Here is a 115,343-nt window from a genome sequence, read left to right on the forward strand (position 1 = left end):
TTAATTGACGTGTGTAAAAAGCTGACGCCAGCACAAATCGCCTCACTGATGAGCATCAGCGATAAACTGGCTGACCTGAACGCGGGCCGATTTAACGAGTGGCACCCCGATTTCACGCCGGAGAATGCGCGCCAGGCGCTTCTGGCGTTTAAGGGCGACGTCTACACCGGATTAGCCGCAGAAGATTTCAGCGAAGATGACTTTGATTTCGCCCAGCAGCATCTGCGTATGCTATCAGGTCTGTACGGTGTGTTGCGTCCACTAGATTTGATGCAGCCGTATCGGCTGGAAATGGGTACCAAGCTGGAAAATAAAACCGGGAAAGATCTCTACAGCTTCTGGGGCAATACCATTACTGAAAAGCTGAATCAGGCGTTACGCGATCAAGGCGACGACGTGCTGATTAATCTGGCATCAGATGAGTATTTCAAAGCCGTCAAACCAAAAAAGCTCAATGCCCGCCTGATCAAACCCGTATTTTTGGATGAGAAAAACGGTAAGTTCAAGGTGATCAGTTTCTACGCCAAGAAAGCGCGCGGTCTGATGAGCCGTTTCATTATTCAAAACCGTCTGACTCAACCGGAACAGTTGAAAGCGTTTAATCTGGACGGTTATTTCTTCGAGGCAGCAGACTCGTCAAATGACGAACTGGTGTTTAAGCGCCACGAGCAGTAAATATACCCGTCATACTTCAAGCTGCATGTGCGTTGGCTGCGTTCACTCACCCGAATCACTTACCTGAGTAAGCTCATCGGGATTCCCTCGCTTGCCGCCTTCCTGCAACTCGAATTATTTAGGGTATAAATAGTACGATAGGCAAAAAAGAAAGGCGGCGAAAACGCCGCCCTTTCAATCGATTTATTCCGGCAGGGACATCAGGAATTCACGCAGTTTCGCGAAATCATCCGGGAAGTTGTGCGACAGCAGATCCAGATCGGCACGTTCAGCCAGCGCTTCTGGAAGATCCAATTCTTTGCCCAGAATTTCTTCTACGCTCTCTTTGAATTTCGCCGGGTGCGCCGTCCCCAGGAACAGGCCGAACTCACCAGCTTGCAGTTGATCGCGCAGCAGACGGTAAGCAATCGCAGCATGCGGCTCGGAGAGATAGCCTAACGCATCAAGTTGATGCAGGGTTTCTTTCGTGGTGTCATCGCTCACCGCACCAAAGCCCAGCGTCTTCAACTGCCAGTTCTTACGGCGGAACAGCTCTTCCACGCGCGGCCAGTTGTTCGGCTGGCTCACATCCATCGCGTTGGATAACGTTGCCACCGTTTTATGCGGTTCCCAGTTACCTTCACTCAGAAAGCGCGGCACTGTGTCATTAGCGTTAGTCGCTGCAATGAAACGCTTAATCGGAAGACCCAGCGATTTCGCCAGCAGACCGGCGGTCAGGTCACCAAAGTTACCACTCGGCACAGAAACGACCAGTTGGTTACGGGCTTCCTGCGGCAGTTGTGCAACGGCTTCAAAGTAATAGCAAATTTGCGCCAGCAGACGGCTGATATTGATCGAGTTCGCTGAATTCAGGCCAATCGCCTTTTTCAGTTCCTCATCATCAAACGCTTTTTTCACCAATGCCTGACAAGCATCGAAATCGCTGTCGATAGCAATGGTGTGAATGTTGCCACCCAGCGTACAGAACAGTTTTTCCTGCAATGGGCTGATTTTGCCCTGCGGATACAGGATCACCACACGGACGTTTTTCAGGCCGTAAAAGGCGTGCGCCACAGCAGCACCGGTGTCGCCAGAAGTCGCCGTCAGAATGGTAATTTTCTCGTCGCCAGAGACTTCCGTCAGCATTTGCGCCATAAAGCGGCCACCGAAGTCTTTAAAAGCCAGCGTCGGGCCGTGGAACAACTCTAGCGCAGCGACATCTTCCTCAACTGGCGCGATAGGAGCAGGGAACGCAAAGGCCGCTTTTACGCGCTCAAACACGGTTTCAGTCGCAATTTCATCACCAATATAGGCGGACAAAATGCGGCTGCTGCGGGTGACAAAATCCAGATCCAGCAAAGCATCAATTTCAGTGCGCTCAAATTCTGGCAGCTCCAACGGGAAAAACAACCCCTGCTGGCTCCCTAACCCTTGCTTGATAGCCTGAGCAAAACTGACCTGCTCGTTATGATCTTTAAGGTTGTACAGTTTCATGCATTATCCCAGTTGTCGTGCGCCAGTCTTATCAAGACGGCAAATATGAACAAAACCTTCATCGTTCTGCAAATAGTTATCCCGTAACCAGTCGGCCAGACGCTGCGCGCTCGCCATGTCGTTGCAGACGGAGAATAACGTTGGGCCAGAGCCGGAAATACCACAGGCCAGCGCCCCGATGTCTTCAGCAGCCTGGCGTGCAGCAGCAAAGCCAGGCAGCAATTTAGTGCGATAAGGTTCTGCGATGACATCCTTCATCAGCTTCGCCGCCAGTTCGGCCTGTCCAGTATGGCAAGCGTGGATAAAGCCGGCCAGATAGCGACCATGGCTGATGCAATCCTGACGACGGTATTGCGCAGGCAAAATTGCGCGCGCCTCAGCAGTGGACACTTTAATTCCCGGATACGCCATGACCCACAGCCAGTCATCGAACGACGGCACGGGCTGGCTAATAATGCCGTTTTCTTCCAGCATCAGTTGGACGCCGCCGAGGAAACACGGGGCAACGTTATCGTAGTGAACGCTGCCGGAAATGCGCCCTTCCAGCTCACCCATCAGCGTCAACAGACGGGTGTCATCCAGCGGTTTGCCACAAAATTCGTTCATCGCCATCAGCCCGGCAACGACAGAACAAGCGCTGGAACCGAGTCCTGAACCAATCGGCATGTTCTTTTCGAGCGTCATCGCCACGGGCACGGTTTTGCCAATTTCCTGACAGAACAGTTCCCAACACTGATACACAATGTTTTCTTTCGGGTTGTCCGGCAGCTTGCTAACAAAACGCCCTTCATTACGCAGGCTAAACAGATCGGCGGCCTCAACGGAGACGCAATCCCCCAGCAGTGAACCGTCTACCGGCGAAACGGCCGCGCCCAGCACATCAAATCCGACGCTGACGTTACCGATTGATGCAGGTGCATACACCTTAACCATAATTATGCTCCCAACTTCCATGACAAGGTGCGCAGCAGATCGGCAAACACACCAGCAGCGGTAACATCGTTACCCGCACCATAACCACGCAACACGAGCGGCAATGGCTGATAATAACGGCTGTAGAATGCCAGCGCATTCTCGCCATCTTTGACTTTAAACAGCGGATCGTTGCCGCCAACGGCAGCGATCTTGACCTTACAGCGGCCTTCTTCAATGACGCCGACATAGCGCAACACTTTACCTTCATCACGCGCTTGTGCAACACGGCTGGCAAACTCATCGTCTACCGTCGGCAGGCGTTGCATAAAGCTGGAAACATCGCCGGAAGCATCGAAGCTGGCAGGCAGGACGGATTCAACCTCAATATCGCCCAGCTCCAACTGATAACCCGCTTCACGCGCCAGGATCAGCAACTTACGCGCCACGTCCATACCGGACAGATCGTCGCGCGGATCGGGTTCGGTATAGCCTTTTTCCTTCGCCTGCGTGGTCGCTTCCGACAGCGACATGCCTTCATCGAGTTTACCGAAAATAAAGGACAGTGAGCCAGAGAGAATGCCGGTAAAACGAATCAGTTCATCACCCGCATTCAGCAGATTTTGCAGATTCTCAATCACCGGCAAGCCAGCACCGACGTTGGTGTCATACAGGAAACGACGACGGGATTTCGCCGCAGCGCTACGCAGTTGATGATAATAGTTCATCGACCCGGTGTTGGCTTTCTTGTTTGGCGTCACTACGTGGAAACCGTCAGCCAGAAAATCCACATACTGATCGGCTACCGCCTGATTAGAGGTACAATCGACGATTACCGGATTCAGCAGATGATATTCTTTCACCAGACGAATCAGACGGCCCAGATTGAACGGCTCACGGGCTTTCGCCAGATCTTCACGCCAGTTATCCATCGAAATGCCGTTAATGTTGGTCAACATCGCCTTGGAATTGGCGATCCCACACACGCGCAGGTCGATATGTTTGTCTTTCAGCCACGGCTGCTGGCGGTGGATCTGCTCCAGCAATGCACCACCCACGCCGCCGACGCCGATAACAAACACGTCAATTACCTGATCGGTGTTAAACAACATCTGGTGAGCAACACGCACCCCGGTGGTGGCGACATCATTGTTGACCACGACGGAGATCGAGCGCTCAGACGACCCCTGTGCAATAGCCACGATATTGATATTTGCCGTTGCCAGCGCCGAGAACAGACGCGCAGACAGGCCGCGCAGCGTGCGCATGCCATCACCCACCACAGAGAGGATGGCTAAACGTTCCATCACATCCAGCGGCTCCAGCACACCCTCTTTCAGTTCCAGATAAAATTCGTCTTCCAGCGTTTTTCTGGCACGCGCCAGTTCGTTCTGCGATACGCAGAAGCTGATGCTGTATTCAGAAGAGGACTGCGTGATCAGCACCACTGAGATACCCGCGCGTGACATGGCAGCGAACACGCGCGCCGCCATACCGACCATGCCTTTCATACCGGGACCGGATACGTTGATCATCGCCATGTTATTCAGGTTGGTAATGCCTTTCACCGGGTACTGAGTATCGGAACTGTCCATACCGATGAGCGTACCGGGAGCCTGAGGATTTTCGGTGTTCTTGATGAGGCAGGGAATTTGGAACTGGGCGATAGGAGCGATGGTGCGAGGGTGGAGAACTTTGGCGCCGAAATACGACAGTTCCATCGCCTCCTGGTAGGACATCGATTTCAACAAGCGGGCATCCGGCACCTGACGCGGATCGCAGGTATACACGCCATCGACATCGGTCCAGATCTCACAGCAGTCTGCACGCAAGCACGCGGCCAGCACTGCGGCTGAATAGTCTGAACCGTTGCGACCTAACACCACCAGTTCACCTTTGTCATTACCAGCAGTGAAGCCTGCCATCAGGATCACATGATCTTTCGGGATCGCGCTTTCGGCGATACGTCGAGTCGATTCGGTAATATCCACGGTAGATTCGAGATAGTGTCCCTGCGCCAGCAGTTTCTCGACCGGATTGATGACGGAAACGCCATAGCCACGCGCCTGAAAGACCGCTTCCATGATAGCGATAGACAGCTTTTCCCCCCGGCAGATGATCGCCGCATTCACGCTATCAGGGCATTGCCCCAGCAGAGCAATACCGTGCAGAACGTGTTTCAGTTGTGCAAACTCCTGATCCACGAATGCCTTCAGGCGGGCATGGTCAAAGCCAGGCTGGGATGCAGCAAGACCTTGCAGCAGCGAAGAAAAGATCGTTTCGGCGTCGTTTAAATGCGGCAGAATATCTTGTCCGGCGACGGTTTTTTCAATCATGGCAACCAGATGGTTGGTAATTTTCGCCGGCGCGGATAATACGGTAGCCACCTGTCCCTGGCGCGCGTTGTTTTCGATAATGTCAGCAACGCGGGCAAAGCGCTCCGCATTCGCTACTGAAGTCCCGCCAAATTTCAACACTCGCATTTTTATCTGTTCTCCTGAATTTCTGCCAACCAAACGCCGGAAGCGTTTTTTGTATGCCGCTTACAGACGGCGTTGAGGGATAACCTGCCATAAAAAAAAAGCCCGCACTGTTCGGTGCGGGCTTTTTCTGGAATCTTGGTATGCGTCAGCCCGCACCGTTACTGGTTGTATCGGTGATGGTAATAATCGTGGTGATCAGGCTGATAGTGCGCATGCTAAAATCGAATCTCATTAGAAGTAGAGTTATCTGCCCTATTAGTTAGGCTAATCGCCCTTTTAAGTCAACGGATTTCTTTTTTTTCTTCTCGTCGAATAAAAAACGCCTACCGCTAAACCCACTGCTAACGCAGAAATAAGCCGGACAAACCATTGCCAAAATACGCGTTTCAATATGTTCGACTGCCAAAAAAGCCATCTCTGCTATCTTATTTCGGCAATCTTTTTTCGATATCGTGTAGCAACCGATGGAGCATCGCCGTATCACGCTGCTCTAAACGCCCCAATCGCTGATGCAGCCAGTCCCGCAGTTTTTCATCGTCCTCAACGGTCAAATTAACCAGTAGCCGATCCAGACGATCGTGCAGCGCCGACAATTGGCCCGCTACTGCTGGCTGCACCGCTTCCGGCTTGACCTGCATGAGCCCAGACAACTGGTAACAGAATACCATCACCGCCTGGCCAAGATTCAGCGAAGGATAGTCCGCTTTCATTGGCACGCCGGTTAACACATCTGCCAGTTCAAGCTCTTCATTCGTCAGGCCGGTATCTTCGCGGCCGAACACCAACGCCGCAGACGCCATCCAGTGGCTCTTCTCCTGCAATAGGTCTGTCAGTTCTGCTGGCGTGCAGTAATAGCGAAATTTAGCCCGACTGCGTGCGGTGGTCGCCACCGTAAAATCAACATCTGCCAGTGCATCTGCCAGCGAGGAAAATACCTGAACGTTATCCAGAATATCTCCTGAACCGTGTGCCACCCAGCGGGCCGCAGGTTCTTGGTGTGCCGTGCTACCGACAATACGTAAACTGCTGAATCCCATCGTCTTCATCGCACGAGCCGCCGCCCCTACATTCTCTGCCCGAGCGGGCTCAACCAAAATAATATGAAACTGCATAGACTCCCCAGTATGGGTTAGTACGCTCTGGCACTCTTTGCGCCAGCAGGTCAATAACATGGTCCTGTAATCGATAGCGTCATTAATAACGATTGATTGATAACGGCCCATCGATAGCGATCTATCACTCGCTACAGGTAGAAAATTAACAATAAACCAACAGAATTTCTGGCATCCGCTCAGCCTTTGATAGGAAACATCGAGGAGTCCAAAAAATGGGCGGGAAGAAAAACCCTAAGAAGAACAGGGTAAATTATTTTATTTCAATAAGTTATAAAAACATCAACGTCTGTGTAGCGTCAATTATGATTATTGGCATTTGCTATGCTAAATCGTTCATAAAAAGTGCTAAATTGTGACATAAACAGGCAATCCTATAAGTGTTTATCACAAAATAGTTAACGTGCTAAAATGAAATTTGATATATGTCAACAGAACCGTAGATTTATCAGCAGGCAAAATCAGCGCTTACTGTTATGTTGCTGTTAATAAGGTTAAACTGTGCGCCACTTTGAGCGCAGTTAAATTAGCGCCACGCTCACCCGCTAGCAGTACCTCTAAGCGGGTAGAGAATGAACACCAGTAACGCATTTACGTACTTGAGTCTGATGTTGAGCGAGAGCGTAGTTTACCTCGATAAGCTCCAGGGAAATACCCGGAATAACTGGCGTTGTAGCCAGCGGGCCAGCAGGGTATGACAGCGACTTCTGTACTTCCGATTTCTATAATTTAAGTTGGCAATTTTAGGTAGCAAACATGCAGACGCCGCACATTCTTATTGTTGAAGACGAGTTGGTAACCCGTAATACCCTCAAAAGTATTTTTGAGGCCGAAGGGTACGTTGTCCACGAAGCCACCGATGGCGCAGAAATGCACCATATTTTGTCCGAAAATGACATCAATCTGGTGATCATGGACATCAACCTGCCAGGGAAAAACGGCCTATTGCTGGCACGTGAGCTGCGTGAGCAAGCTACCGTTGCCTTGATGTTCCTCACCGGTCGTGACAATGAAGTCGATAAGATTCTTGGTCTGGAAATCGGTGCGGATGATTACATCACCAAACCGTTCAACCCACGTGAATTGACGATCCGCGCACGTAACCTGCTGTCACGTACCATGAATTTGGGCAGTGGCACTGAAGAGCGTCGTCTGGTGGAAAGCTATCGCTTCAACGGCTGGGAACTGGATATCAATAGCCGTTCTCTGATCAGCCCGGCTGGCGAGCAATACAAGCTGCCGCGCAGTGAATTCCGCGCCATGCTGCACTTCTGCGAAAACCCGGGCAAGATTCAGTCCCGTGCTGAACTGCTGAAGAAAATGACGGGTCGCGAGCTTAAGCCGCATGACCGTACTGTTGATGTCACTATCCGCCGTATCCGCAAGCACTTTGAATCAACGGCCGATACGCCAGAAATCATCGCGACGATCCACGGTGAAGGCTACCGCTTCTGCGGCGATCTGGATAACTAATCCTACTCAGCCGGAGCAGGTTTCTGTTCCGGCTGTTTTTCCCTTCTTACCGCCTGCTATTCACCCTTTCCCCACGGCATCACCGGCACCGCACTTAGCGCATTTTTTGGCGAACCATCCACCAGTCGATCAGAGTAAGCAAGATAGATCAGAGAACTGCGTTTTTGATCGTAAAACCGAACAACCTGCAATTTTTTGAAAACCAACGAGGTTCGTTTTTGGAATACCACGGATCCGCGGTTACCACCGTTTTTGATTTTATCGGACAGATCAATCGGCCCAACCTGCTGACAAGAAATTGCCGCATCCGACGTGTCTTCCGCCAGCCCTAACCCGCCCTTGATTCCACCGGTTTTAGCTCGGCTAATGTAACAAGTCACGTTTGCTACATCAGGATCGTCAAACGCTTCCACCACAATCTTATGGTCCGGCCCGAGTAGTTTAAAGACCGTATCGACCGATCCCACTTCTTCCGCATTGGCTATGCTAACGGCAGATAGCGCCAGTAGCCCCGCCCCCATGATTCGCTTTATGTTCATATTTCAGACTCTGTGATAATTCATAACAAACGATTAATAACCACAATAAAAAAGAGGATGTACAAAATAAACCGCTTTGTTCAACCCCCTTATCCAAATTACCTGTGGAATATTTTCAAAAATCTTCGGCAGTACCAACGTGAAAATATTGCTATGATGCGGGATCTCAATACGCTCGCGCTCAATGTGTTTGATGAGGAAGATTATGGATCAAGCCGGTATCATACGTGACCTACTAAGCTGGCTGGAAAGCCATCTTGACCAACCATTATCACTCGATAATGTGGCAGCGAAAGCAGGTTATTCCAAGTGGCATCTGCAAAGAATGTTCAAAGACGTAACGGGAAATGCCATTGGTTCCTATATCCGAGCGCGGAGATTGACCAAAGCGGCGGTTGCACTCTGCCTGACCAGTCGCCCTATCCTTGATATTGCCCTGCAGTACCGTTTTGATTCGCAACAAACTTTTACTCGCGCGTTCAAAAAGCAGTTTGCCCAAACGCCAGCGTCTTACCGTCGTTCCGATAATTGGAACACCTTTGGCATTCGACCGCCAATCCGGCTTGGTGAATTTACCCTACCACAACCACAGTTTGTGGTACTGCCAGAAACGCAACTTCTTGGGCTAACGCAAACCTATAACTGTCGCCTTGAACAGATCTGTAACTTCCGCACAGAAATTCGCGTCCACTATTGGCGTCAATTTTTAGGCGAAACCTGTTCCGTCCCGCCAGTGCTTTACGGGCTGCACCATTCGCGTCCAAGCAAAGAGAAAGACGACGAACACGAGGTGCTCTACACCACCGCGCTGGAGCCGCAGTACCTGCCCGATGACGTTCACACGGGCGAACCCATTACGCTACCGGGCGGCGACTACGCGATGTTTGTTTTTGAAGGGCCGAAAGACGAGCTACAGGATTTCATCATTACCCTGTATGACACATGCCTGCCAACCTTTCAGCTCACCCGTCGCAAAGGGTTCGATGCCGAGCGTTTTCACCCCAACCGCGATACCGATGGGGAAATACCCGACATCATTCGCTGCGAGTATTTTATCCCCATCCAACATCCAGAGCCGCTCTCAGCGCTGTAATTCATCCAGCGCCGGAATATCCAAATGGGAAATATCTCCGGCCGTTTCCACCACCCAACCTGGTGCCAGCCACGGGCTTTGCTGATAATCGATGCGCGACAGGGAACAGTTGCGCAGACGCAAACGCCGCTCAGCCGACGCCGGTAGCCCTAGAACCGTACTCAGCAGGCACCCTAACGCCATCCCGTGGCTCACCAGTAGCGGGCGACTCCCTGCCGGCAGCGTCAGGCAGCGTTCCAGAACGCCATGCATGCGTAATGCCACATCAACCATCGATTCACCTTCTGGGATACGGCCATCGGGCGTGCCATCCACCAGCCCTTTGCGCCACCCTTCTTCTTCAGCGGTCAGCGAATCCAGATCGCGTGCTTCTAATACACCCATGTTCAATTCACGCAGCCCAGGCTCCAGGATTATCTGGCAATTACTACTAGATTTAGCGATGATTTCTGTTGTCTGACGCGTTCTTCCGAGATCGCTGGTAAAAATATGCGTAATCCCTAACGTCCTGATTCGTTCAGCAACTTGCTCTGCCTGCTGCTCACCTCTTGGCGTCAGCGCACTGTCCGATTGACCCTGAATACGTCGAGCCACATTCCATTCTGTTTCGCCGTGGCGAACAAGATATACCTGTAACATGGTTATTTTCCGTTATACTGCGTCAAATTAACTAAAGGTACGAAACTGTTATGTATCACGTTGTCGCTGCAACTACCAACCCGGCAAAAATTAAGGCTATTACTCTGGCATTCACCGATGTCTTTGGTGCAGAAAATTGCCGCATCGAAGGCGTTGACGTCGATAGCGGCGTCCCACGTCAGCCTCTCGGCTCTCTTGAAACCCGTACCGGTGCCAGAAACCGCGTGATGATGGCTCGTCAGGTACGGCCGGAAGCCGATTTTTGGGTCGGTGTCGAAGCAGGCATTGAAGAAAGTATGACTTTCGCCTGGATGGTGATAGAAAATGCTCACCTGCGTGGCGAATCACGTTCTGCAAGCCTGGTCCTTCCAGAAAGTATATTACATGGTATCCGTGAAGGGCGGGAATTAGGTGATGAAATGGAACGTTTGACGGGTGTTCAGAACATTAAACATAAAGGTGGAGCCATCGGCGTCTTCACCGATGGCAAATTGTCACGTACCAGCGTATATCATCAAGCGTTGCTGCTGGCGCTGGTGCCGTTCCATAACCCGATCTATCAGATTCCCGTTCAGACAGCGAAACAGTAACGGTTACGCGTCGTCACCCAACGGTTTATTTGCCGATAGCAACTGCGCTTCCAGCCAGCTTTTTAACGCGGGGGGCGCGGCTTTTAGACTATTTGAACCGCGCGTAATCGTAGCAATTCCCGCCCCTAGCTCGCTTTTCAGCTCACGCTGGCTCATTTCACCCCGCATTAACTCTTGCACAATTCGCACCCGCGTTCCCAACGCGGTACGCTCATCCGGCGTCAACAGCAGTTGCAACAATGGCAGTTGGAGATCTTTTTCAATTGATTGCTGCAATAACGCGACAAAGCGTAACCAATGCTCATTGTCTTGTTCAGAAAGTGTCGGGTCGATAAGCGATAACGGAGTCATAATGGGCTGCCATACTATTTAACTAGTACGGCAGCATAACATAATTTCAGGGAACGATCGCAACGCCGCGTCTCAGTAACGCCGCTGCCATTCCCCATCCGTCAGCACATTGGCTGGCTGATTGAGGAAATAGCGATAGAAGACGTCATAGGCCAGCACATTTTTCACGTAACCGCGTGTTTCCGAGAACGGGATACTTTCGATAAACGCAACGGAATCGATACGTCCCGCGCTATTCCTCAGCCAGGTATTCACACGCGATGGCCCGGCATTGTAAGCCGCAGAAGACAGAATGCGGTTACGACCAAATGTCTGGTACACGTACTCCAGATAACTCGTTCCCAACAGAATATTCGTCTCGGGATCGAGCAACTGGCTACTGTTATTGTAGAACGTGATATTGCTCATTTTAGCGGTATGCTGCGCCGTTGCTGGCATCAGTTGCATCAGGCCCGATGCGCCAACCGGGGAACGGGCTTTCGGGTTCCAGGCACTCTCCTGACGAGCAATCGCCATCGCATAGCTCTGGCTGATCCCTTTGCCCTGCGTTTCACGGCGGAATTCATTATTCCAGGCTAACGGGAAACGTTCTTCAAGATGATCCCACAGTTTCGCGACAATGGTCGCCTGTACGCTTAAATCTGCCCAGCGCTGTTCAAACGCATAGCGGGCAAGGGCTTCCTGCTGCGGTTTACTGCGATTTGCCACCAGCCCAACCCACTCACTACGCGCCAGATTATCCATCTGCCAGAACATCAATTCCCGCACGCGAGTGATTTCGGGTAATTGAGACAAAGAAGGGTCCGGCTTCACGGCTGTCATGACAGTAATAGGATAGCGCTCGTTCAGTTTCTGCGCCGCCGCCATTGGGTAGAACCCGCGCTCCTGCATCAGGCTGCGTAATAACGTCTCACCTTCCTGACGTTTACCCTGATCCAACAGCACAACTGCACGCCAATAGCGCCATTCGTCTTTCTGTAACGCCTCCGTCGGTAAGCGCGCCATCCAGCTCACCAACCCCTGGCGATCGCCCGCGCCCAACGCCATGCGCACACGGCGCTCCAGCAAGGTAGTCGATGTACTCCGCCGCGCCACGTCATCCCGCCACTGCGCCTGCTCAGGCGTGGCATCATTGCCCATCAAACGCCAGGCGATGGTTTCTTCCATATCCTGACGCTCTGCGGCGCTCATTTTCTGCAAACGAACAATGACTGGCAGCATCGAACGGGCATTGTCCGTATCCTGACGCGCTGTACGCGTGAAGGCTGACAGCGTAACTTTACGCGTAAAATCCGTTGGCCCAACGGTACGGGCAAAGCTCTCCAGCGAATTGGGGTCATTCTGGAGTTTCAGCAGCGCATCGCCCATCGTTTTATAATCGTCGGGCAATTGCTTAATGAGATAGCTCACCAGACTCGTGCTGCCTTCATCCATGGCCAGACGCGCACGTTCCAACGTCGTCAGCGGCGTTTGTTCCCCCGCTTGCTGCCAGGCAGAGAAAAGTTTATCGCACACGGTAGGGAGCGAACGCCCGGTCAGCCAGATATCACGCGTGGCTTCCCACACGCCCTGGCGCTGGCCAGTTGCCCATTGAGCGTAATAAAAGTTACAGCGGGCACTGACCGGCTTTGGCGGCTGCGGACTAAATGCCAGCAACCCGATCCAGTCCTGACGGCGTGCCAGTTCATTCACAAAGCTGGTCGTGAGATTACGGGCAGGCGGCAGCGTCGGGTGCGTTGCCATAAACTGCCTCACCTGCGTTGCGCTGACCTGACTCAGATCCTGCGTAAGTGAGCGATACTCAAGGTAAGGATAAAGCGGGTAGTTGCGCAGCGTCGGCATCAGTTGCGCTACTGTGTCCATCTGATTGCTGTCCCATGCCTGCTTAACCTGCTGATAGCGCTGACGCTGTTCGTCCAGAGAATCCGCCAGCACATGACCGGAAGCCCCAGCCAGACATATCGCCGCAACGGCGTACCACCAATGACCTGCTTTTATCACCTGCATTAACCTCATCCGTTATCGAACCTGCTATCGGCATCCTTCATCGTATCGATACCCCTATCCTATACCCAAAATATTTCGAGTTGCATGAAGGCGGCAACCGCATGAATCCCCAGGAGCTTACTCAGGTAAGTGACTGGGGTGAGTAAGGGCAGCCAACGCACAAGCAACTTGAAGTATGACGGATATATCGGGCAGATCCAGTGTGGCACATCATGCCAGACAACGATACGCCGATCCGCAAACCGATTCTGAAATTCACCGGGCGGGCCTACGTCTCAGATCGACCATGGCAAATCGCCGGATGGCTGGGATCGCGGGCTGAAACCCGCTACACTCAACGGTTAGGATAATCGAGCGTTGCCGAGGTGTTTTCTCAGCGGCGCTATTCGTATTCAGTAGCACCGTGCTACACATCGTCACCCGCTTAAGGTGACAAATCATAGAGATAAGAGAGAGGCGAAGTCGCAACGTGGCTCAATATGTTTATACCATGCATCGCGTCGGTAAGGTCGTTCCGCCGAAGCGTCACATTCTGAAAAACATCTCCCTCAGTTTTTTCCCCGGTGCCAAGATCGGCGTACTGGGTCTGAACGGAGCCGGTAAATCAACGCTGTTGCGTATTATGGCTGGCATTGATACGGACATTGAGGGCGAAGCTCGCCCACAACCTGGAATCAAAATCGGCTATTTGCCGCAGGAGCCACAGTTAAACACGGAACACACGGTACGTGAATCCGTGGAAGAAGCGGTTTCTGAAGTCGTGACCGCCCTGAAGCGCCTGGATGAAGTCTATGCGCTATATGCCGACCCAGATGCAGACTTCGATAAACTGGCCGCCGAGCAAGGTCGGCTGGAAGAAGTCATTCAGGCACACGATGGTCACAACCTGAATAACCAGTTGGAGCGCGCGGCAGATGCCCTGCGTCTGCCGGAGTGGGATGCAAAAATTGCCAATCTGTCTGGGGGGAGCGTCGTCGCGTTGCGCTGTGTCGTCTGCTGCTGGAAAAACCAGACATGCTGCTGCTCGACGAACCGACCAACCACCTGGATGCCGAGTCAGTAGCCTGGTTGGAACGCTTCCTGCACGACTTCGAGGGCACAGTTGTGGCGATTACCCACGACCGTTACTTCCTCGATAACGTCGCAGGCTGGATTCTGGAGCTGGACCGTGGAGAAGGTATTCCGTGGGAAGGCAACTACTCTTCCTGGCTGGAACAGAAAGATCAGCGTCTGGCACAGGAAGCCTCTCAGGAAGCGGCGCGCCGTAAATCCATTGAGAAGGAGCTGGAGTGGGTGCGTCAAGGCGCTAAGGGCCGTCAGTCGAAAGGCAAGGCGCGTCTGGCACGCTTTGAAGAGCTGAACAACACGGAATACCAGAAACGTAACGAAACCAACGAACTGTTTATTCCACCAGGTGCTCGCCTCGGCGATAAAGTGGTGGAAGTCACCAACCTGAGCAAGTCTTACGGCGAGCGTCAACTCATCGACGGGCTTTCTTTCTCCGTACCGAAAGGTGCGATTGTCGGCATTATCGGCCCGAACGGTGCGGGTAAATCGACGCTGTTCCGCATGATGTCCGGTCAGGAACAGCCAGATAGCGGCGCGATCGAACTGGGTGAAACCGTAAAACTGGCGTCAGTCGACCAGTTCCGTGATGCAATGGACAACAGCAAAACGGTCTGGGAAGAAGTCTCCGGCGGGCAAGACATCATGCGTGTCGGCAATACAGAAATGCCGAGCCGTGCCTATGTTGGCCGTTTCAACTTCAAAGGGGTTGATCAGGGCAAACGCGTTGGTGAGCTATCCGGCGGTGAGCGTGGTCGTCTGCATCTGGCGAAGCTGTTGCAGGTAGGCGGCAACGTACTGCTGCTCGATGAACCTACCAACGATCTGGATATTGAAACCCTACGCGCGCTGGAAAACGCCCTGCTGGAATTCCCTGGCTGTGCCATGGTGATCTCGCATGACCGTTGGTTCCTCGACCGTATCGCCACGCACATTCTGGATTATCAGGATGAAGGTAAAGTCGAATTCTTCGAAGGTAACTTTACCGAATACGAAGAGTATAAGAAACGTACCTTGGGCGCAGAGGCACTGGTGCCTCACCGTATCAAATACAAGAAAATTACTAAATAAGCCGCCACTAGACGTCATAAACAAATGGCCCGCAACGCGGGCCATTTTTCTTTCCGGTCATACTTCATCTATTGGGAATCAGAACGTTTCCCAGTTTTGATTACTGTTACCTTTACTGCTGGAACTAGCGATAGCCATTGCTGGGGCTAAACGCGGTTGCGAAGCCGCTTTCGGCAATGACGTTCTCTGTTGCTGAGCCACGCCAGCTAGCTTGAATACCGCGACAGCCTGTGTCAAACGCGCTGCCTGCTCTTCAAGTGAAACGGCTGCAGCCGAGGCTTCTTGCACCAGCGCCGCATTCTGCTGCGTCGCACTGTCCATTTCGGACACGGCCTGACTCACCTGCCCGATACCGCGGCTCTGCTCATCAGAAGCGGAGGCAATTTCCCCCATGATGTCAGTCACACTGACAACCGCACGGACAATCTCGCCCATCGTTGTGCCTGCCTGCGCCACCAGCCCAGAGCCGGTATCTACCAGCCTGCCAGATTCGCCAATCAGCGTTTCGATCTCCTTCGCCGCCTGTGCACTGCGCTGCGCCAGATTGCGAACTTCACCCGCTACCACGGCAAAACCACGCCCTTGTTCACCCGCACGCGCCGCTTCTACTGCGGCGTTCAATGCCAGAATATTGGTCTGGAAGGCAATGCTGTTAATAACAGAAGTAATCTCGGAAATGCGTTTTGAGCTAGTGGAAATATCCTGCATGGTGTCCACCACGCCTTGCACAATCTGCCCGCCTTTCCCTGCTTTTTCAGATGCGTTCTTCGCCAGTTGGCTAGCATGGTGAGCATTGTCAGAGTTTTGTTTCACCGTTGCGGTCAACTGTTCCATGCTCGCAGCGGTTTCCTCCAGCGCGGCTGCCTGTTGCTCGGTACGCGAAGAGAGATCGACGTTACCTGCGGTAATTTCTGACGATCCTTGATAGATTGAATCCGCACCTTCACGCACGATAGTAACCGTATCGGTCAGTTCCGCCTGCATATTCTGGATATTCGTCCCCAGGATGCCGATTTCATTGCGTCCCATCGCCATCGGTGGCAGCGTCAGATCTCCCGCTGCAATTTTCTGGATACGTTCAACCAGCCTGTTGATAGGCGCAAGGATCACATTGCGCACCATGATGTACGCCATGATCGCCATAATAATGGCTAAGGCAAACGAGCCCGCCATCATCCAGTTACCCAGTTTCGCGTTCTCCGCCGCTCGATCATTGATGTCTTGCGCGGCTTTTGTAAGCTCAGTCACTTTCTTACGCACCGGAACGCTAAACGCTTCATCTAATGAGCGTGCCACCGTGCTTTCCAACGACACCAGATCTTCGAATTCACCATCATTCGTGGCTTTCTGCATCACCACAATCGCGTTATCACGGTAGTTGGCGTAAGCCTTGAGAATATCCTCATCCAGGGCCTTTTCACTCTCCAGCCTGTCTGGACGCGCAAGATATTCATCAAGACGTTTCTGTGAGGCTCTGACTCGACCAGCAGCCTGATCTGAAGCAGCTTTAAATACCTCGTGATCGCTAATGCGATTTGCTGCCCCTGCCTGAATAAGTAACAGCCTGGCAACGCGTAGCTGATCGAGGCTGCTACTGATGCCAGCTCGAATATCAGACAGCTCATTCGCTTTATCCAGTGAATCATTACTCTGCTTTAAGAAATAACTCGCAGTACCAATAGAAAGCGCAAAAAGAATCAGGATAATTGAAAAAAGAGTAATAAATAGCGAGACGAGGCGTATATTGTTGATGTAACTCAACTTCTCTTTTTGAACAGACATAGATTGCATTGTCATTTTCACCATCACTGGTCTACATTATCTCTGCCATCATGGCTGCGACAGAGCTCGGATATTACCGTGACAACCACGCCACGCAGAAAACAAATACCTTTCATAAAAAAGTCAAAAGAAACCACATTGTGTTATCGGCACTTCCACGCTAAAGCGTACCTAAAATAATCTGATAGAAATCACGTTTCAATAAAAAATGAAACAAAGCAATAAAAATGAAACAAAAACCTTTTTCTCTGCCTATCACGGCGACTTTTTCAAAACTATTGAGTAATCATCCAACGCGTAATGCGGCCAAACGACGTCGATAAAACACGCCCGTGCTGGTTAATTCAGCAAATATCAGAGAACTGGCTCAAGCGGACGCCCAGTAAGTGAAGAGTCATGGATTTTGCCTATCTCACTGTTCTACACTTTGTTCTATTCATAAGAACGATGTCTTATGCAAAAAACCGCATTCTGAAAACAGTAAGGAACATACCATGACCGCTCATGCGATAGCCGTTGATCCACAACAGCCAGAAAACTTCATCGCCATCACACCGGCCATCCCGGAGCCCGGTGAGTACGATCTGCTGATCGGCGTAAAAGCCATTTCCGTCAACCCGGTTGATACCAAAGTTCATGCCGGATTGCGTCAGAATGGATTACAACAGCCCAGAATTCTCGGCTGGGACGCCAGCGGCATCGTGCTAAAAGTAGGCAGCGCCGTTAGTCACTTTCAGGTCGGTGATGAAGTCTGGTACGCCGGCGACATCACACGCCCCGGCAGCAACACCACCCATCAGTTGATTGATTCACGTATCGTGGCGCGTAAGCCAGTGTCTCTGGACTGGACAGCCGCTGCCGCACTGCCTCTCACCGCGTTGACCGCGTGGGAAGGGTTGTTTGAGCATCTGAAAATACAGCAGGCCGATAGCAAAAAAACGCTGCTGATTATCGGTGGTGCGGGCGGCGTCGGCTCTCTCGCGATTTCTCTGGCAGCGCTACGCAGTTCGGTGAACATCATCGCCACCGCGTCACAGCCCGATTCGGCAGAGTGGTGCCGCCAACGCGGTGCACACAAGGTCGTGGATTATCGGAATCTGGTGGGTGAGCTAGAAAAAGAGGGGATCAAACAGGTCGATTATATTTTCTGCCTGAACGATACCGACGGCCACTGGGATGCCATCAGCAAGCTGATCGCGCCAATGGGTCACATCTGTACCATCGTGGAAAACAAAAACCCGCTCGACCAAACGCAGCTAAAACTCAAAAGCGCAGCGCTGCATTGGGAACTTATGTTTACCCGCAGCATGTTTACCACACCGGATATCGCGGAACAGGGAAAAATTCTGCACGAAGTCGCACAGTTGGTTGATGCAGGAAAGCTTCAGGGAACCGCCAGCGAAGCGCTGCAAGGGTTAACGATAGACACGCTGAAACAGGCTCACGATAAAGTATTAGAAGGGCATATGCGCGGCAAGATCGTTATCGCGCTTTAATAACGCAACCAGCCCCCTTTGGGGCTGGTTGTTTATTCACTGATTAAAACGTATTAGAACAGCAGACGGGCACGAATGGTGCCAGGGATCGCTTTCATCAGTTGCAGTGCCGTTTGCGCACCGTCAGTTTCAACGTCGATCACCACATAGCCAATTTCAGGCGTCGTTTGCAGATACTGCGCGGCAATGTTAATACCCTGCTCAGCAAAGATCTGGTTAATTTTGGTAATCACACCAGGACGGTTTTCATGAATGTGCAACAGGCGGCTGGCGCGAGCACCGTGAACCGGCAACGACACTTCAGGGAAATTCACCGCAGACAGCGTAGAGCCGTTGTCTGAATATTTCGCCAGTTTCCCGGCAACTTCATCACCGATATTTTCCTGCGCTTCCTGCGTGGAACCACCGATATGCGGCGTCAGCAGCACGTTGTCAAACTCGCACAACGGCGACAGGAATGGATCGCTATTAGTTGCCGGCTCCTGTGGGAATACGTCAATCGCCGCACCGGACAAATGCTTGCTGCTCAGCACTTCACACAGTGCAGGAATATCAACCACCGTACCGCGAGCGGCGTTAATCAGCAGCGAGCCCGGTTTCATCAGCGCCAACTCTTCCGCGCCCATCATATTATGCGTACTTTCATTCTCTGGCACATGCAGGCTCACCACGTCGCTCATATTCAGCAGGTCGGACAGATGGCGCACCTGTTGAGCATTGCCCAACGGTAATTTACTTTCGATGTCATAGAAGTAAACGTGCATACCCAGGCTTTCAGCCAAAATACCCAACTGCATACCGATATGGCCGTAGCCGATGATCCCAAGTTTTTTGCCGCGAGCTTCAAACGATCCCACCGCCAGTTTGTGCCAAATACCACGGTGCGCTTTCGCGTTCGCTGCCGGAATACCGCGCAGCATCAGCAGCATTTCGCCGATCACCATTTCTGCCACAGAGCGGGTATTGGAAAAAGGTGCATTAAATACCGGAATACCGCGCTTGGTCGCGGCCGACAGCTCAACCTGGTTAGTCCCAATACAGAAACACCCTACCGCGATCAGTTTTTCCGCCGCAGCAAAAATTTCTTCTGTCAGATGGGTACGCGAGCGGATACCGACAAAATGCGCATCGCGAATGGAGGCTTTTAGCGCCTCAGGATCCAGCGCGCCTTTGTGGAACTCGATGTTGGTGTAACCGGCTGCACGCAAGTTATCCAGCGCGCTCTGGTGCACGCCTTCCACTAACAGAAACTTAATCTTGTCTTTTTCCAGTGATACCTTTGCCATTTCCCGACCTTATTTTCAGACTTCAAATGTGACAGAGTGCTAAATAACCTCTGCCAACATAACAAAAATTACGCAGTCAGCAATACAAACGATTGCGTTGCCCAAGCCGCACATCAGAGAAGTGCGACTGATTTATGGCAAAAAATATTGCCAAAGAGATGCATCGCCATATCGACGATAAATAAAATAAGAAAATGTGATATTAAGTACCAAAAATGAGCCGTTAACTAAATAGATTTTTTTAGCTAAAAAATTTCTGACGTGGAACGTGGATGTTCATCACGTCAGAACGATCATGTACTCATTTAACGACGGTTTTTACACCTTCGGCAGTACCGACTAACGCGACATCGGCTCCGCGATTAGCAAACAACCCAACGGTCACGACGCCTGCGATACCATTAATGTGGTTTTCTACCGCGACCGCATCCATGATATTGAGGTTGTGTACATCCAGAATGACATTGCCGTTATCCGTCACCACACCCTGGCGGTATATCGGCTGCCCGCCCAGTTTGGCCAGTTCACGCGCCACGTAAGATCGCGCCATCGGAATGACTTCAACCGGCAACGGAAATTTTCCCAGCACATCAACCTGTTTTGATGCATCAACGATGCAGATAAACTGACGCGACAGGGCCGAAATGATTTTCTCACGAGTCAGTGCCGCCCCACCGCCTTTAATCATCTGCATGTGCCCGTTGATCTCATCCGCACCATCCACATAAACATCGAGCGAATCCACATCATTGGCGTCAAAAACGGGAATGCCCAGACTTTTCAACTTTTCCGTTGAGGCATCTGAGCTGGAAACCGCACCTTTGATTTGATGTTTTATCGAGCCCAGCGCATCAATAAAGTGTGCTGCCGTCGATCCGGTTCCTACTCCCACAATGGTGTCAGGACGGACATAATCGAGCGCCGCCCATCCCACTGCTTTTTTCAGTTCATCTTGCGTCATAATCTGCTTCTGGCCTGTAGAATCAATATACGAAAACGTGTGCGTATTATAGAACATGCGCGTTGGGGAATGCGTACAAATTCATCACCCCATTACTGTATTATTTCACGCGCCCCGCACTACACGCAGCGTGCTGAATCGTGATTTCACACAGCAGCTAAAATAAGATTTCTGCATGGCAAATCAGCAAAATGTGGCATAGTGAAAAAAACGGACTCATTCAGAGGACTTTGAATTTCATGAAACGCCCGGACTATCGAACGCTTCAGGCTCTGGATGCCGTCATCCGCGAGCGTGGTTTTGAACGCGCTGCCCAAAAGTTGTGTATTACCCAATCTGCCGTTTCGCAACGTATTAAACAGTTGGAAAATCTGTTCGGCCAGCCGCTATTGGTCAGAACCATTCCGCCCCGCCCAACAGAACAAGGGCAGAAACTGCTGGCTCTGCTTCATCAGGTAGAATTGCTGGAAGAAGAGTGGTTGGGGAACGAAACTAACAGCGATATTCCGCTGCTGCTGTCGCTGGCAGTGAACGCCGACAGCCTGGCAACCTGGCTGTTACCAGCGTTACAGCCGGTGCTGGTCGATTCGCCGATTCGCCTCAATTTGCAGGTAGAAGACGAAACGCGCACGCAGGAAAGGCTGCGCCGGGGTGAAGTGGTGGGTGCAGTGAGTATTCAGTCTCAGCCGCTGCCAAGCTGTCTGGTGGATAAACTGGGCGCACTGGATTATCTATTTGTCGCATCGCCGGCCTTCGCCGCCCGCTATTTCCCGAATGGCGTGACGCGCTCGGCGCTGCTGCGCGCCCCCGCGGTCGCCTTTGACCATCTGGATGATATGCATCAGGCTTTTTTACAGCAGAACTTTGATTTGTCGCCGGGCAGCGTTCCCTGCCATATCGTGAATTCGTCGGAAGCCTTTGTTCAATTGGCGCGACAGGGCACGACCTGCTGCATGATCCCACATCTGCAAATCGAGAGAGAGCTTGCCCATAACGAGTTAATCGACCTGACGCCGGGGCTATTTCAACGCCGGATGCTCTACTGGCATCGCTTCGCACCGGAAAGTCGGATGATGAGGAAAGTGACGGACGCCCTGCTCTCACACGGCCATCAGGTGTTGCGGCAGTCATAACGTATTCCGATGATCATGGAGTGTGTGACTTGGTAACCTACAAATCACACACTCTCATCAAGGCCAGTTACACGCTCATATTCCAAGAACAGCGCTTCCTGCCGATCTGTATCGGCCACCTGTTCATTCCGAATGAGGAAAAGTATGAAGGGTTCCGCTAGGTGCACACAGAACCTGAAAGGGGAAGAGAAGGCACAAATCACGTTTCTGATACCATCATGCTATACCTGACGTAACTCCGTTCTCTGAATCGACCAACTTCACTGAGTAGAACCATTCTTTATGAAAATATCACAGCGTGCTATTTTCAGTTTGGGTATAATTTTTTTAACAATTCTTTCTTTCCATTATTAAAAGCATCAAGATCTTGTTTATTATCTGTATTTTTCATATACACGTCCCTTTCCTTATTAAAATCTTTATCATCATTCAGAAATAAAGCCATTAGGTAATCTATATTATTGACACCTTTACTCCTCATTAATGAAATAACATCTCCATAGCACAATGAATTATATTTACCAATCCTGTCTTTCAACATACACTCCTGTAACATTAAAGAGTAATTCTCATCATGCTTATTGAAAGTGTTAAGTACGAAAATTGCTTTTTCATACTCACCTCTAGAAGATAATATACTCGAATATATTCTTGTTACATTAATGTTATTAGGATTTCGATCTGAAAGAAATTGCAAATTATCTAACTCTTGTTTTTTTTCACCATCATTTGCAATAGCATATTTCCTTGCCAACTCTGACGCTTTTTTCGTTGGTTCATCAACATATGAATCATATGCATAAGAAAAAACAACCATTGAAAAAAACAATACCATTGCACTTGGGATTTTTTTTATTAACATGTTAATACCTTACAAAATGGAGTTAATGTTATAACCTTCTTCATGCTCCCAGGGAATGGGGGAACGGATCCTGTATATCCAGAATCATAGAAATAACCAACTTCAATTTCTATTTTAGGTGATGAAAAATTTTCATTCTGAATCTGAAATTCAGTTGAACCAATGAATATATCATCAATACCTACAGCAAAATGCTTGCCTATTTTTCTTTCAAGCTTATATATTTTGTTATTGAGAAGATCTTTAACCTTACACCAAAATATAACATTCAGCATTTGGCCCGCCTAGGCAGGAGTTACCTCTTGCCCAAGCCCGTTATCCACAGAGCCACCTAAGTTTTTAAAGCTCTTTGTTGAGATCTTTATTGTGTGCGCTGTAGCTCAAACACGACATCCACCTGATCGTCAAAGTGAATGGTTTGCTGCTCATAGGTTTGTGCCGCTTCGGTTTGCGCAGCCGCATCTGCCGTTTTAAACATCCGCGCCATGGGCATCGGCTGATAGTTGGCAACATGGTAGCGAACGCTGTAGATCGGCCCCAGCTTGGCGTTGAAGCCCTGCGCCAGCGCTGCCGCCTGACTTGTCGCCTGCTCAATCGCTTTCTTACGCGCGTCATCACGATACGTTTCTGGGTTAGCCACGCCGAGTTCTACCGTCCGAATCTCATTCAGGCCCGATTTCAGCGCCCCATCCAGCAGTTCGTTCAGTTTATCTAATTGACGCAGCGTCACTTCCACCTGACGCACGGCACGGTAGCCTTTCAGCACCGACCCACCCGTTTTCAGATAGTCATATTCTGGCTGCGTGCGTAAATTGGCGGCATTAATGTCTTTTTTCTCAATGCCGTTCTTACCTAGAAAATCAAAATATTGTGCAACGCGGGCATCAACCTGCTTTTTCGCTTCCGCCGCATCCTTCGATGACACGCTCACTTCAATCGCCAAGCGCGCAATATCCGGCGTCGCGTCTACGCTGGATGTCCCTGACGTCACGATATGCGGGCCATCCGGCAATTCCGCAGCCTGTGCGACCATCGACACGCCGCCAAATCCTACTGCAGCGGCCAGCGCCAGTGCATTTAGCTTCATCATAGCTCGCTTCACAATCTCTCCTTACTTATGTTTCATCACGCATGTGGCCCAGCAGATTTTTCCTGCGTTGGCGCAGCATGTTCCAGAATGGAAGATACGAGAAAGGTATCTTTTACCAGACAACATAACGTATTACCGACTCCACACAATATAGGTGAATTTCTGAAACGTAACGTAAAGCGACGCCATTTATTTCTATCCACTATTGCCAGCCGTGACGCGCCAACTGCAAAGCAATCCCCCACATCACCACACCGACAAAAACGTTGATGACCCGCTGTACCCGCGGTGTATTCAGCCACGGTGCCAACCAGGCCGCCAATAACGCCAGCGCAAAGAACCAGGTGAAGGAAGCCGTTATTGTCCCCAACGCAAACCAGCTTCGATCATCCTCCGTAAACTGGCTTCCCAGACTTCCCAACACCACAAAGGTATCCAGATAGACATGGGGATTAAGCCAGGTCACTGCCAGCATCGTGGCAATAATCCGCCAACGGCTCTGCTTCATCACCTCGGCGCTGGCCAGTGCGATATTTTTGCTGAACGCCGTTTTCATCGCTCCCCAGCCGAACCAGAGTAGAAACGCGACACCGCCCCAGGTCACCGCCCCAATAACAGCGAGGACTGACTGAGCAACGCGCTACCGCCAAAAATACCGGCGGTAATCAACACCATATCGCTCACAGCGCACAACAGCGCCACCATCAGATGATACTGGCGGCGGATTCCCTGATTCATCACAAACGCATTCTGTGGCCCCAGCGGCAGAATCATCGCCGCCCCTAATAGAACGCCTTGTAGAAAGACAGCAAACATGATTTCCCTCGTAGATAAAGCGCCAATAGCGGCGCATGCGCGATGTCACACGCGCATCATACGAAGGGATAATCATTAGATGAAATGGATGTTTCTAATCAGGCATTAGCCAAGCTAATACTCAACCGGGCGTGACAAAACCCAGCTCCAGAGAAATACGCTGCGCGGTCGCGATGACCGGCTTAATCAGCGATTTCACACCGATTTGCTGTAACTTGGCGGTAGGCAGCGATACCGAGACGGCATAAGGAACGCGCTGCTGAATATCAAACACCGGTGCGGCAATGCACGATACGCCAAGCTCATTTTCCTCACGATCCATCGCTAGCCCTTTCTGACGAATATCCTCCAGCTCTTCATACATCTTCGGCAGCTCGGTGATGGTATTACGCGTGAGGGGCTGGATGTCATTCTGATGAGTTTGCCAATAGTACGCAGGGTAGTCGCTTTTACCATACGCCATAAAGATTTTGCCCATAGCGGAGCAATAAAGCGGCATGTGCTGACCGATATAAGCACGGGTGCGCATCATGCCCGTCGTCGGCTCCAGTTTGTAGATCAGAATGACATGATCGTCTTCACGGCTGGAGAAGTTTACCGTTTCCCCCACTTCCAGATTTAATTGCACCAGATGAGGTGATGCGACGTGAATAATATTCAGCGAAGACAGGGCCTTCTGCCCGATAGAGATAAATTTAGTCGTCAGACGATAGCTGCCAGGTGACGGTGCCTGCGTGACGTAGCCACTGGTGTGCAACCCTTGTAGCAACCGATGCACGGTGCTTTTGTTCATCTCCGCCAGCTCAGACAAATGGGCGAGTGGGCAACCGTTAGGGAAATTACTCAGAATTTCAATCAATTGCAAACCACGAAATAGACTCTGGCTCCCCAGCGGTTTCTCTTTTTGATCATCTTTCTCATTAACAGCTTTCGGGCTCATAACTGATCTCCAGAATCAGGGGCTGGGCAGTGCTTGCGCAGAAATTGCTGCAACGCAGTGTGTCGCCGCCATCCATTTCTCTTAAGAATAGCGATGTTACCGCAAGGGCTGCATGAGGTGAAGTGGAACGCCGTTTCATTGTCGGCATGACACCCTGAATGCGCAACCGTCCCCCTGTCCATGAAGTGAGCAGTACGTCACAAATACGAAACAACATAATTAACTCATTGTTTTTAAAGTAAATTTAAAACCACTTTGCCTTTGCTTTAGCGCAATCTTCGGTATATTGTTTTTGAAATTGAGTTTCGCATATTGAAATATACGGTTTATTAAAACGACAAATTATTGCTGATTTCGTTCCTGCCAGGGTTATACCACCCCGAATCAACGGGAACAGGTTGCTTACCGATTTTGCACCGCATCGCAGCGTGTGCTGAACACAAGGGCGCATCACATGAATCAAATCAATGCGGATCAACCCATACTTGCGCTTAGCCATATCACTAAACGCTTTGGCGGCAACATTGCGGTTAATGATGTCAGTCTTCAGGTCATGCCGGGCGAGGTGCTTGCGCTACTGGGCGAAAATGGCGCGGGGAAATCGACACTCATTAAAGTCCTCGCAGGCGTCTACCCCCGCGATGGCGGTGACATTCAATTCCGTGGAACCAGCATAGCGTCAGCCGCTGCGATAAAAAGTGATGGCCTCCAGCCTATTGCGTTTATTCATCAGGATCTAGGGCTGATCGAGTGGATGACGGTAGCGGAAAATATGGCGCTGGTCATGGGCTTTCCACGCCGCTTTGGATTAATTGACTGGCGGGCGATCCGTCAGCGTGCCAGCCAGGCGCTACAGGATGTGGGGATCGCACTCGATCCCGATGCCCGCGTATTTGAGCTCTCCCGCACGGAGAAATCGCTACTCGCCATCGCGCGAGCCGTCGCGGTGAATGCCGAACTCCTGGTGCTGGATGAACCCACCGCATCGCTTCCGGCAAACGATGTCCGCCATCTTTTTTCCGTGATTAACCGGCTGCGTGCGAAAAAAGTGGGCATGATTTACGTCACTCACCGACTGGATGAAGTGATCGATATCGCCGACCGCGTCTGCGTCATGCGCGATGGTCGCTATGTCGCGGGCGGTAAAACGGCGGATTATTCGCTGCGCGACCTGGTGCAGTTGATTGTGGGTGAAGCCATGCCCGGCGATCAACGTGAACCCTTGCCTGCCCTTTCTTCTCCCGTTCTACAAGTAAAAAACGTCACCGTAGGCGATATCGGCCCAGTCAGCTTTAGCCTGCAACCGGGGGAAATGCTCGCGCTGGCGGGTCTGCGCGGCGCGGGTCAGGAAGAGATAGGCCGTTTGCTGTTCGGGCTGCGCCAATGCGACAGCGGAGAAATTCAGTTTCGTGATGCACCTTACCACGCCAGCTCACCGCAACAGGCGATGGCTCACGGCGTCTCGCTGGTCGCAGGCGATCGCACCAATGAAAGTCTGGTGATGTCGATGAGCGTTCGCGAGAACCTATTTATCAACCCCTGCGCCAGCGGACACAAGCTCTTTTCCCGCTACAGCCGTCGCGAAGAGATCGGGGCAAGCTGGTGGAAAGTGCAACTGTTCGATGTTCGCCCTAAAAACGTCAATATCGACATCAGCGCGCTGTCCGGCGGCAACCAACAGAAAGTGGTGATGGCACGCTGGATGCACCTCGGCGCGCCGCTGCTGATCCTCGAAGATCCCACGGCGGGCGTTGATGTCGGTGCTCGTGCAGAAATTTACCATCTATTAAACAAGTCACTGGCAGAAGGCGTCGCCGTGCTGGTGATTTCCAATGATTTCGAGGAGATCGCCCACATTTGCAATCGCGCACTGGTTTTCAATCGGGGCAATGTCGTCGGCGAACTCAAAAATCAACAGGTCTCTTTCGCCAACTTATTGGAACTGGCGTCTGCCAGCACGGGGGAAACCACGGCTTCGGCCTGAATAGCGCGCTATTGCGCAGGCGAACTGAATCCACAGTAAAAAAATTCAGACGCTCACACAGCCTCACCTGTTCGAAGGAAGAAAATAATGTCTAATAAAACATCAGTAAAATCAACGGCGCTAGAGCAACGAGTGAGTCTGGCACAGGATGGTGCCGGCCCCTGGCTGATGCAAATTCTGACCCGCTATGGCCTGCTGTTACTGTGCATCGCGCTGGTTATTCTGTTTTCACTTGCCACGCCATCGTTCGCTTCCATGTTGACGCTACAGGCCATCCTCTCCAGCAAAGCCAAAATCGCCCTGCTGGCACTGGCCGCGACCATTCCCATGATCGTCGGAAAAATCGATCTCAACGTCGGTTTCGGCATCGTGCTCTGGCACATTCTGGCGATTACGCTTCAGGTGGAATACGGCTTCTCATGGCAGATGGCCGTGCTGACAGTGCTGGTCATTTCCGCGCTATACGGCTTGCTCAACGGCATTCTGGTGGCATTGGCCGATATCGATAGCTTCGTCGCCACGCTGGGTTCTGGCACCGTACTGTACGCCGTCGCCCTGTGGCACTCAGGCGGCCGCCAGATCGTCGGCGATCTGCCTGATGCCTTCATTGCTCTGCACCATACCGAGATCGGCGGGATCCCTATCGTGGCCTTCTATGTCCTGCTTGTCGCGATCGTTTTATGGCTCGTCACTGAACATACGCCGCTCGGCCGCTGCATGTATGCCGTGGGGGGCAATCCAGCCGCAGCACGGCTCAATGGGATTTCCGTTAATCGTTTTACTATCGGTGCCTTCATCACGTCCAGCGTATTGACAGGCTTTAGCGGCGTGTTGATCGCCGCAGAACAAGGCGTCGGACAAGCCAGCGTCGGTATGGACTATCTCTTGCCTGCGCTGGTTGGTGCATTCCTTGGCAGTACCACGCTTCGCCCCGGCCGAGTTAACGTCTGGGGAACGGTTATTGGCATCGCCATTCTTGCGATTGGCATCGCCGGTATCCAGCAATTTGGTGGCGAATTCTGGGTGGAACCGTTGTTTAACGGAGCCACGCTGCTGCTCTCCATCACGCTGGCAGGCTACGCCCAGCGCCGCCGCTTACTGAATCAAAAAGCCGTACAACGCCGTCAGGCTGACACACCCCAGCGCCACCACCAGGAACCTTCTCATCAGAAAAACACGCCACCAGAAAACAATAACCATAACGTGACACATCCCTAACAGGAGCACCCCCTATGAAACGTTTATTGCTGTTATCAGGACTGACCACCGTGTTATTAAGCAGCCAGTCAACGTGGGCTGACAGCTATCTCGATCAGGCAACAGCGGCCGTTGCAAAAGCGACCGCCAGCAGCACACAGTGGGATGGCCCGACTCAGGGGCCGCAGTTGCAGCCGAATAAGAAGATTATTTTTATTGCTTCCGATATGAAAAATGGCGGCGTTCAAGGCGTGCAGCAGGGGCTGAGCGAAGCAGCCAAAGCCGCAGGCTGGAAGCTGGAAACGTTGGACGGTGGCGGCTCGGTCAAAGATCAGTTGGCCTCGCTCAATCAGGCGATCGCCCAGAAGCCAGATGGCATTGTGATTGGCGGCTGGAATCCGAACGTTGCCAAAATCCCGCTGAAGAAAGCCATTCAACAAGGCATTATTCTGACCGCATGGCATGCCGTACCCGAGCCGGGACCATTGCCAAAATACGATATTTTCTACAACGTGACCTCTGATTCGAATGACGTCGCCCGCATCGCCGCACAATACGCCGTCGTTAAATCAGGTGGAAAAGCCAATGTCTTAATCTTTACCGATTCCCTTTATCAAATCGCTCTTGATAAAGCCAACGTCATGAAAGACGAAATCGGTAAATGCAGCGGTTGCAAGGTCGTAGAATTCATCGACACACCGCTCGCCGATACCGCAAACCGCATGCCTGCTATGACGTTTAGTCTGTTGCAGAAATACGGCGACAGCTTCCAGTATTCGCTGGCAATCAACGATCTGTATTTTGATTTCATGGCACCGTCGTTAAAAACGGCTGGGAAAGGCGGTAAAAATGCACCGTACAACATTTCGGCTGGCGATGGTTCCATCTCTGCCTATCAGCGCATTCGCTCCGGCGATAGCCAATCAGCCACCGTGCCTGAGCCCCTGAAACTGCACGGCTGGCAGTTACTGGATGAGTTTAACCGTGCCTTTGCCAAGCAACCGCCTTCTGGCTATGTCACCCCGGCACATTTGGTGACTGCCGAAAACGTCGCGAACGATGGCGGTAATAACAACCTGTATGACCCGCAAAATGATTATCAGGGCCATTACCGGGCAATCTGGGGTGTGAAATAAGTGGAGAGCCCAGCATGACACAACAACTTGAGCGCCTGTGTTCTCCCGCCATCTGGGCCGAAGGCCCAGTATGGTTGCCGCAGCAGGATGCCGTGGTCTTTAGCGATGTAAAAGGAAATCGGATGTTTATCTGGTCGCGTACTGGCGACGTCACGCTCTGGCGCTCTCCATCCCACTACGCCAACGGCAATGCACTTGATGCGCAAGGACGCGTCGTGAGCTGCGAGCATGGCCGACGTGGTATCAGCCGTCGTGAGCACAATGGCGATATTCACGTTCTGGTCGACCGCATTGACGGGAAACGCTTCAACTCGCCCAACGATGTGGCGATCCGTAGCGATGGCACGATCTGGTTTACCGATCCGCCCTATGGCATTACCAGCGATGACGAAGGCTACAAATCAGAAAGTCAGGTCATTGGCTGCTATGTCTACTGCTTCGATCCGCGCGATGGCTCACTCAGCATCGCGGCCAGCGATCTCCAGCGCCCAAACGGGCTGGCCTTTTCGCCAGATGAAACACATTTATATGTTGCAGACATGTCGATTATTGATTTCCCCACGCTGGGTCGCCGCGATCTGCGAATTTATCCGGTTGAGGGAAAACATCTGGGGGCGGGACAGTTTTTTGCCCGCGTCGAGCCGGGCATTCCTGATGGTTTCTGTGTTGATCGCACTGGCAATCTGTTTTGTAGCTGCGCTGACGGCGTCCTGATTTTTAGTCCCGAAGGTCATCAGATCGGCAAAATTGATGTACCGGAGTGCGTGTCCAACTGCACCATTGGCGGGCCAGAAGGGAATGAACTGTACATCACGGCAACAACGTCGCTTTACCGTATCGGGGTAGAATCGTACCGGTAAAACCACGCCTGTGGGTAGTTAACAGGGGGAGTCTCTCCCCCTGCTTTTTCACGTCTGTATTCCACGCACCGACCAAAATGCGGCACCGATCACAAAGTCACTATATTAAAATAACCACTTGTTTTTCAAGCAAAATTTAACCCTCTCTCGTTTTGACTTCATGCAAGCACAGGTATAGCATTTATTTGAAATGCAATTTCGCATAATGAAATATGACGAATAAAAAGCAATCTGACCATCGTCATGGAGACGCGTTATGAGAGTGAGTTACGACGACCTTAAGCAACAGTTCAAACGTGTTTTACTGGCGCGCAATGTAGCGGAAGAAACCGCCGATGCCTGCGCGACGCTGTTCGCCGATACTTCAGCCGACGGCGTTTATTCTCACGGTGTAAACCGCTTCCCACGCTTTATTCAGCAGTTGGACGCTGGCGACATCGTACCCGATGCTGAACCCAGCAAACTGCTCTCACTTGGTGCTATCGAACAGTGGGATGCCCATCAGGGCATTGGCAACCTGACGGCTCGCCGCATGATGGATCGCGCCATGCAGTTGGCTGATGCGCACGGTATCGGCCTGGTGGCGCTGCGCAATGCTAACCACTGGATGCGCGGCGGCGGCTATGGCTGGCAGGCCGCCGAGAAAGGCTATATCGGTATTTGCTGGACTAACTCGATCGCCGTTATGCCACCGTGGGGAGCAAAAACCTGCCGCATCGGTACTAATCCGCTGATCGTCGCCATCCCCGGCAACCCAATCACCATGGTGGATATGTCGATGTCGATGTTTTCCTATGGCGCGCTAGAGATAAACCGATTGGCAGGCAAGACCTTGCCCGTTGATGGCGGGTTCGACAACGACGGTAATTTGACCCGCGATCCGGCCATTATTGAGGAAAATCGGCGCATCCTCCCGGCGGGATACTGGAAAGGATCGGCACTGTCTATTGTGCTGGACATGATCGCTACTCTACTGTCCGGCGGTGCCTCCGTCGCAGACGTCACGGAGGATCATCGCGACGAATACGGCGTATCACAGGTCTTCATCGCCATTGAGATCGATAGGTTGATCGACGGTAAAACCCGCGATGAAAAACTGAAACGCATAATGGATTACATCACCAGCGCCGAGCGCACCCAACCTGATATCGCTATCCGTTTGCCGGGCCATAAATTTCCGCGTATTCGCGAAGAAAACTTGCGCGACGGCATCCCGGTTGATGAACGGGTGTGGGCACGCATTCAGGCGCTTTAACAAGGAGACGTCCCATGATCTTCGGTCATATCGACAATACCGTTTTTGGTCAGCACCCTGCGCCTGTCGCCCGTGCACTGGCCTACCTGCAAAAAACCGACTTCACCGCCTTGCCGGCTGGCCACTATCTTGATGAAGAGACAGGCTATACCGTTCAGGTACTGGATCTGCACACGCAGACCAAAAGTGACTTACGCCCCGAGGTTCATCGTCACAATATTGATGTGCAATTTTTAGTCAGCGGAGCCGAACGGATCGGCGTGGTAACGGATAATGGCCGGAATCCGGTACATCAGGAATGGAACGAAGCACGCGATATCTTGTTCTATCAGGATGTCGATGACGAGTCTTGGCTGACCATGCATTCCGGCAACTTTGCCGTGTTCTTTCCTCAGGATGTGCATCGTCCAGCCTGCATTCACGAGCAGTCCTGCGTAATCCGCAAAGTGGTGGTGAAGATACCGATGGCACTCTTCCACGCTCCGTAATCGTTTCTGATTTTGCCATGTAACGCGACACATGCCTGCGGGCATGCGTGGGGATCGCTACGCGCGAAAAAGCCCCAAAGGAAGCACGTCATGTACGCAACATGTTGAAGGATAAGGTGATATGAATACAGCCACGGTTTCTTCTAGCCAGCACACAGCGGCAAACATTCCTCGATTACGCTGGTTGCGGATCGTACCGCCCATTTTGATTACCTGCATTATTTCCTATATGGATCGCGTCAATATTGCCTTTGCAATGCCGGGCGGCATGGATGACGAACTGGGCATTACGGCATCGATGGCCGGACTCGCAGGCGGGATCTTCTTCATCGGCTATCTGTTTTTACAAGTGCCGGGCGGCAAACTCGCCGTACACGGCAACGGTAAAAAGTTTATCGGCTGGTCACTGCTGGCCTGGGCCATCATTTCGGTATTAACCGGTCTGGTGACTAATCAGTATCAGTTACTGTTTTTGCGCTTTGCACTGGGGGTATCCGAAGGCGGCATGCTCCCGGTGGTGCTCACGATGATCAGCAACTGGTTCCCAGATAAGGAACGTGGCCGTGCCAACGCGATTGTCATCATGTTTGTGCCCATCGCCGGGATTTTGACCGCCCCACTTTCTGGCTGGGTCATCACAAACTGGGATTGGCGCATGCTGTTTCTGGTTGAGGGAGCGTTCTCGCTGGTAGTGATGCTGCTGTGGTGGTTTACCATCAGCAACCGCCCGCAGGAAGCGAAATGGATTTCACAGGCAGAAAAAGAGTATCTGATCAACACGTTGCAGGAAGAACAAGCAGCCCTGCAAGGTAAAACCGTTCGCAATGCCTCCCTAAGCCGGGTATTGGGCGAAAAGTTGATGTGGCAGTTAATTTTGGTGAATTTCTTTTACCAGACAGGTATTTACGGCTACACCCTGTGGTTGCCCACCATCCTGAAAGGACTGACCAACGGCAATATGGAACAGGTCGGCATGTTGGCTATTCTGCCTTATATCGGTGCAATCGTCGGTATGTTCACGATCTCCTATCTGTCCGATAACTCAGGAAAACGTAAGGTCTTCGTCGCATTACCGCTCGCCTGTTTTGCTATCTGCATGGCGCTGTCCGTCTTGCTCAAAAGCCATATCTGGTGGTCCTATGCTGCGCTAGTCGGCTGCGGCGTCTTCATTCAGGCCGCCGCAGGGGTGTTCTGGACCATTCCTCCCAAGCTGTTTGATGCCGAAGTCGCTGGCGGCGCTCGTGGTGTCATTAACGCACTCGGCAATCTCGGCGGCTTCTGCGGCCCTTATATGGTTGGTGTCCTGATTTCAGCTTTTAACAAAGATGTCGGCGTCTACAGTCTGGCTATCTCGCTGGCGATTGCCGCCGTACTGGCCATGATGCTGCCACCGCGCTGCGATGAGTCCACGGAGGCAGCATGACGGACTATTTTCTGGGGCTCGACTGCGGCGGCACCTTTATCAAAGCCGGGCTCTATGACGTCGCCGGAACAGAATACGGCATCGCACGCCGCAATCTGCCAATTACCACACTGCAACCCGGTTGGGCAGAGCGCGACATGCACACTCTGTGGCAGACCGCTGCCGAGGTGATTAGTGAACTGCTGGACAGAACGGCAATCCCCGCCAGCGCGATTTCCGGCGTGGGGATCTCTGCCCAGGGTAAAGGACTATTCTTGCTGGATAAGCATGACACGCCGCTCGGTAATGCGATACTGTCGTCCGATCAGCGTGCGCGTGAACAGGTTCTGGCGTGGCAGCAAGCAGGGATACCGCAAGCACTTTATCCTCAGACCCGCCAAACGCTGTGGACAGGCCATCCAGTTTCGCTACTGCGGTGGCTCAAAGACCACCAGCCGACACGCTATGCGCAAATCGGTACGCTGTTCATGGCGCACGACTACCTACGTTTCTGCCTGACCGGAGAACGGGCTTGTGAAGAAACCAATATTTCCGAATCCAACCTCTACAACATGGATACAGGCCGCTACGATCCAGCGCTAGCCGAGCAGCTCGGGATTGCGGAAATCATCGGCGCATTACCGCCGATCATCGGTTCTACCGATATCGCAGGTCGAATTACCGCGGAAGCGGCACAGCTAACCGGACTGCGGGCAGGAACCCCCGTCGTCGGCGGGCTATTCGACGTGGTTTCCACCGCCCTGTGCGCAGGCCTTCAGGACGAAACTCGGCTCAATGCCGTGATGGGAACATGGTCAGTCACCAGCGGCATCACCGACTCACTCGCCGATGGCTACGACCATCCCTTCGTGTATGGCCGCCATGCGGAAGCAGGACGCTATATCGTGCATGAAGCCAGCCCCACGTCTGCCGCCAATCTGGAATGGTTCTGCCAACAATGGGGGCTGAGTAACGGTTTAGCGGTCGATTATGCTCAGCTCAACCGTTGGGTTTCGGATCTGCCGAAAGCAGGCAGTACCTTGCTGTTTGTCCCGTTCTTGTATGGCTCCAACGCCGGATTAGGGCTGAGCGCCAGCTTCTACGGTCTGCAAGCGTTCCACCAGCGCGAACATCTCGTTCAGGCCATTTACGAAGGTGTGGTGTTCTGCCACATGGCTCACCTGAATCGTATGCGTCAGCGCTTCCCTCGCGTGGGTGCGTTGCGCATCACCGGCGGCCCTGCCAAGTCTGTCCCCTGGATGCAGATGTTCGCGGACATCAGCGGCCTGCCAGTCGAACTCCCACAGGTAGAAGAAACCGGCTGTCTGGGTGCAGCGATGGCGGCGATGGTCGGCAGCGGCGCCTTTAGCGATGTCACTGCCGCTCAGCGGGCGCTCTCACCACGCATTACACGCCTTACCCCAGATGAACACGTTCGCGCGGCCTATGACAAAAAATACCAACACTATCAGGCGCTCGTCGACGCGTTAAAAGCGCTGCAACCCGCCGGTAAGGAGAAACAATGACAACGCAACCCCGCCTGCAACTGGCGCTCGACCACACCCGACTGGAAGCCGCCCTCACCACCGTGGAATTACTCCACCCTTATGTTGACATCATCGAGGCGGGCACCATTTTGTGTATCAGCGCAGGTATTCAGGCCGTCAGCCAACTGCGCGAGCGTTGCCCTCACCATCTGCTGGTGGCCGATCTGAAAGTCGCTGATGCGGGTGCAACGCTAGCGGAGCAAGCCTTTTCCCACGGCGCAAACTGGATGACCGTGATCTGTGCCGCACCACTACCCACCATGGCCAGCGCACTAGAAGTGGCAGAGCGTCATCGGGGAGAGATCCAGATTGAGCTATTCGGTCGCTGGACGCTGGAAGATGCCAAAGCGTGGCGTGCACTGGGCATCAAACAGGCGATTTACCACCGTGGTCGCGATGCACAGGCTAGCGGCCAAACCTGGGGCCAGCAGGATCTGGACATGATGAAAGCCCTCTCTGACCTCGGCATCGAACTGTCTATTACCGGAGGGATCACCCCTGCGGATCTGCCGCTATTCCGTGATATCGCCGTCACCGCATTCATTGCCGGACGGGCACTGGCAGATGCACCTGACCCAGTAAACTCGGCTCGCCAATTCCGCGCCGCCATTGACGCCATCTGGAGGCCTTAGTATGCGCCAACACCCATTAGGTATTTATGAAAAAGCCCTGCCGAAACACCTGACCTGGCCAGAGCGCCTGGCGCTGGCAAAAGCCTGTGGTTTTGACTTTGTTGAAATGTCGGTAGACGAAAGCGATGAACGTCTGGCTCGCCTGCTGTGGAGTAAGGAGCAGCGGCTTTCGTTGGTCAACGCGATGCTGGAAACCGGCATTCGAATCCCTTCGATGTGCTTATCCGGGCATCGGCGTTTTCCGTTCGGTAGCCATGATGAGGCGCTACGCCAACGGGCCTTTACGATCATGGAGCAGGCCATTCAACTGGCCAACGATGTGGGCATCCGCACCATTCAGTTAGCTGGGTATGACGTCTATTACGAGCAGCAGGATGAAGGCACGCTCGCACGCTTTACCGAAGGGATGCAATGGGCGGTTGAACGCGCCGCCGCCGCACAGGTGATGCTGTCCGTGGAGATCATGGATACCGCTTTTATGAACTCGATCAGCAAGTGGAAAGCCTGGGATGCCTGTCTGGCTTCACCGTGGTTTACCGTCTACCCAGACGTCGGCAATCTCAGCGCCTGGGGCAACAATGTCACGCAAGAATTACAGTTGGGTATCGATCGCATCGCCGCTATCCATCTGAAAGACACCTTAGCCGTTACCGCAACCTCACCCGGACAGTTCCGCGACGTGCCATTCGGTGAAGGCTGTGTGGATTTCATTTCCGTTTTTAGCACATTGAAAGCACTCAATTACCGTGGCGCGTTCCTGATTGAAATGTGGACGGAGAAGGCTGATGAACCGGTCGCCGAGATCGTTCAGGCACGCCGTTGGATCGAGCAGAAAATGCAACAAGGGGGAATGCCATGCTAACGTTACAACAGCTTAAACAACAGGTTCTGGAAGCGAATCTGGATTTACCGCGTCACAATCTGGTGACGTTCACCTGGGGTAACGTCAGCGTCGTGGATCGCGACCGCGGTCTGGTGGTCATCAAGCCGTCAGGCGTGGAGTACGAACATATGGCCGTAGACGATATGGTCGTGGTCGATCTGGCCTCCGGACAGACTATCGAAGGTAACAAAAAGCCTTCCTCAGATACGGCGACACATCTGGCGTTATATCGTGCTTTTACCGAGATCGGCGGTATCGTCCATACGCACTCGCGCCATGCCACCATCTGGGCCCAGGCGGGTCTGGATCTCCCCGCCTGGGGCACCACGCATGCAGACTATTTCTACGGCGCTATCCCCTGCACGCGATTGATGACACAGGATGAAATTGCACAGCACTATGAGCAGGAAACGGGCAACGTCATTATAGAAACCTTCCGCCAGCGCGGTATCAGCCCGACAGACATCCCTGCCGTGTTGGTCAATGCGCACGGCCCGTTCGCCTGGGGCAAAGACGCGCACAACGCGGTACATAATGCGGTGGTGCTAGAAGAAATAGCCTATATGGGGATTTTTTCACGCCAGTTGACGCCGGGTATGAGCGCGATGCAGCAAGTTCTGCTGGACAAGCACTACCTGCGTAAACATGGGAAAGACGCCTATTACGGACAGTAGAAGCAGGAACTCATCAGGGATCTACAGACACCCGATAATCAGCCAGACCGTTTGCAAACCTCTTTATGGAATGAGAACGGTGATAATGGGATAGAAGAGTAAAGCGTTTGCGCCATGGATGGCGCAATCCGAGCGTACATGGACGTACTTGCAGCGTCTTTACGATCTACCCATTATCACCGCCCTGCGCACTTTGTCAGCACACTCAGCGCCACATATTATTCAGTACGTTCCTGAACCTTATGCAAATGTACATCCATCTGTGGATAAGGAATGCCAATACGCTGTTCGTCTAACACGCGTTTAAAGCTTTCCAACAGATCCCAGTACACCGCCTGCGCATTGCCGTTGGTCGTCCATACCCAGACCACAAAATTCAGCGATGAAGCCGCCATTTCATTCAGGCGGATCGTGACGCCTTTGTCGTGCTGAATACGACCGTCTGCGGCAACAATATCGCCCAGCAGCTTTTTCACTACGTCGATATCGGCATCATAAGCCACGCTAACAATAATTTCGGTACGGCGATCCGGTTCACGCGAACTGTTGATGATGTTACCCGCGATGATCTTGCCATTCGGCACCACGATAACCTTGCCGTCAGCGGTGAGTAGCGTCGTCGAGAAGATCTGTACCTGCGTGACCGAGCCAGATACGCCGCCCAGATCGACGGACTCCCCAGTGCGGAAAGGCCGAAAGATCACCAGCAACACACCGGCAGCAAAGTTGGCCAACGAGCCCTGTAATGCCAAACCGACAGCTAAACCCGCCGCACCCAACACGGCAATCACCGATGCAGTCTGCACACCAACCCGGCTTAATACCGCAATCAGCGTGAACGCGATAATGCCATAGCGCACCAGCGCAGACAGGAAATCGGCCACGGTTGAATCGATAGAACGGCTAATCATCAGTTTATTGATGGTGCCGGAGACGATCCGCGCGATCACCAAACCAACAATCAGGATCACTAATGCTGCAACAATATTCACGGCATACTGTAAAAACAAGTTCTGATGTGCCACCAACCAGTTCCCTGCCTGATCCAATCCCGTATTAAGTTCTTCCATTTAAACGCTCCTGTTTTCTTAATCACCGGGAAAGCATAACGTTGATGGCAGAAACCGCAACATTGGCACCAAAAATTAAGACTCCCTTAGGAGTCTTAATATCAAACCATTTTTACGCCGTCTTACTTACAGCACGTCAACAGCATTAAGCTCTTTGAAGGCTTGTTCCAGACGCGTAACCATGCTCGCCTGAGCGGAACGCAACCACACGCGTGGGTCATAGTATTTCTTGTTCGGCTGATCGTCGCCTTTCGGGTTGCCCAACTGAGCTTGCAGATAGGCTTCGTTTTCTTTGTAGTATTTCAGGATACCTTCCCACGTTGCCCACTGGGTATCGGTATCGATGTTCATTTTCACTACGCCGTAGCTGACGGAATCTTTGATTTCCTGAGCGCTGGAACCGGAACCACCGTGGAACACGAAGTCCAGACTGTTGTGCGGCAGGTTATGTTTCTTGGAAACATATTCCTGAGAATCACGCAGAATGGTCGGGGTCAGCTTCACGTTGCCCGGTTTGTATACGCCATGCACGTTACCGAAAGAGGCAGCGATGGTGAAGCGTGGGCTGATCGCGTTCAGTTTGGTGTAGGCGTAATCAACATCTTCCGGCTGGGTGTACAGAGCAGAAGCGTCCATGTGGCTGTTATCCACGCCGTCTTCTTCACCACCGGTGCAACCCAGTTCGATTTCCAGGGTCATGTCGATTTTGGCCATACGCGCCAAATATTTAGAACAGATTTCGATGTTCTCTTCCAGAGACTCTTCTGACAAGTCAATCATGTGAGAAGAGAACAGCGGTTTGCCGGTAGCGGCGAAGTGTTTTTCACCCGCATCCAGCAGGCCATCGATCCACGGCAGCAGTTTTTTCGCACAGTGGTCAGTGTGCAGAATTACCGGAATACCGTAGTGTTCAGCCATTTGGTGCACATGATGAGCGCCAGAAATCGCCCCCAAAATTGCCGCCTTCTGACCTTCTGCCTTCAGACCTTTACCTGCGGTAAATGCTGCGCCACCGTTAGAGAACTGGACGATGACTGGCGCGCGCACTTTGGCTGCGGCTTCCAGCACAGCATTGATTGAGTCGGTACCGACACAGTTCACTGCTGGCAAAGCGAATTGGTTTTCTTTTGCTACTGCGAAAACTTTCTGAACGTCATCACCAGTGATGACACCGGGTTTTACGAAATCAAAAATTTTAGACATGTTACGTGTCCCGTTTCGTTGGCCGTGGAGGGGTTAGAGAAATCGATGTTCAATCGACAGGTCGCCCGACATGATGTTGCAACAACCCCATGTCGAGACAACCCTAGGAAAGGGGAAAAATCAGCCCTTACCTTAAATTACTGCTTAGCGCGTTCTTCCAGCATAACGACTGCTGGCAGTTTTTTCCCTTCAACGAATTCCAGGAATGCGCCGCCGCCAGTAGAAATGTAGGAGATTTTATCTGCAATACCAAACAGATCGATCGCAGCCAGCGTATCGCCGCCGCCTGCGATAGAGAATGCGTCACTCTCTGCGATAGCACGCGCGATGATCTCGGTTCCTTTACGGAAATTCGGGAATTCGAAAACGCCAACTGGGCCATTCCACAGGATGGTCTTGGCATTTTTCAGAATTTCAGCCAGACGCTCTGCGGAAACATCACCCAGATCCAGAATCTGCTCTTCATCTTTGATGGCGGTAACAGACTTCAGGGTTGCCGTTGCAGTTTCAGAGAATTCTGACGCCACGCGCACATCGCTCGGTACAGGAATATCACAGGTTTCCAGCAGCTTCTTCGCTTCAGAAATCAGATCGGCTTCGTACAGGGATTTACCCACGTTGTGGCCTTGTGCAGCAACGAAGGTATTCGCGATACCACCACCGACGATCAGCTGATCGGCGATTTTAGACAGAGAATCCAGTACAGTCAGTTTGGTAGAAACTTTAGAGCCACCCACGATGGCGACCATCGGACGTGCGGGTTCGCTCAATGCTTTACCCAATGCTTCCAGTTCACCAGACAGCAGCGGGCCCGCACAGGCGATAGTGGCAAATTTACCCACGCCGTGGGTTGAAGCCTGCGCACGGTGTGCCGTACCGAAGGCATCCATCACGAACACATCGCACAGCGCCGCGTATTTCTTGGACAGGACTTCGTCGTCTTTCTTCTCGCCTTTGTTAAAGCGGACGTTTTCCAGTACAACCAGCTCGCCTTCGGCGACATCAACACCATCAAGATAGTCTTTCGCCAGACGTACAGGAGAAGAGAGTTTCTCTTTCAGGTAGTCAACGACAGGCAGCAGAGAAAATTCTTCGTTGTACTCGCCTTCGGTCGGGCGTCCCAGATGGGAAGTGACCATAACGCGAGCGCCTTGTTTCAACGCGATTTCGATGGTCGGCAGAGAGGCACGGATGCGCGCATCAGACGTCACTTTCCCTTCTTTTACTGGTACGTTCAGATCCGCACGAATAAGAACACGTTTACCAGCCAGATCCAGATCGGTCATCTTAATTACAGACATGGTGAATCCTCTTGTTGATTCTCTTTTAAAGTTGCTTGAGCGAGATAGCGACCCCTGATCGCTACCGTCGTACTAGAAACCGCAGGCTGCCATCGCCCGTGTTGTATCCAACATCCGGTTGGCAAAGCCCCATTCGTTATCGCACCAGACTAATGTTTTAATCAGGTGCTGACCACTGACCCGAGTCTGCGTGCCGTCAACAATGGCACTGTGCGGATCGTGGTTAAAATCAGCCGACACCAGCGGCAATTCAGTATAATCAACTATACCACGAAACGACTCATGCGCTGATTTTTGCAATAGTGCATTAATTTCATTCACGTTTACGGCTTTCCTGACGCTAACGCTCAGGTCAATTGCCGTGACGTTAATCGTCGGCACCCGCACCGAGATCGCCTCAAAACGATCGACAAACTGCGGAAAAATACGGGTGATCCCTGCCGACAGTTTGGTATCTACCGGAATGATCGACTGACTGGCAGCGCGTGTACGCCGCAGGTCGTGATGGTAAGCATCGATCACCGGCTGATCGTTCATCGATGAGTGGATCGTCGTCACCGTCCCATTCTCGATACCGAAGGCATCATCCAGCAGCTTGATCACCGGGATAATACAGTTGGTCGTGCAGGACGCATTTGAAACAATGCGGTGCCCGCTTTCCAACTGATGGTGATTGACGCCGAACACCACTGTGGCATCCAAATCCGTCGTTCCCGGGTGAGAAAACAGCACTTTCTTTGCGCCTGCCGCCAAATGGGCTTCCCCATCTTCCCGGCTACCGTAGACACCACTGCAATCCAGTACGATATCTACACCGAGTTCTCGCCAGGGCAATGGCTGAATCTCTGCCTGATGCAGTAGACGAATACAATCATCGCCGACATAAAGCTGGTCGCATTCCTGACGAACATCCCACGAAAAACGACCGTGACTGGAGTCGTACTTGAGCAAATGCGCCATGCCTTCCGCGCTCGCCAGCTCGTTAATCGCTACCACGGTAATCTCGGCTCGGCGGCCCGATTCATACAATGCACGTAAAACACTGCGGCCTATGCGGCCAAAACCGTTTATCGCAATACGGATCGTCATGGCGTTCTTTGTGGTTCCTTGTGTCATGGCAGGTATGCTCAATGCATAGAATATACCCTTCTTAGACACCAGAGAACCCCTAGCGGAACGCAGTCAGCACAACAACTGAAACGCTTCAGCTAGAATAAACGAATTAACGCATAAAAGAAATATTCTCGTTTGGCACACGCCAGAAGAGTGACCTGCGTCATAAAACTAAAAAAACGGGAGTTGGAGAGAGGGCAAAATGTGCAGAGCAGTGGGGAAAAATTAAAGATGAAAAAAACCGCCAGCGTTAGCTGACGGCTTCTTATGTCGGGAGTGTAGCGTGGCTAATTACTTCAGCAGCGCCTGCGCTTTTTCGACCACATTATCGACGGTGAAGCCGAATGCTTCGAACAGCAGTTCAGCCGGAGCCGATTCGCCGAAGCTCGTCATACCGACAATCGCGCCGTTCAAGCCGACGTACTTGAACCAGTAATCCGCAATACCCGCTTCAATCGCCACACGTGCTGATACCGCTTTCGGCAGCACCGCTTCACGGTAGGCTGCATCCTGCTTATCAAACGCATCCGTTGACGGCATTGATACCACACGTACCTTACGGCCTGCGGCAGTCAGTTTGTCATACGCACCAACAGCCAATTCGACTTCAGAACCGGTGGCAATCAGGATCAGCTCCGGCTGGCCGCCGCTGTCTTTCAGCACGTAACCGCCTTTCGCCACGTTCGCCAACTGTTCAGCGGTACGCGTCTGTTGTGCCAGATTCTGACGTGACAGGATTAGTGACGTCGGGCCGTCCTGACGCTCGATAGCGTATTTCCACGCCACCGCTGTTTCCACCTGATCCGCTGGACGCCAGTTGCTCATGTTCGGCGTCACGCGCAGGCTGGCCAGTTGTTCAACCGGCTGGTGCGTCGGGCCGTCTTCGCCCAGACCGATAGAGTCGTGGGTGTAGACGTAGATGCTGCGGATTTTCATCAGCGCGGCCATACGCACCGCATTACGGGCGTATTCCACAAACATCAGGAAGGTTGCAGTGTACGGCACAAAACCGCCATGCAGCGAAATTCCGTTGGCAATCGCTGTCATGCCGAATTCACGCACACCGTAGTGGATGTAGTTACCCGCGTGGTCTTTATCCAGCGATACCGAACCGGACCAGATGGTCAGGTTGCTCGGCGCTAGGTCGGCAGAACCGCCCAGGAATTCCGGCAGCAGTTTGCCGTAGGCTTCCAGTGCGTTCTGCGAAGCCTTGCGGCTGGCAATTTTCGCCGGATTCGCCTGCAAGTCTTCGATAAATTTCTGTGCGTCAGCCTGCCAGTTGGCTGGCAGCTCACCGCCGCTGCGACGTTTGAACTCGGCAGCCAGTTCCGGGTACGCGCTGGAATAGGCGGCAAACGCCTCGTCCCAGGCCGCTTCCTTACGCTGACCGGCCGGTTTCGCATCCCAAGCAGCATAAATATCAGCAGGGATCTCAAACGGCGCATGCGCCCAGCCTAGCTGTTCGCGGGATGCAGCAACTTCTGCATCGCCCAGCGGTGCACCGTGGGAGTCGTGCGTACCGGCTTTGTTCGGTGAACCAAAACCAATCACGGTTTTGCACATCAGCAGCGACGGCTTGTCGGTGACAAGCTGTGCTTCGCCGATGGCGCGCTTGATAGCGTCCGCATCGTGACCGTCTACGCCGCGCACGACGTGCCAGCCGTAGGCTTCAAAGCGGGCCGCAGTATCGTCGGTAAACCAGCCTTCAACGTGACCGTCGATGGAGATGCCGTTGTCATCATAAAACGCAGTCAGTTTGCCAAGCTTCATGGTGCCAGCCAGCGAACAGACTTCGTGGGAAATCCCTTCCATCATGCAGCCGTCACCGAGGAAGGTGTAGGTCTGATGATTAACGATTTCGTGGCCCGGACGGTTGAACTGCGCCGCCAGCGTGCGTTCGGCAATCGCCATGCCGACGGCGTTGGCAATACCCTGACCCAGCGGGCCGGTGGTGGTTTCGACGCCAGCGGTGTAGCCGTATTCAGGGTGGCCCGGCGTTTTAGAGTGCATCTGACGGAAGTTTTTCAGTTCTTCAATCGGCAGGTCGTAGCCGGAAAGGTGCAGCAGGCTGTAAATCAGCATGGACGCGTGGCCGTTAGACAGCACGAAGCGGTCACGGTTAGCCCAGTTAGGGTTGGCCGGATTATGGTTAAGATAGTCGCGCCACAGTACTTCGGCGATATCGGCCATGCCCATCGGTGCGCCCGGGTGACCGGATTTGGCTTTCTGCACCCCATCCATGCTCAGCGCACGGATAGCATTGGCAAGTTCTTTACGAGAGGACATGCTTGACTCCAGATCGGATTGAACGAATACCTTCCCGAATAACTCATACTAATCAGTTAGTTAAGCAGGAATGACAAAATAAATATGATTACAAATGTACATGAAAAATGTAGCGAATGCACATGGAACCGTGAGTAAAAAACAGGGATTAATCAGCTAACGAATCAATCGCGGTTCTTTTGCCAATTGTGCAGTTGATTACAGTACCATACGCCCTGTTTTCCAGTAGCTTCGCCTTTACCTATCGTGCTTTTTTGGAACGCGTGGCAACAAGATTTATCGACTGTTGGCTAGCGCCAAAAAATAAAAATCAGATTTTCCGATCTATTTCTCTATGCTTTTTTCGGGTAGTTTATACCCGCTTTTATTTCGCATTAAAAACAAACACAATCGTAGGGAGATGATTTTTATGGCAATTCGTTCCTCTGTGCTGGCTCTGTGTGTCGCAACCTTGCTGACCGGCTGCCAGAACTTAAACACCAGTACCTTAATGCAATCCGGCGCGCAGGCTTTCCAGGCGGCAACGCTCAGCGATGCTGATGTTAAAACACTCAGCGATCAGTCCTGTGTGCAAATGGATAAAGAGGCAAAAGTTGCCCCGGCTGACAGCAAATATACGCAGCGTCTGAATAAAATTGCAGATGCACTGGGACACGATATCAACGGTACGCCAGCGAATTACAAGGTGTATTTGACAAAAGATGTTAACGCTTGGGCAATGGCTAATGGCTGTATTCGTGTATACAGCGGCCTGATGGACATGATGAATGATAATGAAGTAGAAGGTGTACTCGGCCACGAAATGGGCCACGTTGCACTGGGACACACCCGCAAAGCAATGCAGGTGGCCTATGCTGCGACTGCCGCACGTACCGCCGTTGCTTCTGCTGGCGGCGTGGCAGCATCATTATCGCAATCACAGCTAGCCGATTTGGGCGAAGAACTGGTTAATTCCCAATTCTCTCAATCTCAGGAAAGTCAGGCTGATGACTATTCCTTTGATCTGCTGAAGAAACGCGGCATCAAACGAGAAGGCCTGGCAACCAGCTTTGAGAAACTCGCTAAACTGGATGCCGGTCATGAGAGCAGTATGTTTGATTCCCATCCTTCATCTGAAGGGCGCGCCAAACACATCCGTGAACGCATCGCTACCGAGAAGTAATCACACGCTCTGATTACCCGCAAGAATATCCCCGGGCAATTGAAAAAATCTCAATTGCCCGTTAGTCATCCGACCACTATCATCCCCGCCGTATTACCTGTAAGCTGTTGGATAACAGCGATCTCTAATTGCTTCAATCCTCATCATGATAGGATTTAAGAATTAATAAATATAAATAGATAGTTATTTTCAATCATATTTACTGTCCCGTTCTCTTTTTAAGAAACGATGCTCAGCAGATTTCCAGATGCTGGAAAGCAGAAGAAAGTGAATGTAGTGACATACGGACAAACAGGCAGCCGCGATTAACGCAGAGACTCACGCCGCAATAGCAGGAAGGATGGGATAACCCCATGTATTTAAAGATAGAAATAAACCAGTAAATCAAGCATACTATGTTACGCCGATAAGAATTTTTCCAGTTTGTTCATAGAGATAGATAATAAAATCGGTTGTCGCTTCCACAGATTTATCTAGAGGCTCCAGCTTTTAGTGATGCAAGACACTTCAGGGTCGCGATTTCCTAATAGCTGGACAACATCAGCAACGATTATTGGTTTGTGACCACTTTCAGACAATAAACTCATATGTGTTAAAAATCATGGATGTGAGAATTTTCAGTAAATGCAATTTTACCACGGTAGGATTACGGGAAATCCTATCGAGCATACCTATGCTCTCGATAAAACCGGTCAATAGGTTTACGCTGCAGCAAGGAAAGAAAAAGTGTATTTTCATCATTGACGGTAGTAGCGAAGGCTTTGAGGAATACCATGAGTCGATAAGAACCCACTTTTATAATATGGCGTCATCGTTCATTATCATCAATAATTCCCCCAATCACCCCCCCGTGTGCATTGACGAAAAAACGGTCCTTATTTCAAAATCGGCACACATTAATTCTTTTTATAAATTGCTCGATGTCGTCCATTATCACGATCGCCGTCTATTCAGCCCCGTCAGGCTATCGAAATCTGAATATGCGGTATTTCAGTATTGGAGTGCGGGTTACTCAGCAGAAACGATTGCCGATCTTATCGGGTTAAATAAGAAATCAGTACTGAACAGCAAATCAAGATTACTGAATAAATATGGCGTTCAGGATAAAAACTCCCTACTGCTTATTGCTAAAATTATCTTCAAAGACAGCGTCATTGCAGAATTTGATTCCCTTCCCAAACCAGCAACCGATATCAATATAAGTCATTCGCTTATCTGATCGCCGACGAAAAAAAGGGATGCTCACTTGCATCCCTTTTCACTCAACCCATCACCACTTATTCATCTTCTAAATAAGTATAGCCATACAGCCCGGTTTCAAACTCTTCCATGAACTGCGCTTGAAGTTCAGCATCAAGGTCGGTTTCTTTCACCTGATCGCGGAAACGGGTCATCAACACTTTGGGGTCAAGCTGCACATATTCCAGCATATCGGCAACCGTATTCCCTTCGTCAGACTCTTCAATCTCAACGGTGCCGTCCTGGAAGACAAACACGTCAACGGTCGACGTATCGCCAAACAGATTATGCATGTTACCCAGAATTTCCTGATAGGCACCCACCATAAAGAAGCCTAACAGCGGCGGGTTTTCCGGATCGTAAGGCGGCATTGGCATCGTCGTCGCGATCCCATCGCCATCGACATAATGATCGATCGTGCCATCGGAATCACAGGTAATATCCAGCAGGACAGCACGACGCTCAGGCGGCTTATCCAATCCTTCCAGCGGCAGTACCGGAAACAGTTGATCGATACCCCATGCATCCGGCATGGATTGGAACAGCGAGAAGTTGACATACAGCTTGTCAGCCATGCGTTCCTGTAATTCATCAATCACTGGTCGATGCGCTCGATTGCTCGGATCCAGTTGTTCCTGAATCAACTGACAGATGCTCAGATAAAGCTGTTCTGCTTTTGCACGCTGCGTCAGGTCCAACATGCCGTGCGTGTACTGGGTATGCACATCATGCAAGTCCATTTGGCTGTCATGCAACCACTCACGCAGCGAACGGCGTTTCCCCGGCTGTTTGATTTCTTTCCAAGTTGACCACAGGCTCTCCAACGCACGCGGAGCGTCTTCTTCTGGCTCGGTAGGTTCGCTGAATTCGTTACGTTCAACACCGATAATATTGGAAACCAACACGGTATGGTGTGCGGTGACCGCACGGCCAGATTCGGTGATAACCGTCGGATGCGGTAACCCGTGCTCGTTACAGGCGTCGCCGATGCCCCAAATCACGTTGTTAGCGTACTCGTTCAGACCATAGTTAACTGAACAGTCAGACTGGGAACGGGTTCCTTCATAATCCACCCCCAAACCGCCACCAACGTCAAAGCACTGGATATTCACGCCCAGCTTATGCAGCTCGACATAGAAGCGCGCAGACTCACGCACGCCCGTCGCGATATCACGGATATTCGCCAACTGCGATCCCAAATGGAAATGCAGCAGTTGCAGGCTATCTAATTTCCCAGCCTCACGCAGCATCTCAACCAGTTGCAGTACCTGAACCGCCGCCAGACCAAATTTGGATTTTTCGCCGCCGCTGGATTGCCATTTACCCGATCCCTGAGACGCGAGACGTGCGCGAACGCCGAGGCGTGGCACCACATTCAAACGTTCCGCCTCTTCCAGCACCAGTCGGATTTCAGACATCTTCTCGATGACCAGATAAACCTTGTGGCCCAGCTTTTCGCCGATCAGTGCCAGACGGATATATTCGCGATCTTTGTAGCCGTTACACACAATGACGGTACGGGTCATACCCGCGTGGCCCAGTACCGCCATCAGTTCAGCTTTTGAACCCGCCTCCAGACCCAGCGGCTCACCGGAATTAGCCAATGACTCAATGACGCGACGATGCTGATTAACCTTGATCGGATAAACCAGAAAATAGCCGCCTTCATAGCCAAACGATTCGCGAGCCTGTTTAAACGCCGCGTTAATCGAGCGTAGGCGATGCTGAAGAATTTGCGGAAAACAGAACAGCGCAGGCAGGCGCTGATGGTTATCTCTCTGCATATCTTTGACCAATCTGGCCAGATCGACGCGGGCTTCTGGGACGTCGGGGTCTGGACACACGCTAATGTGGCCTAATTCATTGACGTCATAATAATTATTGCCCCACCAGGCAATATTGTAGGTACGAAGCATTTCGCTGGCATTACGGTCATTCATGGCAACCTCCTGCATAGAGCGCAAATTTTCATGTTTACCCGTCGCTGACGAGCCGTGATGAATCATGTCGTCAGACATAACGAACCTCTTCTTTTTCTAGACTGCTGATCACATCAGTACCTGAATAAACAGCCCACATGAGCATACCTGCAACATGCGGCATCGACAGTGAAAAAACCGGCGTAGTGAAGTATGCCGTCACTTTATTACTCTTATTAGTGTAAAACACGTTGTCAGGCTCCGTGTTACGGGTCGAGGAAACTCGTTGTGAAAACCACCGGGCGAACGTGACCAGAAAGGCGTTAAACGCTTCTGGCAGAAAGAATAACAGGCAGATTAACCAGCCCTGGAGTCCTGTGTTGAATTTAACGACAGGCTACGTCTGGAAACGGAAAAGAAGGGTTGAGTCGCCGACGCGATAGCGTCAAAAGGGACGTATTGCGAAGGCAATACACTCAGTAAACAACGGATCATTAATCCAATCACCTCCACGCGCGCCGCAGCCAATGCGGTCAGCTATCAATGAGAAATTTAAGATGTTGCAGATTGCACCATCGCTCGCCGTTTTATACCTACATGCTACTGGAAAAGCAAAATGAAAATTACCGCCAGTCATCTCCTGTAAAAGAAAAAATGGCCGATGATAAAAGGACGATGGCGCGCTAATGCGAAAAACTACTGGCACTGAGACCAAAAGGTGACCTAGAATAGCCATCCAGATGTTAATCCGTCTATACCGATTAACTGATATACTGCTTAACGGCTTTGATTTGAAGGTAAAGAAACTCATGGCTAAACACCTTTTTACGTCCGAGTCAGTCTCTGAAGGACACCCAGATAAAATTGCTGACCAGATTTCTGATGCGGTTCTCGACGCCATTCTGGAGCAAGATCCAAAAGCGCGTGTCGCTTGTGAGACCTATGTAAAGACCGGCATGGTGTTAGTCGGTGGTGAAATTACCACCAGCGCCTGGGTCGACATCGAAGAAATTACCCGTCGTACCGTGCGTGATATCGGTTATGTCAATTCTGAAATGGGCTTTGACGCTAACTCTTGCGCCGTACTGAGCGCCATTGGCAAGCAATCTCCTGACATCAATCAGGGCGTTGACCGCCGCGATCCGCTGGAACAAGGCGCGGGCGACCAAGGTCTGATGTTCGGTTATGCGACCAACGAAACCGACGTACTGATGCCAGCCCCTGTGACATATGCACACCGTCTGGTCCAGCGCCAGTCAGAGGTTCGCAAGAGCGGTTCTCTGCCGTGGCTGCGCCCAGATGCGAAAAGCCAGGTTACGTTCCTGTACGACGATGGCAAGATTGCTGGTATTGATGCCGTGGTACTGTCTACCCAGCATTCAGAAGACATTAGCCAGAAAGATCTGCATGAAGCGGTGATGGAAGAGATCATCAAACCAGTTCTGCCTGCTGAGTGGTTGTCTGCCAACACCAAATATTTCATCAACCCAACCGGACGCTTTGTTATCGGCGGCCCAATGGGTGACTGCGGCCTGACGGGTCGTAAAATCATCGTTGATACCTACGGCGGCGCAGCACGTCACGGTGGCGGTGCGTTCTCTGGTAAGGATCCGTCTAAAGTAGACCGTTCTGCTGCCTATGCTGCACGCTATGTTGCCAAGAATATCGTGGCCGCGGGTCTGGCCGATCGCTGCGAGATTCAGGTGTCCTACGCTATCGGCGTAGCGGAACCGACGTCCATCATGATCGAGACCTTCGGCACAGAGAAAGTGTCTACCGAGCAACTGACGCTGCTAGTGCGCGAATTCTTCGATCTTCGTCCTTACGGCTTAATCCAGATGCTGGATCTGCTGCATCCGATTTATCAGGAAACGGCAGCCTATGGTCACTTTGGCCGTGAACATTTCCCATGGGAAAAAACGGACAAAGCCGCGCAGTTGCGTGACGCTGCCGGTCTGTAATCTGGCGATGCAACAAACACCAAGCGGCGAATGAAAATTCGCCGTTTTTCATTCTGACTTCCCCGCTGTTTCCCTCTATTTCGCCTATTGCGTCTCCCTGCCACTCAATTTATGCTCACAGAAATGAACACTCCCCGAATCCCCATTGCCAGCCATCAGGCTGTGATGCGCTGCCTGCGTGATAAGTTGCAGCAGGCCAATCTCACCTTGCAGGCCGACTACGCTGAACCCACGGTGAACTACCAGCAACGCGGTTCAACCGCAGGAACAGCCTGGCTACAACACTGGGAAATTCGGCTGAATCCCATTTTGTTGCAGGAAAATCAGCAGACTTTTATCGATGAAGTCGTTCCTCATGAGCTGGCTCATCTGCTGGTCTACGCGCGTTTTGGTCGTGTCGCTCCCCATGGCAAAGAGTGGCGCTGGATGATGGAAAACGTCCTGCACGTCCCGGCGAAACGCACGCATCGGTTTGCCGTGCAATCCGTGCAGGGGAAAACCTTCACCTACCTCTGCGATTGCCAACGGCATGAGCTCACAATCCGTCGACACAATCGGGTACAACGTGGTGAAACAGAATATCGCTGCCGTCGTTGCGGGAAAACATTACGTCATGATGTAACAAATTCTATTTAAACCGGAATTTCCAGTTTTAAAAACTGCTTTTACGTTTGCCTGCCGCCGGGACATCCGGTAGTCTGCCAACTTTACCGCCTGGGGATTATTTGGAATATGCTACGCAAAATTCTCGCTATCGCCGCCGTTGGCGCGGGTCTGTTTTCGGCCACCGCACAGAGTCAAAACATCAATAATTTTTCGCAGGCAAAAGCCGCCGCTGTCGACATTAATCGCGATGCGCCGGGGTCGTTCTACTGCGGCTGTAAAATTACGTGGCAGGGCAAGAAAGGTACACCCGATCTGGAATCCTGCGGTTATCAGGTCAGAAAGAATGAACAACGTGCCAGCCGCATTGAGTGGGAGCACGTTGTTCCCGCCTGGCAGTTCGGCCACCAGCGCCAGTGCTGGCAGGATGGCGGCAGAAAGAACTGTAACAGCGACCCCGCCTACCGTGAGATGGAAACGGATCTGCATAACCTGCAACCCGCTATCGGTGAGGTTAACGGCGATCGCGGCAATGCCATGTATGGCCAGTGGAACGGTGGTGCATCCCAGTATGGTCAATGCGAGATGAAGGTCGATTTCAAAAACAATCTGGCAGAGCCACCGACTCGCGCCCGCGGCCAGATCGCACGCACCTATTTCTACATGCGCGACCGCTATCAGTTACGCCTTTCTAGCCAGCAGACTCAGCTCTTTGAAGCCTGGGATAAGCAGTACCCCGTCACGCAATGGGAATGTACCCGCAATCAGCGCATCGCCGCAAAACAGGGAAACCCTAATCCCTACGTTCAACAGGCTTGCCAGCGCTAATTCGTCTACCTACTATAGCGAATCAGTTTCCAGCAAAACTACCGTCGGATGACGGTAGTTTTGCCTATTTTTGGCGCACCTGTGCCGGCACCTCATTCAAAGGTCTTAATTCAGTATGCGAGTACCACGCATTTTTCATCCCGAAACACTCCCCCTTAACGGTGGTGAAGTCGAACTGAGCGACGATGCCGCCAACCATGTCGGTCGCGTGTTACGCATGAATACGGGTCAGTCATTGCAGCTATTTGATGGCAGCAATCATGTCTTTGATGCAGAAATCATCGCGGCTGGAAAAAAGAGTGTGCGCGTTAGCGTCACAGCAGGTAAGTTGGAAGACAAAGAATCTCCCCTGCATTTGCATCTGGGACAGGTGATGTCGCGCGGCGAAAAGATGGAATTTACCATTCAGAAATCCATCGAGCTGGGCGTCAATGTTATTACGCCGCTGCTGTCTGAACGCTGTGGCGTAAAACTGGATGCAGACCGTATGGAGAAGAAAATTAGCCAGTGGCAAAAAATCGCGGTTGCCGCCTGTGAACAGTCTGGTCGCAACTGTGTGCCGCTGGTTCGGCCAGCGATGACGCTGGAAGCCTGGTGTGCGGAGCAAGACAACGCGCTGAAATTGAATCTGCACCCACGTGCTACACAGAGTATCAATACGCTACCGCTGCCGGTAGATCGGGTTAGGTTGCTGATCGGCCCAGAAGGCGGACTCACCGCCAGTGAAATTACCATGACCTCAGAACACGGATTCACTGATATCCTGTTGGGGCCACGCGTTTTGCGCACAGAAACCACTGCACTCACCGCCATGACCGCCTTACAGGTACGTTTCGGCGATTTGGGGTAAAGGAGAAAAGAATGATCAAACTCGGTATCGTGATGGACCCGATTGACACCATCAATATCAAGAAAGACACCAGCTTTGCCATGCTGCTGGAAGCACAGCGCCGTGGTTGGGAATTACACTATATGGAGATGAACGATCTCTATATGCATGCTGGGGTCGCGCGAGCAACAACGCGCCGCCTGAGTGTCCAGTACGACTACGACGGCTGGTACGATTTCTCTGGCGAGCTGGATATCGCGCTGGAAGAGTTGGATGTGGTGTTGATGCGTAAAGATCCACCGTTCGATACGGAGTTCATCTACGCCACCTATATCCTGGAACGCGCAGAAGAGAAAGGCACGCTGATCGTCAACAAGCCGCAAAGCCTGCGTGATTGCAATGAGAAACTCTTCACGGCCTGGTTCCCACATCTGACACCCGATACGCTCGTCACACGTCGTGCAGACAAACTGCGTCAGTTCCATGAAAAGCACGGCGACGTTATTCTCAAACCGCTGGACGGCATGGGCGGCGCGTCTATTTTCCGTTTGAAGCAGGATGACGCCAACGTCTCTGTCATCATCGAAACCCTGACCGAGCACGCCAGCCGCTACTGCATGGCGCAAAATTACTTGCCTGCGATTAAAGACGGCGACAAGCGCGTGCTGGTTGTCGATGGAGAACCCGTTCCCTACTGCCTGGCGCGTATTCCCAAAAGCGGTGAAACACGCGGCAATCTGGCAGCCGGTGGTCGCGGCGAAGCACGTCCGCTGACCGAAAGCGACTGGAAAATCGCTCGCGACGTCGCACCAACGTTAAAAGCCAAAGGCCTCATTTTCGTTGGTTTGGACATCATCGGTGACCGCCTGACAGAAATTAACGTCACCAGCCCGACCTGCGTGCGTGAAATCGAAGCGGCCTACCCGGACGTGTCCATCACTGGCATGCTGATGGATGCCATTGAAAAACGTCTGGCTGCACGTACCCGCTAATACCAGAGACACCAGATACGCTATCCGGCCCGCGCAACACGGGCCGTTTCTCCAACGCTGACGGATATCGATAAAAATACACAATGAATTTACAGCATCACTTCCTCATTGCTATGCCAGCACTACAGGACTCTGTATTTAAACGTTCGGTGGTCTATATCTGCGAACATAATGAAGACGGAGCCATGGGGCTGATCATCAACAAACCGATGGATCAGTTTTCAGTGGAAAACGTGCTGAAAAAGCTAAAAATAGATCCAACACCGCGCGATCCTGCCATCCGGTTAGATAAACCCGTGTTTATGGGTGGCCCGCTGGCGGACGATCGTGGTTTTATCCTGCATACGCCCTGTTCCGGCTTTGGTTCCAGCATCAGTATTTCTGAGGACACCATGATCACCACCTCAAAAGACGTACTGGAAACGTTAGGAACATCCAAACAGCCGAAAAATACGTTAGTCGCCTTAGGTTATTCCGCCTGGGAGACCGGCCAGTTGGAAGAAGAACTGCTGGATAATGCCTGGCTGACGACGCCAGCCGACAAAGACATTCTGTTCCACACGCCCATTGCCGAACGCTGGCGGGCAGCAGCAAGAAAACTAGGCATCGATATTCATAATATCTCTACCGAAGCAGGACACGCTTGATGAGCAGTAGAACCATTCTTGCCTTTGATTTTGGGACAAAAAGCATCGGCGTCGCCATTGGTCAGGAGATTACCGGTACGGCACGCGCACTGACATCATTCAAGGCGCAGGAAGGTATCCCCGACTGGCAAAAAGTGGAAAAGCTGTTATCAGAATGGCAGCCCGATCTGGTCGTCGTCGGCCTGCCGCTTAACATGGATGGCACTGAGCAACCGCTGACAGCACGAGCACGGAAATTTGCTAATCGACTGCATGGCCGTTTCGGCGTCGCTATTGAGTTACACGATGAACGGTTGAGTACGGTGGAAGCACGCGCCGATCTCTTTGAACGCGGTGGCTTTAAAGCGCTGGATAAAGGTAGCGTAGACGCTGCCTCTGCGGTGATTATTCTGGAAAGCTGGTTCGAGGCTCAGTTTTAGAAAAAGCGGTGAGTATTTTTTAAGATCGCTGCAATGACGTACAAAGATGGCGTACTGGATAGCACGCCATAAGCAGTCATCCCGCGTTGGCAGATTACCCGCCGACACGAGACAGCGTTAATTAGGCATCGGGGAATTCACGGATGAAACGTTCAACGTCATCAACCATGGATTCAGTTCCCACAAAGAACGGTGAGCGCTGATGCAACTTCTCTGGCATGATATCCAGAATACGGTTTTTACCATCGCTAGCCTTACCGCCTGCCTGCTCCGCCAGAAACGCCATCGGGTTACATTCGTACAGCAAACGCAGTTTGCCTTTCGGATAGCTCGCCGTGCTCGGATACAGGTAAATTCCGCCTTTCAGCAGGTTACGATGGAAATCTGCGACCAGTGAACCGATGTAACGCGACGTATAAGGACGCTGCGTCTCTTCATCTTGCTCCTGACAGTATTTGATGTATTTCTTCACGCCGGCAGGAAACTTGATGTAGTTCCCTTCGTTGATGGAATACATATTCCCTTTTTCCGGGAAGCAAACTTTTTCATGCGAGAGACAGAATACGCCGAGCGACGGATCGTAGGTAAACGCGTGAACGCCATGGCCCGTGGTGTACACCAGCATGGTAGAAGAACCGTAAACGATATAGCCCGCAGCAACCTGCTGGCTACCCGGCTGTAAGAAGTCCGCTTCTGTGACGGAGGTTCCCAGCGGCGTAATACGGCGATAAATAGAGAAAATTGTACCGACAGAGACGTTTACATCGATATTCGACGAGCCGTCCAGCGGATCCATCAGAACGACATACTTAGCGTTTTCCGCCTTATCGCCTTCAAAGATAACGATCTCGTCTTCTTCTTCAGAGGCAATACCTGCCACTTCACCACGCGCCTTTAATGCCGCTTTCAGTTTTTCATTGGCATACAGATCGAGCTTCATCTGCACTTCGCCCTGAATATTAGAAATGCCGCTGGCTCCCAGGATATCAACCAGACCGGCTTTATTGATATCACGGTGAATAATCTTGGCACCCAGTTTAATAGCAGACAGCAGCGCGGTAAGCTCACCTGTGGCGTGAGAGAAATCGTGCTGTTTTTCGACGATAAATTCGCCTAACGTTTTCATAACACTATTCCAGAATCTACGGATGAAAAGCGGTTTCATTTCTGCACCGCCAACGTTTGCGCATGCAGTGTAGCCCAAAGAGAAAGTGAGTACCTAGTCAAATCCATTTCTTATGGCGGATTCATAGCGTTAGAATATGACGCAGACTCACTGCGAAGATGGAAAATGTATGCGTATTCATATTTTAGGTATCTGCGGCACCTTTATGGGGGGCCTTGCCCTACTCGCCCGCTCACTGGGGCATGACGTCACGGGCTCAGATGCAAATGTTTATCCCCCATGAGTACCTTACTGGAAGAGCAGGGAATCACACTGATTCAGGGATACGATCCGGCACAGCTTGCTCCCGCCCCCGATTTGGTCATCATCGGTAATGCGATGTCGCGCGGAAATCCGTGCGTCGAGGCCGTACTAGAACAGGGGCTACCTTATGTTTCTGGTCCACAGTGGCTGCATGACTATGTGCTGCGCGATCGCTGGGTGATTGCCGTTGCGGGAACGCATGGTAAGACGACTACGGCGGGGATGGTCACCTGGATCCTGGAAGATTGTGGCTACCAGCCTGGCTTTGTGATCGGTGGCGTTCCCGGCAACTTCACCGTTTCCGCACGGTTGGGTGATAGCCCGTTCATGGTGCTCGAAGCCGATGAATATGACTGTGCGTTCTTCGACAAACGCTCCAAGTTCGTCCATTACTGCCCAAGAACGCTGGTGCTCAACAATCTTGAGTTCGATCACGCCGATATCTTTGACGATCTAAAAGCCATTCAGAAACAGTTCCACCACCTTGTTCGACTGGTGCCGGGCACTGGGAAAATCATCTCGCCAACCAATGACCTCAACCTCAAACAGGTAATGGCAATGGGCTGCTGGAGTGAACAGGAGTTAGTCGGCGAAGAAGGCGTTTGGCGCGCACAAAAAGTGGCTATTGATGCCAGCCAATACCAGGTTTACCTGAACAACGAGCTTGTCGGTGAAGTCCATTGGAAGTTGGTGGGTGAACACAATATGCACAACGGATTGATGGCCATCGCTGCCGCTCACCACGTCGGCGTATTGCCCGCAGATGCCTGCCGCGCACTCGGTGGTTTTATCAACGCACGTCGCCGCCTTGAATTACGTGGTACTGAACATGGCGTCGCGGTGTATGACGATTTTGCACACCACCCTACCGCCATTCTGGCTACGCTGTCAGCATTACGCAGCAAGGTGGGCGGTACAGCCCGTATTTTAGCCGTGCTGGAACCCCGTTCGAATACCATGAAATTGGGGATGTGCAAAAACGAACTGGCTCCGTCATTAGCCCGCGCCGATGAAGTTTTCCTCTTCCAACCGACGCATATCCCGTGGCAGGTCGTAGAGGTCGCGGAAGCCTGCATACAGCCCGCTCACTGGAGCGCGGATATTGATACGCTGGTAGAAAATATCGTCAAGACCGCACAGCCAGGCGATCACATTCTGGTCATGAGCAACGGCGGGTTCAGTAACATCCACAATAAGCTACTGGATAGCCTGAAGAAGAAAGCGCAGAAAGCGGAAGACGTCCAAGAATAACGCGTAAGAAGCCGGCGTTGTTCCGCGACGGTTAAACAATAGATAGCAAAAAGGACGGGAATCCCGTCCTTTTTCATAGTTGCATCACCCATTAAGCGTGGTGCAATCAAGCGTCGAACGGGTCGCGCAATACCATGGTTTCGCTGCGATCTGGGCCGGTGGAAATAATATCAATCGGCACACCCGTAACTTCTTCGATACGTTTGATGTAATTCAGCGCAGCCTGCGGCAGCTTGCTGTGATCTTTCACGCCAAATGTGCTTTCAGACCAACCCGGCACAGTTTCGTAAATCGGCTCAAGACCTTCCCAGCCTTCAGCAGCCAGCGGAGTCGTATCCACTTCGGTGCCATTCGGCAAACGATAGCCTACGCAGATCTTAATCTCTTTCAGACCGTCCAGCACATCCAGCTTGGTCAGGCAGAAACCTGACAGCGAGTTGATCTGTACCGCACGACGCACGGCCACCGCATCCAGCCAGCCGGTACGACGACGACGACCTGTCGTCGCGCCAAACTCATTACCTTTCTGAGACAGATGCTCGCCGACTTCCTCAAACAGCTCTGTCGGGAAGGGACCAGCGCCCACGCGGGTAGAGTAAGCTTTAACGATACCCAGAACATAGTCTACATAACGTGGACCCAGACCAGAACCGGTAGCAACGCCGCCCGCAGTGGTATTTGAGGAGGTCACATACGGGTATGTACCGTGGTCGATATCCAACAGCGTACCCTGTGCGCCTTCAAACATGACGAAATCGCCACGCAGGTGCGCTTTATGCAGCAAATCGGAAACATCAACTACCATCGCGGTCAGAATGTCGGCAATCGCCAGCACATCGTCCAGAACTTTCTGGTAGTCGACAGCATCGACTTTGTAGTAGTTAACCAGTTGGAAGTTATGGTATTCGATGATTTCTTTCAGTTTGACGGCAAACGTTTCTTTATCAAACAGATCGCCAACGCGCAGACCACGGCGTGCAACTTTATCTTCATACGCCGGGCCGATACCGCGACCGGTCGTACCAATCGCTTTTGCACCACGCGCTTTTTCACGCGCGTTATCCAGTGCGACGTGATAAGGCAGAATTAATGGACAGGCTTCAGAAAGCAGCAGACGTTCGCGTACCGGGACGCCACGCGCTTCAAGCTCCGTCATTTCTTTCATCAATGCGTCAGGCGCTAGCACGACACCGTTACCGATGATGCTGACGACATTTTCACGCAGAATGCCAGAAGGAATTAAATGAAGGACGGTTTTTTCACCGTTGATAACCAGCGTGTGGCCAGCGTTGTGACCACCCTGATAGCGCACAACATATTTAGCCCGTTCAGTCAGCAGGTCGACGACCTTGCCTTTACCTTCGTCACCCCATTGGGTGCCCAGTACGACGACGTTCTTACCCATTTCAAGAATCACCAGGTTGCTTAAAAAAGGATTCTACCATCTCATTTGGATGCTTTCAGTACTTTTAGCACACGATTGCGCACATTTTTCCACTTAATTTTAGCCACCCATCCGGCTACGCAACATGTAGTAGATCACGCACCCTGCAACGACTATTCCGCCACCAAAACGGCGTAAAATAGTATCTGGCAACTGTGCCATACTCAGAATCATACGCCGCCAGAGACGGGGGAACAGCAGCGGCCCCAGCCCTTCAAGTACTAAAATCAGCCCGAGCGCCAGCCAAATCGTTGAATTCATAACCACCTCTTCTCCCCGCCCCGAGCACAAACGGGACTAACCCCTGTAAATGATCTCTGCCAGAAAACGGCAAAAAAAAGCCCGGAGGATAAACCCGGGCTTGATGAAATACGTCAGTTAATGACTATCAGCGGCGTGGTGCCATGCTGCTATCCGGTGACTTCATGTAGCGGAAGAAGTCGCTATCCGGGCTGAGAACCATCACGTCCTGATTATTACTGAAGCTGCTTTCGTATGCGCGCAGGCTACGAACGAAAGAATAGAAATCAGGATCTTCACTGAATGCGTTCGCAAACAGTTTAGCCGCTTCAGCATCCCCTTCACCACGGGTGATACGTCCTTGACGCTCGGCTTCAGCCAGCGTACGGGTAACTTCATAGTCTGCCGTCGCTTTCAGCTTTTCTGCTTCTTCCTGACCTTGTGAACGGTGGCGACGTGCTACCGCTTCACGTTCTGCACGCATACGTTGGTAAATGGCGTCAGACACTTCGGTTGGCAGGTTGATTTGCTTAATCCGCACATCGATAACCTCAATACCCAGCGCAGCCATGCTGTTAGGGTTGATGTGAGGTTCGTTGGTGGTCGTCTCTTTCTCAACACGCGCAGCTGCAGAAGCAATCGCATTATCGGCTTCGGTGGTTTCACCGGTACCGGTATTCAGCGCTTCACGCACGTCAGACATCAGTTGACCACGTGAGTCGGTAACAATGCCTTTCACATCCAGACGACCAATCTCAGAACGCAGACGGTCACTGAATTTACGTTTCAACAGCACTTCAGCTTGAGAGATGTCACCACCGCCCGTTGCCAGATAGTAGCGGCTGAAATCGCTGATACGCCATTTGAGGTAAGAATCGACAATCAGGTCTTTCTGCTCTTTAGTGATAAAGCGGTCAGCCTGATTTTCCATGGTCTGGATACGCGCATCCAGCATTTTCACTGAGTCGATAAACGGGACCTTGAACTGCAATCCCGGTACATAAATCAGCGGCTTGTTTTCGTCATCACGCAATACTTTGCCAAAACGCATCACAATGCCGCGCTGGCCTTCCTGCACCACAAACAGTGACGCATAGACCACCATCAGTACCAGGATCAGGATAAATAGTAAGGGCTTACGCATCGATTATTCTCTCCCTACTCGAGTGAAGTCATCACGCTGCGCATTTGCTTTGCGCTGATCCATGATATTTCCATTGTTACTGCTGCGCGTTTGGTTGCTATTCGCCGCACCGCTGCTGTTACTAGGCAAACGCAGTGGGTTAGCACTGCTGTTGCTTTGCGTACTTTCACCGCCTTGTCCACGCAGCATCTGATCCAACGGTAGCACCATCAGGTTACTCCCCTTGTCATTGACCAGAACTTTACGAGTATGACTTAACACGCGTTCCATGGTTTCGATATACAAACGCTCGCGGGTAATTTCCGGTGCCGCTTTATATTCCGGTAATACTCTGGCAAAACGGGCCACTTCACCTTGAGCTTCCAGAACGGTACGGGTTTTATAAGCGCGAGACTCTTCCAGAATACGCTGAGCCTGACCGTTGGCACGCGGCTGCACTTCATTCGCGTACGCTTCTGCTTCACGAATGTATTGCTGTTCGTTTTCACGCGCGGCAATGGCATCATCAAACGCGGCCTTCACTTCTTCCGGCGGACGAGCGGTCTGGAAGTTGACGTCCAGCAGCGTGATCCCCATGTTGTATGGACGAACGGTTTCTTCCAGTACACGCTGGGTATCCGTACGCACAATAGTACGGCCTTCCGTCAAAATTTTGTCCATCGTGTACTTACCAATAACACCGCGCAGCGCGCTGTCAGTGGCCTGACGCAGGCTGTCATCGGCATTGGTTACGCTGAACAGATATTGTTCAGGCTGCGTAACACGATACTGCACGTTCATTTCAACGCGCACGACGTTTTCATCTGACGTCAGCATCACGCCCGACGTCGCCAGTTCGCGTACCGACTCAACGTTCACCGCGCGAACAGAGTCGATAAAGGTTGGTTTCCAGTTAAGACCCGGTCCAACCAGATGGCTGAATTTACCAAAGCGCGTTACGACACCGCGTTCCGCTTCTTTAATGGTATAGAAACCCGTAGCAGCCCAGATGACAACCGCAGCGACGGCAGCGATACCGACGATCCGGCCACCCAGTACTGGGCCGCCAGAATTTCCACTGTTGCTCGAACCAGAACCTTTTCCGCCCAGTTCACTGAGTTTTTTGCTCAGCTTACGGAAGATGTCGTCAAGGTCCGGAGGCCCCTGATCTCGGCCACCTTTATTATTATTTCCGCCAGAGTTGCCGCCATTATTGCTGCTCCCCCACGGGTCGCGGTCTTGTCCGTTATTACCGGGCTGATTCCACGCCATGTTTTAGCTCCATTCTTTATGATAGGTGTTCTTCAGGTTCAATATCCCAGAGTCTGTCAGACTATTTCGCCGTTCAGACTGTATCTACCAGTCAAATCAGACAATATAGTCCATCAGTTCCTGCTCTTTTTTGCAGAGGCGGTGCCAGTCGGCAATTGGCATACGAATAACCAAACCAATTTGCCCATCCTCTTCAATCCATTCTTTTTCTATTGCCTGAAGCTGGTAAAAACGACTACGCAAGCGTCCTGCCTGCGGGGAAGATGCAAAGTATGTTGTGCGATTTCCCCGGAAAGCCGCTCAGTCAATGCCTGAAATAACAACGGAATACCGTCGCCAGTCTGTGCTGAAAGCCAGACCCGTACCGGTAGATTCTCTTCGTTGCGATCGATACGCGGAACAAAATCATCCAGCATATCGATCTTGTTCATTACCAACAGCGCAGGTATTTCATCCGCCTCAATTTCCGCCAGTACGTCATCAACTGCCTCGATGTTCTCGTCAAGACGAGGATCGGCGGCATCAACAATGTGCAACAGCAGTGAGGCTTGACGTGTTTCCTGTAATGTAGCCTTAAACGCAGCCACCAAATCGTGGGGTAGCTGCCGGATAAAACCTACGGTATCCGCCAGCACTGTATCACCAACATCATCCACCTCAATGCGGCGTAATGTTGGATCCAGTGTGGCAAATAACTGATCGGCGGCATAGACGCCCGCCGATGTAATTTTGTTAAACAGCGTGGATTTACCGGCGTTGGTATAGCCCACCAGCGAAACGGTGGGAACATCGGCACGCACCCGCGACCGACGCCCTTGTTCACGCTGTTTTTCTACCCGCTCGAGACGAGACAGTATCTGAGAGATACGATTACGCAATAAACGGCGATCCGTTTCAAGCTGGGTTTCACCCGGGCCACGCAAACCGATACCGCCTTTCTGACGCTCAAGGTGCGTCCATCCGCGAACCAATCGGGTCGCAAGGTGACGCAACTGTGCCAGTTCTACCTGTAATTTCCCCTCGTGAGTACGCGCACGCTGGGCAAAAATATCTAAAATCAGTCCGGTACGATCGATCACCCGACACTCGCACAAACGCTCCAGATTACGTTCCTGAGCAGGTGTCAGCGCATGATCAAACAGCACGACAAACGCGCCAGTTTCTTTTACTGCCTGAGCAATTTCTTCGGCTTTGCCTTCCCCGACAAAATACTTGGGGTGAGGTGCCTTACGACTACCCGTAACAACCTGCAAAGATTCAATACCGGCTGAAGAAACCAGAGATTCAAACTCTAGCAGATCGTCCGTATCTCTATCTTGCGAGAAAAAAATATGAACTAATATGGCCCGTTCACCTGATTCATAACGGTCAAACAAGCGAGTAACCTCTCAAACGAGCAAAAAACACCACAGCGAAGGAGCCGAGCGATGCGTCCAGCTCTCCCGCGCCGTGGTGAATTGACAATACGCCTTATTCGGCGTCATCAGCATCCTGCGACTGTTGCTGCGCAGTCGTGTTACTACCATGATAGTTGTTGCTGCCGCCAGGATTGTTGCTATGGTGAGAAACTGGGCGAGAAGGAACAACTGTAGAGATGGCATGTTTATAAACCATCTGACTGACCGTGTTTTTCAACAAAATCACGAACTGATCGAAAGATTCGATCTGACCTTGCAGCTTAATACCGTTCACCAAATAAATCGAAACCGGAACACGTTCACGACGCAAAGCGTTCAAGAACGGATCTTGCAAAGATTGCCCCTTAGCCATTCTATATTTTCCTTATTTGTATGTTGTTTGTAACAAAGAACCCTATGGCTCTAAAATAACGGTGTAAAAAACTTGCACGCTGAGACTCACCGATTGTACACAATCACCCAACCTATGCACTAACAACCTGAACACTCGTCATACTTCAAGTTGCATGTGCGTTGGCTGCGTTCACTCACCCGAATCACTTACCTGAGTAAGCTCATCGGGACTCCTTCCCTTGCCGCCTGCCTGAAACTTGAATTATTTAAAGTGTATTACCTTGTCCAGTGCTTCAGTCGGTTTTTCGCTATCCAGCCAGCAGACACCATCCCAACCGCGCAGCCAGGTCATTTGCCGCTTCGCTAACTGACGCGTCGCACAAATTCCCCGATAAACCATCTCATCGTAATCAATTTCACCGGATAAATATGACCACATCTGGCGGTAACCGACGCAACGAATAGAGGGCATATCCGTATGAAGGTCCTGCCGGGTAAACAATATCCGGGCTTCTTGCTCAAAACCCGCTGCCAACATCTGATGAAAACGCTGTTCAATTCGCTGATGCAACAATTCACGAGTCGCCGGGGCGATAGCAAACTGATAAACCTGATAGGGCAGTGCATCGCCAGACGTTTTTGTCAGCTCAGTTAAAGTGTTACCTGAAACGAAAAAAACTTCCAGTGCTCGCGAGAGTCTCTGCGGATCATTTGGATGAATCCGAGTTGCCGCTACCGGGTCGATCTCACTAAGCTGCCGATGCATCGCTTCCCAACCCATTTCTTTTGCCTGCTCTTCAATGCGCTGGCGCACGGCGGCATCGGCCGATGGCAGAGGAGAAAGTCCCTCCAGCAGCGCCTTGAAATAGAGCATCGTCCCCCCGACCAAGAGAGGAATACGCCCGGCAGCGGTGATGTCGGCCATTTCGCGTAGCGCATCGCGGCGAAAATCGGCCGCAGAATAAGATTCAGCCGGATCGAGAATGTCGATTAACCGATGCGGTGCCAACGCCAACTCTTCCGCGCCTGGCTTCGCCGTCCCGATGTCCATGCCTTTATAGATAAGGGCGGAATCGACGCTAATCAACTCTACAGGCAAATATTCTCGTAACGCCATTGCCAATGCCGTTTTTCCTGACGCCGTCGGCCCCATGATAAAAATAGCGGGTGGCAACGACGGTTGTTCTACATCACTCATGCTTTAACGCCTTGATGGCATCCTGAATATCCATCATAAATAAAAGTTCAGACGGCGGCGCTTTCGCCAGTTGCGGACAAAGCCGTTCGACATCCGCCAGTAATTGTATGGCCTGAGAATGGCTCCAGTTTTCCTGCTCACTCTGCAATCGCGTTGCCATCCACGACGCTAACGCGCTAGGCTCCACCTGCTGTGCCTCAACCGTCTGATAGTTGGCCAGATAGCCTATCAGTTCAGAGATCAAGTTTTGTAAATTTTGTTGGCGCAATGGTAAAGGTACGGCACGCAACGTGGCACGCTGTGACTCAACCGATACATCAATACCAAAATGCGTCAGCAAAGCATGATGGATAGACAACACATTCAGTTCGGATTTGCTTAGCGTCAGGCGTTGCGGAATCAGCAATGGTTGCGCCCGCAATCCCTCTTCCGGTGGCGTCAGTTGCACCACTTTCAGACAGCGTTCAGCAACGGAAAGCGACAGCATGGCTAATCCTTTATGGTACTCCAGCAGCGCGTAGCACGGCGGATATACCGTCAGCACCCGGCCAAAGCCGCTCGATTGGCTTTCCAGCGGGGACTCAACTGGCGCACGTTGCCTATTATTGTTGGCGGCAGTGTCTACGACTGTTCGCGTCAATGCGACATCATGCAATATCACAGGTGAGCCAGCGGTATCTGCCGACACGGCAATATTAGGCAGCTCGTCAGATGATTGTAGGCTATCTGCTGGTTGCAGCAGCGCCTTATATAATTCGCCCTGCTTTTTCTGATACGGATTCTCCGGCTGATAGCCAGAATAGGCCGCTTCTCGTGCCTGACCAGTACGCGGCGTTTTTTCCCCAGCCAATGATGACTTTTCAGCACGCGATGGCTGGGCAAAATGATTTTCGCCTGCGGCAGGACGATTTTCCTGCTGCCACTGTACGGTTTTCCCGGTTTCTGGCTCTGTTATGCCAAGCCCCGGCGCGGATGCCTGCTGTAGAACGGACATCACGGCCTGATAGATAAAATCATGCACCAGCCGAGCCTGATGGAACCGCACCTCATGCTTAGCGGGATGAACGTTAACATCCACCTGATGCGGGTCGATCTCCAGATACAGGACATAAGCAGGCTGCTGATCGTCACTAAGCTGATCCTGATAAGCCTGCCGGATGGCATGATTAATCAGTCGATCGCGCATCATGCGCTGGTTCACGTAGCAATACTGCATGTCAGGCAGTTGTTTGGCACCAACCGGATCGGCAACCCAGCCATGAATCGTGAGATCATCATGCTGCCATGACACCGCCAACGCATGCTGCAAGAAGGTCGCACCGCAGATAGTGCCCAAACGGCGTTCATACTGGCTTTTATCTGGTGCCGCACGATACTGCCGCATCAACTTACCGTTATGATGCAGCGTGATGGCGACATCAAAACGCGCCAGCGCAATACGGCGGACAACCTCATCAATATGGGTGAATTCGGTTTTCTCGGTACGCATAAATTTACGGCGAGCAGGCGTGTTATAAAACAGATCCAGCACTTCCAGCGTGGTGCCCACAGGGTGGGCAGCGGGTTTAACCGTTACCGCCATGTCGCGCCCTTCGGCGTAGGCCTGCCAAGCCTCGGACTGTTCGGCAGTGCGTGATGTCAGAGTTAGACGGGAGACGGAACTGATACTCGCCAGCGCTTCGCCGCGAAAACCCATGCTGACGATCGCTTCCAGATCGTCGAGCGTGGTAATTTTACTGGTCGCATGACGTGCTAGCGCCAGCGTTAGCTCATCCTTTCCGATACCAGAACCATTGTCACGAATACGGATCAGCTTTGCACCGCCGCGTTCAATGTCGATATCAATCCGAGTCGCCCCTGCATCCAGACTGTTTTCCACCAGTTCCTTCACGACCGAAGCCGGACGCTCGACCACTTCTCCGGCGGCAATCTGGTTAGCCAACTGCGGTGGCAACACCTGAATCGGCATGGCGTATCCCTCTTACTATCCTCAATCTATCGACATCATCAGCATGAAGAATCAGGCAGACGGTATAATCAGCGTTTGCCCCAGTTGTACCGAACCGGAACGCAGATTATTCACCTGTTGAATCTCTTTCATACTGACACCGTAACGGGCAGCGATCGCACTCAGGCTATCACCCTTCACGACCTTATGCTTCACCGGTGCTGCCTTTTTGGACGCTGGCGTTGACGCCGTCTGTTTCGTCCCGGTAGCCGGAATATTCAGGCGCTGTCCAACCCAGACAATATCCTTGTTCAGCTTATTCACGTCACGCATAGCCGCGAGGCTGACGCCATAACGTCGGGCAATAGAAGACAGTGTTTCGCCACGCGCAACAGTATGGCGCGTGGCACCTAGACTCGCTTTCGCCGCAGTTACATTACCACCCGACATTGCTCTATCATTTTCCGCCGCCTGTAGTGGCCGGCTTTCCTGCTTTGGGAGCGATTGCATCGGGTGCGTCTGGAAGTAGCTTCTCAGCCCCTGATAAATCGCATTGGCGATTTTTTCCTGGTAGTCGTTGCTCCCTAACAGCCGCTCTTCCGAGAGATTAGTGATAAACCCAGTTTCCACCAGCAGAGAGGGAATATCCGGCGAGCGCAGTACACCCAAGCTGGCATGCTCTGGCCGCCGTTTATGCAAGCCTCCGACACGCTGGAGCTCACGCAGCACCTTGGTCGCCACATCATACCCAACGCGCTGGGAGTGACCAAATTGCAGATCCAGCACCGCCTGGCTAAGGTAAGGATCGGCACCGCTGTTCGCCAGCAAATCCCCCGCACCGCCCAATAATTCAGACTGTTTCTCGTGCTGTTCCAGCCAGTTCGCCATTTCACTATTCGCACGACGGTTGGATAGCACCCAAACCGAGGCACCTTTAGCATTGCGGTTCGGCGCAGCATCGGCGTGGATCGACACTAACAGGTTCGCGCCCTGCTTACGCGCCACGTCCGAACGCCCCATGACGGAAATAAAGTAGTCGCCGTCGCGCGTTAATACGCCTTTAAAGGCGGGATCGTTATTCAGCAAAGCTTGCAGCTTACGAGCGATAGAAATGGTGACATTTTTCTCTCGCAGCCCGTTCGTGCCAATCGCACCGGGATCTTGCCCACCGTGACCAGCATCAATCGCCACAACAACGCGCTCATTACTCTGCCGAGCTGGCGATGACGAACCGCCGCTCACGACGACCGTCGGCTTGTTGGTAAACGGATTCTTTGCGGGTTCTGCCGGCACACTATTTTGCTGTCGTGAAACAGCAGGCGTGGGGGCTTGCGCCGTTTTCGCTTTGTCACCCGTGATGGTGAAAACGACAACGTAACCCGAACCTTCTTTTTGTGTAACCGCTCGCGTTTTGGCCGCCTGCGTTAAATCCAGCACCAAACGCAGGCTTTGTGCATCCTGCGCATTGCTGGTTCGCACGCGCTTAATCAGATTCTGCCCGCTGAAATCCAACGGCAGCCCCTGAATGACGCCACTCTGACGAATATCAATCACCACTCTGGCAGGGTTGCTGAGCGGAAAAAAAGCATAAATCGGCTGGCCGCTAAAGCTCAGTCGCACCGTGGCTTGGCCTGACGCATTATCCACCTTGATATCAGACAGATTGGCGGCCCACGCCGATCCCGCAAGCAATAGCCATACGCCGATGAACAGCTTAACCATACGACTCATCATGATTCTGTTGTTCCTGGCTGAAGAGAAAAACGTTGTAACATCGCGTCTCCCGTAGCAGAGACAGCGGACAGTTCAGCCTGTCGGCCCTCATCCTGATAGCGCAAATGCAGTTCGATATCCGCATCGGGCAGCACGCCAGCGCCCTGCTGCGGCCACTCAATCAGACAGATGGCATCCTGCGTCAGGTAATCCCGAATCCCCATAAACTCCAACTCTTCCGGGTCGGCCAGTCGATAGAGATCAAAGTGGTAAACAGCCAGTGGGGACAACGTATAAGGTTCCACCAACGTATAAGTAGGACTTTTGACATTGCCTTGGTGACCGCGCGCCTGTAGGAAGCCGCGACTAAACGTCGTTTTCCCCGCGCCGAGATCGCCATAAAGATGGATCACACAAGCACCGTCACAGGCTTTCGCCAGCGCAGTGCCTAATGAAATGGTTGCTGCCTCATCAGGCAGAAGTAAGACTATTTTTTTCATTCTATTGTTCTAAAAACATAAGTTCTAAAAACATCGGCGCTAAAAAAACACCCGATCAGGATTCACATATCGGAACAGCACGGGCAATAAATCGGTTGCCAGCATACCCCGGGTACCACGTCGCGTTGCCAGCCAGTCGGCCGCCGCACCGTGTACGACACATCCTGCACAAGCCGCATCATACAGCGAGAGCTTTTGCGCTAGCAAACCACCGACAATACCCGATAGCACATCACCCATGCCACCCGTCGCCATGCCAGAGTTTCCCACATCAGCAATAGCCACCTCTTCTTGCTGGCTGGCAATCACCGTTCCCGCACCTTTTAATACAACAACGCCGCCATAGCGTTTTACCAGCTTTGTGGCCGCAAGTAAGCGATCACTTTCAATATCAGATACGCGGCAATTCAGTAAACGTGCTGCCTCGCCGGGATGAGGTGTCAGCACGCGATTCTGCCGCTTATGCGGATTGATTGCCAGCAGGTTAAGTGCATCCGCATCCCATAACATGGGTTTGTTACAATTTTCTGTCAGACGCAGTGCGTTTTTACCCCATTCATCCTGCCCTAAACCAGGCCCAATCACCACGACATCGGCCCACTCCACCCCCTGTCGCAGCGTATCTGTCGTCAATTCTTGCACCATCAGCTCAGGTCGAGCCGTTAAAAACGCCGATTGATACTGTTTGTGAGTAAGTACTCGCACTAGGCCTGCGCCGCTGTGCAGCGCCGCATCGGCAGCCATCAGTACCGCACCGCCTAAGCCCACGTTGCCCCCAACCACCAACAACCTGCCGTTATCTCCTTTATGTTGTCCGGCAGGACGAGGCGTCAACCATTCGGGAAGCTGTGCCGCAGTCAGCCGCCGGATCGGCGCGTTTTGGTTATCCAGCCACGTCTGCAACCCTAGCGAGTGATAATGCAATGTCCCGACTCGTTCACGCGCGCGGCCAGTCAGTAGCCCCGGCTTCAGCGCGATAAACGTCACTGTCTGTGACGCACAGATCGCAACGCCCACACAGGCACCGGTTTCGGCATGTAAGCCAGAGGGAATATCCAATGAAACAATGGGAGCGGGATAGGCATTTGCCTGCATCATTAACGCGGCATAGGGTGCACGCGGTGCAGCGGAAAGGCCGGTTCCCAGTAGACCATCCACAATGAGATCGATCCCGTCCGGCCACGGCGTATTACCATCCTGCGCACTAACATCTTGAACACGACCGCCCTGCTCCAGCCAGCGTTGTCGAGCAAGACGGGCATCATCAGGCAGCGGTTTATCGCTGGTGCAGGCAACAACATCCACTTCAATGCCCGCCGCCAGCGCCAAACTGGCGACCACATACCCATCGCCACCGTTATTACCGTGTCCAGCCAGCACTCGCCAACGTCGGGCTGAGGGATAGCATTGGCGGGCCACGTGAAATGCAGCGTCTCCCGCACGCTGCATCAGATCCCACAATGAAAGCCCTGATTCACGAGCTGCACCGGCCTCTTCACGGCGCACCCACTCAGCGTAGAACACCGAATCGGGCAAATCATCCTCTCGTTTCCGATCGTGACCCGTCATCATTTGCTCTTAGTTTTCATTACAATGACTTAAAATTAGCAAGCAACCGGAACGACCGCCAGCATTCCGTACCTGTGCGCAAACATCGGTTCCGCAACGCGGATATGGTAACATCACTACGTCTTGTTTATTTTTGCGGCCCATCATGTCATACCCCTACGATCTCAACGAATTAGCGCAACACATCAAACAATGGGGACAGGCATTGGGGTTTCAGCAGGTCGGCATCTGCGACACCGACCTGTCCGCAGAAGAGCCTCGGCTTCAAGCTTGGCTGGATAAGCAATATCACGGGGAAATGGACTGGATGGCGCGTCATGGCATGCTACGAGCGCGTCCGCACGAACTTTTGCCTGGCACGCTGCGCGTCATTAGCGTTCGTATGAATTATCTTCCCGCCAAAGCCGCGTTCGCCAGTACCTTAAAGAACCCAGAACTCGGCTACGTCAGCCGTTATGCGCTAGGTCGTGATTACCACAAGCTGTTACGCCAGCGCTTGAAAAAGCTTGGCGATCAGATTCAGGAATACTGCGGCGAATTGAATTTTCGCCCCTTCGTCGATTCCGCACCGATCATGGAACGCCCTTTGGCTGCAAAAGCCGGGCTTGGCTGGGTTGGTAAACACTCACTAATTTTAAACCGAGAAGCAGGTTCCTGGTTCTTTCTCGGTGAACTGCTGATCGATCTGCCTCTGCCCGTCGATCGACCTCAAGAAGAACAGTGTGGTCGCTGTGTCGCCTGCATGACCACCTGCCCAACAGGCGCGATTGTCGCCCCTTATACCGTCGATGCTCGCCGCTGTATTTCCTACCTGACCATCGAATTGGAAGGCCCGATACCTGAAGAATTCCGTCCGCTGATGGGCAATCGCATCTATGGTTGCGATGACTGTCAGCTTATTTGCCCGTGGAATCGATTTTCACAACTCACCGACGAGGCTGATTTCAGCCCGCGTGCCGCGCTGCATACGCCGGAGTTGTTGCTGTTATTTGGCTGGAATGAAGAGAAATTTCTACGGATTACGGAAGGATCGCCGATCCGGCGCATCGGCCATCTCCGCTGGCTACGCAATATTGCAGTCGCACTGGGCAATGCCCCCTATCAGGATAGTATCGTGCTGGCATTGCAAACTCGTCTGGGTGAAAGCGAATTGTTGGATGAACATATCCACTGGGCGATCCGCCAGCAGTTGGCACGCCGCGCATCATTGGAAATTGACGTCCAATCCACACAGAAAAAACGACTTATTCGTGCAGTGGAGAAAGGATTACCGCGCGATGCATGAGCCGTTCAAACCGTTGCCATCAGTTTGTCGCACGCGCTGTGAATAAATAAAAAAAGTCGTTGCCAATCAACCGTCACAAAAAGTACAAGCGATCGTTATAACGTTTTATAAGTAAATTTTATGAATAAATATCAATAAGATACTCTACTATATTTTATCAACAATATAGGGGGGTTAATAAATAACCAACAGACAGCCTGTGGATAAGTCTGTTAAGAAGAATATGATTTTTTGTATTAACTGATAAAAAACGATGTGAATTGAGGTAACGCTAGTGCTCTAAATACGACGTTGTGAAGACAGCAAAAAAACAGGCCACAGCATAGAGCGGCCAGCATTATGAATTTCTTATTGTCCCTTGGCAAGGGCTGAGATCTAATTTTTACGATCGAAATGACGGCGACGCCTCTTTTATGAGACATCGCCGGGCAAAAAGTTAAGATCGTCGTCAGAGAAACAGAAGTGTGATAAATGTCTCCCTCTCCCCCAGATCGATACTACGCACGCGTTCTAATCAGATAATCAAAGGCGCTCAAGGACGCTTTTGCTCCTTCGCCCGTCGCGATGATGATCTGTTTGTACGGCACCGTCGTACAGTCACCAGCAGCAAAGACCCCTTTCACGCTGGTTTCACACTTGGCATCGATCTCAATTTCACCAATGCGGTTTCTGGCGATCGTACCTTCCAGCCAGTGAGTGTTAGGCAACAGACCGATTTGCACGAAGATCCCTTCCAGCGGTAAATCGTGTACCGTATCAGTAATACGGTCTTTGTAGCTCAGCCCCGTTACCTTCTGTCCGTCGCCTTTCACTTCTGTGGTTTGCGCATTCAGAATAATGTCGACGTTCGGCAGGCTACGCACTTTCTCCTGCAATACCGAATCCGCTTTCAGCTCCGGTGCAAACTCAAGCAGTGTGACATGTTTCACCACGCCGGCCAGATCGATAGCCGCTTCTACGCCAGAGTTTCCGCCACCAATCACCGCAACGTGCTTGCCTTTAAACAGCGGACCATCGCAGTGCGGACAATACGTTACGCCACGCGTCCGGTACTGTTCTTCGCCGGGCACATTCATGTTTCTCCAGCGTGCGCCAGTCGCAATGATCACACTACGCGCTTTCAGCGTCGCACCGGATACGGTAATCACCTGGTGCGGTTTACCCGGTTCGTTACTAGGGATTAAAGCCTCTGCACTCTGCGCATCGATCACATCGACATCATAGTCATCAACATGGCTTTTCAACGCGGTTGCCAGCTTTGCGCCTTCCGTTTTCGGCACAGAAATGTAGTTTTCGATATCAACAGTATCCAGTACCTGGCCACCAAAGCGTTCGCCGACCAACCCGGTGCGAATACCTTTACGCGCCGAATAGACCGCCGCTGCCGCTCCTGCCGGGCCGCTACCGATAATTAACACATCATAGACGTCACGTTGGTTCAGCTTCTCAACCTGTTTAGCACCTGCGCCAGTATCAATTTTAGTCACAATTTCAGCAAGGCTCGTCCGCCCTTGGCTGAAGTGTTCGCCGTTCAGGAAAACGGTGGGAACGCCCATGACATTACGGCTTTGAATCTCATCCTGGAACGCGCCGCCGTCAATTGCGGTATGGGTGATATTTGGGTTCAACACCACCATTAAATTCAGCGCCTGCACCACGTCCGGGCAGTTGTGGCAGGACAGCGAATAATACGTTTCAAAGTGGAATGAACCGTCAAGGTTACGGATTTGATCGAGTAATTCTTTCGCTTCTTTCGACGGATGCCCACCCACCTGCAATAACGCCAGAATCAGGGAGGTAAATTCATGTCCCATCGGCGCACCGGCAAAACGCGGACCGCTTTGGGAATCTGGATTGGTAATCAGGAATGAAGGCTTACGGACTGCTAGCTCATTCTTTTCAATGAAACTCACCCGTTCGGACAGCTCGGCGATCTCAGTCAGCAAGGTTCTGACTTCAGCAGATTTCGCGGAGTCATCCAGAGTCGCAATCAACTCAACAGGTTTGGTTAATTTTTCCAGATAGGCTTTCAACTGGACTTTCATCGTATTGTCGAGCATCGGTCGTCCTTAATTAGGCAAGTGGGTACAAAGACAAAGTCATGCGGAGTTCTGGCCCCAAAAAACCGGACCAGAAAAATCGGGTGCAATGCACCCGACAAAAACAACCATATTTTCCGAGGTATTAGCTTAGATTTTGCCAACCAGGTCCAGAGACGGTGCCAGCGTGGCCTCGCCCTCTTTCCACTTGGCTGGGCACACTTCACCGGGGTGAGAAGCAACGTATTGAGCGGCTTTCACTTTGCGCAGCAGGTCGGAGGCATCACGACCAATACCTTCAGCCGTGATTTCTACCGCCTGAATGATGCCCTGTGGGTCAACGATGAACGTACCACGGTCGGCCAGACCTTCAGCTTCACGCATATTTTCAAAATTACGCGTTAGTTGGCCTGTTGGGTCACCGATCATGGTGTATTTGATTTTGCCAATGGTTTCAGAACTGCTGTGCCATGCTTTGTGCGTGAAATGGGTGTCGGTGGAAACAGAGTAGATTTCCACACCACGCTGTTGGAATTCGTCGTAGTAGTCAGCGACATCACCCAGTTCGGTCGGGCAGACAAACGTAAAGTCAGCCGGATAGAAGAAGAATACGCTCCATTTTCCTTCGATATTATTCTCTGTCACTTCAATGAATTGGCCGTCTTTGAAAGCCATGTTTTTGAATGGTTTAACTTGGGTATTAATTACTGACATCACGTTATCCTCATGTGTTTTCGCATGCGGCTAAAGTACAGAAACGTGATCGTTATCACCAATCCGTTGTCTTTATTGAATCAATAAGTAATACCTAACCTAATGCTGAGTCAGGGATACCTGACCTCCATATTCTCATTACCGATCCTGACGGTCTTGAAGCGTGGCGTAACCGCTTCAACGTTGCCCGCTTTAATCAGTGCAATCAGTTGTCCCTTCTCAAACGTGCCAAATAGACTGGCCGCAATCTGCCACTGCCCCTTTTCATCACGGGCGAGAATTTTCCCACCGCCTCCCCAGCCTGCTTGGGAGAAAACGAGCACTTCATTATGGCCATCACCGGTCAAATCAATAGCAAAGAGCAGGCAAGCAACTTCTCGGCAGCGATTACCAAAATTATCGCCCTGCAGCATGTCTTCGACCCCTTCTTCCAACGGCCCCACCCATTCGAACTGAACAGGGAGAACTTCTAAGGGCTGCCCCTGCAACCGATCGCGCAGCGCCTGACGCCCCGCCGCATCAAGAATTCGGTCTTGCTTCAATTCTTCAGTCAGCCAGGCAAGCTGTTGCTTGCCTGCGGTGCCTAACTCGTCGCTCAGCAGCCACACAGAAAACTTATCGATCGGCGTTTTCCCGCTCAGCAGGCGCTGAATCTGGTTTCTCGCACTAAACGCTTCCGGGCTTAACAGCGGCGTATGCAACAACACCATCAGAACGCAGGTGACCACCGCGAGCAGCGGATTACTCGTGCGTAAATTTCCTAACCAGGCTCCAGAACGGCGGATGACAGCCCATAGCATGGCCAGACTGTAAAGCATGGCGATCGCCACCACGAAGAGCGACTGAAAACGGAAAGGTGTCAGGCCGTATTGTTCGATGCGCAACCAGCTTGAATAGCCTGCCAATGCGATCAAAACCGGCAGGCACAGCACGCTGGCACTAACCAGCCCGCGTAACACCGTCGGATAAACACGCCCTTCGTTATCATCTTGAGACGCGCAGTTAATCAAAAAGAGGTTCACGCCCATCAGACATAGAAGAATGACGGTAGAACGACCCGTATTCCATATCGGTTCCAAGCCGCTAAAAGGCAGCGTCAGGGTGAAAATCACCGTGATTAGTGCACTAAACGGCAGCAGGAAACGGCAAGCCGATAGTAAAATCCCCCGCAGTAGTCCGACAACCGCTTCTTTGGTCATTCCGATATATATGCCAACAGAAAACACCACCGGTAAGAGCAGCATATAGAACCGATAATGACTGAATACGTTATTAACCTGCGGGAAACCCAACATGTTGAATAGCATGCCGCATAATACGAGCAGCAACACGACCACCAGAACGACGAACCAGGCCAACAGCACGGTAAAAATATGGCCCCAGGCGTGTTTGCAGAGCGCGTCATAGGATGGCCATCGCCTTTCACCGGTTGGCCAACAGCGAATGAAAGTACAGCAGATATAACCGAGGAGGATGCTGCACAGTACCCAGGAAGCAGACGGCAGGAATCGCCCACTGTCATAGAGAACCCAGCCGCTGATCGCCGTCATCAGCACAGTCAACCCACTGACCAATAGCCACGTTTTTTTCAAAAAGAGAGTACGTTCCAGCAATTGCAGACTGATTCCGCCAACCGCTGCCATCGTTATCAATAACGTCTGAAAAATGCTTTCTTTCATTTCCAACGCGGTGACAAATAACAGCCCCTGAAGCAGGCCAATAACCAGATAAGACCTTAACGATGGGGAACTAGCAGGCATAGCAAATCCTTTTGTCGATACGAATAAATGAGCGGCTTACTGTAGCACCGAACGTCTGCAATATGAGTGAATATGTGTCTCTGCGATGGTTTATCACGCTCGTCACTACCCTCCCATTTTTAATGTTCATATCAACGTCACCGTTTAGTCATTTGTAATCGCTACACTGCCGCCCGAAATTTCATAACGCGTAGAAAAATAAAGGAATAATACACATGGCATTCCCCACTAAAGCGCTTTTGGCTACGGCAATAGCCTCATTGATACCGTTTGGTGCCTCTGCCGCAGAGGCAGAACCGGCCTCTGCAATTGATGTTCTCTCAGGGTTTAACAAATTCTGGACTGCGGGTACAGCCTGGAATAACGGCATACCCACTACGCTTGGCGAGATCGTACTGCGGCAAAATATCCAAACGGTGATTGATATCGCCCGTTCGCGCACTCAGGCACAAGAAATCTCGGCTTTTGAATTCGATGCTCAAGATGCCAATTACGCTGTCATCGCTGGCCTTGGCCCGTTAGCCAGTATCTTAAAAGCGGAAACAGGCGCTTTCACAACGGTAGACGGTATTCCAGACCGCGCATACAGCAGCCGAGTGAGTGATGGCGGCAACGGCCTTGGGTCAGCCGCCAGCGGGCTGGGCAAGGTCGTCGAACTTGTCAGCGCCGTCCGCTACCCAGCCTCCACCACTCCGGCCAAAAACAACTACAACTATCCGCGCCCCTTCCGCCAAACGATGGACGGTGAAGATCTAAGCTGGGTACTGCAACGCTCTCTTGTTGCCCGCGTGCCGGCAACGGGAAACGGTGATGGCGGGTTTCCTAGCGGACACACCAACGCAGGCTATCTTTCCGCTTTCGGTCTCGCATACGCGGTTCCACAGCAATATTCAGATCTGATCCTACGAGCTGGCGAAATTGGCTACAGCCGCGTCGTGACAGGCATTCACTCACCGCTGGATGTGATAGGCGGCCGAATGCACGCGACCTATTATGCTATTCAGGATCTCATCGCCAACCCAACGCTGCGTGCAGAAGCCTACGCTCAGGCACAGGCGTTCTTCGCGGGACAATGCGGAGGCACCATCACCGCATGCTATACCAGCGGCAGGAGTACCGAGGCAGCTTACGCTCAGTATCAGATCGATAAAGCCCTATACGCTAAATACACATTCGAAAACGCCTTCACACCTATCGGCGACACCCATGCCGCCGCCATTGTTCCACAAAACGCCGAAGTGCTGATCGAAACACGCTACCCCTACCTCACCGTAGCCCAACAACGCGACGTTCTGGCAACTACGTCGAATGCATCAGGCGGCGTGATGGATAACGGCATGGGTTACGATCGTTTGAATCTCTTCAAAGCAGCAAATGGCTATGGCGCGTTCAACAGCAATGTTGCGGTCGTGATGAACGCCGCAGATGGGGGCTTATCTGCCGCCGATCTGTGGCTAAACGACATCACAGGCGCAGGCTCCTTGACCAAATCAGGTAGCGGGCAGCTTACACTCGCAGGACGTAATAGCTGGAGTGGTGGGACAACCGTATCAGATGGGACGCTGGTTGGTACTCATGGTCGGGCTTTCGGCACTGGCGCTATCGTCAACAATGCGACGTTGGCTTTTGACATCAATACCGACGACACGCTCGCGAATGACATTTCAGGTAACGGGACTCTGCGTAAAGACGGGGCCGCTAAGCTGACCTATACGGGTAATGGGTCTTCCTTTACCGGCATAACGCAGGTGACAAACGGCAGATTGGCAATTAACGGTTCACTGGGCGGCTCAATCGTTGTGGCCGATGGCGCAACCGTTGCGGGCAGCGGTACGATAGGCAGTCTGACCGTCGCCAGCGGCAGTACGCTGGCACCCGGTAACTCGATTGGCACACTAAGAGTGAACGGCGATCTAACGTTAACCAATGGGGCTATTTATGAAGTCGAAGTGAATCCAGAGACGACCGAAAGCGACCTGATCGCAGTAACAGGGACGGCCACACTGGGCGACGCTTCTGTGCTACATGTCGGCGAGAATGGGGATTATCGCATCGCTTCAACCTATACCATTCTAACGGCAGACAATGGCATATCCGGCACCTTCGGCGCAGTAACGAGTCGCTATGCCTTCCTCGATGCCAATCTGGGCTACACCGCTAATACGGTGACAATGCAGCTCGCACGTAATGACATCACATTTGCGTCAGTCGCTACCACGGCCAACCAGTCAGCCACCGCCAATGCGGTAGAGTCTTTAGGGACTGGCAATGCCGTTTATAACGCAGTAGCGATGCTCGACCGAGGCGCACCACAGAACGCCTTTGACGCGTTATCGGGTGAAGGCTATGCCTCGCTGGCTGGTGCCATGACACGCGGTGCATTGACGGTCAGCGATACGGTTACGGAACATGCTCGTGCCACACACGATAATAACGTCTGGCTCAATGTTTATGGCGGCCGCCATGATGCGAATGGCGCTAACGGCACTGCCGATACTGACTATCGCAGCAATGGTTTTCTGCTCGGCATTGACGGCGCGCTGTCCGACAACATGACGCTCGGTATTTTTGCCGGAGCCGATAAGGGTGATTTTGACGTAAATGGGCGTCGTTTCTCCGCGGATGTCGACAACTACCAGTTAGGTGCTTATGCCAATTACACGTATAACCGGCTGGGATTGACCTTCGGTACAGTGGGAAGCTGGGGCGATATCGCAGCGCAGCGCGACGTCACCGTCGGTTCCCTGAACGAGAAATTGTCAGCGGATCTGGATGCCCGTACTCTCCAGGTATTTGGTGAGGCACGTATGAAATTCGATGCTAGCGTGGTTGCTGTAGAGCCTTTCGCCAGATTAGCGCACGTCGCCAGTAAAATAGACAGTTTCAGCGAAGCTGGTGGTGCTGCCGCATTAGGCGGGGAAGCGCTCAAAATGGATACCACCTTTTCTACTCTCGGCCTGCGTCTGGAGCGCAACTTCGGCACGCAAGAACGCGCATGGACAGTGAATGGCAGCGTCGGCTGGCGACATGCTTTTGGCGATATCGACCCCACGGCGCGTCTGCACTTCATTGGGGCTGCTGACTATAACGTGACGGGAACACCGCTGGCGGAAAATAGCATACGCGTTGAAGCGGGCATCGGCAAAAAACTAACCGATAATGCGAACCTGTCATTATCCTACGGTGGTCAATTCGGTGGCGGCGTTACCGACAATGCTGCTCACCTGAAACTGAATGTCCGTTTCTAAGAAATAACGACAGATATGTTTTTATTAATTCGAGTTTCAGGAAAAAACATTAACCTGTTGAACAACACACAGTAACTTGAAATATCACGAGTATGCAGGCGGTAGAAACGATTACACCGCCTGCATCTAATAAATCTCAATATGCGAATTTAACCACCTAAAAAACCGATCGTGAATTCGCATCGTCAGCGAGTCTACATCGCGTGCAAATTCTGGCTGTTCGGCAGACAGAGACCACTCTCTTCACCACATAAATAAAACATCTTCAATGATTACGGATATATCAATATCAAACCCAAAGTCCATGTCAAAATAACCACAAAGAATTAAAGTAATTTAAAAACATTGCCGATTTCGTATACACAGCCATATTGGAAATTAATTGAAGATGATTAATCTGAATAACCTTTCCACCGCAAAAAGCATTGATGTCAGAGACACGGTGAAAACCAACTCGTCGGCGGCAACCAGCGAGACACCAAACAAAACAGCATCGTCTGTACCATCAAGTGAGTCAGCAATAAAAGACAAAAGTAACGTCTCGTCTCTGGCACGTCAGTTGAGTGATGCAGCAGCACGTGCAGAAGCGAGGGATACCAGTCATAGCCGTAGTGAACTGGCGTCGTATGCACATTCCGTTATTGAGGAGCTCGCTGGTAGCAGCTATGAAAGCAACCGCAAAGTGCTAGCTGAAGAATTACCCGCCACTGACGATCCCGAATGGCTTGCTCGTGCCAAACAGGCTAATAATTTCGCTAATGGCCGCGGTACGAACCCCTTTAAAGGGCTATCTCGCGATCAGCTCGCGCTCATTATTTATGACGACAGCAATACCTTTACCGTCAACGAGCGCAGGGCGGCATTGCATGAATCAAACGAACAGGAAAGCGCCTGGAGCCATTGGGTGGTAGCAAAAAGCAAACAAGAATGGAACGCAGGGGAGTTTAAACAAACAGAATTCTTTAAGCTCGTTCTGAAACACTATGAAGACTTACCGCTAATCGAACAGGTACAGGCTCCCGCCAACTACGAATCTCGACTCAACCATCTGATAGCAATGGACTACAACTTTGTAACCGGTGAATCAGGAAAAAATGCGAATCCACTGAACAGTCTGTTCGATTTGCTTTTACCGCGTAATATCGAACAAGGTGCTTTACAAAAGCCAAAGTCAGACTAAAGAAAGGAAATTAAAAGAGAGGATGAAAAACATTGGAGCGGGAAACGAGACTCGAACTCGCGACCCCGACCTTGGCAAGGTCGTGCTCTACCAACTGAGCTATTCCCGCATAGGATCGGATTTATTATCCTTTATTTCCAGCAAACCACGCTGAAACCAGAATAAATAAAACCTTGCCAAATCGCATGTAACCTAATGAATTTAATCATTATTTAACAACTTAGCGATTCAACGGTCAGCATTATGTACCAATCAACTTAGCGTGGCAAGCCCTTTTCACTGAAAAACCTTGCAGTACAAGTTCAGTTTCAATCGGCTATTTGCGAGCATGATGAACAATGGCGCGTCGTTGGCAGAAAACCCATTAAACATCAGCATGATTCACTCAACCACTTAATACTCGCGACTAAAATCCACCTCGCCACGCAGCGTATTATCAGCATGAAAACGCGCGAGATTATCCAAAAATAATCTCCCCATCAGCCCCGGCACCATCGGCCCGGCAATATGTGCCGTCACCGTCAGATTCGGCGTATTCCAGAACGGATGGCTGTACGGTAATGGTTCTTGCCTAAAAACATCCAGCACCGCACCTGCAATCTGTGCATCGCATAGCGCGGCCCGCAGGTCATCATCTACCACAGCGCTACCGCGCCCGACATTAATAAACAGCGCCGAAGGCTTCATGGCTGCAAACAGATTGGCATCATAGATATCGGTAGTCGCCAACGTATCTGGCAACAGGTTGATGACGTAATCGGCCTCTGGTATCGCGGTGGGCAGTTCCGCAAGGCTCATGACCCGTTTAAAATCAGGTCGATGCCTTGGTGTACTGACAATGCCGTATAGCACGACGCCAAAAGGCCGTAGAAAACCGGCAACTTCACAGCCGATTTCTCCCGCGCCGACGATCAGCACGTTTTTATCCGCTAACGACCCCGGCAGGCGGTGATCCCATCGCCGTTCTTCCTGACTGATTTGCCGCTCCCCCAGACGCAGTTCGTGTCTGAGCATATAGGCAATCACATATTCCGCTATCGGCTGCCCAAACACGCCCACGGCGCGGCTTAGACGGTAATCACGCGGTAACCCATCGGCCAACAGCGGCTTGAACCCTGCCCAGGTAGACTGTAGCCACTTCGGTTTGGCTCCCTGAGCCAGCAATGCCGCTGCGGTATCGGGTTCACCCAGCCAAATCGGACAGCTCGTGGCCTGCTCCGCTGTACCATTTGAAAGCACCAGTTCAAGATCCGGTGCCCCATGATTTAAGACAGGGCCGATTTCATCAGCACGCGAGTCCAGCAGCAGAATAGCGGTCATAACACGTTCCTTAGCAGGGTTGAGCCACCCACAGCGTCAACCCGATTATTGTCGTCATTACCTTTAGGATTAGGCAGAAGCCTGAATGAGCGACGTCAGCAGAGCGCCGCGCTTCGCTTCCGATTTTTTCACCAGAGCAGCAAGCTTTTTGTCATTTCCCCAGATGAGGTACAAAATATGTTCGATCACGGCAGGTTCCCTCCTCCGCACCTCTTCAACCAGCAGTTCGAACAGTGCATCGTCCTCTAGCGCAGGTAACACATTCAGCTTTAGGCTTTCCGTCGCATGGCTCAGGCAGGCAACCAGTGTCGCTACGTTCTGTACCATCACGCCATGCTTATCGAAAAACGCGCGAATGAAGGCATCTTGTACCGATTGGTGCCCGTCATCCACGCTTTCCATATACTCTTTTACGAGTGGAAAATACCCAGCATCAGTCAGACCTAGCCCAAACACCGCATAGCTTCCCGGCATGCAGCACTTCTCATCTTCCGAATCAGCGTACCATTCAAATTCTTCGATTGCAGCACGAGCATAATCTTCAAGAAGTGGATAGCTCGATGCATATTGCGACGCGTTAGCAAAAAAACGATGGGTATCTGATTTTGCCAGCCCTTTGATCGGAAGGTACTGTCTTACTGACGATTTCAGGGCGATCTTGTAGCTCTTTGGAAAACCGAGCGTCAGTAAACGCGTAATGAAAAGCAACGCCTGCTCATACGCTTCGGCGCTTTCCTGACGAATACGAACCGTGATGGTAGAAAACACATCATTCGCCACGCATTCCACCCATTCGTTCTTCAGGTTAATCTGCGCATGCTCAAACGCACCGCTTCCCTCTTCCATAATGCTTGCCGCACGCGGATAGCCCAACTGCTTCGCAATATTCAGGTATTTCAGAGCCCGGGACTTACTATAAGAGGGTTCATAACGCAGGATCATGATTGCGGTATAGAGCACCAGCTCTATGGGGTGAAGTCCCTGCGGATCCTGTACCTCTACGGCCATTTCGGGCTTGAGGGTATAGATTTCCGGTTCGGAAAAATGCTCAGGCGGGGACACATCGCAATACCGCAGCAGAAATTGCTGTTCTACCCACGTTCTTAATGCATAAATAATGGTGCGCCGATGCTCCAACAATTCCTCATGTCCGACGTTTCGTTGCTGAATGTGTTCAAACTGAGTGATGATCCAGTGGATATCCTGCGAGGGAAAGAGCTGGACATCAAGCAGGTGACGAGCCAGAAAGAAAGTTTGTCGCTGTTCAGTCGGCGTGCTGCCATGCGTAAGATGCCGATCGATATAGGCGTGAATAGACTCAAGTAGCCACTGTTTTTTCGCCTCATCGGTAAACGTAAACAGCGTAACCAGCAGGCGAGCATCCGTCGTCGGGAATATGGCACGAAAGCAAAACCGATAGTCAATCACCGCACTCTCTGCCAGTTTCTCTACCCACTGGGCAATGGCCTGAGCCAGCGCCGGCACTACCTCCTCCTGTACCTGCGCGATGCTCAATGCCCCTTTTCGACGACCGGGAGACAGCCCATCGGCCTCACGCCTCGACTCAGAGGATATCGACGAACGACCCGGCACATAATCCAATATCACATCATTATGGATGCCCGCTTGCAGCGTGGTTCGCGATACGATTTTATCACCACCGATTCTTCTCTCCTGCGCATCAAACCATTCGTTGATTACCGTAAGCGATTCATCCCGCATGGGCAGTTCGTGTTGTGGTGATACCTCAGTTTTGTTTGCATGCCCGCCCGTCATTTTTCTCTTTTTCCTTGTTCATCGCTGATAACATGTTGCCCCAAAGCACGGTACTTGATGATGTTTACCAACCGCCGCCGCCGCCACCGCCGGAACCGCCCCCCGACGATCCGCGCCCGGAAGAGCCTGATCCACTGGAGCTACCGCCGCCGCCCCTGCCAGAGCCGGTATTCGACACCGTCCTCGACGAGGAACTACACGCACTGTTGAACTGGGAAAGACCATCCCACTGCGTACTAGAGAATACGCCAGAGACCATCTGATGGTGCTTCAGGTATTGAGCAAACGTATTAGCCCAGGTTTCCCCCACGCCCAACGCCAGCGCATAAGGCAACATACGTTCAAAATGCTCGACCAGCTTGTCGGGCGGGTACAGCGTTTCATAACGACGCTCTTCGGCGGCGCGAAGATACAGGATCATTCCTTTAGCTACGGCCAAGCCGTTCAGCCCTTTCTGGGTATGACGCGGCACAATGCAGAAGAACCCCAAACACAGTAACAGGCTTACCGATAAGGCACCCTGGTAGTCATCTGGCAGTTGAGACGATGTCAGTAGGCGAAATAATGCGAGGCCAAAAGGCAGTGTAAAGAGAAAGCCCGCCACGGCCAGAAAGAGCAATGCCTTGCTTTTCTCGCTATTCTTTAGCAGCGCGGAATAGCGTGCATATTTCAGTAGCTGTAGACACAGCATCGTGCTGAACAGCAGGAAAGGCATACAGATCACCGAGCTCACCGCCGTCCAGAGGTTGAAGAACAAGCCGTACAACACCGGAACCAACAAGCTTAGCGCAACCCCCACTTTCACCGCTCCCGCGATAGATAAAAACAGCGTCGGATGCGTTTTTTCATAATGCGCTTCCTGAGCTTTACGCGCCTTCTGCATTGGCACCGAACGCATACTGGTTTCCGTTATATCCAGTTTTTTCGTCTTGCCGGGAAACAACGTGCTGAGGAGCTGTTTATCCTCAGACGTCAGCTTTTCAGACCCGTGGTCAGACAAGCGAGTTAGCCACTGCTCCTCACGCCCCGGCGTCATACCGCTTCGGGTTTTTCTTGGCTTGTGCTTAATTTTTGTCAGTTCGATAGCGCGCTTAGCGATCAGATCCAATACATCACTGCTAAACGCCACGTTATCGTAGGTTCGTTGACAGAGGTAACGCACATAGCCAGGCGAAATACCATCGGGAACGCTATACAACGGCACGACTGCGGGTTTGGTTAAACGACTGGCGGCTATATGTTTACGCCACCATAACAGGTAGTAAGCCACGATCAGGAAGGGAGGAAACCACAGCACCCCACGTTTCAGCGTGGGTGAGAGCACATGTCCCAGCAGAGAATCTTCCTGTGGCGCAGGGGCTGAAGCCAAAATACTACGCGGCCAGGTATAGGCAACCGTGACCCCTTCCCCAATCCCCAGCGGTGCAGTGGTCTCAATGTTGCCAGCAGCTAAAATACGAGCATGATGACCTTTCTCGCCTAGCGACCCCGTATACACATCAACCGAACGCAAACGGGAGTCTTTACCATCAGGCGTCAGAAACGCATCTTGTTCTGGTAAGTACAAACGAAAACGGACTTTATCGATGGGGTAACGCCAACCATTACCCGTGACATTCCAATACAGCTCATCCCAATCAGGAAAGCGGCTAAAATGGTTACTCACCTGATAGTGGAGACGATAACGGTATATTCCGGGCGGTAACAAACGATCGGCACTGCCGATCAAGACCTTCAGTTCCTCGTGGGCTTGTTCAAGCGAATAATGCTCAGGTACACCATCACGCAGTACCTGCTTAATCTGGTATTGCAACCGAAACGTACTGCCGTCCTGCCGATGCCAGACCAGCGGGAATGTGCGGAATATCCCGCGTTTCATCTGCTCGCCGTTCGATTGCACCTGGATGGTCTCATCCACCAGCATGGAACCATCCAACTGGAAATGAGCTTGTGAATCAAACAGTAAAATACGTTCGCCCATCCCCCGTTGATACAAACTCGCATCGGATGCAACACTGACCCCCGGGTAAAATTCATGATCCACCGCGCTTGCCGGAGCCAAAGCACTCCACCAGAGTAAAACCAGCCAGCCGCACCAGCGCTGCGCATCCCTCCACCTTGCCATTACGTCACTCCATCCGTGGAACGTCACTCTCTGCGGGATTCTCCAGTTCAAAGAACGGTTCGGTCTTAAACTGGAACAATTTTGCGATTAATAAGCTAGGGAAGGATTCCACCTGAATATTCAAATCCCGCGCTGTGGCATTGAAATAACGGCGTGACATCTGAAGCTGTTCTTCAATTTCAGAGAGCGATTGCTGCAAGGCGAGGAAGTTTTGGTTGGCCTTCAGATCAGGGTATGCCTCAGCCAGAGCAAAAAAGCGCCCCAGCGTTCCTGAATATTCCCGTTCATTCTGAGCAATTTGGCGCGTGCTGCCAGCCTGATGAGTACGCTGACGAGAAATGGCTTCCAGCAGATCTTTTTCGTGCTGTGCGTAGCGCTTAACCAATGTCAGGAGATTAGGGGCCAGATCGTGACGGCGCTTCAGTTGCACCGCAATGCCGCTCCAGGCTTCATCTTTAAAACGTCGCAGAGATATCAACCGGTTGTAGGTAAAAATCGCCCAGATAACCACCAGACCAACCAGAGCCAAACCAAGATAAATTTCCATTTTAAACTGTCTTTTCGCTGTGATAGAGAAGGAAAATCAACGCGTTGGTGTAACAATGAAGAGTACCGACGAATAGTACCGCATCCCAACGTCGTTGGTGACAGGAAATTACAATAGCTTGATTTTTCTCATGCTGTAGAGGTGCGATCGCTCACCGGGTGACAACCCCAATACATCGAAAAATGCGTGCCTTGGGACAAAGATCGGGCCGTTTTATTCATCACTGTTCCCTCTAGAGGGTAATTTTGGTAAACGCCAGAGAAGCGCCTAACACCATCAGGGCTATGCCAATCCCTTTATCGACCAAACGCTGACGATCGAGCAGCCGACGACGCATAGCGGGTGCGGTAAAAAACAGCGCAACAATGCTGAACCATATCCAGTGCGCTACCGACATAAATACCCCGTAACCAAAATTATGGCCCATTGGGCTACCGGGCTGCACGATCTGGGTATAGGTGGCGACCACAAACAGCATGGTTTTCGGGTTAAGGGCATTGGTGAGAAAACCCATACGAAACGCAGCAAGCGACGACGGTGCATTACCGAAGGCATCCTCTAACTTTATTTTTGTCGTATTGGTTAGTGATTTGTACCCCAGATAAATCAGATATGACGCCCCCAGAACCTTCATCGCCATAAACATCATCGGGGAGTTAATAATAAATACCGCAATGCCAAAAACGGTATACATCACATGGATCTGGACACCGCAGGCAATGCCAAACGCGCTAAGTAACCCAGCGCGCGAGCCAAAGGCATAACTGTTTCTGGTCACCATGGCAAAATCAGGCCCCGGACTGATAACCGCCAAAATAGTGATAGTCGAGACGGCAATTAACTCATTCATTAATATTTTCCTTGTTCGGCAAGCCATCATTTTCACGATGATTTTGCACAGATGGGTAACAAGCGAATGAGAAGATGGATACAAAGACAGCGGTCACCATACGGCTACAAAAGGCACCACCTTCACAATATCGCCTGACTATTTAGGCTATTACGCTTCTTTACTCTTGAAGACAGTTTGATTATTCAGCGTTTGCACATATCAAAAAAGCGATTTATCTTGGTGGAAATCAGTCAAATTTCATCGTGTATATGAAACTTCCCTCGTTAGCCTCTTTTCGCTTCTTTGAAGCAGCCGCACAAACCGGTAGCTTTGTTAAAGCCGCTGAGTCTTTGCATGTCACGCACGGTGCCGTCAGCAGACAAATTAGATTGCTGGAAGATGCACTGGGGGTTGAACTGTTTGAACGACGTAACCGGGCGATTTTTTTAAATGCAGCGGGCCGCACTTTACACACGGTCACGCAGTCTGTTTTCGAGCAACTCGACAGCGCGGTATATCGACTACAGCAAGGTGCGCAGAATGATGTACTGACGCTATCATGCGAACCCACGATTGCCATGAAATGGTTGATTCCGCGACTGCCTGCTTTTAATCAGGCGAATCCTGATATCAAACTTCATCTGGTCGCTGCGGGCGGGCCAATTGATTTCGTGCGTAGTGGCGTTGATCTCGCACTACGGCGTGACGACTTTCACTGGGAACCGCAAACGCATGGTGTGAAGGTGTGTGACGAATGGATCGGGCCAGTATGCCGTGACAAGGCCGAACGCAAAGACAGTCTGGAGGGAATGCGTTTGCTCTATACCGGAACGCGACCTAAAGCGTGGACAACCTGGCAACGGCAGACTCATATCTCCATCAAAGGGACAACTCGAGCTGACTATGAGCACTTTTATCTGTGTATTCAGGCGGCGGTTTCAGGGCTAGGCATGGCAATCGCGTCTTTTCTGATGGTGCAAGACGAAATGGGTAGTGGGCAATTGCATGCACCGTATGGATTTGCGCGAGATGGTTCTGCTTATTACTTGTTATCGCCCGTCCCCCTTGAGCAAAATGAAAAATACGCACGATTTCATACCTGGCTCATGCAGGAAATGTCTACCTGCCTTTCTGGAGTTGAAGCGCCTTGTTAACATCGGTATTGGAAGCACAATGACAGCACATTCCCGTGAATCCAATTTCACGACACTGAACATGATTATTGCCGCGTCCCTCGTGGGATTAGTCACAGGGTACACGCTGCCGCTGATCAGCCTAAAGCTTGCCGAGCACGGGCACAGCACGGCGACGCTCGGCATTCTGGCTGCCCTTCCAGCGGCAGGGATGATGCTCTCTTCGTTCGTTACCCCCTGGCTCAGTCGCCGCCTACACGCCAGATATCTGTTATCCGGCAGCCTGATTATTCTGGCGGCATCAACCGTGGCCTCATTCCTGCTGTCACACCCGGTTTCGCTCATTTTACCCCGCCTGTTAACCGGGCTCGCTTCGGGGATCCTTGTCGTACTAGGAGAAACCTGGGTCACCAGCCGGGCTTCAGATAAACACAAAGCGACACTGACGGGGCTGTATGCCTCGGTTTTCACAGGGTGTCAGTTGATAGGGCCGCTGCTTATTGCCGCTGGCGAGCCTATTCAGACCTATGCACTATGGTTAATTTGTGGCGTATCCGCTGCGTGTGCGCTCATGCTGAGAAATTGCGCCACGATGGTTCGAGCGGATGAACAGTCCTCGGCATCTTATCGGGATCTTATCCCTTTTCTCCCGGCGATCGCCTCTGGCGTATTCTGCTTCTCCTTTTTCGATGCCAGCATACTGTCACTCTTTCCACTCTATGGTATGGCGCAAGGCTTAGACGAAAAATCCGCGATCTTATTGGTCACACTCATCTTTCTGGGTGATGCCGTCTTCCAGACGCCGATTGGCTGGCTGGCAGACAAATGCGGCATCATAAAAATCCACATCGGCTGCGGCATTCTTTTCTGTGTGATGCTGGTATGCATCGCCTTTTCATTCTCTTCTCCTTCACTTCTGGCTCCAGTCTGCATCATACTGGGTGCAGCAGCAGGTGGGCTTTACACACTGTCCCTCGTTCGGGCAGGTCAGCAGTTTGCTGGTCAGCGACTGATTGTGATGAATTCTCTTCTGGGGCTGGTGTGGTCTGTAGGCAGTATCAGCGGCCCCCTACTCTCCGGTGCTGCGATTACATTTTACGGTTACGACAGCTTCATCGCCGCATTGCTACTCATCGGCGTGTTGTTTGTCGGCACACAGGGCATATTAAGAAAAGAACGCTCATCACGTTCACTAGGTGAAGAGTGAATAACAGGGACGCTCTGATAATATCGATCCTCACAGCGACATTGAAAGTGCATTCAAACAGGGAATAGTCATGACATTTATACATACGGACGTTTTATCCATCGATTTCCCCCGAATTTCACTTCCGTTGAGCAAATCGGACAGGGTGCGGTCGGCCAGTACCCGACTGACGACAGTCTCGTCGTGCTGGATATTTATCCGGTTGACAGGGAATTACTACATAAAACGGAAACAGGACAAACTGAGCGATATCGCTCCTTTTGCAGCAAAATCTATGGAAAGCTCACCTGGCTTGAAGAAAAAACGATCTCCCTTGAAAACTACAGCGCATTGTTAATGACGGCTGAAGGGATTTACGGCTTTGCTTACCTGTTTGCGTTTATCCGCTTGACTGACACGGTTTGCCTTTTCGCTGGGGGATACTGCCCGCTGGAGCAGCAACAAGAGCACTTTATAACAATAGAAACCGCACTGCGCAGCCTGCGAATTGTCACTACCACACCAGAAACAGCATTCCACAGCCACCTAAAAGCGAAGGGAGTAGAAGCGGTCACAACACAGGACTGCGAAGTGAAAGCAAAGCAGAGAAGCATTGCAGAGACACCAACCTACCCCCTATAACGCTAGATCCTGCCCTGTTCCCGTTGCTGGCGGAGCATTCGCCGCTAAGACAGCACCTCGTGGATGCGCTCCTCTCGGCTGACGCTATTACCCCCATCGCCCATGCCGTAGCAGGTACCTTACGCAGTAGCATCGATTTCTATCATGGTGCAGAAGACGACCACTCAGGGCTCGGTAACCACCGACTCGGCGGCCTGCCAGATTTACCTGTCGATATTCCTTACCCTTGTGTCAGCGTCGCCAAAGACACCCTGCTTGAGTACGAAGAGTGCTGGGAAGCCGGTGATGACGAAGAAGAAGAGGTATGCATTTTCCCTTGGGACGACGCTACACAAACTTACCGTGTACCGTTGGAATTTATTGCGCAGATAGATTGTCGCGCTTTGGCACCGTTGCAAGACTACTTACCGCGTGAAGGCACGTTATTCTTCTTTCTGGAATGTGGAAGCAGCCCTTTGACGACCAGAGGGAAAGTTATCTATGTACCGGACACGGCAAGCCTGAGCAGTGGAACACGCTTTGCCGAACTGTCTTTCAATGACGAAAAGACGCTCGGGCAAAAGCCGGCCTTTAAACTGCATCCCAAAGCCAGCGTTACCGTACCCAGTTTTTACGCATTACGCCAAAATCCTCATATTGGTTCCATACTCTGCTCACGTATGAGTCTGGAACAGCAGGCAGCACTGGATGATGATGAATACGACGATGCGCTATCCCGCCTTGGCTTTGCACAATATTATGCCTGGAAGCTACGGCAACTGGGCGCATTCAATCTGCTACCTGGTAGTAAAGCGACTGAAGCGCAACTGGCCTGGATGATCGAAAAAGACATGCTGCCATCGGACTTTCCACCTGATGATCCGTTGCCTGAATATCAGGGCATTGCCCGAATGAATAGCTGTGGCTTCAGCCAGCATGAATTGCCTGAGTTGCAGGCAGCACAGAAATTAGGCGGCGAAGCACAAGACTGGCTGGTACTGTTTCAGGCCTGTTTGGACGGGCAATTCCAGTGGGATGATGGCGTGCTGAACTTCATCATCCATCGCTCCGACCTTGCAGCCAAACGCTTCGACCGGATATTCATGGTCTGCGACTACTGAGTACCTACATTTTGCTAAGGTGAAGTGGCTCAGAATAAAAAGGGATAAATGTCTCATCGCAATAGATGCGAAACGAGCCAAACATAGGATGTAATCACGATGCAATTACCAAACTGGGATGAATTTTCTGATTTTTTTGCTGCTCAGAATGATGAGCAGGCCAGTGTAAGACGTAAAGCCTTTTTAGAGCAGCAGGGGGAATCATGCCAGTCGGACTCTGAACGAGATGATTATCAGTCAATATTCATGAGTGTCTACGGTATTCATATCGATTGGAAAGAGGGTATTTTCAGTCTGCTGGAGGCACTCTCGGAGACGCTGGGCGAAGCGACGTTCTCCGCTGAATTCGACTATGACAGTGACATCGAGAGCGCAACCATAGACTTTGCCGGTGGTCAGTCTGTATTTCACCATTATTCACTAGGCTGTGATGAGTACGATACGGAACATGTACGGGTTGAGCATCTGTTACTTCTCGGCGGATATGCTCTGCGTGTATACAGGGAAAGCATGATGAGCGATACCCTGTCCTTCCTACTCATGCCCTTAAACGAGTGGAAGCGAGCCAAGCAGCAGTTCGGTGCAGCGTCAATCTCAGCACACTTTACCCCGTATGAAAGCCTGTGCCTCGAACCTGAATATGAGGATACAACGGCGAACGATACGTCGGCCAATCACCAAAAGACACACCATGCACCGAACCCTGACCTTTTTTATGTCTGGAGGACGCGAATCCTCTTTTGGTGTGTGCTTCCGGTGTTAGCTGTATTTACGATTGGTGCTTTATGGCATGCTCTGGCGAACACAGAGCCATTACCACCATCTCAACCTAAGGGCTGTGAAAACGTAGAAAAAGTACATTCAAAGTTACGCCCTGAAGTCGCTGAGCCGCTAAAAGCTCGAATGCGCAAAAGTTTAGGGTGTCAGTGAGGTGGCACTAAGCAGGAATGCGTTTCGCAGAGCAAAAAAACGAATGATTTTGATAAAGGGAATAATAAAAAAAGAGACGAAGAGATTGGAGCGGGAAACGAGACTCGAACTCGCGACCCCGACCTTGGCAAGGTCGTGCTCTACCAACTGAGCTATTCCCGCATATCGGACAGACACTAACAGGCGTTACGTCTGATTACTGCACACAGTTTGTATGGTGACAAACCGTGATAAAACTTGGAGCGGGAAACGAGACTCGAACTCGCGACCCCGACCTTGGCAAGGTCGTGCTCTACCAACTGAGCTATTCCCGCCCGGGAAATCTGCATACGATGTTGACGTTCTTTAATTGAAATTCTTCATCGGTATGGGGTGCGCATTATACGAGAAATCCATTTAACCGCAAGCCCCCGAAAATGAAAAATCGTCTGACTGCTGATAAAAACGACATCATGGCGTAAATATCAGCAGATCGTAGCGCATCGATAACCCTACCGGCTCGCTTCACCTACAGTCGCAGAAAATTCTCACGATAATAGACCAGCTCAGCCAGTGATTCGCGAATATCGTCCATCGCCTGATGCGTGCCTTGCTTCTTAAAACCCGTCAGGATTTCCGGCTTCCAGCGTCGCGCCAGCTCTTTGAGCGTGCTGACATCCAGATAGCGGTAATGGAAGTAGGCTTCCAGCTCCGGCATGTAGCGAAACAGAAAGCGGCGATCCTGGCCGATGCTGTTGCCACAAATCGGCGATTTACCGGCCGGCACCCATTTTTGTAAAAATGCCAGCGTTTCCAGCTCGGCGGCACGTTCATCCGTGGTGCTGGCTTTGACGCGATCGGTCAAACCGCTCGAACCATGCGTGCGCACATTCCAGTCATCCATCAGCGCCAATTGGCTATCCGACTGATGCACCGCCAGTACCGGCCCTTCAGCCAACACGTTCAGATTTGCATCCGTAACCAGCGTTGCGATCTCAATAATGCGATCGTGATCCGGGTTCAGGCCGGTCATCTCAAGATCGATCCAGATCAGGTTATTTTCATCTACCATCGTGGGAATTCCTGTTGCATTGTGCCCTGTCGTCGATACAAGGATACCAGCATCAATCTCAATGCTGATACCGACAAGGTGGTATCAGTTAATTAAAATCAAATAGGGTGTATTATAGTCTGTTAAAACGCGGCGGGCGATAACGCACTGCCACGAACGATAAATCGTCTTAAGTGAGGCTCAGTGAGCAAAAAGAAACTGTCGAAAGGTCAGCAGCGTCGGGTTAGCGCCAACCACCAGCGTCGCCTGAAAAAAACGGAAAGCAAAGTCGAATGGGAAGATAGTCAACTGGGCGACGCGCAGGAAGGCATCATCATCAGCCGATTCGGCATGCACGCCGATGTAGAAGCCACCGATGGCGTGGTGCACCGCTGCAACATTCGTCGGACCCTTTCATCGCTGGTAACAGGCGATCGCGTCGTCTGGCGGCCCGGCCATGAATCACTCGCGGGCATCAGCGGGATCGTGGAAGCCGTTCACCCTCGTCATTCTGTACTAACACGCCCTGACTATTACGATGGCATTAAACCGATCGCGGCCAATATCGATCAGATCGTGATCGTTTCAGCGATCTTGCCTGAACTGTCGCTGAACATCATCGATCGCTACCTGGTCGCCTGCGAAACGCTGGAGATCGAACCGCTGATCGTGCTGAACAAAATTGACCTGTTGGATGATAAATCCCGCCAGTTTGTTGACGAACAGATGGATATTTACCGTGCACTCAAGTATCGCGTGTTGATGGTTTCCAGCCATACTCAACAGGGTATTCCCGAACTGGAGCAAGCCTTAACTGACCGTATCAGTATTTTCGCCGGGCAATCAGGCGTCGGAAAATCCAGCCTGCTTAACGCGCTGCTCGCCCTGGGTGAAGAACGCATTCTGGTCAATGAGGTTTCCGATAACTCAGGATTGGGACAACACACCACCACTGCCTCCCGGCTTTACCACTTCCCGCACGGCGGCGATGTCATCGACTCGCCGGGCGTGCGCGAATTTGGTCTGTGGCATCTGGAGCCCGAACAGGTTACCAGTGGTTTCATTGAGTTACGTGAATATATCGGCTCGTGCAAGTTCCGCGATTGTAAGCACGAAAACGATCCAGGCTGTGCGATTAACGCCGCACGTGAGCGCGGAGATATTGCTACAGAACGCTTTGATAACTATCACCGGATTCTGGAAAGCATGGCGCAAGTAAAAACGCGTAAAGGCTTTTCGGATACAGATAACTGACATTTATCATGACCGTCGTTACAATGCGCCCCCTTTGAGGGTAAGCGAATCCGCTTACTCTCTTTCTGGGTTACCGCTGGTAATGCTAAGCGTGTTTCCCAGAAAGCTTGTTTTATGGCGCACTATTAACTCAAGAGGCTCACTGTGCTGGATAATATCAAAATCAAATTACAGTATTGGCTTCCCAAGATCTGGCTGACCCGCTTAGCGGGCTGGGGAGCAAATAAGCGTGCGGGAAAACTCACCAAGCTGGTGATCGATCTGTTTGTCCGTCAATACCACGTCAACATGCAGGAAGCGCAGCAACCAGATACCGCATCCTACCGCACGTTTAACGAATTTTTCGTTCGCCCACTGCGTCCTGGCGTTCGCCCTGTCGATCCGCATGCGCACCGTCTGGTGCAGCCCGCAGACGGCGTTCTATCGCAGTTTGGCCCGATTACCGACGGCAAGCTGATTCAGGCGAAGCATCACGACTACACGCTGGAAGCGCTGCTGGCTGGCAACTATGTGATGGCCGATCTGTTCCGCGACGGTCTGTTTGCCACCATTTATCTTTCGCCGCGTGACTATCACCGCCTCCACATGCCGTGTGACGGTGTGCTGCGTGAAATGATTTATGTCCCAGGTGACCTGTTCTCCGTCAACCTGCTGACGGCAGATAACGTGCCGAATCTGTTTGCGCGTAACGAACGCGTCATTTGCCTGTTTGATACTGAATTTGGTCCGTTGGCGCAGATTCTGGTCGGCGCGACCATTGTTGGCAGCATCGAAACGGTGTGGGCAGGCGTGGTGACGCCACCGCGTGAAGGCATCATCAAACGTTGGACCTACCCACAGGCGGGTGAAGAAGGTGCAGTCGTGCTGGTGAAAGGTGAAGAAATGGGCCGCTTCAAGCTCGGTTCAACCGTGATTAACCTGTTTGCCGCAGGGAATAATCTCCAGTTTGCCGCACATCTGAATACCCTGAGTGTGACTCGTATGGGTGAACCGTTTGCCGAAGTCCATCAGGATGAGCAAACGCCCGTTGTCTTCCCGGAAAGAACCGAGTTGGAAGAAAATGGCACCGTGCAGACAGGCCACCAGCCCGACGCACCGTAAATAACGTCCGACTTTAGTCGCTTGTCAAAGTGTTGTTTGTAAAAGGTAGCTAACGTGCGTTTGATTCTGACTTTTCTTCTGGGATGCTTATTATCAACCGCCGCGTTGGCTGCCACTGCGCCCAATGAGGCACAGTTACGCCAGCAGCTACAGCAGGCGGAAGCCAACAAAGGTGCAGCCGATCAGGCGAAAGTCGTTGAGGAATATCAGGCTGCGCTGAATACCTTGCAGGATCGCAAAGAAGCGCAGGAACGCGCCACGCAGTATCAGCGCGTCATTGATGATTTCCCCAAGCTGGTTCAAGAGCTGCGTCGCCAGCTTAATGCCGAAGACGGTAAACCTTCATCGATTTCAGAAAGCCTCTCCAGTAACGATCTCGAACAACAGTTGCTACAAACGAGCAGCCAACTGTTGGAACAGGCCCGCCAGCTCCAGCAGGAGCAGGATCGACTGCGTGAAATCGGCGATTCACTGAGTCAGCTTCCGCAACAGCAAACCGAAGCCAGCCGCATGCAAAGCGAGGCGGAACGCCGTATTCAGTCGCTCGGTACACCCGCCACGCCGCTGGGGCAAGCACAGCTCGTCGCACTTCAGGCCGAATCAGCCCTACGTAAAAGTCGGGTGGACGAACTGGAGCTGGCACAGCTTTCAGCCAGTAACCGCCAGGAGCTATCCCGGCTACGCGTCGAGCTATATAAAAAGCGTCACGACAGACTGGATCTGCTGCAACAAGATTTACGTAGCCGACTCAACAATCTCCGCCAGCGTGAAGCCGAGCTGGCATTAGAACGCACCGAGCTTCTCGCTGAACAAAGTGGTGATTTACCCGCCGTCATCAGCAAGCAGCTACAGGTTAACCGTGAGCTCTCCGTCGCGCTGAATCAGCAGGCGCAGCGGATGGATCTTATTGCTTCTCAGCAGCGTCAGGCCGCGACGCACACGATCCAGGTTCGTCAGGCGCTGAGTACCATTCGCGAACAGGCCCAGTGGCTCGGCGTTTCACCAATATTGGGGGAAACGTTACGCGCACAGATCGCCCGCCTGCCGGAAATGCCCAAACCTCAGTTGCTGGATAGCGATATGGCGCAACTGCGCGTACAGCGACTGCACTTTGAAGACCTGATCAACAAACCGCAAGATCTTGATAACGCGAAGCAGGATAGCGGCGATCCGCTGACCAGCGCACAACAGCGTATTCTGACCGATCAGATGCGTACCCAGCGCGATCTGCTGACTTCGCTGATCTCTGGCTGTGATTCACAGATACTGGAACTCACCAAACTCAAAGTCGCCAATAACCAACTGGCGGATGCATTGACCGAAACGCGCGAAGCAGCCCACCGCGATCTGTTCTGGGTGGCTGATGTTGAGCCTGTGACGTTCGCCTATCCGATCAAGCTGGTGCAGGATCTGACGCGCCTGCTGTCGCTGGATACGCTGACGCAGTTGGGTAGTGCGTTAGTGATGATGGTGACCAGTCAGGAAACCGTGCTACCGCTGCTGGGCGCACTGCTGTTGGTTGGCTTCAGTATCAGTTCCCGCCGTCACTATCATGCGTTTATGGAGCGTGCCAGCAGCCGTGTCGGCAAGGTCACGCTCGATCACTTTATGCTGACGCTGCGTACCGTGTTCTGGTCTCTTCTTACCGCCCTGCCTCTGCCGGTACTCTGGGCGGCGCTGGGCTACGGACTGCAAAATGCCTGGCCTTACCCGATTGCCGTTGCCATCGGCGATAGCGTCACCGCCACCGTGCCGTTAATGTGGCTAGTGATGATCAGCGCCTCGTTCTCACACCCGCAGGGACTGTTTATTGTCCACTTCCGCTGGTCGCCAGAGCACGTAGCCAGAGCGATGCGCTATTATCGCCTCTCAATCGCCTTTATCGTGCCGCTGATTATGGCGCTGATTACCTTCGATAAACTCAACGATCGCGAGTTCTCTAGCACGCTGGGGCGGCTCTGCTTCATCCTTCTCTGTATGGCGTTGAGTTTGGTCACCACTGGGTTAAAACGCGCTGGTATTCCGCTCTATCTGGATAAAGAAGGTTCGGGGGAAAATTCCGTTAACCGCGCGATGTGGAACATTCTGATCGGTGTGCCGCTTGTCGCCGCGCTGGCCTCCTGCATTGGCTATCTGGCGACCGCACAGGCGCTATTAGCGCGATTAGAAACCTCCGTCTCGATCTGGTTCTTCCTGCTGGTGGTTTACCACATTATTCGCCGTTGGATGCTGATTCAGCGGCGTCGCATCGCCTTCGATCGTGCCAAACAGCGACGCTCGGAAATTCTGGCGCAGCGTGCCAAAGGCGAAGAAGAGGCGCAGCCTACCTCGTCCCATGAAAGCAGTTCGGAAGCCGTCGAAGAACCCATCGTCGATCTGGATGCCATCAGCGCCAAATCCTTGCAGTTGGTGCGATCTATTCTGACGCTGATCGCACTGGTTTCCGTGATCGCACTGTGGTCAGAAATTCATTCAGCCTTCGCGTTCCTGGAAAACATCAGCCTGTGGGATGTCTCCAGCACGGTTAAAGGCGTAGAAAGCGTACAGGCGATTACACTGGGATCGGTACTGATCGCCATTCTGATCTTCATTATTACCGCACAGCTAGTGCATAACCTTCCCGCCCTGCTGGAGTTGGCGATCCTGCAACACTTGGATCTGTCGCCGGGCAGCGGCTACGCCATTACCACCATCAGCAAATACATTCTGATGCTGATCGGCTGTCTGATGGGGTTCTCGCTGATCGGGATCGAATGGTCGAAACTACAATGGTTGGTTGCCGCACTGGGGGTAGGACTCGGGTTCGGCTTGCAGGAGATCTTTGCTAATTTTATCTCCGGCCTAATCATCCTGTTTGAGAAACCAATCCGCATCGGCGATACGGTCACGATCCGCGATCTCACGGGTAGCGTCATGCGCATTAATACCCGCGCTACCACCATTTCTGACTGGGATCGCAAAGAGATCATCGTCCCGAATAAGGCGTTTATCACCGAGCAGTTTATCAACTGGTCACTGTCGGACTCCGTCACCCGTGTGGTGCTGACCGTACCCGCACCGGCGAACGCAAACAGTCAGGAAGTGACTGAGCTACTTATGGATGCAGTAAAGCGTTGTTCGCTGATCCTCGATACGCCAGAGCCTGAAGCCTTCCTCGTCGATCTCCAGCAGGGAATTCAAATTTTCGAGCTGCGCGTTTTTGCCGCCGAAATGGGGCACCGTATGCCACTGCGCCACGAGCTGCATCAGTTGATTCTGGAAAACTACCGCAAGCACAATCTGGAGCTTCCTTTCCCACCGTTCCAGGTGAAAATGGACAATCTGTCGCGCAATGGGAAAACGCTGACGCCACGGCAGCGGACGCCGGGCAGCTTATAAGAAAGGAAAACGGGCGGCGGCCAGATATGGCACCGCCCTGCATCAGGATTATTATTACATCGAGATTGATGACATAAAAATGGTTACGCGCGCTCTACGGAGAACGCAATCACGTCACTCAGGCTTTCAGCCTTCAACGCCAGCATGATCAAACGATCCACACCCAGCGCCACACCGGAACACTCCGGCAAACCCTGTTTCAGCGCCGCTAGCAGGTTTTCATCGATCGGCTGTTGCGGCAAGCCACGCGCGGCACGTTTGCGGTTATCCTGCTCGAAACGCTGGCGCTGCTCATCGGCATCGGTTAATTCACGGAAGCCGTTCGCCAGTTCAATCCCTTTAAAATAAACTTCAAAACGCTCGGCAACGCGATGGTCCTCGGAACTGATCTCTGCCAGCGAAGCTTGCGTGGCAGGGAAATGGTAGACAAACGCCGGTTTGTCGCGACCGATGTGCGGCTCCACGCCAAAGGTAAACAGCATCTGCACCAGCGAATCGCGATCGTCTTCGCGGCAGGCAATATCACCCAGCCCAAGCTTTTCTGCCGCTTCACGCAGTTGCGTTTTATCAACAGAAAGGGGGTCAATCTCCAGATGGCGTAAAAATGCCTGCTGATAAGAGAGCATTTCTGCGCTTTCACAGTCCAGCACCTGCTGCAACAGATCATCGACCTCATTCATCAGGCGATACATATCATAATGGGGGCGATACCATTCCAACATGGTGAATTCAGGGTTGTGGTGTCGGCCTGATTCTTCGTTGCGGAAGCTACGGCATAGTTGAAAGATCGGCCCACTACCGGCAGCCAACAGACGTTTCATGTGGTATTCCGGGCTGGTCATCAAATACAGCGTCATGCCATCCGCAGCGCCGGGACCCACGAAGCGGGTTTGGAACGGGTATAAGAAAACATCCGTTACCGTGGCCTGGCTCATCGCCGGTGTTTCAACTTCAAGCACCCCACGATCGGTGAAGAAACGTCGGACAGCCGCAACTATCGACGCTCTTTTCAACAAATTAGCGACAGAAGCACTAGGTTGCCAACTTGTCGTCTCGCTCATGGTTCTTACTCCAAAGTCAAAATAGGGGGTGCAGTCTACCCGCATCAGCCCAAATTTCCAGCGGAAAAAGTGCCACAGCGAATTTTTAGCAATGCACATTCTTCCCTTTAGGAAGGGACGATGAAGGTAGCAGCCGTAAATTATATCTAGTGAATCATTTTTTAATATCCCTCTCAAAAGGGTTATTAAAGAAATAAAAGCATTATTTCCCCGTAAATAAGCCTTTCGATCACGTTTTTATCAATAAATACGGAACCCGCTGAAAAAACCACAAAATGCAGGATCACATCAAATTTCGTCTACCTATAATTCGGTATAATCATTCCCACACAAAAATTATAGGTTTATCTATTCTTTATACGTCTATCACACAATTTTAAGCGGGTTTGATATTAAGCTCAGATATAAAGACAGAAACGGATAGATATTATTTTTTTATTTTAACTTAATTAACTTAAGTAACTGGAGGAATGCATTGCAAACCTTTAACGCTGATTTGGCCATTATTGGGGCCGGGGGCGCTGGCCTCCGAGCGGCAATTGCTGCCGCAGAAGCCAATCCCCAACTGAAAATAGCGCTGATATCAAAAGTCTATCCAATGCGTAGCCATACCGTGGCGGCAGAGGGTGGATCGGCAGCGGTAACTCAGGAACACGATAGCTTCGATTATCACTTCAACGACACCGTATCCGGTGGCGACTGGTTGTGTGAACAGGACGTTGTGGATCACTTCGTCAAACACTGCCCGGAAGAGATGATTCAACTGGAACAATGGGGCTGCCCCTGGAGTCGTAAACCAGATGGTTCGGTCAACGTTCGCCGCTTTGGCGGAATGAAGATTGAACGCACCTGGTTTGCTGCCGATAAAACCGGCTTCCACATGCTGCACACGCTGTTCCAAACCTCCCTTAAATATCCACAAATTCAACGTTTCGATGAGCACTTTGTCCTCGACGTTCTGGTCGATGACGGCCAGGCGCGCGGTCTCGTTGCCATCAATATGATGGAAGGTTCACTGATTCAGATCCGTGCTAACGCCGTAGTACTGGCAACAGGCGGCGCAGGCCGCGTGTACCGTTACAACACCAATGGCGGCATCGTCACGGGCGACGGTATGGGCATGGCGTTCCGCCACGGCGTGCCGCTGCGCGATATGGAATTCGTTCAATATCACCCAACGGGTTTGCCCGGCTCCGGTATCCTGATGACCGAAGGCTGTCGCGGTGAAGGTGGCATCATGGTCAACAAAGACGGCTACCGCTATCTGCAAGACTACGGTATGGGCCCGGAAACGCCGCTGGGCGAACCAAAAAACAAATATATGGAGCTAGGCCCGCGCGATAAAGTATCGCAAGCGTTCTGGCACGAATGGCGCGCAGGTCGTACCGTCTCAACCCCGCTGGGTGATGTGGTTTACCTCGATCTACGCCACCTCGGCGAGAAGAAACTCAAGGAACGTCTGCCGTTCATCTGCGAGTTGGCAAAAGCTTATGTTGGCGTCGATCCCGTGAAGGAACCCATTCCCATCCGTCCTACTGCGCACTATACGATGGGCGGCATTGAAACCGATCAGAACTGCGAGACCCGTATCAAAGGGCTGTTTGCCGTCGGCGAATGTTCTTCTGTTGGTCTGCATGGAGCAAACCGTCTGGGCTCCAACTCACTGGCCGAACTGGTGGTCTTCGGTCGCGTTGCAGGCGAACATGCCGTACAACGCGCACAGGCAGCAGCACCAGCCAACGGTACGGCACTGGACGCACAAACGCGCGACATCGAACAGCGCCTGCATGACCTGATGAATCAGGAAGGCACCGAAAGCTGGGCGAAAATCCGCGATGAAATGGGCATGTCGATGGAGGAAGGCTGTGGCATTTACCGCACCACCGACCTGATGCAAAAAACTGTCGATAAGATGGCGGAGCTGAAAGAACGCTTTAAACGCGTGAAAATCACCGACCGCTCCAGCGTGTTCAACACCGATCTGCTGTACACCGTTGAGCTGGGCCACAGCCTGGATGTTGCGGAATGTATGGCGCACTCGGCAATCAACCGTAAAGAATCCCGCGGCGCACACCAGCGTCTGGATGACGGATGCACCGAACGTGATGACGTCAACTTCCTGAAGCATACGCTGGCGTTCTATAACCCAGAAGGTGCACCTCGTTTGGAGTACAGCGATGTGAAGATTACCAAACTGCCACCGGCTAAACGCGTATACGGTGCAGAAGGTGATGCACAGGAAGGTAGCAAGAAGGAGCAGGCGAATGGCTGAGATGATCAAAACCCTGAAAATGGAAGTCATGCGCTATAACCCGGAACAGGATCGCGAACCGTATTTTGAGACGTTCGATGTCCCGTACAACACGCAAACTTCCCTGCTGGATGCGCTGGGTTATATCAAAGATAACCTGGCACCAGACCTCTCTTACCGCTGGTCCTGCCGCATGGCGATCTGCGGCTCCTGCGGCATGATGGTGAATAAGGTCCCTAAATTAGCTTGTAAAACCTTTCTGCGTGAATACACGAATGGTCTGAAGGTCGAAGCGCTGGGCAACTTCCCCATCGAGCGCGATCTGGTGGTCGATATGACCCACTTCATCGAGAGCCTGGAAGCTATCAAGCCGTATATCATCGGCAACGATCGTAAACCTGCCGACGGCCCGAATAATCAGACCCCGGCGCAAATGGCGAAGTATCACCAGTTCTCTGGCTGTATTAACTGCGGTCTGTGCTATGCGGCATGTCCACAGTTTGGTTTGAACCCTGAGTTCATCGGCCCGGCGGCGATTACGCTGGCACACCGTTATAATCTGGACAACCGCGATCACGGCAAGAAAGAGCGTATGGCGCAGTTGAACGGTAATAACGGCGTCTGGTCCTGTACGTTTGTGGGCTACTGCTCAGAAGTGTGTCCGAAGCACGTCGACCCTGCCGCAGCCATCCAGCAAGGCAAAGTTGAAAGCGCGAAAGATTTCATGATCGCCATGCTGAAACCACAATAAGGGAGGGACAATGATGACATCTAAACGTAAAGCGTATGTTCGCGGTATGTCGCCAACCTGGTGGCAAAAGCTGGGGTTCTACCGCTTTTATATGCTGCGTGAAGGGACTGCCGTTCCTGCCGTCTGGTTTAGCATCGTTTTGATGTGCGGCGTCTTCGCACTGAAAAACGGGCCTGAAGGCTGGGAGAACTTCGTCAGCTTCCTGCAAAATCCGCTGGTACTGCTGATCAATATCGTTGCTCTGCTGGCTGCTGCGCTGCACACCAAAACCTGGTTTGAGTTGGCACCGAAGGCTAGCATCATCGTCATTAAAGACGAAAAAATGGGGCCAGAGCCAATCATTAAAGGGCTTTGGGCTGTCACCGTGGTGGTAACCGTAGCCGTTCTGGCGATCGCCTTACTATTCTGAACAGGAGAAATAACGTGATTAACCCAACGCCAAAACGTTCTGACGAGCCTCCCTTCTGGGGCCTGTTCGGTGCCGGTGGGATGTGGAGCGCGTTCTTCGCTCCGGTGATCATCCTGCTGGTCGGTGTAATGCTGCCTCTGGGGTTGTTCCCAGACGCGTTAACCTACGAACGCATCGCCGCATTCAGCCAGAGCTTTATCGGCCGCGTATTTTTGCTGCTGATGATCGTGTTACCGCTTTGGTGTGGCCTGCACCGCATCCACCACGCAATGCATGATCTGAAAATCCACGTTCCCGCCGGGAAATGGGTATTCTACGGTTTGGCAGCCATCCTGACTGTCGTTACCGTCATCGGTGTCGTCACACTGTAGCTGCAATTGTTACGCTGTAGATGCAACACCGTACTTAACGGCCTGTGATATTGCAGGCCGCTTTATTTCCCCGCCTTACCACGTCCATCGTCTACACTGGAACAGAGATGAAAATGATGAGACGTCAATATGATGCCCTTTAACACCATTAGCTTTAACACCATGCTTTTCAAACCTCTTATCTTCAAAATCAGACGATATGGGAAAGCATGCATTGCCACGCTGGTGGCACTCGTTTCCGTCGCCTGTAGCGTGACACCGCCCGATAACGTCAGCGTCGTGGAAAACGTTGACCTCAATCGTTACCTCGGCACCTGGTATGAAATCGCCCGTCTCGACCACCGCTTTGAGCGCAATCTGGAGCGCGTGACGGCAACCTACAGCCTACGGGATGACGGCGGGGTCAAGGTGATCAATCGCGGCTTTAACGTCGAGAAACAGGAATGGAGAGAAAGCATCGGGAAAGCGTATTTCACGGGGTCACCTCAGCGCGGGGCGCTAAAAGTGTCGTTCTTCGGGCCGTTCTATGGCGGTTACAATATCATTGGGCTGGATGACGACTACCGCTACTCCCTGATTTGCGGGCCAAACCGTGACTACCTGTGGATTCTCTCTCGCACACCAACGTTGGATACTGCAACGCGCGACAAACTGGTCGCCACGGCCAAACGCTACGGCTTCCCAACAGAGGCGCTCATCTGGGTCAATCAGTAACCTGAGCATATTAATCTTAGATGAAACGGTGCGTTATCCCATAATCTTATCGCGGAACATAAAGAACACCGCGCCCAGCAGGCATAACCCTGCCCAAATATAATCGGTGCGGAACGGTTCTTTTAAAATAAACATGGAGAAAGGAATAAATACGGAAAGGCTGATCACTTCCTGCAATATTTTTAACTGACCGGCAGAAGCGACCTGATAACCAATCCTATTTGCAGGCACCTGCAATAGGTATTCGAATAATGCGATACCCCAACTGATCAACGCAGCAATTATCCAGGTTCGGCCGCTGAAATAGCGTAAATGCCCATACCAGGCGAACGTCATAAATATATTGCTCAACGTCAGCATGCCGACAGTAATGAAAAGAGGCGACATTATTACTTCTCCGAGTGATCCACTTTCACATTATCTCGCCACGGGGAAGAAAACACCATCACGGCATTTTCTTCCACTCGGAAAAGTTATTACGACTTATTTCCTACGGCGGCTATTGGGCGCTGCGCTGAATGGCCTTCCCACCCGCTTCAACATCTTGCCCAACACCTCGGGTGGTATTACATCCAACCACCGCAGAGAGAATAACCAGAGAGAAAATGGCAACAAACGCTTTCTTCAGCATACTCGGTTCCTTCTTTATGAGAGTAGGATTTCAACGGTACGAAAGGACTGCTTTTTAAGCGTAGCCAATTTTAATGCTTGTGAAGGTTTTTTCGGATGAGGTGCGAAACAGAGGGAGACTCAAATGACGAAAAATGAATTAAAAATACCGCCCTCATAGAAGGCGGCTTTTTCAGATACATTACTTAACGCGTGAAACGTACTCACCAGAACGCGTGTCAACTCTGACAACTTCACCGATCTGTACGAACAATGGCACTTTAACCACGGCACCGGTGCTCAGCGTCGCTGGCTTGCCACCTGTTCCTGCGGTATCGCCTTTCAGGCCTGGATCGGTATCAGTGATTTCAGCTTCGATGAAATTCGGCGGCAGAACGGTGATCGGGCGACCATCCCACAGCGTAACGATACATTCAGCATTATCCTGCAACCATTTTACCGCATCACCAACGGTCTTCTCTTCAACCTGATGCTGTTCAAACGTCTCAGGGTGCATGAAATGGTAGAAGTCGCCGTCGTTATACAGGTAGTTCATGTTGGTATCGACGACGTCGGCACCTTCTGCTGAGTCAGTCGATTTGAAGGTTTTTTCAACGCGAGAACCCGTCAACAGGCGACGCATTTTTACACGAGCAAAAGCCTGGCCTTTACCCGGCTTAACAAATTCACTGGATTCGATAGCATACGGCTCGCCTTCGAACATGATTTTAAGACCGGAACGGAAATCGTTGCTAAGATAAGTCGCCATAAAGGCCCTCTACAATTTAACACTGGTACGAAGCCAAAAAAATGGCACACATTGTAACCCTAAATATACCTTCCAGAGAAGATTGGTTGCAGCAACTTGCGGACGTAATCACCGATCCTGATGAATTGCTACAACTTTTGGCTCTGGCCGATCACGAAAAACTCCGGCAAGGGCATGATGCACGCAGGCTTTTTGCTCTGCGTGTACCGCGCGCATTCGCCGCACGGATGCAAAAAGGGAATCCTGACGATCCGCTGCTGCTCCAGGTATTAACTGCCCGTGAAGAGTTTATTGTCACGTCAGGCTTCACCCACGATCCGCTTGATGAGCAACACAGCGTCGTTCCCGGGCTACTGCATAAATATCACAACCGCGCCCTACTGCTGGTTAAAGGCGGCTGCGCGGTGAACTGCCGCTACTGCTTCCGCCGCCATTTCCCGTATCAGGATAATCAGGGCAATAAGGCAAACTGGCGTCAGGCGCTAGATTATATCCGCCAGCACCCTGAGCTGGATGAAATCATTTTTTCCGGCGGCGACCCACTGATGGCCAAAGACCACGAATTGGACTGGCTGATCACCGAACTGGAACACATCCCACACCTGAAACGCCTGCGTATTCACAGCCGTTTGCCTGTGGTGATCCCCGCCCGTATTACCGATGTGCTGTGCGATCGTCTATCACGCAGTTCGCTTCAGATACTGCTGGTGACGCATATTAACCATCCGCAGGAAATCGATCCTGATTTAACACAAAGTATGGCGCGTTTACGCCGTGCAGGCGTGACGTTACTCAACCAAAGCGTGCTGCTGCGCGGGGTGAATGATAGCGCTGAGACACTGGCTCGGCTCAGTAATGCATTATTTGACACAGGTATTCTCCCTTATTACCTACACGTGCTGGATAAGGTACAGGGCGCCGCCCATTTTCTGGTGGATGACAACGAAGCGCGAGTCTTAGTCAAAGCACTAATGAAAAAGGTATCCGGCTATCTGGTGCCGCGTTTAGCGCGGGAAATCGGTGGGGAAGCCAGCAAAACGCCGCTGGATTTAGGGATGAGGCAGCATCAAGACGACACTGAACAATAACGTTGATCAATGCGTTAAGAACCCGGTGAGAGCGGTGCTCTCACCGGGTTTCTTTTTAGCTTAAGGACACTTGTAAACGCTGCCGTTCATCTTGCTGTCCAGCGGCGCAAAGCTTGACCAGAAGGTTTCACTCGGGCTGGTGGCACCATAGACGGTATTGCCCCCCATCGCCGCCGCTTTATTACGCAGATCGTTCGCTGCACCGCGCATAGCACTACCGCCGCCATGGTTGCCCGCCAGCCAGTTCGACTGGCTACCGCTAACCTGCCCCAATAGTTGGCATTCGCTTCCTGGCTTGGTATCCGTGAACGTCACGGCCTGCCCAGCGGTGCTGAGTTGACTGGTGCTGCTGCACCCCGCCAGCAAGGCTGCCGCTGATAGCCCCAACAAAATACGAACCTGCATTTCTTCCTCCTTGCGATTGAAAAACCAAAGGGCACAGGCCCGATTAGTTACGCCACGCTTTAAAGCGGTTGATCAGCCCGTTGGTAGAGCTGTCATGGCTGTCGATCGTACTGTCATTTTCCAGCTCTGGCAGAATGCGGTTTGCCAGTTGTTTACCTAATTCCACGCCCCACTGATCGAACGTGAAGATGTTCAGGATCGCGCCCTGAGTAAAGATCTTGTGCTCATACAGTGCAATCAACGCGCCTAAACTATACGGGGTGATTTCGCGCAGCAGGATCGAGTTGGTCGGGCGATTGCCTTCAAATACCTTAAACGGTGCGACGTGTTCCACGTCTTTGGCACTTTTACCCGCCGCCGCAAATTCTGCTTCCACCACGTCACAGCTCTTACCGAACGCCAGCGCTTCCGTCTGCGCAAAGAAGTTCGATAACAGCTTGCTATGGTGATCGCTCAATGGGTTATGGCTGGTTGCTGGCGCGATAAAATCACACGGAACCAGCTTGGTGCCCTGATGGATCAACTGGTAGAACGCATGCTGACCGTTCGTGCCCGGCTCACCCCAGATAATCGGCCCAGTTTGGTAATCCACCGGATTACCATTGCGATCGGCTGATTTCCCGTTGGATTCCATATTCCCCTGTTGGAAATAGGCGGCAAAGCGGTGCATGTATTGGTCATACGGCAGAATCGCCTCGGTTTCTGCACCGAAGAAATTGTTGTACCAAATACCGATCAGCGCCAGCAGCACGGGCAGGTTTTTCTCCGCAGGCGTGGAGGCAAAGTGCTTATCCATCGCATGCGCGCCGCTAAGCAGTTTTTCAAAGTTCTCAAAGCCGAGAGAAAGAATGATCGACAACCCAATCGCCGACCACAGGGAGTAGCGTCCACCGACCCAATCCCAGAATTCGAACATGTTGTTGGTATCGATGCCAAATTCGCCGACGGCTTTCGCGTTGGTGGACAACGCAGCAAAGTGCTTGGCAACGTGTTTCTCATCCAGTGCCGTTTTCAGGAACCAGTCGCGAGCGCTGTGCGCGTTGGTCATGGTTTCCTGCGTGGTGAAGGTTTTAGAAGCGACGAGGAACAGCGTGGTTTCCGGGTTTAGCGGCTTCAACGTTTCAGCAATATGCGTGCCGTCAACGTTGGAGACAAAATGCATGTTGAGGTGGTTCTTATAAGGCTTCAGCGCTTCCGTCACCATGAACGGGCCTAGGTCGGAGCCGCCGATACCGATGTTGACCACGTCGGTGATCGTTTTTCCGGTATAACCCTTCCACTCACCGCCAATCACGCGCTCGCTGAAATCTTTCATCTTCGCCAGCACCGCGTTGACTTCCGGCATTACATCTTTGCCATCCACCAGAATCGGTGTATTGCTGCGGTTACGCAGGGCAACGTGCAGAACGGCGCGATCTTCCGTGCGGTTGATTTTCTCACCGGCAAACATAGAGTGAATCGCCGCAGACAGGCCGGTTTCCCGTGCCAGTGCGTGCAATTTATCCATGGTTTCCGCCGTGATACGGTTTTTGGAGTAATCCACCAGCATCTGATCGTCGAACGTCGCGGAAAAATGCGCAAAACGGTCGCTATCCTGTGCAAACAGTTCGCTGATTTGCACGTCTTTCAGCGCGTCAAAATGGGTTTGTAACGCCTGCCAGGCGGCAGTTTGGCTTGGATTGATATTTTTCATAATGCGACTTTCTCTCTAAGCATGAGTTCAAAGTGACTGAATCGATTGTATCCCTTAAAATCCCGATTGAGATCCCTTTTCTTGCTAAAAGCGATTTATGCCCTGTAGTTCACTGACAGATTGTTTATTGACAGAAACCGCATAACCCGTTATTTCTAACACCGTACTTGCGCACTCGGTGTGCAAGCCAGAAGAGGCGCGTCGCCCAGGTAAGATATCGGAGGAACCGTAATCCGCTGATGGTATCTGAGGGGGAGCGACGCCGAGATGTGGTGAAATACGGCTTTCACCCTATCGACTACAGAGGCTGAATCCTCTGGGTTGTCACCAGATTCGTCCTGATGGACGTTCAGCAAGGTGGAGCGCTTCTGGGTGTATCGTAGCGATTTTCTACGCCTGCCCCCGACTTCTGCTCTCCCCCTGTGCCAAGGTTGATTAATGGAATGCTGTTTACTGCAAACAGCCTACCCCTGACACGAGGTTTTTTGACATGTCTGCAACTGAAGTATCCGCAAACGCGAACTCTACCGTTATTGCCAAATTTGGCGGCACCAGCGTGGCGGACTTTGACGCCATGAACCGCAGCGCCGATGTGGTGTTATCGAATCCAAATGTACGCGTTGTTGTGCTATCGGCATCGGCTGGCATTACCAATTTATTGGTCGCGCTCGCGGAAGGTCAAACGCAGGAAACGCGTGCTGAACATCTGGCGAAGATTCGCCAGATTCAATACGCCATCATCGATAAGCTGACCAATCAAAGCGTTATTCGCGATGAAATTGATCGCATGCTGGATAGCGTAACCACGCTATCTGAAGCCGCAGCGCTCGCTACATCTAACGCGCTGACCGATGAACTGGTCAGCCACGGCGAACTGATGTCTACCCTGCTGTTTGTTGAGATCCTTCGCCAGCGCGATGTGGTGGCTGAGTGGTTTGATGTGCGTAAAATCATGCGTACCGACGATCATTTTGGCCGCGCACAGCCGGATTGCGATGTGCTGGGCGAACTGACTCGCAGCCAGTTGCAGCCACGCCTTGAACAAGGTCTGGTAATTACTCAGGGCTTTATCGGCAGCGAAGCAAAAGGCCGCACAACCACACTGGGTCGCGGCGGTAGCGATTATACGGCGGCACTGCTGGGCGAAGCGCTCAACGTCAGCCGGATTGATATCTGGACCGATGTTCCCGGCATCTACACCACCGATCCACGCGTCGTGCCAACAGCAAAACGCATCGATCAAATCATGTTTGAAGAAGCTGCCGAAATGGCGACATTTGGTGCGAAAGTTCTGCACCCAGCCACGCTGCTGCCTGCGGTGCGTAGCGATATCCCAGTGTTCGTCGGTTCCAGCAAAGATCCAGCCGCAGGCGGGACGCTGGTGTGCAATAAAACAGAAAATCCGCCGCTGTTCCGAGCACTGGCACTACGTCGTAAGCAAACGCTGCTCACGCTGCACAGCCTCAATATGCTGCACACACGCGGCTTTCTGGCTGAAGTGTTCAGTATTTTGGCACGTCACAACATCTCCGTTGACCTGATCACCACGTCAGAAGTCAACGTGGCCTTAACGCTCGATACAACCGGTTCCACTTCAACGGGCGACAGCCTGCTGTCCAGCGCTCTGCTGACCGAGCTGTCATCGCTGTGTCGAGTAGAAGTTGAAGAGAATCTATCGTTGGTCGCGCTAATCGGCAATAAGCTGTCTCAGGCCTGTGGCGTAGGGAAAGAAGTGTTTGGCGTGTTGGAACCCTTCCGCATTCGCCTGATCTGCTACGGTGCCAGCAGCAACAATCTGTGCTTCCTGGTTCCGGGTGACGACGCCGAGCGGGTGGTGCAGACACTGCACCGCAGCCTGTTCGAGTAAATTCGCTCCCTGTAATCTGTCTCTTCGTTATATTTTTATGCAGACGCGGATTTTGCCGTTATCCGGCGTCAAAAATTATGCATCGGTGGGCTTGGCCGCCGAGTGAGCGACAGGACGTCGCGAAAGCCAGTGCCGCGTCTGGAACGCGTCACTGGCGGCTCGACTAGCGGTCAGGAGCACCGATGGAACCGCGTCAGCGGCATAATTTCCGCCGAAAGCCTGGGGTCATGGGGCGAGCGGCGTTTGAGCCGTCCCATGTCGGGCGCGTGCTACGGGGTAGCATAAAAATGACGGTACTATCGCGCACGAAACCGTCTCTTAGTCTGCATAAAAATGACTGTCATTCCACACAAAATGATCACAACGTCAGCGGTGATTCTTCGCGCTCTTCGTCCCCGTCCTGCTGCACAATCAAGACGTTATACGCCACCGCACAGAACAGTGAATTCAGTCGGTTCATATCTCCCAGCAAGCTCAAATGGAGCGAACTGGTTTCCAGACTCTGTACGTTGTGTTGATGTAAGCGATCGACGTGCGCATGTGCATAGCGGCGATTCATAATTCGAAAACGGTGCTTGGCACGGCGCAGGCGTTTAGCACTAATAACATCTTCCGACAAGAAAACCGACAGCCCCAGACGCAAGTTCGCCAGCAGTTGGTCATGCAGATGGTTCAACTCTTCCAGCCCCTGTGCAGAAAACGCCATACGTACACCGGATGAATGATTGCCGATGTCATCCGCCATGCGTTCAATAATATCGCCCGCCTGTTCCAGATTCAGCGCCACTTCGATAACTTCCGCCCAGCGCTGAGAATCCCGCTCATCCAACCCATCTTTCTGAATCTGCGCCAGATAAAGCTTAATCGCGGTGTACAGTATATCGACATCATCATCAAGCCGACGAATCTCGCGCCGCTGCATAAGATCGCCTTGCAAGACTTCGCGGTACAAGCTCAGCATCTGCTCCAGCACATCACCAATCCGCAGCGTTTCCCGTGCAGCATTGGCTAACGCCAATGCTGGCGTATCCAGCGAACTGGTATCCAGATGACGCGGTTTCATCTCAATATCAACCTGCGGCGAATCAGCAATCATTGCGCAGGACAGGCGGGCCACCACGCCAGTAAGCGGAATCAACAGCAGGCAACGGATCAAGTTGTAGAACAGGTGGAAATAAATCACCAATTCTTCGGCACTTAACGGAATACGCGTCAGCCAGCGCGAAAGCGGCTCAACCAGCGGCAGCACAACCAGACAACCGATCATCTTAAACAACATACTACCGAGCGCCACGCGTCGGCCCGCCGCATTCTGCGTCGAAGTGCTCATCATTGTCAGTAAGCCGCTACCCAGATTGGCCCCGATAACCAGACACATCGCCACTTCCAGCGAGATCACACCGCTTGCCGTTAACGTCGCCGTCAGCAGCACCGCTGCCAGACTGGAATAGGTCATCACCGCAAACAGCGCCCCAGCCAACGCATCCAGCATCACGTCGCCGGTCAGCGACGAGAACAGCACCTTCACGCCCGACGCTTGCGTGATCGGCGCAGCGGCCAGGACAATCATTTCCAGCGCCAGCAGAATCAGCCCAAGCCCAATCGCTACGCGACCAATCTGGCCAACTCGTGTCTGTTTACGGCTGAGGAAAAATACCACACCAAGAAAAATCAGTAGCGGAGAAAGCCAGGACAGGTCGAACGTCAGGATTCGCACCATCAGCGCCGTGCCGACATCCGCCCCGAGAATAATCACCAGCGCAGGCGTTAGTGCCACCAGCCCCTGCGAAACAAAAGAGGTCGTCAGCAGCGCTGTCGCATTACTACTCTGCACCAGCGCAGTGACACCAATGCCAGCCATAAAAGCCAACGGTTTTTTCTCAACGCTATCGCTGAGAACCCGCCGTAACTGAGTGCCATAAACCCGCATGATACCGGTACGGACAATGTGGGTGCCCCAAACCAGTAACGCAATCGCAGAGAGGAGATTCAGCAGTGTTAACAAAAAGTCCACGCCTCCGGTTAAGCAATATGTCGATGAAATACAATATGTCGATAAAAATACTGTATCGACGAAATACAGTGTGTCGATAAAAACAATGTATCAATAAGGTAATGAGCCGCCATCTTACCAGATGTTAGCTGGCTGTACTGCGAGGCAGTCCTCGCCACAGGAAAATCGCTCACATCAATAAATGAAAAAAATTAATTAAATGACAATATTTAAAAAACAGAATCCAAATCAATAATCCTGCGGTTTCCTGTCATGCCTTGTCTGGTTAGCGCTATGCTCCTCTTATGTACCTAACCCTTATGGGTTATGTTCCTGACAAACGTTAAGCATGCTTAATATTTAGCAAATTGAGTACGTTAGCGTATGCCCTGCAATCCTTCTGACTTTTTAGTAAGGAAAATGGATGAAGACAAAAACCTCGTATGGACTAAACTGGCTCCCGCTGATCGTGATTCTTGCCGTCGCCACCTTCTTTTGGCAGATGGAACCTCCAACAGGCTTAAATCCAGCCGCCTGGCACTCTGCCGTCATTTTTGTAGCAACAATCGTTTGTATTGTCGCTAACGTCCTCCCAATTGGGGCTATCGGTATTATCAGTATCACCCTTTTTGCGCTAACTTACGCCGCAGGGGATAAAACGGCCAGCGGAGCAATACAAACCGCACTCAGCGATTTGAACAGCTCGCTGATCTGGCTGATTGTCGTTGCCTTCATGATCGCACGCGGCTTTATCAAAACGGGATTGGGCCGCCGCATTGCCTTGCAGATGATCCGTATGCTGGGAAAACGCACACTGGGACTGGCTTACGGTCTGGCCTTTGCCGATCTGGTGCTTTCCCCCGCGATGCCGAGCAACACCGCACGCTGCGGCGGAATTATTTATCCGATTGCCGATTCACTGTCGCGCAGTTTCGATTCCAAACCGGAAGACGCATCGCGCAGTAAGATTGGCACCTTCCTGATTACCTGTATTGGTAACGTTAACGACGTGACAGCGGCGCTGTTTATGACCGCCTACACCGGCAACCTGCTGGCGGTGAAACTCGCGGCCAACGCAGGCGTTACCATTACCTGGGGAAGCTGGTTTCTGGCAGCGCTCGTCCCCTGTTTGATCTCTCTGGCGATTGTCCCGCTGCTCGTCTACTGGCTGACCAAGCCAGAAATTCGCCATACGCCGGATGCGCCAAAACTGGCCGTCGCCGAGTTAGCAAAGATGGGCAGTATGAGTCGTGGCGAATGGCTGATGGCATTCACCGTTATCCTGCTACTGGTATTGTGGATCTTTGGCGACCGCTTAGGCGTAGATGCCACGACCGCTTCCTTCGTCGGGCTTTCCTTCCTGCTGTTAACTGGCGTACTGAGTTGGGAAGACGTGAAGAGCGAGAAAGGCGCCTGGGATACGCTGATTTGGTTCGCCGCCCTGCTGATGATGGCGAACCAGTTGAAAAAGCTCGGCTTCACCAACTGGTTCGGCGATCTCATCGGCAGCAACATCGGCCATTTAATGCAGGGAACAAGCTGGGTCTTGGTGTTGCTGCTGCTGAACGCAGCCTATTTCTACACTCACTATTTCTTCGCCAGCGGCAATGCACAGATCGCCGCCCTTTTTGCGGTATTCCTCGGTGTCGGGATCAACCTGAACATTCCGGCAGTACCGATGGCGTTCATGCTGGCGTTTACCAGCAGCCTGTACTGCTCACTGACGCAATATACCCATGCACGCGGCCCGATCCTGTTCGGCGCGGGCTACGTGCCCACCGCCGTCTGGTGGCGCACGGGTTTTGTCGTCAGTCTGGTGAATCAGGCGATCTTCATGAGTGCAGGCCTGCTGTGGTGGAAAGTGA

General features: G+C 52.0%; 95 protein-coding genes, 3 tRNA genes, 4 pseudogenes, 1 riboswitch and 1 other annotated feature (2 of these 104 only partly in view). Of the genes and pseudogenes, 47 read left to right on the top strand and 55 right to left on the bottom strand.

The window, feature by feature from the left end:
* Nucleotides 1-675 carry the 3' portion of a peroxide stress protein YaaA gene (gene yaaA / locus A7983_RS04365; RefSeq protein ID WP_005973196.1) on the top strand. It extends 99 nt beyond the left edge of the window, so 675 of the gene's 774 nt are visible here — the last part of the coding sequence; the start codon falls outside the window, past its left edge; its stop codon occupies nucleotides 673-675.
* A gap of 183 nt (nucleotides 676-858) precedes the next feature.
* On the opposite strand, the gene thrC is transcribed toward yaaA, so the two are convergent.
* The 5 genes from thrC to A7983_RS04385 all read right to left on the bottom strand — a co-directional run bounded on the left by thrC (nucleotide 859) and on the right by A7983_RS04385 (nucleotide 6,655).
* Nucleotides 859-2,148, bottom strand: a complete 1,290-nt coding sequence (thrC, locus tag A7983_RS04370; protein ID WP_005973194.1) for a threonine synthase — start codon at nucleotides 2,146-2,148, stop codon at nucleotides 859-861.
* 3 nt (nucleotides 2,149-2,151) lie between these two features.
* Entirely contained in the window at nucleotides 2,152-3,081 is a 930-nt protein-coding gene (gene thrB, locus A7983_RS04375) for a homoserine kinase (protein ID WP_005973192.1), read from the bottom strand.
* Nucleotides 3,082-3,083: 2 nt separating this feature from the next.
* Nucleotides 3,084-5,543, bottom strand: a complete 2,460-nt coding sequence (thrA, locus tag A7983_RS04380; protein ID WP_005973190.1) for a bifunctional aspartate kinase/homoserine dehydrogenase I — start codon at nucleotides 5,541-5,543, stop codon at nucleotides 3,084-3,086.
* 91 nt (nucleotides 5,544-5,634) lie between these two features.
* Nucleotides 5,635-5,750: a sequence feature (Thr leader region), on the bottom strand.
* Nucleotides 5,689-5,775, bottom strand: a complete 87-nt coding sequence (thrL, locus tag A7983_RS24795) for a thr operon leader peptide (protein ID WP_071531141.1) — start codon at nucleotides 5,773-5,775, stop codon at nucleotides 5,689-5,691. Its footprint overlaps the feature before it by 62 nt.
* Nucleotides 5,776-5,968: 193 nt before the next feature.
* Nucleotides 5,969-6,655 (bottom strand): tRNA/rRNA methyltransferase, encoded by a 687-nt coding sequence (locus tag A7983_RS04385; RefSeq protein WP_039478956.1) that lies wholly within the window; start codon nucleotides 6,653-6,655, stop codon nucleotides 5,969-5,971.
* Nucleotides 6,656-7,411: 756 nt separating this feature from the next.
* Between A7983_RS04385 and arcA the strand changes: the two genes are divergently transcribed.
* Complete coding sequence (arcA, locus tag A7983_RS04390; protein WP_005973184.1) at nucleotides 7,412-8,128, top strand: two-component system response regulator ArcA; 717 nt, start codon at nucleotides 7,412-7,414, stop codon at nucleotides 8,126-8,128.
* 56 nt (nucleotides 8,129-8,184) lie between these two features.
* Here the strand turns inward: arcA and creA are convergent, their stop codons facing one another.
* Nucleotides 8,185-8,667 carry a protein CreA gene (creA, locus tag A7983_RS04395; protein WP_005973182.1) on the bottom strand — a complete coding sequence of 161 codons (483 nt, stop codon included), beginning with the start codon at nucleotides 8,665-8,667 and terminating at the stop codon, nucleotides 8,185-8,187.
* A 205-nt stretch (nucleotides 8,668-8,872) separates the two neighbouring features.
* On the opposite strand from creA, the gene robA reads away from it, so the two are divergent.
* Nucleotides 8,873-9,760 carry an MDR efflux pump AcrAB transcriptional activator RobA gene (gene robA / locus A7983_RS04400; RefSeq protein WP_005973181.1) on the top strand — a complete coding sequence of 296 codons (888 nt, stop codon included), beginning with the start codon at nucleotides 8,873-8,875 and terminating at the stop codon, nucleotides 9,758-9,760.
* Here the strand turns inward: robA and gpmB are convergent.
* The gene (gene gpmB, locus A7983_RS04405; protein WP_005973179.1) at nucleotides 9,749-10,399 is read right to left on the bottom strand and encodes a 2,3-diphosphoglycerate-dependent phosphoglycerate mutase GpmB; all 651 of its coding nucleotides are present in this window, start codon (nucleotides 10,397-10,399) and stop codon (nucleotides 9,749-9,751) included. The two genes, robA and gpmB, sit on opposite strands and share 12 nt — an antisense overlap.
* A 50-nt stretch (nucleotides 10,400-10,449) precedes the next feature.
* Here gpmB and yjjX point away from each other — a divergent pair, with 50 nt between their 5' ends.
* On the top strand, nucleotides 10,450-10,989 hold the full coding sequence (gene yjjX / locus A7983_RS04410; RefSeq protein WP_005973177.1) for an inosine/xanthosine triphosphatase: 540 nt from the start codon (nucleotides 10,450-10,452) through the stop codon (nucleotides 10,987-10,989).
* Between the two features lie 3 nt (nucleotides 10,990-10,992).
* Here yjjX and trpR read toward each other — a convergent pair whose 3' ends face one another.
* Nucleotides 10,993-11,340 carry a trp operon repressor gene (gene trpR / locus A7983_RS04415; RefSeq protein WP_005973175.1) on the bottom strand — a complete coding sequence of 116 codons (348 nt, stop codon included), beginning with the start codon at nucleotides 11,338-11,340 and terminating at the stop codon, nucleotides 10,993-10,995.
* A gap of 72 nt (nucleotides 11,341-11,412) precedes the next feature.
* Complete coding sequence (sltY, locus tag A7983_RS04420; RefSeq protein ID WP_005973173.1) at nucleotides 11,413-13,347, bottom strand: murein transglycosylase; 1,935 nt, start codon at nucleotides 13,345-13,347, stop codon at nucleotides 11,413-11,415.
* Nucleotides 13,348-13,816: 469 nt separating this feature from the next.
* On the opposite strand from sltY, the pseudogene ettA reads away from it, so the two are divergent.
* Nucleotides 13,817-15,483: pseudogene (gene ettA, locus A7983_RS04425) on the top strand (energy-dependent translational throttle protein EttA).
* Nucleotides 15,484-15,561: 78 nt separating this feature from the next.
* Here the strand turns inward: ettA and A7983_RS04430 are convergent.
* Nucleotides 15,562-17,265: a methyl-accepting chemotaxis protein gene (locus A7983_RS04430; protein WP_039478980.1), complete on the bottom strand. Its 1,704-nt coding sequence runs from the start codon at nucleotides 17,263-17,265 to the stop codon at nucleotides 15,562-15,564.
* 494 nt (nucleotides 17,266-17,759) lie between these two features.
* On the opposite strand from A7983_RS04430, the gene A7983_RS04435 reads away from it, so the two are divergent.
* The gene (locus tag A7983_RS04435; RefSeq protein WP_005973167.1) at nucleotides 17,760-18,761 is read left to right on the top strand and encodes a zinc-binding alcohol dehydrogenase family protein; all 1,002 of its coding nucleotides are present in this window, start codon (nucleotides 17,760-17,762) and stop codon (nucleotides 18,759-18,761) included.
* Nucleotides 18,762-18,814: 53 nt separating this feature from the next.
* Here the strand turns inward: A7983_RS04435 and serA are convergent, their stop codons facing one another.
* A complete protein-coding gene (gene serA, locus A7983_RS04440) occupies nucleotides 18,815-20,047 on the bottom strand; it encodes a phosphoglycerate dehydrogenase (protein ID WP_005973165.1) in 1,233 nt (410 codons plus the stop codon).
* A gap of 301 nt (nucleotides 20,048-20,348) precedes the next feature.
* On the bottom strand, nucleotides 20,349-21,008 hold the full coding sequence (gene rpiA / locus A7983_RS04445; protein ID WP_039478976.1) for a ribose-5-phosphate isomerase RpiA: 660 nt from the start codon (nucleotides 21,006-21,008) through the stop codon (nucleotides 20,349-20,351).
* A 239-nt stretch (nucleotides 21,009-21,247) separates the two neighbouring features.
* Here rpiA and A7983_RS04450 point away from each other — a divergent pair, with 239 nt between their 5' ends.
* Nucleotides 21,248-22,141, top strand: a complete 894-nt coding sequence (locus tag A7983_RS04450; RefSeq protein WP_005973160.1) for a LysR family transcriptional regulator ArgP — start codon at nucleotides 21,248-21,250, stop codon at nucleotides 22,139-22,141.
* A 307-nt stretch (nucleotides 22,142-22,448) separates the two neighbouring features.
* On the opposite strand, the gene A7983_RS04455 is transcribed toward A7983_RS04450, so the two are convergent.
* The 5 genes and pseudogenes from A7983_RS04455 to A7983_RS04475 form a co-directional block, all read right to left on the bottom strand.
* Nucleotides 22,449-23,003, bottom strand: coding sequence for a hypothetical protein (locus A7983_RS04455; RefSeq protein ID WP_005973158.1), 555 nt, complete (start codon nucleotides 23,001-23,003; stop codon nucleotides 22,449-22,451).
* Entirely contained in the window at nucleotides 22,997-23,278 is a 282-nt protein-coding gene (locus tag A7983_RS04460) for a hypothetical protein (RefSeq protein ID WP_005973156.1), read from the bottom strand. The genes A7983_RS04455 and A7983_RS04460 overlap by 7 nt, the downstream gene beginning before the upstream one ends.
* A gap of 86 nt (nucleotides 23,279-23,364) precedes the next feature.
* Nucleotides 23,365-24,090, bottom strand: coding sequence for an oxidative stress defense protein (locus A7983_RS04465; RefSeq protein ID WP_039478970.1), 726 nt, complete (start codon nucleotides 24,088-24,090; stop codon nucleotides 23,365-23,367).
* A gap of 205 nt (nucleotides 24,091-24,295) precedes the next feature.
* Nucleotides 24,296-24,909 (bottom strand): annotated as a pseudogene (gene argO, locus A7983_RS04470) (arginine exporter ArgO).
* A 121-nt stretch (nucleotides 24,910-25,030) separates the two neighbouring features.
* Nucleotides 25,031-25,849 (bottom strand): IclR family transcriptional regulator, encoded by an 819-nt coding sequence (locus A7983_RS04475; RefSeq protein ID WP_005973150.1) that lies wholly within the window; start codon nucleotides 25,847-25,849, stop codon nucleotides 25,031-25,033.
* A 454-nt stretch (nucleotides 25,850-26,303) separates the two neighbouring features.
* On the opposite strand from A7983_RS04475, the gene A7983_RS04480 reads away from it, so the two are divergent.
* The 11 genes from A7983_RS04480 to araD all read left to right on the top strand — a co-directional run bounded on the left by A7983_RS04480 (nucleotide 26,304) and on the right by araD (nucleotide 37,907).
* Entirely contained in the window at nucleotides 26,304-27,833 is a 1,530-nt protein-coding gene (locus tag A7983_RS04480) for a sugar ABC transporter ATP-binding protein (RefSeq protein ID WP_005973144.1), read from the top strand.
* A gap of 87 nt (nucleotides 27,834-27,920) precedes the next feature.
* Nucleotides 27,921-29,051: an ABC transporter permease gene (locus A7983_RS04485; RefSeq protein ID WP_005973142.1), complete on the top strand. Its 1,131-nt coding sequence runs from the start codon at nucleotides 27,921-27,923 to the stop codon at nucleotides 29,049-29,051.
* A gap of 14 nt (nucleotides 29,052-29,065) precedes the next feature.
* Nucleotides 29,066-30,166 carry an ABC transporter substrate-binding protein gene (locus tag A7983_RS04490; RefSeq protein ID WP_005973140.1) on the top strand — a complete coding sequence of 367 codons (1,101 nt, stop codon included), beginning with the start codon at nucleotides 29,066-29,068 and terminating at the stop codon, nucleotides 30,164-30,166.
* A gap of 14 nt (nucleotides 30,167-30,180) precedes the next feature.
* Nucleotides 30,181-31,026 carry an SMP-30/gluconolactonase/LRE family protein gene (locus A7983_RS04495; RefSeq protein WP_005973137.1) on the top strand — a complete coding sequence of 282 codons (846 nt, stop codon included), beginning with the start codon at nucleotides 30,181-30,183 and terminating at the stop codon, nucleotides 31,024-31,026.
* A gap of 256 nt (nucleotides 31,027-31,282) precedes the next feature.
* On the top strand, nucleotides 31,283-32,281 hold the full coding sequence (gene yiaK / locus A7983_RS04500; protein WP_005973135.1) for a 3-dehydro-L-gulonate 2-dehydrogenase: 999 nt from the start codon (nucleotides 31,283-31,285) through the stop codon (nucleotides 32,279-32,281).
* Between the two features lie 14 nt (nucleotides 32,282-32,295).
* A complete protein-coding gene (locus A7983_RS04505; RefSeq protein WP_005973132.1) occupies nucleotides 32,296-32,769 on the top strand; it encodes a YhcH/YjgK/YiaL family protein in 474 nt (157 codons plus the stop codon).
* A 121-nt stretch (nucleotides 32,770-32,890) separates the two neighbouring features.
* A complete protein-coding gene (locus A7983_RS04510) occupies nucleotides 32,891-34,192 on the top strand; it encodes an MFS transporter (RefSeq protein WP_005973130.1) in 1,302 nt (433 codons plus the stop codon).
* The gene (locus A7983_RS04515) at nucleotides 34,189-35,697 is read left to right on the top strand and encodes an FGGY-family carbohydrate kinase (RefSeq protein ID WP_005973128.1); all 1,509 of its coding nucleotides are present in this window, start codon (nucleotides 34,189-34,191) and stop codon (nucleotides 35,695-35,697) included. Before A7983_RS04510 ends, A7983_RS04515 begins: the two co-directional genes overlap by 4 nt.
* Entirely contained in the window at nucleotides 35,694-36,350 is a 657-nt protein-coding gene (gene ulaD, locus A7983_RS04520; RefSeq protein ID WP_005973125.1) for a 3-keto-L-gulonate-6-phosphate decarboxylase UlaD, read from the top strand. The genes A7983_RS04515 and ulaD overlap by 4 nt, the downstream gene beginning before the upstream one ends.
* A gap of 1 nt (nucleotide 36,351) precedes the next feature.
* Nucleotides 36,352-37,212 carry an L-ribulose-5-phosphate 3-epimerase gene (locus A7983_RS04525; RefSeq protein WP_005973122.1) on the top strand — a complete coding sequence of 287 codons (861 nt, stop codon included), beginning with the start codon at nucleotides 36,352-36,354 and terminating at the stop codon, nucleotides 37,210-37,212.
* Nucleotides 37,206-37,907: an L-ribulose-5-phosphate 4-epimerase gene (gene araD, locus A7983_RS04530; RefSeq protein WP_005973120.1), complete on the top strand. Its 702-nt coding sequence runs from the start codon at nucleotides 37,206-37,208 to the stop codon at nucleotides 37,905-37,907. The genes A7983_RS04525 and araD overlap by 7 nt, the downstream gene beginning before the upstream one ends.
* A gap of 218 nt (nucleotides 37,908-38,125) precedes the next feature.
* Here the strand turns inward: araD and mscS are convergent, their stop codons facing one another.
* The 5 genes from mscS to tkt form a co-directional block, all read right to left on the bottom strand.
* Nucleotides 38,126-38,977, bottom strand: a complete 852-nt coding sequence (gene mscS / locus A7983_RS04535) for a small-conductance mechanosensitive channel MscS (RefSeq protein WP_005973117.1) — start codon at nucleotides 38,975-38,977, stop codon at nucleotides 38,126-38,128.
* Nucleotides 38,978-39,103: 126 nt separating this feature from the next.
* Nucleotides 39,104-40,180: a class II fructose-bisphosphate aldolase gene (gene fbaA / locus A7983_RS04540; RefSeq protein WP_005973114.1), complete on the bottom strand. Its 1,077-nt coding sequence runs from the start codon at nucleotides 40,178-40,180 to the stop codon at nucleotides 39,104-39,106.
* A 137-nt stretch (nucleotides 40,181-40,317) separates the two neighbouring features.
* Complete coding sequence (gene pgk, locus A7983_RS04545) at nucleotides 40,318-41,481, bottom strand: phosphoglycerate kinase (protein ID WP_005973111.1); 1,164 nt, start codon at nucleotides 41,479-41,481, stop codon at nucleotides 40,318-40,320.
* A gap of 72 nt (nucleotides 41,482-41,553) precedes the next feature.
* Nucleotides 41,554-42,570 carry an erythrose-4-phosphate dehydrogenase gene (epd, locus tag A7983_RS04550; RefSeq protein WP_039478949.1) on the bottom strand — a complete coding sequence of 339 codons (1,017 nt, stop codon included), beginning with the start codon at nucleotides 42,568-42,570 and terminating at the stop codon, nucleotides 41,554-41,556.
* A 315-nt stretch (nucleotides 42,571-42,885) separates the two neighbouring features.
* Complete coding sequence (gene tkt / locus A7983_RS04555) at nucleotides 42,886-44,880, bottom strand: transketolase (protein ID WP_005973106.1); 1,995 nt, start codon at nucleotides 44,878-44,880, stop codon at nucleotides 42,886-42,888.
* Nucleotides 44,881-45,289: 409 nt separating this feature from the next.
* Here tkt and loiP point away from each other — a divergent pair, with 409 nt between their 5' ends.
* Both loiP and A7983_RS04565 read left to right on the top strand, forming a co-directional pair.
* Nucleotides 45,290-46,042 (top strand): metalloprotease LoiP, encoded by a 753-nt coding sequence (gene loiP / locus A7983_RS04560; protein WP_005973104.1) that lies wholly within the window; start codon nucleotides 45,290-45,292, stop codon nucleotides 46,040-46,042.
* A 673-nt stretch (nucleotides 46,043-46,715) separates the two neighbouring features.
* Nucleotides 46,716-47,261: a helix-turn-helix transcriptional regulator gene (locus A7983_RS04565; protein ID WP_005973101.1), complete on the top strand. Its 546-nt coding sequence runs from the start codon at nucleotides 46,716-46,718 to the stop codon at nucleotides 47,259-47,261.
* Between the two features lie 58 nt (nucleotides 47,262-47,319).
* On the opposite strand, the gene speA is transcribed toward A7983_RS04565, so the two are convergent.
* Nucleotides 47,320-49,299, bottom strand: coding sequence for a biosynthetic arginine decarboxylase (speA, locus tag A7983_RS04570; RefSeq protein WP_005973098.1), 1,980 nt, complete (start codon nucleotides 49,297-49,299; stop codon nucleotides 47,320-47,322).
* Nucleotides 49,292-49,450: a hypothetical protein gene (locus A7983_RS24115; RefSeq protein ID WP_005973095.1), complete on the bottom strand. Its 159-nt coding sequence runs from the start codon at nucleotides 49,448-49,450 to the stop codon at nucleotides 49,292-49,294. Before A7983_RS24115 ends, speA begins: the two co-directional genes overlap by 8 nt.
* Before the next feature lie 559 nt (nucleotides 49,451-50,009).
* Between A7983_RS24115 and metK the strand changes: the two genes are divergently transcribed.
* The 7 genes from metK (at nucleotide 50,010) to ruvX (ending at nucleotide 55,479) form a co-directional block, all read left to right on the top strand.
* Complete coding sequence (metK, locus tag A7983_RS04575) at nucleotides 50,010-51,161, top strand: methionine adenosyltransferase (protein ID WP_005973092.1); 1,152 nt, start codon at nucleotides 50,010-50,012, stop codon at nucleotides 51,159-51,161.
* Nucleotides 51,162-51,284: 123 nt separating this feature from the next.
* Nucleotides 51,285-51,797, top strand: coding sequence for a SprT family zinc-dependent metalloprotease (locus A7983_RS04580; RefSeq protein WP_039478947.1), 513 nt, complete (start codon nucleotides 51,285-51,287; stop codon nucleotides 51,795-51,797).
* Nucleotides 51,798-51,893: 96 nt separating this feature from the next.
* Nucleotides 51,894-52,592, top strand: coding sequence for a deoxyribonuclease I (gene endA / locus A7983_RS04585; RefSeq protein ID WP_005973087.1), 699 nt, complete (start codon nucleotides 51,894-51,896; stop codon nucleotides 52,590-52,592).
* A gap of 115 nt (nucleotides 52,593-52,707) precedes the next feature.
* A complete protein-coding gene (rsmE, locus tag A7983_RS04590; protein ID WP_005973084.1) occupies nucleotides 52,708-53,442 on the top strand; it encodes a 16S rRNA (uracil(1498)-N(3))-methyltransferase in 735 nt (244 codons plus the stop codon).
* Nucleotides 53,443-53,453: 11 nt separating this feature from the next.
* Nucleotides 53,454-54,413, top strand: coding sequence for a glutathione synthase (gene gshB, locus A7983_RS04595; RefSeq protein ID WP_005973082.1), 960 nt, complete (start codon nucleotides 53,454-53,456; stop codon nucleotides 54,411-54,413).
* Nucleotides 54,414-54,496: 83 nt separating this feature from the next.
* Nucleotides 54,497-55,060 carry a YqgE/AlgH family protein gene (locus A7983_RS04600; RefSeq protein ID WP_005973080.1) on the top strand — a complete coding sequence of 188 codons (564 nt, stop codon included), beginning with the start codon at nucleotides 54,497-54,499 and terminating at the stop codon, nucleotides 55,058-55,060.
* The gene (gene ruvX / locus A7983_RS04605) at nucleotides 55,060-55,479 is read left to right on the top strand and encodes a Holliday junction resolvase RuvX (RefSeq protein WP_005973078.1); all 420 of its coding nucleotides are present in this window, start codon (nucleotides 55,060-55,062) and stop codon (nucleotides 55,477-55,479) included. The genes A7983_RS04600 and ruvX overlap by 1 nt, the downstream gene beginning before the upstream one ends.
* Before the next feature lie 121 nt (nucleotides 55,480-55,600).
* On the opposite strand, the gene fbp is transcribed toward ruvX, so the two are convergent.
* Complete coding sequence (fbp, locus tag A7983_RS04610; RefSeq protein WP_005973076.1) at nucleotides 55,601-56,605, bottom strand: class 1 fructose-bisphosphatase; 1,005 nt, start codon at nucleotides 56,603-56,605, stop codon at nucleotides 55,601-55,603.
* 169 nt (nucleotides 56,606-56,774) lie between these two features.
* Here fbp and mpl point away from each other — a divergent pair.
* Nucleotides 56,775-58,159 (top strand): annotated as a pseudogene (mpl, locus tag A7983_RS04615) (UDP-N-acetylmuramate:L-alanyl-gamma-D-glutamyl-meso-diaminopimelate ligase).
* Nucleotides 58,160-58,265: 106 nt separating this feature from the next.
* Here mpl and A7983_RS04620 read toward each other — a convergent pair.
* The 11 genes and pseudogenes from A7983_RS04620 to nnr all read right to left on the bottom strand — a co-directional run bounded on the left by A7983_RS04620 (nucleotide 58,266) and on the right by nnr (nucleotide 70,917).
* Nucleotides 58,266-59,564 carry an adenylosuccinate synthase gene (locus A7983_RS04620; RefSeq protein WP_005973072.1) on the bottom strand — a complete coding sequence of 433 codons (1,299 nt, stop codon included), beginning with the start codon at nucleotides 59,562-59,564 and terminating at the stop codon, nucleotides 58,266-58,268.
* A 99-nt stretch (nucleotides 59,565-59,663) separates the two neighbouring features.
* On the bottom strand, nucleotides 59,664-59,864 hold the full coding sequence (locus A7983_RS04625; protein WP_005973069.1) for a DUF2065 domain-containing protein: 201 nt from the start codon (nucleotides 59,862-59,864) through the stop codon (nucleotides 59,664-59,666).
* 127 nt (nucleotides 59,865-59,991) lie between these two features.
* Nucleotides 59,992-60,987: a protease modulator HflC gene (hflC, locus tag A7983_RS04630; RefSeq protein WP_005973066.1), complete on the bottom strand. Its 996-nt coding sequence runs from the start codon at nucleotides 60,985-60,987 to the stop codon at nucleotides 59,992-59,994.
* Nucleotides 60,988-60,990: 3 nt separating this feature from the next.
* Nucleotides 60,991-62,238 carry an FtsH protease activity modulator HflK gene (hflK, locus tag A7983_RS04635; RefSeq protein WP_005973063.1) on the bottom strand — a complete coding sequence of 416 codons (1,248 nt, stop codon included), beginning with the start codon at nucleotides 62,236-62,238 and terminating at the stop codon, nucleotides 60,991-60,993.
* Between the two features lie 96 nt (nucleotides 62,239-62,334).
* A pseudogene (hflX, locus tag A7983_RS04640) lies at nucleotides 62,335-63,614 on the bottom strand (ribosome rescue GTPase HflX).
* Between the two features lie 94 nt (nucleotides 63,615-63,708).
* Nucleotides 63,709-64,008: an RNA chaperone Hfq gene (gene hfq / locus A7983_RS04645; RefSeq protein ID WP_005973057.1), complete on the bottom strand. Its 300-nt coding sequence runs from the start codon at nucleotides 64,006-64,008 to the stop codon at nucleotides 63,709-63,711.
* Between the two features lie 243 nt (nucleotides 64,009-64,251).
* Nucleotides 64,252-65,187 carry a tRNA (adenosine(37)-N6)-dimethylallyltransferase MiaA gene (gene miaA / locus A7983_RS04650; RefSeq protein ID WP_005973054.1) on the bottom strand — a complete coding sequence of 312 codons (936 nt, stop codon included), beginning with the start codon at nucleotides 65,185-65,187 and terminating at the stop codon, nucleotides 64,252-64,254.
* Entirely contained in the window at nucleotides 65,180-67,156 is a 1,977-nt protein-coding gene (mutL, locus tag A7983_RS04655) for a DNA mismatch repair endonuclease MutL (protein WP_005973052.1), read from the bottom strand. Before mutL ends, miaA begins: the two co-directional genes overlap by 8 nt.
* Before the next feature lie 51 nt (nucleotides 67,157-67,207).
* Nucleotides 67,208-68,869: an N-acetylmuramoyl-L-alanine amidase AmiB gene (amiB, locus tag A7983_RS04660; RefSeq protein ID WP_005973049.1), complete on the bottom strand. Its 1,662-nt coding sequence runs from the start codon at nucleotides 68,867-68,869 to the stop codon at nucleotides 67,208-67,210.
* Nucleotides 68,866-69,348 (bottom strand): tRNA (adenosine(37)-N6)-threonylcarbamoyltransferase complex ATPase subunit type 1 TsaE, encoded by a 483-nt coding sequence (gene tsaE / locus A7983_RS04665; RefSeq protein ID WP_005973047.1) that lies wholly within the window; start codon nucleotides 69,346-69,348, stop codon nucleotides 68,866-68,868. The genes amiB and tsaE overlap by 4 nt, the downstream gene beginning before the upstream one ends.
* Nucleotides 69,349-69,387: 39 nt before the next feature.
* The gene (nnr, locus tag A7983_RS04670) at nucleotides 69,388-70,917 is read right to left on the bottom strand and encodes a bifunctional ADP-dependent NAD(P)H-hydrate dehydratase/NAD(P)H-hydrate epimerase (RefSeq protein ID WP_005973044.1); all 1,530 of its coding nucleotides are present in this window, start codon (nucleotides 70,915-70,917) and stop codon (nucleotides 69,388-69,390) included.
* A 145-nt stretch (nucleotides 70,918-71,062) separates the two neighbouring features.
* Here nnr and queG point away from each other — a divergent pair, with 145 nt between their 5' ends.
* Nucleotides 71,063-72,202, top strand: coding sequence for a tRNA epoxyqueuosine(34) reductase QueG (queG, locus tag A7983_RS04675; protein ID WP_005973041.1), 1,140 nt, complete (start codon nucleotides 71,063-71,065; stop codon nucleotides 72,200-72,202).
* 497 nt (nucleotides 72,203-72,699) lie between these two features.
* Here queG and ahpF read toward each other — a convergent pair whose 3' ends face one another.
* The 3 genes from ahpF to A7983_RS04690 form a co-directional block, all read right to left on the bottom strand.
* The gene (ahpF, locus tag A7983_RS04680) at nucleotides 72,700-74,262 is read right to left on the bottom strand and encodes an alkyl hydroperoxide reductase subunit F (RefSeq protein WP_005973040.1); all 1,563 of its coding nucleotides are present in this window, start codon (nucleotides 74,260-74,262) and stop codon (nucleotides 72,700-72,702) included.
* Between the two features lie 129 nt (nucleotides 74,263-74,391).
* Nucleotides 74,392-74,955 (bottom strand): alkyl hydroperoxide reductase subunit C, encoded by a 564-nt coding sequence (gene ahpC / locus A7983_RS04685; RefSeq protein WP_005973038.1) that lies wholly within the window; start codon nucleotides 74,953-74,955, stop codon nucleotides 74,392-74,394.
* A gap of 110 nt (nucleotides 74,956-75,065) precedes the next feature.
* Complete coding sequence (locus A7983_RS04690; protein ID WP_005973035.1) at nucleotides 75,066-76,715, bottom strand: DUF4153 domain-containing protein; 1,650 nt, start codon at nucleotides 76,713-76,715, stop codon at nucleotides 75,066-75,068.
* 215 nt (nucleotides 76,716-76,930) lie between these two features.
* Here A7983_RS04690 and A7983_RS04695 point away from each other — a divergent pair, with 215 nt between their 5' ends.
* Nucleotides 76,931-79,963 carry an autotransporter domain-containing protein gene (locus A7983_RS04695; protein ID WP_005973033.1) on the top strand — a complete coding sequence of 1,011 codons (3,033 nt, stop codon included), beginning with the start codon at nucleotides 76,931-76,933 and terminating at the stop codon, nucleotides 79,961-79,963.
* Between the two features lie 388 nt (nucleotides 79,964-80,351).
* Nucleotides 80,352-81,143 (top strand): hypothetical protein, encoded by a 792-nt coding sequence (locus tag A7983_RS04700; RefSeq protein WP_005973031.1) that lies wholly within the window; start codon nucleotides 80,352-80,354, stop codon nucleotides 81,141-81,143.
* A gap of 33 nt (nucleotides 81,144-81,176) precedes the next feature.
* Here the strand turns inward: A7983_RS04700 and A7983_RS04705 are convergent.
* The 6 genes from A7983_RS04705 to A7983_RS04730 form a co-directional block, all read right to left on the bottom strand.
* Nucleotides 81,177-81,252 (bottom strand) — tRNA-Gly (locus A7983_RS04705).
* A gap of 284 nt (nucleotides 81,253-81,536) precedes the next feature.
* Nucleotides 81,537-82,463, bottom strand: coding sequence for a D-2-hydroxyacid dehydrogenase (locus A7983_RS04710; protein ID WP_005973029.1), 927 nt, complete (start codon nucleotides 82,461-82,463; stop codon nucleotides 81,537-81,539).
* A 69-nt stretch (nucleotides 82,464-82,532) separates the two neighbouring features.
* A complete protein-coding gene (locus A7983_RS04715) occupies nucleotides 82,533-84,239 on the bottom strand; it encodes a DUF6138 family protein (protein ID WP_005973026.1) in 1,707 nt (568 codons plus the stop codon).
* 64 nt (nucleotides 84,240-84,303) lie between these two features.
* Nucleotides 84,304-86,364, bottom strand: coding sequence for a DUF2207 domain-containing protein (locus A7983_RS04720; RefSeq protein WP_005973024.1), 2,061 nt, complete (start codon nucleotides 86,362-86,364; stop codon nucleotides 84,304-84,306).
* Nucleotides 86,365-86,368: 4 nt separating this feature from the next.
* Nucleotides 86,369-86,911 carry a LemA family protein gene (locus A7983_RS04725; protein WP_005973022.1) on the bottom strand — a complete coding sequence of 181 codons (543 nt, stop codon included), beginning with the start codon at nucleotides 86,909-86,911 and terminating at the stop codon, nucleotides 86,369-86,371.
* A 232-nt stretch (nucleotides 86,912-87,143) separates the two neighbouring features.
* The gene (locus tag A7983_RS04730; protein WP_005973019.1) at nucleotides 87,144-87,761 is read right to left on the bottom strand and encodes a LysE family translocator; all 618 of its coding nucleotides are present in this window, start codon (nucleotides 87,759-87,761) and stop codon (nucleotides 87,144-87,146) included.
* 251 nt (nucleotides 87,762-88,012) lie between these two features.
* Here A7983_RS04730 and A7983_RS04735 point away from each other — a divergent pair, with 251 nt between their 5' ends.
* The 5 genes from A7983_RS04735 (at nucleotide 88,013) to A7983_RS04750 (ending at nucleotide 92,734) form a co-directional block, all read left to right on the top strand.
* On the top strand, nucleotides 88,013-88,897 hold the full coding sequence (locus tag A7983_RS04735; RefSeq protein ID WP_005973016.1) for a LysR substrate-binding domain-containing protein: 885 nt from the start codon (nucleotides 88,013-88,015) through the stop codon (nucleotides 88,895-88,897).
* A gap of 19 nt (nucleotides 88,898-88,916) precedes the next feature.
* A complete protein-coding gene (locus A7983_RS04740) occupies nucleotides 88,917-90,083 on the top strand; it encodes an MFS transporter (RefSeq protein ID WP_005973013.1) in 1,167 nt (388 codons plus the stop codon).
* A gap of 183 nt (nucleotides 90,084-90,266) precedes the next feature.
* On the top strand, nucleotides 90,267-90,704 hold the full coding sequence (locus A7983_RS24320) for a hypothetical protein (RefSeq protein WP_237028208.1): 438 nt from the start codon (nucleotides 90,267-90,269) through the stop codon (nucleotides 90,702-90,704).
* A gap of 59 nt (nucleotides 90,705-90,763) precedes the next feature.
* Complete coding sequence (locus tag A7983_RS24325) at nucleotides 90,764-91,804, top strand: DUF1963 domain-containing protein (protein ID WP_237028209.1); 1,041 nt, start codon at nucleotides 90,764-90,766, stop codon at nucleotides 91,802-91,804.
* A 99-nt stretch (nucleotides 91,805-91,903) separates the two neighbouring features.
* Entirely contained in the window at nucleotides 91,904-92,734 is an 831-nt protein-coding gene (locus A7983_RS04750) for a hypothetical protein (RefSeq protein WP_005973008.1), read from the top strand.
* 86 nt (nucleotides 92,735-92,820) lie between these two features.
* On the opposite strand, the gene A7983_RS04755 is transcribed toward A7983_RS04750, so the two are convergent.
* From A7983_RS04755 to orn, 3 genes are all read right to left on the bottom strand, one after another.
* A tRNA-Gly gene (locus A7983_RS04755) sits at nucleotides 92,821-92,896 on the bottom strand.
* Nucleotides 92,897-92,972: 76 nt separating this feature from the next.
* A tRNA-Gly gene (locus tag A7983_RS04760) sits at nucleotides 92,973-93,048 on the bottom strand.
* A gap of 194 nt (nucleotides 93,049-93,242) precedes the next feature.
* Nucleotides 93,243-93,785, bottom strand: a complete 543-nt coding sequence (gene orn / locus A7983_RS04765; protein WP_005973005.1) for an oligoribonuclease — start codon at nucleotides 93,783-93,785, stop codon at nucleotides 93,243-93,245.
* A 183-nt stretch (nucleotides 93,786-93,968) separates the two neighbouring features.
* Between orn and rsgA the strand changes: the two genes are divergently transcribed.
* The 3 genes from rsgA to mscM all read left to right on the top strand — a co-directional run bounded on the left by rsgA (nucleotide 93,969) and on the right by mscM (nucleotide 99,497).
* On the top strand, nucleotides 93,969-95,018 hold the full coding sequence (gene rsgA / locus A7983_RS04770; RefSeq protein WP_005973002.1) for a small ribosomal subunit biogenesis GTPase RsgA: 1,050 nt from the start codon (nucleotides 93,969-93,971) through the stop codon (nucleotides 95,016-95,018).
* Between the two features lie 144 nt (nucleotides 95,019-95,162).
* Nucleotides 95,163-96,119, top strand: a complete 957-nt coding sequence (gene asd, locus A7983_RS04775; protein ID WP_005972998.1) for an archaetidylserine decarboxylase — start codon at nucleotides 95,163-95,165, stop codon at nucleotides 96,117-96,119.
* A 54-nt stretch (nucleotides 96,120-96,173) separates the two neighbouring features.
* A complete protein-coding gene (gene mscM / locus A7983_RS04780) occupies nucleotides 96,174-99,497 on the top strand; it encodes a miniconductance mechanosensitive channel MscM (protein WP_005972996.1) in 3,324 nt (1,107 codons plus the stop codon).
* Nucleotides 99,498-99,580: 83 nt separating this feature from the next.
* On the opposite strand, the gene epmA is transcribed toward mscM, so the two are convergent.
* Nucleotides 99,581-100,558 (bottom strand): elongation factor P--(R)-beta-lysine ligase, encoded by a 978-nt coding sequence (epmA, locus tag A7983_RS04785; RefSeq protein WP_005972994.1) that lies wholly within the window; start codon nucleotides 100,556-100,558, stop codon nucleotides 99,581-99,583.
* Between the two features lie 475 nt (nucleotides 100,559-101,033).
* Here epmA and frdA point away from each other — a divergent pair, with 475 nt between their 5' ends.
* The 5 genes from frdA (at nucleotide 101,034) to blc (ending at nucleotide 105,054) form a co-directional block, all read left to right on the top strand.
* The gene (gene frdA, locus A7983_RS04790) at nucleotides 101,034-102,830 is read left to right on the top strand and encodes a fumarate reductase (quinol) flavoprotein subunit (protein WP_005972992.1); all 1,797 of its coding nucleotides are present in this window, start codon (nucleotides 101,034-101,036) and stop codon (nucleotides 102,828-102,830) included.
* Nucleotides 102,823-103,560 carry a succinate dehydrogenase/fumarate reductase iron-sulfur subunit gene (locus A7983_RS04795; protein ID WP_005972989.1) on the top strand — a complete coding sequence of 246 codons (738 nt, stop codon included), beginning with the start codon at nucleotides 102,823-102,825 and terminating at the stop codon, nucleotides 103,558-103,560. The genes frdA and A7983_RS04795 overlap by 8 nt, the downstream gene beginning before the upstream one ends.
* A gap of 13 nt (nucleotides 103,561-103,573) precedes the next feature.
* Nucleotides 103,574-103,969, top strand: coding sequence for a fumarate reductase subunit FrdC (frdC, locus tag A7983_RS04800; RefSeq protein ID WP_039478967.1), 396 nt, complete (start codon nucleotides 103,574-103,576; stop codon nucleotides 103,967-103,969).
* A 14-nt stretch (nucleotides 103,970-103,983) separates the two neighbouring features.
* Nucleotides 103,984-104,340 (top strand): fumarate reductase subunit FrdD, encoded by a 357-nt coding sequence (gene frdD, locus A7983_RS04805; protein ID WP_005972985.1) that lies wholly within the window; start codon nucleotides 103,984-103,986, stop codon nucleotides 104,338-104,340.
* A gap of 129 nt (nucleotides 104,341-104,469) precedes the next feature.
* Nucleotides 104,470-105,054: an outer membrane lipoprotein Blc gene (gene blc, locus A7983_RS04810; protein ID WP_005972982.1), complete on the top strand. Its 585-nt coding sequence runs from the start codon at nucleotides 104,470-104,472 to the stop codon at nucleotides 105,052-105,054.
* 33 nt (nucleotides 105,055-105,087) lie between these two features.
* Here the strand turns inward: blc and A7983_RS04815 are convergent, their stop codons facing one another.
* The 3 genes from A7983_RS04815 to efp all read right to left on the bottom strand — a co-directional run bounded on the left by A7983_RS04815 (nucleotide 105,088) and on the right by efp (nucleotide 106,432).
* Entirely contained in the window at nucleotides 105,088-105,441 is a 354-nt protein-coding gene (locus tag A7983_RS04815) for a DMT family protein (RefSeq protein WP_005972979.1), read from the bottom strand.
* A 112-nt stretch (nucleotides 105,442-105,553) separates the two neighbouring features.
* A complete protein-coding gene (locus A7983_RS04820; RefSeq protein WP_005972977.1) occupies nucleotides 105,554-105,685 on the bottom strand; it encodes an entericidin A/B family lipoprotein in 132 nt (43 codons plus the stop codon).
* Between the two features lie 180 nt (nucleotides 105,686-105,865).
* On the bottom strand, nucleotides 105,866-106,432 hold the full coding sequence (efp, locus tag A7983_RS04825; RefSeq protein WP_005972974.1) for an elongation factor P: 567 nt from the start codon (nucleotides 106,430-106,432) through the stop codon (nucleotides 105,866-105,868).
* A 41-nt stretch (nucleotides 106,433-106,473) separates the two neighbouring features.
* On the opposite strand from efp, the gene epmB reads away from it, so the two are divergent.
* Nucleotides 106,474-107,520, top strand: a complete 1,047-nt coding sequence (epmB, locus tag A7983_RS04830) for an EF-P beta-lysylation protein EpmB (RefSeq protein WP_005972972.1) — start codon at nucleotides 106,474-106,476, stop codon at nucleotides 107,518-107,520.
* A gap of 60 nt (nucleotides 107,521-107,580) precedes the next feature.
* Here epmB and A7983_RS04835 read toward each other — a convergent pair whose 3' ends face one another.
* Both A7983_RS04835 and pgi read right to left on the bottom strand, forming a co-directional pair.
* Nucleotides 107,581-107,925, bottom strand: a complete 345-nt coding sequence (locus A7983_RS04835) for a DUF4156 domain-containing protein (RefSeq protein ID WP_005972970.1) — start codon at nucleotides 107,923-107,925, stop codon at nucleotides 107,581-107,583.
* A 43-nt stretch (nucleotides 107,926-107,968) separates the two neighbouring features.
* Nucleotides 107,969-109,618: a glucose-6-phosphate isomerase gene (gene pgi, locus A7983_RS04840; RefSeq protein ID WP_005972967.1), complete on the bottom strand. Its 1,650-nt coding sequence runs from the start codon at nucleotides 109,616-109,618 to the stop codon at nucleotides 107,969-107,971.
* A 183-nt stretch (nucleotides 109,619-109,801) separates the two neighbouring features.
* Nucleotides 109,802-109,994: riboswitch (Lysine riboswitch) on the top strand.
* Nucleotides 109,995-110,108: 114 nt separating this feature from the next.
* On the opposite strand from pgi, the gene lysC reads away from it, so the two are divergent.
* The gene (gene lysC / locus A7983_RS04845) at nucleotides 110,109-111,485 is read left to right on the top strand and encodes a lysine-sensitive aspartokinase 3 (RefSeq protein WP_005972965.1); all 1,377 of its coding nucleotides are present in this window, start codon (nucleotides 110,109-110,111) and stop codon (nucleotides 111,483-111,485) included.
* Between the two features lie 358 nt (nucleotides 111,486-111,843).
* On the opposite strand, the gene A7983_RS04850 is transcribed toward lysC, so the two are convergent.
* Complete coding sequence (locus A7983_RS04850) at nucleotides 111,844-113,490, bottom strand: Na/Pi cotransporter family protein (protein WP_005972960.1); 1,647 nt, start codon at nucleotides 113,488-113,490, stop codon at nucleotides 111,844-111,846.
* A 412-nt stretch (nucleotides 113,491-113,902) separates the two neighbouring features.
* Here A7983_RS04850 and A7983_RS04855 point away from each other — a divergent pair, with 412 nt between their 5' ends.
* Nucleotides 113,903-115,343, top strand: the 5' portion of a protein-coding gene (locus tag A7983_RS04855) for a DASS family sodium-coupled anion symporter (protein ID WP_005972958.1). The gene runs 14 nt beyond the window's last position; the window shows 1,441 of its 1,455 coding nt (coding positions 1-1,441); the start codon lies at nucleotides 113,903-113,905; the stop codon falls past the right edge of the window.

Source organism: Pectobacterium wasabiae CFBP 3304 (assembly GCF_001742185.1).
Lineage (GTDB): Bacteria > Pseudomonadota > Gammaproteobacteria > Enterobacterales > Enterobacteriaceae > Pectobacterium > Pectobacterium wasabiae.

What these genes read in the sequence shown, in the direction of transcription:
- trpR (WP_005973175.1), bottom strand. Translation starts at nt 11,340, where the DNA reads ATGACTCCGTTATCGCTTATCGACCCGACACTTTCTGAACAAGACAAT.
- A7983_RS04455 (WP_005973158.1), bottom strand. Translation starts at nt 23,003, where the DNA reads ATGTTAATAAAAAAAATCCCAAGTGCAATGGTATTGTTTTTTTCAATG.
- thrC (WP_005973194.1), bottom strand. Translation starts at nt 2,148, where the DNA reads ATGAAACTGTACAACCTTAAAGATCATAACGAGCAGGTCAGTTTTGCT.
- A7983_RS04820 (WP_005972977.1), bottom strand. Translation starts at nt 105,685, where the DNA reads ATGCTGAAGAAAGCGTTTGTTGCCATTTTCTCTCTGGTTATTCTCTCT.
- tsaE (WP_005973047.1), bottom strand. Translation starts at nt 69,348, where the DNA reads ATGAAAAAAATAGTCTTACTTCTGCCTGATGAGGCAGCAACCATTTCA.
- A7983_RS04600 (WP_005973080.1), top strand. Translation starts at nt 54,497, where the DNA reads ATGAATTTACAGCATCACTTCCTCATTGCTATGCCAGCACTACAGGAC.
- A7983_RS04450 (WP_005973160.1), top strand. Translation starts at nt 21,248, where the DNA reads ATGAAACGCCCGGACTATCGAACGCTTCAGGCTCTGGATGCCGTCATC.
- hflK (WP_005973063.1), bottom strand. Translation starts at nt 62,238, where the DNA reads ATGGCGTGGAATCAGCCCGGTAATAACGGACAAGACCGCGACCCGTGG.
- ahpC (WP_005973038.1), bottom strand. Translation starts at nt 74,955, where the DNA reads ATGTCAGTAATTAATACCCAAGTTAAACCATTCAAAAACATGGCTTTC.
- pgi (WP_005972967.1), bottom strand. Translation starts at nt 109,618, where the DNA reads ATGAAAAATATCAATCCAAGCCAAACTGCCGCCTGGCAGGCGTTACAA.
- pgk (WP_005973111.1), bottom strand. Translation starts at nt 41,481, where the DNA reads ATGTCTGTAATTAAGATGACCGATCTGGATCTGGCTGGTAAACGTGTT.
- A7983_RS04475 (WP_005973150.1), bottom strand. Translation starts at nt 25,849, where the DNA reads ATGAGCCCGAAAGCTGTTAATGAGAAAGATGATCAAAAAGAGAAACCG.
- A7983_RS04815 (WP_005972979.1), bottom strand. Translation starts at nt 105,441, where the DNA reads ATGTCGCCTCTTTTCATTACTGTCGGCATGCTGACGTTGAGCAATATA.
- efp (WP_005972974.1), bottom strand. Translation starts at nt 106,432, where the DNA reads ATGGCGACTTATCTTAGCAACGATTTCCGTTCCGGTCTTAAAATCATG.
- robA (WP_005973181.1), top strand. Translation starts at nt 8,873, where the DNA reads ATGGATCAAGCCGGTATCATACGTGACCTACTAAGCTGGCTGGAAAGC.
- yjjX (WP_005973177.1), top strand. Translation starts at nt 10,450, where the DNA reads ATGTATCACGTTGTCGCTGCAACTACCAACCCGGCAAAAATTAAGGCT.
- A7983_RS04385 (WP_039478956.1), bottom strand. Translation starts at nt 6,655, where the DNA reads ATGCAGTTTCATATTATTTTGGTTGAGCCCGCTCGGGCAGAGAATGTA.
- epd (WP_039478949.1), bottom strand. Translation starts at nt 42,570, where the DNA reads ATGACGATCCGTATTGCGATAAACGGTTTTGGCCGCATAGGCCGCAGT.
- nnr (WP_005973044.1), bottom strand. Translation starts at nt 70,917, where the DNA reads ATGACGGGTCACGATCGGAAACGAGAGGATGATTTGCCCGATTCGGTG.
- epmB (WP_005972972.1), top strand. Translation starts at nt 106,474, where the DNA reads ATGGCACACATTGTAACCCTAAATATACCTTCCAGAGAAGATTGGTTG.
- mscS (WP_005973117.1), bottom strand. Translation starts at nt 38,977, where the DNA reads ATGGAAGAACTTAATACGGGATTGGATCAGGCAGGGAACTGGTTGGTG.
- mutL (WP_005973052.1), bottom strand. Translation starts at nt 67,156, where the DNA reads ATGCCGATTCAGGTGTTGCCACCGCAGTTGGCTAACCAGATTGCCGCC.
- tkt (WP_005973106.1), bottom strand. Translation starts at nt 44,880, where the DNA reads ATGTCCTCTCGTAAAGAACTTGCCAATGCTATCCGTGCGCTGAGCATG.
- rpiA (WP_039478976.1), bottom strand. Translation starts at nt 21,008, where the DNA reads ATGACGCAAGATGAACTGAAAAAAGCAGTGGGATGGGCGGCGCTCGAT.
- A7983_RS04835 (WP_005972970.1), bottom strand. Translation starts at nt 107,925, where the DNA reads ATGCAGGTTCGTATTTTGTTGGGGCTATCAGCGGCAGCCTTGCTGGCG.
- A7983_RS04515 (WP_005973128.1), top strand. Translation starts at nt 34,189, where the DNA reads ATGACGGACTATTTTCTGGGGCTCGACTGCGGCGGCACCTTTATCAAA.
- fbp (WP_005973076.1), bottom strand. Translation starts at nt 56,605, where the DNA reads ATGAAAACGTTAGGCGAATTTATCGTCGAAAAACAGCACGATTTCTCT.
- yiaK (WP_005973135.1), top strand. Translation starts at nt 31,283, where the DNA reads ATGAGAGTGAGTTACGACGACCTTAAGCAACAGTTCAAACGTGTTTTA.
- orn (WP_005973005.1), bottom strand. Translation starts at nt 93,785, where the DNA reads ATGGTAGATGAAAATAACCTGATCTGGATCGATCTTGAGATGACCGGC.
- A7983_RS04510 (WP_005973130.1), top strand. Translation starts at nt 32,891, where the DNA reads ATGAATACAGCCACGGTTTCTTCTAGCCAGCACACAGCGGCAAACATT.
- A7983_RS04695 (WP_005973033.1), top strand. Translation starts at nt 76,931, where the DNA reads ATGGCATTCCCCACTAAAGCGCTTTTGGCTACGGCAATAGCCTCATTG.
- hfq (WP_005973057.1), bottom strand. Translation starts at nt 64,008, where the DNA reads ATGGCTAAGGGGCAATCTTTGCAAGATCCGTTCTTGAACGCTTTGCGT.
- A7983_RS04485 (WP_005973142.1), top strand. Translation starts at nt 27,921, where the DNA reads ATGTCTAATAAAACATCAGTAAAATCAACGGCGCTAGAGCAACGAGTG.
- A7983_RS04525 (WP_005973122.1), top strand. Translation starts at nt 36,352, where the DNA reads ATGCGCCAACACCCATTAGGTATTTATGAAAAAGCCCTGCCGAAACAC.
- arcA (WP_005973184.1), top strand. Translation starts at nt 7,412, where the DNA reads ATGCAGACGCCGCACATTCTTATTGTTGAAGACGAGTTGGTAACCCGT.
- metK (WP_005973092.1), top strand. Translation starts at nt 50,010, where the DNA reads ATGGCTAAACACCTTTTTACGTCCGAGTCAGTCTCTGAAGGACACCCA.
- blc (WP_005972982.1), top strand. Translation starts at nt 104,470, where the DNA reads ATGATGCCCTTTAACACCATTAGCTTTAACACCATGCTTTTCAAACCT.
- hflC (WP_005973066.1), bottom strand. Translation starts at nt 60,987, where the DNA reads ATGCGTAAGCCCTTACTATTTATCCTGATCCTGGTACTGATGGTGGTC.
- A7983_RS04725 (WP_005973022.1), bottom strand. Translation starts at nt 86,911, where the DNA reads ATGGAAATTTATCTTGGTTTGGCTCTGGTTGGTCTGGTGGTTATCTGG.
- miaA (WP_005973054.1), bottom strand. Translation starts at nt 65,187, where the DNA reads ATGAGTGATGTAGAACAACCGTCGTTGCCACCCGCTATTTTTATCATG.
- serA (WP_005973165.1), bottom strand. Translation starts at nt 20,047, where the DNA reads ATGGCAAAGGTATCACTGGAAAAAGACAAGATTAAGTTTCTGTTAGTG.
- A7983_RS04795 (WP_005972989.1), top strand. Translation starts at nt 102,823, where the DNA reads ATGGCTGAGATGATCAAAACCCTGAAAATGGAAGTCATGCGCTATAAC.
- A7983_RS04490 (WP_005973140.1), top strand. Translation starts at nt 29,066, where the DNA reads ATGAAACGTTTATTGCTGTTATCAGGACTGACCACCGTGTTATTAAGC.
- A7983_RS04460 (WP_005973156.1), bottom strand. Translation starts at nt 23,278, where the DNA reads ATGCTGAATGTTATATTTTGGTGTAAGGTTAAAGATCTTCTCAATAAC.
- A7983_RS04620 (WP_005973072.1), bottom strand. Translation starts at nt 59,564, where the DNA reads ATGGGTAAGAACGTCGTCGTACTGGGCACCCAATGGGGTGACGAAGGT.
- creA (WP_005973182.1), bottom strand. Translation starts at nt 8,667, where the DNA reads ATGAACATAAAGCGAATCATGGGGGCGGGGCTACTGGCGCTATCTGCC.
- A7983_RS04690 (WP_005973035.1), bottom strand. Translation starts at nt 76,715, where the DNA reads ATGCCTGCTAGTTCCCCATCGTTAAGGTCTTATCTGGTTATTGGCCTG.
- A7983_RS04730 (WP_005973019.1), bottom strand. Translation starts at nt 87,761, where the DNA reads ATGAATGAGTTAATTGCCGTCTCGACTATCACTATTTTGGCGGTTATC.
- A7983_RS04495 (WP_005973137.1), top strand. Translation starts at nt 30,181, where the DNA reads ATGACACAACAACTTGAGCGCCTGTGTTCTCCCGCCATCTGGGCCGAA.
- A7983_RS04580 (WP_039478947.1), top strand. Translation starts at nt 51,285, where the DNA reads ATGAACACTCCCCGAATCCCCATTGCCAGCCATCAGGCTGTGATGCGC.
- epmA (WP_005972994.1), bottom strand. Translation starts at nt 100,558, where the DNA reads ATGAGCGAGACGACAAGTTGGCAACCTAGTGCTTCTGTCGCTAATTTG.
- A7983_RS04565 (WP_005973101.1), top strand. Translation starts at nt 46,716, where the DNA reads ATGCTCTCGATAAAACCGGTCAATAGGTTTACGCTGCAGCAAGGAAAG.
- A7983_RS04715 (WP_005973026.1), bottom strand. Translation starts at nt 84,239, where the DNA reads ATGACGGGCGGGCATGCAAACAAAACTGAGGTATCACCACAACACGAA.
- frdC (WP_039478967.1), top strand. Translation starts at nt 103,574, where the DNA reads ATGACATCTAAACGTAAAGCGTATGTTCGCGGTATGTCGCCAACCTGG.
- A7983_RS04625 (WP_005973069.1), bottom strand. Translation starts at nt 59,864, where the DNA reads ATGAATTCAACGATTTGGCTGGCGCTCGGGCTGATTTTAGTACTTGAA.
- A7983_RS04710 (WP_005973029.1), bottom strand. Translation starts at nt 82,463, where the DNA reads ATGACCGCTATTCTGCTGCTGGACTCGCGTGCTGATGAAATCGGCCCT.
- thrL (WP_071531141.1), bottom strand. Translation starts at nt 5,775, where the DNA reads ATGAGATTCGATTTTAGCATGCGCACTATCAGCCTGATCACCACGATT.
- A7983_RS04700 (WP_005973031.1), top strand. Translation starts at nt 80,352, where the DNA reads ATGATTAATCTGAATAACCTTTCCACCGCAAAAAGCATTGATGTCAGA.
- fbaA (WP_005973114.1), bottom strand. Translation starts at nt 40,180, where the DNA reads ATGTCTAAAATTTTTGATTTCGTAAAACCCGGTGTCATCACTGGTGAT.
- endA (WP_005973087.1), top strand. Translation starts at nt 51,894, where the DNA reads ATGCTACGCAAAATTCTCGCTATCGCCGCCGTTGGCGCGGGTCTGTTT.
- queG (WP_005973041.1), top strand. Translation starts at nt 71,063, where the DNA reads ATGTCATACCCCTACGATCTCAACGAATTAGCGCAACACATCAAACAA.
- A7983_RS04735 (WP_005973016.1), top strand. Translation starts at nt 88,013, where the DNA reads ATGAAACTTCCCTCGTTAGCCTCTTTTCGCTTCTTTGAAGCAGCCGCA.
- ruvX (WP_005973078.1), top strand. Translation starts at nt 55,060, where the DNA reads ATGAGCAGTAGAACCATTCTTGCCTTTGATTTTGGGACAAAAAGCATC.
- thrB (WP_005973192.1), bottom strand. Translation starts at nt 3,081, where the DNA reads ATGGTTAAGGTGTATGCACCTGCATCAATCGGTAACGTCAGCGTCGGA.
- A7983_RS04750 (WP_005973008.1), top strand. Translation starts at nt 91,904, where the DNA reads ATGCAATTACCAAACTGGGATGAATTTTCTGATTTTTTTGCTGCTCAG.
- gshB (WP_005973082.1), top strand. Translation starts at nt 53,454, where the DNA reads ATGATCAAACTCGGTATCGTGATGGACCCGATTGACACCATCAATATC.
- A7983_RS04505 (WP_005973132.1), top strand. Translation starts at nt 32,296, where the DNA reads ATGATCTTCGGTCATATCGACAATACCGTTTTTGGTCAGCACCCTGCG.
- ahpF (WP_005973040.1), bottom strand. Translation starts at nt 74,262, where the DNA reads ATGCTCGACAATACGATGAAAGTCCAGTTGAAAGCCTATCTGGAAAAA.
- A7983_RS04430 (WP_039478980.1), bottom strand. Translation starts at nt 17,265, where the DNA reads ATGTCTGTTCAAAAAGAGAAGTTGAGTTACATCAACAATATACGCCTC.
- ulaD (WP_005973125.1), top strand. Translation starts at nt 35,694, where the DNA reads ATGACAACGCAACCCCGCCTGCAACTGGCGCTCGACCACACCCGACTG.
- rsmE (WP_005973084.1), top strand. Translation starts at nt 52,708, where the DNA reads ATGCGAGTACCACGCATTTTTCATCCCGAAACACTCCCCCTTAACGGT.
- thrA (WP_005973190.1), bottom strand. Translation starts at nt 5,543, where the DNA reads ATGCGAGTGTTGAAATTTGGCGGGACTTCAGTAGCGAATGCGGAGCGC.
- speA (WP_005973098.1), bottom strand. Translation starts at nt 49,299, where the DNA reads ATGTCTGACGACATGATTCATCACGGCTCGTCAGCGACGGGTAAACAT.
- loiP (WP_005973104.1), top strand. Translation starts at nt 45,290, where the DNA reads ATGGCAATTCGTTCCTCTGTGCTGGCTCTGTGTGTCGCAACCTTGCTG.
- A7983_RS04465 (WP_039478970.1), bottom strand. Translation starts at nt 24,090, where the DNA reads ATGAAGCTAAATGCACTGGCGCTGGCCGCTGCAGTAGGATTTGGCGGC.
- A7983_RS04720 (WP_005973024.1), bottom strand. Translation starts at nt 86,364, where the DNA reads ATGGCAAGGTGGAGGGATGCGCAGCGCTGGTGCGGCTGGCTGGTTTTA.
- araD (WP_005973120.1), top strand. Translation starts at nt 37,206, where the DNA reads ATGCTAACGTTACAACAGCTTAAACAACAGGTTCTGGAAGCGAATCTG.
- amiB (WP_005973049.1), bottom strand. Translation starts at nt 68,869, where the DNA reads ATGATGAGTCGTATGGTTAAGCTGTTCATCGGCGTATGGCTATTGCTT.
- A7983_RS04435 (WP_005973167.1), top strand. Translation starts at nt 17,760, where the DNA reads ATGACCGCTCATGCGATAGCCGTTGATCCACAACAGCCAGAAAACTTC.
- sltY (WP_005973173.1), bottom strand. Translation starts at nt 13,347, where the DNA reads ATGCAGGTGATAAAAGCAGGTCATTGGTGGTACGCCGTTGCGGCGATA.
- A7983_RS04480 (WP_005973144.1), top strand. Translation starts at nt 26,304, where the DNA reads ATGAATCAAATCAATGCGGATCAACCCATACTTGCGCTTAGCCATATC.
- gpmB (WP_005973179.1), bottom strand. Translation starts at nt 10,399, where the DNA reads ATGTTACAGGTATATCTTGTTCGCCACGGCGAAACAGAATGGAATGTG.
- A7983_RS04740 (WP_005973013.1), top strand. Translation starts at nt 88,917, where the DNA reads ATGACAGCACATTCCCGTGAATCCAATTTCACGACACTGAACATGATT.
- lysC (WP_005972965.1), top strand. Translation starts at nt 110,109, where the DNA reads ATGTCTGCAACTGAAGTATCCGCAAACGCGAACTCTACCGTTATTGCC.